We start from the raw sequence: 115,343 nt of genomic DNA on the forward strand, positions 1-115,343 counted from the left end.
GCAGAACGTGAAGCGGCAGAACGTGAAGCGGCAGAACGTGAAGCGGCAGAACGTGAAGCGGCAGAACGTGAAGCGGCAGAACGTGAAGCGGCGGAACGTGAAGCGGCAGAACGTGAAGCGGCGGAACGTGAGGCGGCGGAACGTGAGGCGGCAGCGCGTGCAGCGGCAGAGCGTGAAGCGGCGGAACGTGAGGCGGCAGCGCGTGAAGCGGCAGAGCGTGAAGCAGCAGAGCGTGAAGCGGCAGAACGCGAAAAGGCAGAACGCGAAGCCGCAGCGCGTGCAGCGGCAGAACATGAGGCAGCAGAGCGCGATGCGGCGGCGCATGAGGCTGCAGAACGGGAAGTGCAAGCGCGCGAAACGGCAGGGCGAGAAGCCGCAGAACGTGACGCGGCCGAGCGTGAAGCAGCAGCGCGTGAGGCGGAACAGCGCGAAGCCGACGCACGGGCAGCCACAGCCCGCGAGGCAGAAGCGCGCGATGCAGAACGACGCGCCACTGAGGCACGTGAAAGCGCCGCGCGCGAAGCAGAGCTACGCGAAGCCGCCGAGCAAGCCGCGCAACAACGCGCGCTCAGCCCCCTCGAACCCGACGACGAACCCACCCCCGCCGCTCGTCTCCCGCAGCCCAAATTCCCCCGCGAGGCGATCGAGGCACTCGGCTCACTCGACCTGACGTTGCCGCCGCGCCGCGAGCTGTCGTCGTCATCGATTTCGCCTGCGCCTGTTACGCCTCAGCCGTTGGCAGAACCGGCAGCCGCGTCGCAAGCCGCGCACGACGACCCGATTAATCCGACCCCTATCAAACCCCAACCCGTCGCAGGGCCCACCGTCCTGCAACGGCAAACACAAACGGACCCTTCGTCGGCCGCAGCCGAAATCGAAGCCGGCACCACCGGCGCAGCCTCCGTCGCGGGACTCGGCGCATCGAAATTCGGCCCGATGAGCCTCGACTTCAAGCTCGACGCGAAATCGAGCCACACCGACCCGCTGCCCGCCTTCACGCCCCAGCAAATAGCGGCGATCGCGCGCAACAAGCTGGAACTCGCGGCCGAGTACATCGACCTCGGCGACCTTTCCGGCGCGCGCACGCTGCTGCAGGAAGTGATCGAATCGAACGATCCCGCGACCCGCCAGCAAGCCGCCGCGCTCCTCTCGACGCTCGCGCCGCATTCCTGACATGCGTATCGCGTTGGGTGTCCAGTACGACGGATCGGCGTTTTGTGGCTGGCAATCGCAGCCGCACGGCAAGACGGTGCAGGACGAACTCGAGCGAGCGCTCGCGGATTTCACGCAAACGCGTGTCCAGACGATCGTCGCGGGGCGGACGGATACGGGCGTCCACGGACTCGGCCAGGTCGTCCATTTCGATACCGCCCTCGATCGCACCGACTTCTCATGGGTGCGCGGCACGAACGCGTTCCTGCCGCCGACGGTCGCCGTGCAATGGGCGAAGCCGATGCCCGACGATTTTCACGCGCGCTTCGCCGCGTTCGAACGCACCTATTACTACGTGCTGTACGTGCACCCGGTGCGCTCGCCGATGCTTTCCGGCCGCACCGGCTGGGCTCACACGCCGCTCGATGCCCAGGCGATGCGCGATGCGGTGGCGTGTCTCATCGGCGAGCACGATTTTTCGTCGTTTCGCGCGGCCGATTGCCAGTCGAAGACGCCGGTCAAGCACTTGCATCAGATCGACATCCGCGAGCAGGGCGACTTCATCCACTTCCGGTTCCGCGGGAACGCGTTCCTCCATCACATGGTGCGCAACCTGATGGGCTGCTTCGTCGCGATCGGTCGCGGACGGCATCCTTCTTCGTGGATGGCCGACGTCCTCGCCGCGCGCGATCGCAAGTTCGCCGCGCCGACCTTCATGCCCGACGGCCTCTATCTGGCCGAGGTCGGTTATCCTGAAAACTTTGCCGTGCCCGCCCCGCACCTCGGCAGCATGCCGTGGAACGCCGTCTGGGCCGATTCGGATTTGAAATGACCGACCCGACCCTTCATCGCACGCGAATCAAGCTCTGCGGACTTTCAAAAGCCGAAGACGTGAAGCATGCCGTCGAACTCGGCGCGGACGCCGTCGGCTTCGTTTTCTACGACAAAAGCGCGCGATCGGTGAACGTCGCGCAGGCCGCGGAACTCACTTGGCACGTTCCGCCGCTCGTATCGTCGGTCGGGTTGTTCGTGAATGCGAGCGCCGACTGGATTCGCGAAGTGACATCGAACGTGCGGTTGTCGCTGCTGCAGTTTCACGGTGACGAAACGTCCGAACAATGCGCGGAACTCGCTGCGACCGCGGGTTTGCCCTGGTGGCGCGCCGTGCGCGTAGGCCCTGATGCGACGGCAGCCGATTTGATAGAATCATCTCTTAAATATTCAGCGGCTGATGGCCTCCTGCTCGACGCACATGTCGACGGCTACGGCGGCGGTGGAAAGGTATTCGATTGGTCACTTATCCCAACAGATCTCGGGCATCGGGCCGTTTTGAGTGGTGGGTTGAACGCTCAAAACGTCCTTGACGCTATCCAGCGAGTGCGCCCGTACGCAGTCGATGTCTCCAGCGGCATCGAAGTACCGGGCGCCAAGGGCGTGAAGGATCACGCCCGAATGGCGGCGTTCGTGCGCGCGGTGCGCGCGGCGGACGCTGGGTGAATTAAACGTGGCAGCGCCTGCTTGCCACGACCACCGAGAGTGACGCGATGTACAACTTACCTGACGAAAGAGGCCATTTCGGCCAATATGGCGGCGTGTTCGTCTCCGAAACGCTGATCCACGCCCTCGATGAATTGCGCGATGCCTATGATGTTGCGCGCAATGATCCCGAATTCATCGCCGAATACGAGTACGAGCTGAAGCACTACGTCGGCCGTCCGTCGCCGATTTATCACGCAAAGCGCTGGAGCCAGATGCTCGGCGGCGCGCAGCTGTATCTCAAGCGCGAAGACCTGAACCATACCGGCGCCCACAAGGTGAACAACGTGATTGGTCAGGCGCTGCTCGCGCGCAAGATGGGCAAGCCGCGCGTGATCGCGGAAACGGGCGCGGGCCAGCACGGCGTCGCCACTGCGACCATCGCCGCGCGTTTCGGCATGGAATGCGTGGTCTACATGGGTTCGGAGGACGTGCGCCGGCAGGCCGCGAACGTGTATCGGATGAAACTGCTCGGCGCGACCGTGATTCCCGTCGAATCCGGCTCGAAGACGCTGAAGGACGCGCTGAACGAGGCGATGCGCGACTGGGTGACGAACGTCGAAAACACGTTCTACATCATCGGTACAGTGGCTGGACCGCATCCGTATCCGATGATGGTGCGCGACTTCCAGCGCGTGATCGGCGATGAATGCCGCGTGCAGATGCCCGAGATGACAGGACGGCAGCCGGACGCGGTGATCGCGTGCGTTGGCGGCGGATCGAATGCGATGGGCATTTTTTACCCATATATCGAGGACGAAGCCGTGCGTTTGATCGGCGTCGAGGCAGCAGGCGACGGCATTGAAACCGGCCGTCACGCGGCTTCACTGATGGGCGGAAGCCCTGGCGTGCTCCACGGTAATCGCACCTATCTGCTGCAGGACGAGAACGGGCAGATCATTGAGACGCACTCGATTTCCGCGGGTCTTGACTATCCCGGCGTCGGCCCCGAGCACGCGTGGCTGAAGGACATTGGCCGCGCGGAATATGTCGGCATCACCGACGACGAAGCCCTGAAAGCCTTCCACGACTGCTGCCGCATCGAGGGGATCATTCCCGCGCTCGAATCGAGTCACGCGCTGGCTTACGGCGCAAAGCTCGCGCAGACGCTGCCGAAGGACAAAGTGCTGCTCGTCAACCTGTCGGGTCGCGGCGACAAGGACATGCACACGGTCGCCGAGCGATCGGGCATCCAGTTCTGAGCGCCCGGGCGATGCGCAACGTGATCGACGAGTCGCTGTCGGTGGGCGCCCTGCAGCTAGGCAAACCCGACATCGACATTCACAACCGCGATTTTCTGATCGATGCGGCGACGATTCCCGACGCCTCGATCGACCTGATCGTGGCGGACCCGCCTTACGGCTTGGGCAAGGACTACGGCAACGATTCCGACATGCTTTCCGGCGAGGCTTTTCTCGACTGGACGTATGGCTGGCTCGATCTCGTTATTCCCAAACTCAAGCCGACGGGTTCGCTGTATATCTTCTGCACCTGGCAATATTCGCCCGAACTTTTCGTGTTCCTCAAGCGCCGCCTTATGATGGTCAACGAGATCGTCTGGGACCGGCGCGTGCCGAGCATGGGCGGAACGACGCGTAAATATACGTCAGTGCACGATAACATCGGTTATTTCGCGGTATCGAAGGACTACTACTTCGATCTCGATCCCGTGCGCATTCCCTACGACGCAGTCACCAAGAAGGCTCGTTCGCGCAAACTGTTCGAAGGCAGTAAGTGGCTGGAGCTTGGCTATAATCCAAAGGATCTCTGGTCGGTATCGAGGCTCCATCGGCAGCACGCCGAACGCGTCGATCACCCGACCCAGAAGCCTCTTGAAATCGTCGAACGCATGGTGCTCGCGAGTTGTCCGCCGGGCGGCCGCGTGCTCGATCCGTTCATGGGCAGCGGCACCACGGCGGTCGCGTGCGCCCGTCATGGCCGTCAGTTCACCGGCTACGAAATCAATTCCGATTATTGCGCGATCGCGGAGCAACGCGTCGCCGGGGCGAAAGTCGTTCGTCTCGCGCCGGTCGCCGCGGACAAGAAGTCGCGCAAGACGGAAGCCGAGCCGGCGCAAAGCCCCGCCACCGAAGCCGAATGACGTCTGCGCGTCACTGACTCAAGGCCCGAGCGCGCGAAGCGCCGCCGGGGCCTACGTTTACAGAGAAATTCTCATGTCCCGTATCAAGAATACTTTTGCGGCGCTTGCCGCGCAGGGCAAGAAAGGGCTGATCCCGTTCATCACGGCCGGCGATCCGAATCCTGAGCAGACCGTCGAATTCATGCACGCGCTCGCCAAAGGCGGCGCGGACGTGATCGAGCTCGGCGTGCCGTTCTCCGACCCGATGGCCGACGGCCCGGTGATTCAGCGCTCGTCTGAGCGGGCTTTGGCGCGCGGCGTGTCGCTGAAAAGCGTACTCGCCGACGTCAAGCGCTTCCGTGAAACCGACGATAAGACGCCCGTCGTGCTGATGGGCTACGCGAATCCGATCGAGCGCATGGGCGCCGATGCGTTCGCGAAAGCCGCAAAGGAAGCGGGCGTCGACGGCGTGCTGGTGGTCGATTACCCGCCGGAGGAATCGGTGGAATTCGGCCAGGCGATGCAGCAGGCCGGCATCGATCCGATCTTTCTGCTCGCACCGACCTCGACCGATGAGCGCATCGCCGCGGTCGGCAAGGTGGCGAGCGGCTATGTCTATTACGTGTCGCTCAAGGGCGTGACCGGCTCGGCAAATCTGGACGTTTCCAGCATCGCGAGTAAAATCCCGGCCATCAAGGCGCACGTGCCCCTGCCGGTGGGCGTCGGCTTCGGGATCCGCGATGCCGAGACTGCCCGCGCCGTCGCCGATGTCTCGGACGCGGTCGTAATCGGCAGCCGGTTGGTGCAACTGCTCGAAGAGGCGTCGCCGGACGCCGCCGCCGACACGCTGACTCGCTTCATCGCCGACATTCGCTCGGCGCTCGATTCTGCAAAATAAACGCGGTTCCGCGGCTGAATGGCCGCGAAAAGCGCACAAAGGGAAGGAATAACAATGAGCTGGCTCGACAAATTGTTGCCGCCGAAGATCAAGCAAACCGATCCGAAAAGCCGCAAGGGCATCCCTGAAGGTCTGTGGATCAAGTGTCCGGCGTGCGAGGCGGTGCTGTATCGCAACGACGTCGAGGCGAATCTGCATGTGTGCCCGAAATGCAGCCATCACATGCGCATCGGCGCGCGCGAGCGGCTCGACGGCCTGCTCGATCCGGAAGGCCGCTACGAAATCGGCCAGGAAGTGCTGCCTGTGGACGCGCTCAAGTTCAAGGACAGCCGCAAATACCCGGATCGCCTGAAAGAGGCGATGGAAGACACGGACGAAACCGACGCGATGGTCGTCATGGGCGGCGCGATCCATACGCTGCCAGTTGTGGTGGCGTGCTTCGAATTCTCGTTCATGGGCGGCTCGATGGGCTCGGTCGTCGGCGAGCGTTTCGTGCGCGGCGCGCGCAACGCGATCGAGCAGAATGTGCCGTTCATCTGCTTCACGGCATCGGGCGGCGCACGGATGCAGGAAAGCCTGCTCTCTCTGATGCAAATGGCAAAGACCACCGCGCTCCTGACAAAGCTCTCCGCTGCCAAGCTGCCATTCATCTCCGTCCTCACCGACCCGACGATGGGTGGCGTTTCAGCCAGTTTCGCGTTTTTAGGCGATGTTGTGATCGCGGAGCCGAAGGCGCTGATCGGTTTTGCCGGTCCACGCGTGATCGAACAGACGGTGCGCGAGAAACTGCCGGAAGGCTTCCAGCGCGCTGAGTTCCTGATGCAAAAGGGCGCGATCGACATGATCGTCGATCGGCGCAAGATGCGCGAAGAAATCGCGCAATTGATGGCACTTCTGACAAGACAGCCGGCCGACTCGGTCGCCTGACGCCCGAGCCGACCGGCGCCGCGCGTGAACCCTGAGGTTCCGCGCGGCGTTTTGCTTTGGCGCCCGTTGCTCCCGAATCCGACGATCCAATGAACACATTTTCCACCCTCGACGCATGGCTCGCGCACCTTGAAGCGGCTCATCCGGTCGGCATCGACATGGGTTTGACCCGCATCGGCCAGGTGAAGGACGCGCTCGGCCTCGCTTTCGATTGCCCCGTGATCACGGTTGGCGGCACGAACGGCAAGGGCTCGACCTGCGCGATCCTCGAGACGATCCTGTTGCGTGCGGGGTATCGCGTGGGATGCCACACGTCACCGCATCTGCTCGCGTTCAACGAGCGCGCGCGCATCAATGGCGCCGATGCCACCGACGACGAGCTCCTCGAACACTTCGAAGCGGTCGAAAAGGCGCGCACTGGCCTCGCGCAACCCGTCTCGCTGACGTATTTCGAATTCACGACGCTCGCGATCCTGCGCCTATTTGCGTCGCGCGGGCTCGACGCGGTGATTCTCGAAGTCGGGCTGGGCGGGCGGCTGGACGCCGTCAACATCATCGATACGGATTGCGCGATCGTGACCAGCATCGACATCGATCACACCGATTACCTCGGCGATACGCGCGAGAAGATCGGCTTCGAGAAGGCGGGCATTCTCCGCGCGGGGAAGCCTGCCGTGTGCGGTGATCCGTCCCCGCCGCAAAGCCTGATCGATCACGCCGAGGCGATCGGCGCGGATCTGTGGCTCGTCGGGCGCAATTTTCGATATGAGGCGCAGCCGGGCAACGAACGCCAGCAATGGAGCTATATCGGGCGCGCGCAGCGGCGCTCGGCGCTGGCTTACCCGGCGCTGCGCGGCGCGAACCAACTGATCAATACATCGGCGGCACTGGCCGCGCTCGAAGCGCTGCGCGAACGCATCCCGGTGTCCGCGCAGGACATTCGTCTCGGACTCGCCAACGTCGAACTGGCGGGGCGCTTTCAGGTGCTGCCGGGCAAGCCGCAGATCATCCTCGACGTCGCGCACAATCCGCACGCGGCGGCCGTTCTTGCGCAAAATCTCGGCAATATGGGCTTTTTTCCTTACACCTACGCCGTTTTCGGAGCGATGGGCGACAAGGACATCGAAGGCGTCGTGAACCAGGTGAAGGGCGAAATCGACCACTGGAACGTGACCGCGCTGCCGACGCCGCGCGGGGCGTCGGCAGCGGCGCTGGAATCGGTGTTGCGCGAGGCTGGCGTCAACGACGGGCCCGACAGCAGCGTTACACAATTCGAAACGCCGGCCGCCGCTTTTCAGGACGCAATAAAGAGAGCGTCTGAAAATGATAGAATTCTGGTCTTCGGCAGTTTCTACACGGTGGCCGGCGTGATGGCCTACCGGAAATCGCAGCATCACTGAGACGCACGGCCGTCAAGCCCTCGCACCAAGCCATACATGGGACTTTTCTCGTTCGGCAAGAAAGACGACGCACCTTCCGGTCGCGACGCACACTCCGACTCCGCACGCGGCACGCGTCACACCGTCCGCACGGAACGCCGGACCCGGCGCACCGAGCGTCCCGACGCCGACGCGATGATGCTCGACCCCACGCTTCCTGAAAAGCAGCGCGCCCGGCGCCGCCTTGTCGGCGCGGTCGCGCTGGTGTTGGCGGCCGTGATCGTCCTGCCGATGGTGCTCGATTCGCGCCCGAAACCCGTCACCGACGACATCGCCATCGATATCCCGAATCGCCCGGCGCCGCCTGTCAAGCCGCGCGCCAAGGGCCCCACCGACGCCGACACGCAAGCCGGCGTCGCGCCGGATGGTCCCGTTGCAGCATCGGAAAACGCGGTCGCTGGTGTAGCGACGCCGCCGGCCAAGACCGAAGCCAAAGCCCCGGAAACCGCCGCTCAGGTCAAGCCCGCGTCGAGCGCTAAACCACAACCGCAAGCACAAGCCATAGCCAAAGCAGAACCGAAGCCGAAGGCAGCGGAATCGGACGAAGCGAACACGCATTCGAGCAACACCACCGCGAGCACGGCGAACACGCCGTCGTCGCCGCCGGGCAGCCGCTTCGTCGTGCAGATCGGCACCTTCGACGACGAAGCCGCAGCGCAGAACTGGGTCGCCAAGTTGAAAGCGGCCGGCGTGCCCGCATATGTCGAACATCGCAAGCAGGCAGACGGCTCCTCCCGCGCGTTGTTGCGCGCCGGCCCGTTCGCGGATCGCTCGGCGGCATCGGCGGCGCTCGTGAAGGTGCGTCAGGCGGGCCTCGGCGGCGGCACCAGCAAGTCGTCGGCGAACTAAGCGGCCGATGTTCACGAGTTTCGACTACGCGGTGATGGCCGTGATCGGGCTGTCTGCGATGCGCGGGATGTGGCGCGGCCTGCTGGCCGAAGCGTTTGGCCTGATCGGCTGGATCGCGGCGTTTTTCGTCGCCGGACACTTCGTCGGTGTGGTGGTGCCCTACATTCCGGGAAATTGGCCGGGCGGCGCGCTGACCCAGTGGCTGATCGCGTTCCTGCTGGTGGTCGGCGCCGTGCTGCTGGTGTCGAGCGTGCTTTCCGCGCTTTTGACGCGCATCACCGAGGTCACGGGCCTGCGAGGCGTCGACCGGTCATTGGGTTTGCTGTTCGGCCTCGTGAGAGGGGCTATATTGGTAGTGGTGCTGGTAGCTCTCGCCGGCCTCACCGAACTGCCGCAGAAAGAATTTTGGCGCAATGCGCTGCTCCGGCCCGCGGCCGAGCAAGGCGTGCGCGAATTGAAACCGCTGCTTCCCGCTACGCTCGCCGCGTATGTGCGCACCGCGCCGGACACCGCGCAGTAAGACATACGCACGAAGGCTCGCTACACGAGGAACCGCGACGGCTCGGCGCACCGCCGATGCGATCTCTGGCGCCCGTTTCACCGGCCGTCCGCATCCGTCGTCCGACACCGCCTTTGGACCCGTTTCGACTCTTTGAAGGACATGCCATGTGCGGCATCGTAGGTGTAGTTTCCCAAAGCCCCGTCAATCAGCTCATCTATGACAGCCTGCTGCTCCTGCAGCATCGCGGTCAGGACGCCGCCGGCATCGCGACGGCGAACGGCAATAATTTCCACATGCACAAGGCAAACGGCATGGTGCGCGACGTGTTCCGCACGCGCAACATGCGTAGTCTTCCGGGCAACGTGGGAATCGGCCAGGTGCGCTATCCGACGGCCGGTTCCGCGTCGAGCGAGGAAGAAGCGCAGCCGTTCTACGTGAACGCGCCGTTCGGCATCATCCTCGCCCACAACGGCAACCTGACGAACTGGCTGCAACTGAAGGACGAGATGTTCCGCATCGACCGGCGGCACATCAACACCGCGTCTGACACGGAAGTGCTGCTCAACGTCTTCGCGCACGAACTGCAGCTCGCGAGCTCCGGCCTGCAACTCGATCCGGCCGCGCTCTTCAAGGCGGTATCGGGCGTGCATCGGCGGGTGAAGGGGTCGTATGCGATCGTTTCGCTGATCGCGGGCTACGGGCTCGTCGCGTTTCGTGATCCGTTCGGCATCCGCCCGCTCGTGCTCGGCAAGATGGAAACGGCGACGGGCGTCGAGTGGATGGTGGCGTCGGAATCGGTGGCGGTGGAGGGCATCGGCTTCGAATTCGTGCGCGACGTGGAGCCGGGCGAAGCAATCTTCATCGATAGCGACGGCAACCTGCACAGCCAGCAATGCGCCGAGAAGCCGTCACTGAATCCGTGCATCTTCGAGCTCGTGTATCTGGCGCGGCCCGATTCGTGCCTCGACGGCGTGCCGGTCTACAACGCGCGCCTGCGCATGGGCGACTATCTCGCTGCCAAGATCCAGCGCGTGCTGCCCGACGTGCCGATCGACGTCGTGATGCCGATTCCCGATTCCTCGCGTCCGGCGGCGATGCAGGTCGCGGCGAAACTCGGCGTCGAATATCGCGAAGGCTTCTTCAAGAACCGCTACGTCGGCCGCACGTTCATCATGCCGGGTCAGGCGGTGCGCAAGAAATCGGTGCGCCAGAAGCTGAACGCGATGGGCATCGAGTTCAAGGGCAAGAACGTGCTGATCGTCGACGATTCGATCGTGCGCGGCACGACATCGCACGAAATCGTGCAGATGGCGCGCGATGCGGGCGCGGCGAAGGTGATTTTCGCGTCGGCGGCGCCGCCGGTGAAGTTCCCGAACGTGTACGGCATCGACATGCCGACGCGTGGCGAACTCGTCGCGCACGGCCGCAGCGACGACGAAGTCGCGCGCATGATCGGCGCCGACTACCTCGTCTACCAGGACGTGGAAGACCTGAAGCAGGCGATCCGCGACATCAACCCGGCGCTCGGCGAATTCGAGGCGTCGTGCTTCGACGGCAACTACATCACCGGCGACGTCACGACCGACTACCTCGATCGCATCGAGACCGCGCGTCTCGCGCCGCAATCGCAGTCGGACCGCGATGCCGCGAGCGATGCGCAGGAAGGCGGCATGGCGCGCTCGCAACTGCATCTGCAGTTGTCGGTGGAGTAAGGCGCGGCGCGGGCGGGCCTCACCGCACCGTGTTAGCATCAGGACTTGCGTCGATTTGAGATCAGCTTGCGGACGCGGGGCGGCAACAAAAGCCCCAAACAGCTAAAGCGAAACGGTGACGACACCGCACCGCCATACGCTTTATCCGCACCCAAGCCCGCTTCTGTCGACGCACAAGCGGGCTTTTTTGCGCCCTGTTTTTTGCGGTGAAAGCTGCCCCAAGCATACGAAAGCAACCGAACGGACAACACGAAATGGACGACAACCTGAACTTCGACACGCTAGCGGTGCGCGCCGGCACGCTGCGCAGCGACTTCAACGAGCATTCCGAAGCGCTCTTCCTCACGTCGAGCTTCTGCTTTTCGAGCGCCGCCGAGGCCGCCGAGCGCTTCAAGAACTCGGAAGAGTCTTACACGTACTCGCGCTTCACGAACCCGACCGTCTCGATGTTTCAGAACCGCCTCGCCGCGCTCGAAGGCGGCGAGGCGTGCATGGCGACGGCATCGGGCATGGCGGCGATCATGTCGGTCGTGATGTGCGCGCTGCAGCAAGGCGACCACCTCGTCAGCTCGAAGAGCCTGTTCGGATCGACGGTCGGGATGTTCACGCAGATTTTCACGAAGTTCGGCATTACGACGACCTTCGTCGATCCGACCAATCTCAACGAATGGCAAGCCGCCGTGCGCCCCGAAACGAAGATGTTCTTCCTCGAGACGCCGTCGAATCCGCTGACCGAAGTCGCTGATATCGAGGCGATCGGGAAGATCGCGAAGTCGGTCGGCGCGCTGTTCGTCGTCGACAACTGTTTCTGTAGCCCGGCGCTGCAGCAGCCGCTCAAGCTGGGCGCGGACGTCGTCATGCATTCGGCGACCAAGTTTCTCGACGGGCAAGGGCGCGTGCTCGGCGGCGCGCTCGTCGGCTCGAAGCAGTTCATCATGGAGAAGGTGTTTCCGTTCGTGCGCAGCGCGGGGCCGACGCTCTCCGCGTTCAACGCGTGGGTGCTGCTGAAGGGCATGGAAACGCTATCGTTGCGCGTCGAGAAGCAATCGGCGAATGCGCTCGAAATCGCACAATGGCTGGAGACGCATCCGGCGGTGGCGCGCGTGTTCTATCCGGGGCTGGAGTCGCATCCGCAGTACGCGATCGCGAAGAAGCAGCAGAAGGCGGGCGGGGCGGTCGTGTCGTTCGAATTGAAGGGCGCGACGCAGGAAGAGCAGCGTGCGAACGCGTGGCGCGTGATCGATTCGACGAAGGTCTGCTCGATCACCGCCAATCTCGGCGATACGCGCACGACGATCACACATCCTTCGACCACGACGCACGGCCGGTTGACGGCTGAAGTGCGTGAAGCCGCGGGGATTCGTGAAGGGCTGCTCCGGCTTGCGGTTGGATTGGAAAACGCGGCGGATATTCGCGCGGATCTGGCGCGCGGTTTGAACGCTTGACGATAAAAAAATGGCGCGATGAAAATCGCGCCATTTTTCAATGCTTGCCCGTCCGCCACTGCCCTGGCGCGACGCCGAAGCGTTTTCGAAACGCATGCGTGAACGCGCTCTGATCGGCGAAACCGGTCGTCAGCGCGATATCCGTCAGCGCTTCGCGCGGATCGGCGAGCAGCGTGAGCGCCACGTCGAGCCGCAACCGCTGCAAATAACGATGCGGCGTCTCACCGAACGCCTCGCAGAACAACTGGTGGAAGCGCCGCATGCCGAAGCCGCAATGCGCGGCGAGATCGGCGATCCGCAGCAGCTCCGACAGATGCGCCCGCAGCCACCGGTCGATGCGCGCAAAATCGAGCCCGCGCGCTGCGTCCAGCCGTACGTCCGACATCAGCGCACCGCACAGGTGCGTCGCGGCCTGCCAGGCAAAACGTCGCGCCATCAATGAGGCCGCGTCCACACCAGCGGTTCGCAACGCCACGCTCTGCACGAGCTGAGTCACAAGCGGATCGATCTCGATCGCGCGCGCCGCTTCAAAGAACCGCTCCGGCAACGCCACCGACGCAAACGGCAGGTCGAGCACCAGTTGCCGGTTCTCGCCCGCGGCCCAGTAGTCGTGCCGCGCGCCTGCCGGAATGATCCACGCCCCGTGGCAGTCGATGCGCCGCTCGCGGCCATCGACTGCCATATCCATCTCGCCGTCGAGGCCGAGCACGATCTGATGAAAATCGTGCACGTCCGACGCCTCCACCGCGCTGTAGCGGCGCAGCGTGACGGACGGAACGAGCAGCGGCGCGGTCACGGTTTCGAACGCCTCAGACGTCGAGCAATTCCACTTCGAACACGAGCGTCGCGTTCGGCGGAATCACGCCGCCTGCGCCGCGCGCGCCGTAGCCGAGTTGCGGCGGGATCGTCAGACGGCGCGTGCCGCCGACTTTCATGCCCTGGACGCCTTCGTCCCAACCCTTGATGACCATGCCGCGGCCCAGCACGAAGGCGAACGGGTCGTTGCGGTCCTTGCTCGAATCGAACTTCTGGCCGTCGGTGAGCCAGCCGGTGTAATGCACGCTCACCGTCTTTCCGGCGACGGCTTCCGCGCCTTCGCCTACGGTGAGGTCTTCGTACTTGAGTCCGGAATCGGTCGTGACAGTCGACATGAATGCTCCCTTTGTAAGTCCGGCGTGGCCGGTTTCTGGAATGCGTATTGTAGGTCCTCTTGACAGGACGAGAGCGCGCACGACTATTGCTGTCAGTTGCGCGCGCTGTCTCGAAAAAAGACGCAGAAAGTCTCGTCCGATTGATGCGTAAGGCGCTCGGGCGAACACATATAATGCCTTTGCATCTTCAAAAAGGCTTGGCAACTCTGATTAAGGATTTGAATCGTGACAACGTCCTTTAGCGGTGCACTCGACCCTGAGCCTTCCGCGCTACGCGACGCAACGGTCGCGGGCAGTGACGGCGTGCTCGTCCTCGACGCCGCCCAGCGCTGCATCAGCGCCGACACCGTGTTCGCGCATATCTTCGATGTCGATCCGCAGTCGCTCGCGGGCCGCACGCTCGGCGAGACGGCGCTGCCCGCGCCGCTCGTCGCGGTGTTGTCCAAAACCGCCGATGCCGCAGTCGCCGCGAACGGCGCGCGCCGGGCGCAGGTTTCCATCGACGATGGCGGCGCCACGCGCACGTTCACGATTCTCGCGCTGCCCGCCGCGGATCAGGTTTCGCTGATCGTCTGGCCATGCGGCGGTGCGGGCACGGGCGAGTCCAGCACGCAGACGGCCGAACGCCACGCGCATCTGCGCGCCGAGGCAGCGCTTTTCATGCGCGATCAGGTGCTCTCGGTGGTGTCGCACGATTTGCGCGGGCCGCTCAACGCGATCCATAGCTGGGGCTACGTGCTCGAACGCAAGATCGACGCCGCCGATCCGGCCGCGCAACGCGCGCTCACCGGCATCCGCTCAGGCGTCGAGCAGCAGGTGAAGCTGATCGAAACCACGGTCGATACGGCGCGCGCCGAAACCAAAGTGCTCGCGCTGACGCTTCAGCCGTGGGCGATCCGCACGCTCGTCGAGCGCAGCGCGGCGCTCGCGCGCGGCAGCCTCGCGAACGGACGCGGCGTCGCGATCGAGGTCGAATCGCCGCTCGCGGAGGAACAGATCGAAGGCGACGCGGAGCGCCTCACGCAGGCGCTCTGGCTGATGCTCGCGTTCGCGACGGAGGCGAGCGCGCGCGGCTCGTCGATCGTTTTCGCGAGCATCGTCGAGGGCAGTTCGTGGCGCTCGACCGTGCACTTCACGGCGTCGGCGGCGGCGCTGATGGACAAGCAGGTGCCGCACGCGCTCGAAGCCGTCGCGCGCAAGCAGGCGACGGCGACGCGCGAAGCCGGACGCATCGCGTGGGCGCTGGCGCTGTGCAAGCGCGTCGCGGAGGCGCACGGCGGGAGCTTTGAGCAGGGCGATATCGTCGATGGCGCGGCGGTTTCCGTCAGCATGAAAGTCCCGCTCTCGGGCATGTGATTTCTTTTCAATCGGCTATCGGCCCGCTGTCGCCCATATACTGACGCTTTCCATTCCCGGAGAGGGTTGCTTTGGCTCAGGTTGTCGCGCTCATCGGCGCAATGTTGCTCGTCGCGTTAAATGGTTTTTTTGTCGCGGCCGAGTTCGGGCTCGTCAAATTGCGTCCGACGCGTGTCAAGGCCATCGCGCGAACCAACGGGCTGCCCGGGCGGCTTCTCGCCAAGGTCCACGGGCAGCTTGACGCTTATCTCTCGGCGTGCCAGCTCGGCATCACGCTCGCGTCGCTCGGGCTCGGCTGGATCGGCGAACCCGCATTCGCTTCGTTGCTGCATCCGCTCTTCGCGCTCGTCGGTATCGAATCCGAAAAGCTGATCGATTCGATTTCGCTCTTTTTTGCGTTTTCCGTCATTTCGTTCCTGCATATCGTGGTCGGTGAACTGGCGCCCAAGTCGTGGGCAATCCGGCGCGCCGAGCAGGTCGGCCTCTGGCTCGCGATGCCGCTCTACGGTTTCTACTGGCTGATGTACCCGTTCATCTGGGTGCTGAACGCGAGCGCGAACGGCGTGCTGCGGCTCTTCGGGCTGTCGGGCGAACACGGCCACGACGCGCATTACTCCACCGACGAACTCAAGCTGATCCTGCGCGGCAGGCGGCTCGGCGGAGCGTCGTCGTATAACGCCGACGAGTGGAACACGATCGCCCATTCACTCGATTTCAGCCGGATGACGGTGTCGGACCTGATGCGGCCCGCGCACGAAATGATCGGCCTGCGCAACGACTTGCCCATGCGCGAAAACCTCAACACGATCGCGCGCCATCGCTTCAGCCGCTATCCGCTCTTCGCCGATGCATCGGGCGAGCGCGTGCTCGGCATGATCCACCTGAAGGACCTGCTGCTTGCGCGGGAAAGCGAAGGGCGCGGTTTTCCGAGCGGTTTCCCGAAGCGCGACACAGCCCAGACCGACAAGCTGGAAAAATACGCGCGATCGGTTCAGTACGTCTCGCCGGCGCTATCGGCGCTGGAACTGTTCCGGCGCTTTCGCAAGGGCGCGCCGCATTTTGCGCTGGTCGGACGGAAGGGCTCGAAACCAATCGGCTTTCTCACGCTCGACAACCTGCTAGGCGCGCTCGTCGGGCAGATTCACGACGAATTCCGCCAGGGCGACGCCGACTGGTCGCGCATGGACGACGGCACGCTGATGGGCAAGGGAAGTTTGCCGGTAGTGTCGCTGGAGCGGGCGCTGGGGATCGATATCGACGAAGGGCGCGCGGAATCGGTAGGCGGGCTCGTGATCAATGCGCTCGGCGACTTGCCGAACGAAGGTCAGCGCGTGGAATTCGACGGGTTCGACATCGTCGTGAAAAAGATGAACGGCCCGCGGATCGTGCTCGTGCGTGTTTATCCGCGGGAGGAGGCGCTGGAGGAGGCGGATTGAGTCTGCGGCGTGATCGTCAGAAGAACGGGAAGTCCTCGTCGCGGTCCATTTCGGCTTCTCGCTTGACCTGCTTGAGCCACGCCTTCAGCTTTTTGGGGTCGTCGAACATGCGCAGCAGGTCGGTTTCGAGCAAATGAATGTCTTCGCGCAACGCGGCGATATCCTGCTTGATCGTGGTCATGATGCTTTTCGGCGAAACGCGCTCGAACGGACTGTAGTTAAAGCGTTCCTTGAAGTCCATTTCGACGTGCAGGATTTCTGCATCCAGTTCCTGGATTTGCTCCTTCAGGATGGCGTTGTAGTGTTTCAGGCGGTCCTGGCTGATGGTCTTGAGCGCGTCCTGATCGATGTGTTCGAGTTCGAGCTGCAATTCCAGCAATTCGAGAAGGTTGTTGCGCGCGTAAGCCTGATTGACCCGCTGCATTAGCGCGGTTTTCCTTTCGCGTTCGGCGGCATCGGATTCGCGATCGGGATGCAAAGCGCTCGCGAGCTTGCGATAGACCTCGCGCACTGACTGGCTGAGTTCGGCCTGCTGCGCTTCCTGTTCGGCTTCCTTTTTGGCTTTGGCGGCGAGCTGTTTCGCTGTTTTCTTGCGCTTCGCCTTGTTTTCCTCCCGCGCGCGAGCTTCGGCCTCTTGCTGTTCCCACACCTGGCTTGCAACGCGTTCGGCGACCTCGACGGGCGAAGTCAAATCGACGTCGTCGCCGATTTCAACACTGAATACCGCTTCCAGCATCGACTTACTATCCTCGAGTTCGGCGGCGACGTCGGCATCGAAGTCCGATCCGCTGTGGCGGCTGTAGAGCGCCTTCAGCTCGGGGTCGTCGCGATCCGCGAGCAATTCGCCGACGATCTGGATGATCAGCTCCGCGACGATGCTGCGTTCCGTCTTGTTCAATGTCTTGCCGTCGCACGCCTGATCGAGCCGCTGCGCGAACTGAATGCGCAGGCCGTCGTAGGTCGTCTTGAGCGGGAGCAGGTCGATGGCGTATTTCGCCTGATGCGCGGGAATCGCTTCTTCCCATGCGGCCAGCGCAGCACGCTTATTCTCGATCTTCTCGATCAGCGTGTTGAACGCCTTCTGCATCGTGGAAAGCATCGGCTTGTCAGCGGCGGGGGTGATGCTCAGCGAATGACGGGAAGTTTTATTCATGGCAACGCGCAACTGGAGACACGTCCATTCTAATAGACGTGTCTCCCGGCTTTACCGCACCCCTTCCTCCACCAGCAATGCCACCGGCATCACCGCCAACGCATCGCGCACGAGAAGCCGCTGGCCATCGGCTTTCGGCGCACCCGTGCTCATCCAGTCGAACAGCGCGCGCGAGCCGAGCGCGTCCGGCAGAATCACCGCCGTATCGCCCCACTGATCCGCATCGACGAGCGGCGTATCGCCGTTCTTCGCCAGCAGCGGCTCCGCGAGGCGCGTCGCGATCACGATCGCGTATGCGCTGCCCGCATGCCGCGCGAACGCGATCACGCGATCCGCGTGCTTGCCCTCTACCTCTAGCGGCAGATATTCGCCCTGCGCGAACAGCGACGCCGCGTGCTGCCGCAACGCGAGCGCGCGGCGCACCAGAGCGAGTTTCACGCGCCCGTCGCGCCAGTTCGAAAGCTGCTCGGACGGCGGTCCCTTCGCCTCACCCTCGGCAAGCCACGCACGACGCTGCTCGTAATCCACCGGCCGGCGATTATCGGGATCGACGAGGCTGAAGTCCCACAATTCCGTGCCTTGGTACAGATCGGGCACACCCGGCGCCGTCAACCGAAGCAACGTCTGTTGAAAACTGTTGATCGCGCCCGCCCGCGCGATGCGTTCCGCGAATGCCGGCAATTCTTTGAGAAAGCCGCCACGCCGTTGCGGCGCGACGATGTCGAACAGGAACTCGCCGCACGCGTTCTCGTAGGCTTCGTCGGGCGCGAACCAGCTCGTGCGCAGCTTCGCTTCACGTAGCGCCTTCAACTGCCATTGCGCGACGCGTTCGGCCAGTTCCTTCACTCCAGCTTCGTCATCCGGCGACAAACCCGGCGGCCAGCAGCCGACGAGCGTCTGATACAACATCGCCTCGGCGCCTGGACCGGGCGCCCAGTTCGCGTCGTCGCCATCGACGGGACGGCGCAATGACGTATTCAGAATCGACCAGTTGTGGAGCGTCGCGGCCCATTCGTCGGGAATCTCGGAGAGCGCTGCGATACGCGCGCGCACGTCCTCGCCGCGCTTGTGATCATGCGTCGCGGTGGCGAGCATCGCGTGCGGGAACGCCTTCGACCGCTCCAGATTGCCCTTGTGAAACTCGTCGACCGACAACGAGAACTCGCCCGGATCGGCGCCCACTTCGTTGCGCGACAAAAGCCGTCCGTATCGATAACACGCCGTGTCCTCGACCGCCTTCGCCGCTACCGGCGACGTAAGTTGCGAAAAAAGCGTCTGAGCACTGCGCCGCTGTGAGCCAGTCGATGCGGGCGCGTTCGCCTGCGCCGCCGCCTGATTGCGGTCGCGGCCACGTTCGGCGGCGCGCTCACGCGGCTTCTCGGCGACGGGTGCTTCGTCCGGCAGCTTGCCGCCGAGCCATTGCGCGACCTGATCGAGCACGACGTGATCGGCGCGCGGCAACACGGCGCGCGCACCCGATAACGCCTGCAAGAAATAACGGTCGTCCTCGGCGCTGCGCACCGAGTTCACCGGGTAAATGCGGTACACGGGAAACTGCACGACGAGTTCGCCGACTGCGCGCCGCAGCGAGGAAAACGTGAAATCGCGCGTGGCGGGCGTATCGCGGGCGATGCGGTGCAGAGCCCGCGCCACGCGATCGTGCTCCGCCGAGAGGTTCTCCGCCAGAATCTTGCGCCGCGCGAAGTGCGCTTCGTCGGCGAAATCGGCGCTTCGGCCAGACAACGCGGCCCACGCGCGCGCGAGCGGCTCCGCGCCTTTCGGATCATGCAGCAGCGCGCCGACGTCATTCATGAAGTCGTAGCCGGTCGTGCCGTCGACTTGCCAGTCGCCGCGCAACGGCTCGCCGCGCGCGAGAATCTTCTCGACGACAAAATACGTCCGGCCGTTGCCGTGCTGAAGCGCTTCCGGTCGTTCCTTCGACAGTTCTTCGAGCCGCTGGCGCAGCCGCTGGCAATATTCGCGCGGCTCCGCGAGGCCATCGACGTGATCGATCCGCACGCCGTCGATCAGGCCCTCCGTGAAGAGCCGGAAGATCAGCGCATGCGACGCCTCGAACACCTCCGGCCGCTCGACGCGCACGCCGCCGAGCGTGCTGACGTCGAAAAAGCGGCGCCAGTTCACTTCGTCGGCGGCGGTGCGCCACCAGGCGAGCCTGAAATGCTGGCGCTCCAGCAGCCGATGCAGGCGCTCGCGTCCCTGCGGCGAACCCGCTCCGTGCGCGGCGAGCGTTGCGGCGATCGCGGCCTTGCCGCCTTCGGTCGCGGCGAGCGTGACGAGCCCTGCGCGGGCTTCGGCGGCGCGCGGCTGGTCGGCGGGCTGCGTCGTGAGGCCGGTGAAACGCTGCACGAGCTCGGGCGCTTCCTGCAGGATCGACGGGTAATCGACCGGGCACACCGGAAACGTGTGCGCGTAGTACTCGATCACGAAGCGGCCTTCGTCTGCCTGAAACGCGAGCTTGATCTTGCCGCCCTGCAGCTCCTCGCCATAGGCCGCGCCGAGGAAGGGCGCCAGAACCTTGCCGCGCAGCGCGGGATCGGGCGAATGCCAGTCCACGTCGAAAAAGCGCGCGTGCGCCGCGTGCCGGCCCCATTCGAGGATGTCGAGCCACCACGCGTTCTCCGAGCCGCCGACGCCCATGTGATTCGGCACGACGTCGACGATCAGCCCCATGTCGTGCGCGCGCAGCTTCTCGACGAAGCGCCTGAGCGCGTCCTCGCCGCCGAGTTCCGGATTCACATGCGTGTAGTCGACGGTGTCGTAGCCGTGCGTCGAGCCGCTCGTCGCGGTGGTGATCGGCGACGCGTAGGCGTGGCTGATCCCAAGCGCGGCAAGGTAGTCGACCTGGGCGGCGGCGTCGTCGAAGGTGAAGTCCTTGTGAAGCTGGAGCCGGAACGTGGAGCGCGGTACGGTCATTTTGTTTCGGTCGGTGGTGGGTTCAGCGTTGAGCGGGAACGCGCGCTATCGACGGCCAGCAGCCGGTCCGCGAACGAATCGTCGAGAAACAGTTCTTCGACCGGCGCGGCGAGCCGCCGGCGCCAGTTCGGGTGCTCGTCGATGGAGCCGGGCAAATTCGGCTGTTCGGCGAGCGCGAGCAAATCTTCCAGCGGATATGTGACGAGCGGCGCGGGCGTCGCGGCGACGAACGCCAGCGCCTCGTCGACCGGCGCGCTCTCGACCGGCGGCGCGCTCACGTCGGGCGGCGCGACGCCGGCGTCCTGGAACGCCTGCCACAAGTGGTCGCGATCGGTGGCGCGCTCTTCCATCGCGAGCGCGACGGGGTCCTGGCCGTCCTCGCGCGCGGCCGTCTGGCCGATCTTTGCGCGCCATTCGATGTCCGCGCCGCGCCACCAGCCGGTGACGGTCGGCAAGTCGTGCGTCGTCGTCGTGGCGGTTACTCCGCGGTCCCAGTCGCGCGGCGGTTTGAAACCATCGCCTTTCACGGCGCGCTCGAACCACAGCACACGGATGCCCAGCAGGCCGTGTTCCTGCAATCGTTCCGTGAAGCCGGGCGGCACGGTGCCGAGATCCTCGCCGACCACGATCGCGCGATGCCGCCACGATTCGAGCGCGATCAGGCGCAGCAGGTCATCGAGCGGGTAGCGCAGGTAGGCGCCGTCCTTGGCGGGCTCGCCGTCGGGCACGAGCCAGAGACGCCGCAAGCCGAGAATGTGATCGATGCGGATGCCGCCCGCGCGCGCGAACGACGCTCGCAGCATGTCGATGAACGCGGAGAAGCCCTGCGTGCGCATCGCGCGTGGTGAAAACGTGGTAAGTCCCCACGACTGCCCAGCCTGGTTAAAGAGATCGGGCGGCGCGCCGACGGATACGCCCGTGAGCATCTCGTCGCGATACGACCAGGCGTGGCTGCCCGCGCTGTCGCACCCGACGGCCAAATCCGCGATCAGTCCGACCGCCATGCCGGCGTCCTGCGCGGCATGCTGCGCGTGGGCCAGGCCCTTCGCGGCGAGCCATTGCGTGAAGAGATAAAAATCCACTTCGCGCCGATTCGCCTCCGCGAACGCCGCGACGGCATCGCTTCGAGGGTCGCGCAATTCGTCGGGCCAGTTGCGCCAGTGGCCGTTGCCGCCGGCTTTGAGCTGCGCGGCCTGCAGCGCTTCGAAGCGCGCGTGGTCTTCGAGCGCGCGTCCGCCGCTTTCGACGAACGCCGCGAAATCCTTCGCGAACGGCGAGTCACCGTCTTGCGAGAAGGTGTCGAAGAGCGCACGAAACACGGCGAGCTTTGCCTTCGACGCGCGCGGCCAGTCGATCAGCGGGAGCGCTTCCAGTGCCTTCATTTCGTCCGCGACGCCCGCGTGCTCGATCGCCGCACGCGCAGCGGGCGCCCCGAGTACGGCGGCCGGGTCGACGTGCGCGATGTTCAGAAAGAGCCGCGACGATGGCGAATACGGGCTGAACTTCTGCGGCTCGGCGCTGAACATCGCGTGCATCGGGCTGATCGCGACGGCGTGACTGCCGCGTTTCGCGCTCTGGATCGCAAGCGTCGCGAGTGACGAGAAGTCGCCGACGCCGCCATCGCCCGGACGGCGCAGCCCGTAGACCTGCGCCGCCACGCCCCAGAGCGGCGGCGCGTCTTGCGAATCGTCGTCGTGCAGCGCCCGCCAGGCGTCGTCGATCGTGTAGCAGCGCGACGGCGCGACGGCGAGCGTCGTGTGATGGTCGTTGATCACGAGCGTGTGATAGCCCGGCTCGGCGATCGGCGAGAGCAGCGCCTGCTCGCCCTTCGGCGACGTGAACCGGCCGTCGATCACGGCACCGCTTTCCAGCTCGATCCTGTAGCGCGCGCCCGATTTCGCCGCCGACACCGGCAACGCGATCGCACGATCCACCTCGGCGGTGATGAGCGGCGGCAGCTTGCGGCCGGAGAGTTCGGCATCGAGCACGGACAGGCTGTGCTTGAGCTGCGTCGAGTTGGCGCACGGCAGGCCGAGGCGTTCGAGCAGCACGTGCAGCGTCGTTTCTGGCACGCGGCGCGTGTTCTTGTGCGCGTCGAGCCATTCGACTTCGAAGCCCGCGCGCGCGGCGAGCGTCTCGATCGCGCTCATCGGTGCAGGCGTGGATGGGTTGGCGGTGGTCGCGCTCACAAGGCTTGTCCTTCGGTCGTCGTGGCTTCGAAGCGGCGCGCGTCGTGGGCGCTGGCGTAGTCGTTCACCTCGCCCGTCAGCCACGCGACGAACGTGTGCTCGCCGAGTTCGCCGCGCTTCACGCGATCCTGTGCGCGCGCCGGCGTCTCGAAAATAATCTTGCCGGGCGGGATTTCGCCGAGTGAGACGCTCTCGCCTCCGAGATTGAGCGCGATGGTGAGCGTTTCGCCGTCGCCGAGGCGCCAGCGCGCGGTGATCGCTTTGTCTGCGAGCACGGTCGCGCCGCGCGCCTTCGCATCCTTCAGGCGCGGCGTGATCAGCTTCGCGCGCACCGCGAGCGCCGAGCGGTAGAAATGCAGCCATTCGTTTTCTTCAGCGCTGCCCTTGGGTGACGACATCTCGAACGTGCTCGCAGCGTTCGGATCGGGGATCTGCGCGCGGCGCTTTTCGTCTGTGAATGCGGAAAACTTCGCGAACTCCCGGCGACGTCCTTCGCGCACGGCATCGGCGAGTTCGTCGTGATAGTCGGTGAAGAAGAGGAACGGCTGTTTCGAACCGTACTGCTCCTCCATGAAAAGCAGCGGAATCTGCGGCGAGAGCAGCAGCAAACCCGTCGCGGCGAAGAGCGCGTCGTCGGAGACTAGCGAACGCAGGCGCTCGCCCATCGCGCGGTTGCCGACCTGGTCGTGGTTCTGCAGGAACATCACGAAGGCGGTTGGCGGCAGGTGCGCGCTTGGTTCGCCGCGCGGCTTGCCATCGTGAATCGGCGATGGATCGCCCTGATACACGAAGCCCTCCGACAGCACGCGCGCGAGTTTTTCGATCGGCTTCTCGACATACGCGCTGTAGTAGCTCTCGGCCTCGCCCGTCAGCAGGACGTGCAGCGTATTGTGCGAATCGTCGCTCCACTGGGCGTTGAAATGCGTCTCCAGCAAGTTCGACGTGTTGTGCTCGTTTTCGAGCACGAGATGCACATGCCGCCCCGTTTCGACCGAACTGCGCACGCGGTGGGCGAGTTCGCGCAGCCATTCGTCGTCGTCGATCGCGTGGACGGCGTCGAGGCGCAAACCGTCGAAGCGATATTCGCGCAGCCAGTAGAGTGCGTTGTCGAAGAAAAAGTCGCGCACTTGCGGACGCTCGAAATCGATCGCGGGGCCCCACGGCGTGTTGACGCCTTCGCGGAAAAAAGTCTTCGCGTACGCGCTCAGGTAGTTGCCGTCCGGGCCGAAGTGGTTGTAGACGACGTCGAGAAACACCATCAGGCCGAGGCCGTGCGCGGTGTCGATCAGCTTCTTGAGTTCTTCAGGGCGCCCGTACGACGAGTCCGGCGCGTACGGCAGCACGCCGTCGTAGCCCCAGTTGCGCGTGCCGGAGAAGTCGTTGAGCGGCATCAGTTCGATGGCCGTCACGCCGAGTTCCGCCAGTTCCGGCAGCCGCGCGGTCACGCCCGCATAGCCGCCCATCGCGCCGACGTGCAGTTCGTAGAGCACCGTCTCTTCCCACGGCCGGCCGTGCCACTTCGTGTTCGTCCAGCGATACGCGCGCGGATCGACGACTTCGCTAGGGCCGTGCACGTCCTCCGGCTGAAAGCGCGACGCGGGATCGGGCACCGCGAGGTCCTTATCCAGCCGATACAGATAGCGCGTGCCGGCGCCGCCATCGGCTTCGGCTTCGAACCAGCCGTCGCCGGCCGGCTCCATGCCGATCAGCGTGGGCGCGGCGTTCGCGCCGCCGTGGATTTCGAGCTGTACCGTCTCGCGCGAGGGCGCCCAGAACCGGTAGCGCGTCCGGGGCGTATCTCGCGCCGCGCCCGTGAGATGCGCGCCGAACGGCAGGCAGTAGGCGTAGTGATGCTTGTGCGGATCGATCGGACATTCAGACATGGTTTCCTGCCGTTATCGGTTGCTGGGTGTTGCCGGGTGTTGCTCTGCCTTGCTGCGCTCAGTGATGAGAGTCTGTGTCCGGCGGCTGGCGCGGCACCATCGTGCCGGGATCGGGCGGCAGCGCCGTCAGAAGCCTCGGCCCCTGATGCGCGCCCGCCATCCAGACCGCCTGCCAGTCGGCGTCGCCGGTCGGCTGGGCGAGCAGCACGACGATGCTGTGCGCGGCTACTTCCATCTCGCCGCCGATGAGCGGCCGCTGCGGTGCATCAGGGTCCGCGCTATCGAGGAGCACGTTCCATTCCAAGTGAGGTGGCGGAGGCGCGAACGTAAGCGCGTGCGACGACGCGTTGAGCATCAGCAGGATCACGTCCGTGTCGCCCGACAGGCCCGGCCCAGCGCGGCGCAGCGTCAGCGCGCGGCCTTCCGGGTCCTGCCATGCCTCGATCGCAAGCGCCGTGCCGCGCTCGTCGAACCAGCTCACGTCGTAGAGGCCCGGCAGCACTTCGCGATCGCCGTAGAGGAAGCGCGGTTCGCGCAGCACCGGGTATTTTTTGCGCAGTGCAACGACGCGCGCGATGTACTCCGTCAGCGCTTTTCCTTCCGGCGTCTGCGCCTGTGCCCAGTCGATCCACGAGGTCTCGTTGTCCTGGCAGTACGCGTTGTTGTTGCCGCGTTGCGTGCGGCCGAATTCGTCGCCGCCGAGCAGCATCGGCGTGCCGAGCGACAGGAGCGTCGTCGCGATCAGCGAGCGCGCGACGCGGCCGCGCGTCTCGTTGATCTGCGGATCGACGGACGGGCCTTCCACACCCCAGTTTGCGCTGCAATTTTCGTTGTGTCCGTCGTTGTTGCCCTCCTGGTTCAGCTCGTTGTGCTTGTGCTCGTAGGCGGTCACATCGGCGAGCGGGAAGCCGTCGTGCGATGCCACGAAATTCAGCGACGCCCACGGTTTCCTGAAGCGCCGGTTGAACAGTTCCGCCGATCCGGTCAGGCGTGCCGCGAGGTCAGGGCGCATGCCGGCATCGCCGCGCCAGAAGCGGCGCACGCCGTCGCGGAACTTGTCGTTCCATTCGGCGAAACCCGGCGGATGATTGCCGACCTGATAGCCGTCCGGGCCGATGTCCCACGGTTCGGAAATCAGCTTGCGTGTCGAGAGGATGGGGTCCTGGCGGATCGCATCGAAGAAGCCGGAACCGGGGTCGAAACCGTGACCTTCGCGGCCGAGCGTGACGCCGAGATCGAAACGGAAGCCGTCGATGTTGAACGCGGTCGCCCAGTAGCGCAGCGAGTCCATGACCATCTGCAGCACGCGCGGATGCGACAGGTTCACCGTGTTGCCGCAGCCGGTTTCGTTGATGTAGCGGCGCTCGTCGCCGGGGATCAGGCGGTAGTAGCTCGCGTTGTCGAGGCCGCGCCAGGAGACGGTCGGGCCGAGTTCGTTGCCTTCGCAGGTGTGGTTGTAGACCACGTCGAGGATCACTTCGATGCCGGCCGCGTGCAGTTGCCGCACGGCGATGCGCATCTCGTTCAAGCGGTGTGTGGACAGATACGAAGGCTCCGGCGCGAAGAACGCCGCCGTGTTGTAGCCCCAGTAGTTGCGCAGGCCCTTTTCGACGAGAAAGCGGTCGTTGAGGAATGCGTGGACCGGCAGGAATTCGACGGCGGTGATGCCGAGTTTTTGCAGATGCTCGATGAACCACGGCGACGAGAGCGCCGCGAACGAACCGCGTTCGTGCTGACGGATGTCGTTGCGCAGCATTGACGTGCCGCGCACGTGCGTTTCGTAGATGATCGTTTCGCCCCAAGGGATGTTGGGGCGGACGTCGCGGGACCAGTCGAAGGCGTCGTCCGTGACGATGGCTTTGGGCATCGCGGGTGCGGAGTCGCGGCGGTCCATCGACATATCGAGGCGGTTCGAATGCACGCGATAGCCGAAGAGCGCGTCGGACCATCGCCAGGGGCCGACGAGTTTTTTCGCGTAGGGGTCGAGCAGGAGCTTGTGGGGGTTGAAGCGATGGCCTTGGTGCGGCTGGTAGGGACCGTGCGCGCGCAGGCCGTAGACGGTGCCGGGGTGCGCGCCCGGCAGATAGCCGTGCCAGATTTCGTCGGTGCATTCGGGCAGGTCGAAGCGCATCAGCTCCTTTCGGCCCGTGCTGTCGAAGAGACACACCTCGATGCGGTGCGCATTCGATGAAAACACCGCGAAGTTCACGCCTAAACCATCCCAGTTGGCTCCGAGCGGATAAGGGGCGCCCGGGAGCAACTTTTCGGGAAGTGCATTAGCCATTGGGTACTCGCGTTTGCTCGTTCAAAGGGGGAAACGGTTTGATGCGCTAAGGCTTCTATGGAACTTGTTTTCTTTTCGGTCTATTTGCTCTGCCCCTGTCCGGGGCGGGACTCACTTTCTTTGCTGCTGCAAAGAAAGTAAGCAAAGAAAGCAGCTTCCAACCGCCAGTGCTAACAAACCTTCACTCGCGTCAATACGGATTGGCGCTGGAGAGTAAGTGTCGCCCTCACGGCAGAGCCGGGCTTGGCTCGCGGACCCACTGTGGCAACGCGCACTTCCTCTGAGTGGTATGCGCTCCGTTTGGCTCCGTCCTCGCTTCGCTCCGACGGGGGGTTCACTAAAACCCATCGGCTGACTGGTGTTCTCCACTTACCTTGACTCCTGCCCGATGCACCCCACGTCTGAGCGCGTAGCGCGAGGATAGCGCCGTCCTCGCTTCGCGCAGATGTGGGGTTCACAAACTCAAGCTCCCTGCCTGCCTTGATTCCCTGCGCCGTGCACCCCACGTCTGAGCGCGTAGCGCGAGCACGGATGTATGACTGCTGCACCTGTCCGGCGTACCGCGAGTTGACACAGTGGGTCCGAGAGCCAAGGCCGGTTCCACCGTGAGGGCGACACTTACTCTCCAGCGCCAATCCGTTGTTACGCAAGTTGAGGGTTTGGTAGCACTGGCGGTTGAAAGCTGCTTTCTTTGCTTACTTTCTTTGCAGCAGCAAAGGAAGTGAGTCCCGCCCCGGACAGGGGCAGAGCAAATAGACCGACACCAATACAAATTTCATAGGAGCATTAGTGCATCAAACGGTGTTAACAACCAACCAACCGCCCCCCGCGCGCTATCGCCCCCACCCCCGCTGGTCCTTCAGCCGATCGATCTGCGCCTCATACGCAGCAATAAACGCCCGGCCGAAGTGCGTATGAAAATCCTCCGCGGCTTCTTGCGAGAGATCGCCGTAGAGTTCGGCGAAAAGCGTCCAGCACCGCGCGCGGCGGTTCAGTTGCGGTAACAGCGCATCGAGCAGCGAGCGCTCGGTGAGGCGCGCTTCGATCTTCGCCGGCTCGAAACGTTCGAAAACGCCGTCGAGCGCCGCCCGCATCCCGGCGATGAAACCGACCTGATGCGCGCGCAAGTCGTCGTAGGCTTCCTGGAGCGCCAGCGCGCCTGGCATGAAGCCGCGCGCGGGCGGCTGCAGCAGGTGCGCGAGCGCCGTCTCGACATTCGGCGAAAACTTGAGCGGATTGTTCTCGCTCGCCGCAATGATCGTCGCTTCGGAACGCATTTCACGCTTCGTGGCGGCGCGGGCGGCGAGCAGATCGAGCGTGCCGTGCGTCGCCTCGTGCAGCAGCGCGCCCACGCGTTCCATGAGTTCGGGCGTGAGGGCGTCGATGCGCACGCCCGGCGCGTCGAGGCCGCGCAGGAATGCTTCGGCGAGTGCCTGGGCATCGTCGGCGCGTGTTTCCCGGGTGCCCGGCGACGCTTCTTCCGGTGGCTGCGCACGGCGCGTGCGCGGCGGCGCGAACGCGCTGTGCAGCTCGGAGCCGCTGTCGGACACCGTGGGCGGCGGCGCATCGTGACGGCGCGGCGCGGTGAGGTTCGTGAAGGGATCGCCGTCGCCCGAGGTGTTCGGCGCGCTCAGCGGATCGTCGATCGGTGACAAGCCGCGCGCATCGGTGCCCGCGCCAAGATCGAACAACTCGTCGATCGACCGGTTCGATGCCGGGTCGTCGAAGCCGAAGTCGAAGTCGTCGGCGAGAAGCTTCGGTGACGTCGGTTCGATCGCGTCCAACGGCGCGGGCGCGGGGCGGAAGAGCTCGTCGAGTTCTTCCGCCTCTTTCGGTGCGCGCGCCGCTTGCGGTTCCCCGAAGAGATCGGCGAAGGGGTCGCTTTGGGTATCCGAAGAGGAAAATTCGGTGGCCGGAAACGCATCGAAAGCAGCACTCGCCGAAACACTCGCATGCAACTGATACCCGCCGATCTGCACTTCGTCGCCGTCGCCTACAGTGACTTCCTGACCCGGTTCCAGCGCCCGGCCGTTCACGAGCGCGGGATTGCTGCCTCGGTCGATCAGCCTGAATTCGCCCTCTCGCCAGACGATCTGCGCATGCACGCGCGACACCGTGCGCTCGGCGTCCTCGAGCACGAGCCGGTTCGAATCGGCGCGCCCGATCGTGCCGCCCGCCGTATCGAAGGTGGCGGTGAGCGGCGCGGCCGGTGCGTGGCCGTTGAAGCGGATGACGGTGAGCGTCAGCATCGCGTGGCGCGCTTTATCGCACGGTCAGTCGAATTCGTACACGAAGTCGCCCGCCGTCGCCGACAGTCGAATCCGCGCCAGGCTGACGCCCTCGGTGAGGCGCGTCAGGTATTCGGTCGAAATGCGCGGCAGCACGGTATTGGTCAACAGTGCGTCGATCACGCGGCCGCCGGATTCCGCCTCCGTACAGCGCGAGACGATGAGCCGGACGGCTTCGTCGTCGAATTCGAACGGGATGCCGTGATTCTCCGCGACCCGCCGCCGGATGCGCTCCAGTTGCAGCCGCACGATGTTCGCCATCATGGCGTCGGAGAGCGGGTAGTACGGCACCGTCACGACCCGCCCGAGCAGCGCCGCCGGGAACACGGCGAGAAGCGGCTCGCGCAGCGCGGCGGCGAGCACGTCGGGCGCGGGCGTGCGTTCGGGATCGCGGCACAGGCGCATGATCACTTCCGAACCGACATTCGACGTGAGCAGGATGATCGTGTTCTTGAAGTCGATATAGCGTCCTTCGCCGTCCTCCATCCAGCCCTTGTCGAAGACCTGAAAGAAGATCTCGTGGACGTCCGGATGCGCCTTCTCCACCTCGTCGAGCAGCACGACGCTGTAAGGGCGACGGCGCACCGCCTCGGTGAGAATGCCGCCTTCGCCATAGCCGACGTAGCCAGGCGGCGCGCCCTTGAGCGTCGAGACGGTATGCGCTTCCTGGAACTCGCTCATGTTGATCGTGATGACGTTCTGCTCGCCGCCGTAGAGCGCTTCGGCGAGCGCGAGCGCCGTTTCCGTCTTGCCGACGCCGGAGGTCCCGCACAGCATGAACACGCCGACCGGCTTGTCGGGATTGTCGAGGCGCGCGCGCGAAGTCTGGATGCGCCGCGCGATCATGTCGAGCGCGTGGCGCTGGCCGATGACGCGGCGGTCGAGCGTCTCGGCGAGGCCGAGGATCGTGGCCATCTCGTTCCTGACCATGCGGCCGACCGGGATGCCCGTCCAGTCGGCGACGACCGCCGCGACGACGGCGGCATCGACGCTCGGCAGGATCAGCGGCGCGTCGCCCTGCAGGCCCGCGAGGCGCTCCTTCAGCGCGGCGAGGCGTTCGAGCAGCGTGGCGCGGCTCGTGGCGGCAGCGTCTGCTTCATCCGTGGGCGGCGCCGCTTCGTCGACGCTCGCGCCGCCTGCGCGCAGCGCGGCGCGCACCTTCAGCAATTCGTCGACGACACCTTTCTCCTCGTTCCAGCGCGCTTCCAGCGTTTCGAGCGAGGCTCTCTCACGCGCGAGCGCCTCCGCGACGCCGCTCTCTCGCGCGCCCACGTCGATCCCCATGCTCGCTTCGCGCCCGACGATGCCCGCCTCGACCTCGAGCGCCTCGATCCGGCGGCGGCAGTCGTCGACTTGAGGCGGCGTTGCGTGCTGGCTCACGGCGACGCGCGCGCAGGCCGTGTCGAGCAGGCTCACCGCCTTGTCCGGCAACTGGCGCGCGGGAATATAGCGGTGCGACAGCCGCACGGCCGCCTCGATCGCCTCGTCGAGCAGCAGCACGCGATGATGCGACTCCAGCACCGACGCCACGCCGCGCAGCATCTGCACGGCTTTCGCCTCACCCGGCTCGTGAACCTGCACGACCTGGAAACGCCGCGTGAGCGCCGGGTCCTTCTCGATGTACTTCTTGTATTCCGCCCAGGTCGTCGCGCCGATGGTGCGCAGATCGCCGCGCGCGAGCGCCGGTTTCAGCAGATTCGCGGCGTCGCCGGTGCCGGCCGCGCCGCCCGCGCCGATCAGCGTATGAATCTCATCGATGAAAAGGATCACCGGCGACGGGCTCGCCTGCACCTCGTCGACTACCTGCCGCAGCCGCTGCTCGAATTCGCCTTTCATGCTCGCGCCCGCCTGCAGCAGGCCGAGGTCGAGCGCGTAGAGCGTCACGTCGCGCAGTGACGGCGGCACGTCGCCGCGCACGAGCCGCGCGGCAAACCCTTCGACCACGGCCGTCTTGCCGACGCCCGCCTCGCCGGTCAGGAGCGGATTGTTTTGCCGCCTGCGCATCAGGATATCGACGATCTGGCGGATCTCCTCGTCGCGTCCTGTGACGGGATCGAGCTTGCCTTCGCGGGCGCGCGCGGTCAGGTCGGTCGCGTATTTCCCGAGCGCCTCCTGCCGGCCCATGCTCGCGGGCGCCGGGCCGGAACCGTCGGCGCGTTCGGCGGCGGGCTGCGGCTCGTTCGCTTCGTCTTCCGCCGAGCCCGCCAGAATCTGCGCGAAGTGATCCGAGAAGTCTTCCAGCTTGATCCGCTCGAACTGGCGCGAAACGCCGAGCACGACATTGCGAAGGCGCGGCGTCTTCAGGATGCCGATCATCAGATGGCCCGTGCGCACCTTGTTCGCGCCGAACAGCAGCGTGCCGTAGACCCAGCCGCGCTCGATTGCATCGGTGATGTGCTCGGAGATGTCGGAGATTGCGCTTGCGCCGCGCGGCAGGCGATCGAGCGATGCCGTGAGATCGCGCGCGAGGACGGCGGCATCGATGCCGTAGTGCCTGACGAGCCGCTGCAGGTCGGAGTCGGCGGTCTCGGCGATCTGCATCAGCCAGTGGGCGAGTTCCACGTACGGATTGCCGCGCATCCGGCACAGCACGGTGGCGCTTTCCACGGACTTGTAGCCGACCTGGCCGAGCTTGCCGAACAAGGCGACGCGACTGATTTCCGCCATCGTGGTGACTCCTTCGACCCCTTCGACTGCGTTAGCGCGAGGCGGCGCCGCGCGTCATCATTCTGATAAGACGGCCCGGCGCAGGGCTTTTTTGAAAGGCGCGTCAGCGTGGTGTGCGCGTGTCGGCGTCGAGCGCGAGATCTGCGGCGTCGGCGGTGCGTCCGTGCCGCGCGAGCCACGCCGAGTAGCCGAGCCGGCCATAGCGGCCGAGCGTCGCCTGCGGCACCTCGCTCGCGCGCAGCACGAGTTTCGCGTCCCAGGCGAGCTCGCGGTTCAGATGCAGACGCACCAGCGCGACGAGCGGCGCGCATGCCGCGCCGCCCGGCAAAAACGATTCGTAGGCGGCGAGCGTTAGCGGTCCGATCCAGAGCCGGAACTTGTGCTGGCGATCCCATACGTGCGCGCCGAGCACGGCGCCAGCTCCCAGACGCGTCGGTCGTCCCAGCACCGTGCGCTCGTCACGTTCGAGCGTCATCCAGTGGCCGCAGAACGGCTCGATCCTGACGGGCACGCGCAGCACGGAACGCAAGACGGCTTCGAGGACATCGAGCGGCCGCGTCTGCATGTTGAGCACGCCGGCGAAGTAGAGCTTCGCGCGATCGGACGCCGCGTCGCGCTCGCAGCAGGCATCGCCCGCGAGGCCGATCAGCGAGCCGGTGTAGAAAGCGAAGCGGTCGCTTTCGGGGCGATCGAGGTTCGTGACCGGACGCGACTGCGACCACGTCCGGTAAAAGAGCAGCAGGAAGCGGTGCATCAGGAGATCGGCGAGACGCGAAAAGGCCGCGTCGCCGTGATGCAGGATGCGCTCGCGGGCAAAGTCCGTCAGATGGAGCGGCATCGGCCCGTTCGGCCCGAACAGTCCGAAGAAGCGTTGTGAAAGGCGCGGCGCGGTGCCGTCGCTTCGCGTGAGCGCGGCGAGCGGCGCGGGAGCGAACGCGAGCGAGACGTCCTGCGCAAGCCGCACCGGTTCGTCGGCGGGACGCGCGCCGGTGCCGAGGCGCGGCAAGTGTGGCGTCAGCGCCTCGATCTGGCGCATCAGTTGCAGGAAGTCGTATCGATGAGGCTCGGCGGCTACGCGCTCGAACAGCGCGTCGAGGGCGAGCGCTTCGATGGCGGCCGGAATGCCCTCCGGTGGGGTCAGAAGATCGGCCGGGTTCCGCATCGCGGGGGAAGGCTCAGAATTTCGCCGCGTGCGGGCGTGCGAAGGGTCGTCTGCACGAAGGCGTTGATCGAGACATAGCGCGCGAAGAAACGATCCAGCACGCAGCCGAGCAGATACGCGCTGCCGCCCTGGAATGCCATATCGTCGGCGGCGACGTCGATGCGCAGGCCCCGCCCGAACGCGATCGGCCCGGGCATCGGCAGGCGCCGTACTACCGGCCGCGCAGCCACCGACAAAACGCCCGCCACCTGATTGCGGCCGGCGCTGTCATTTGCCGCGACGTGCAGCATCAGGAGCGCGCGCAACGCGGCGGCGCCGGCTTTCGGATCTTCGCCAGCGAGCGAGAGGTAGTGCAGCGACAACTGGTCGATCAACCGCCAGCCCTGGCCCGCATCGGGCGAGGGCGCCGCCGGTGGCGAAGGCCGGGTCATCGCGCGCACCGACGAAACCGGCGCGGCGATGTCGAGCGTGAAGTCGTTGCCCGTGCTGCTTCCATTGCCATTGCCACTCACGGCGAGCGGCAGCAGGAGAGGCAGGTCGCGGTTGGTGCAGAGCGTCTCGAAGGCGAGCTGCCGCAGCTCGCGGCGATACGGCGCCTCGTTCGGGTCGACGATGGAAACGAACACTTCACTGCCCACGTATTCGGTCCGGTCGCCACTGCGCTTTCTTTCGGCGGGCACGACGCGCGGTTCGCGCCGGACGGTGAAATAGGCCGCGTCGACCGGCCGGTCGGCGAGGAAATCTGAATAGAACGGGTGGAACGGCTGCTCGCGTTCGTCGCCGGTGCCGTAGCCGCTGACGGCGGTGACCGTGTGCACCTCGAAATCGAGCGGACGGGTGCGCTCGGGCACCACGTGGAATTCGGCGACGCCATCGGATACGAACGCACGGTCCGCGTGCTTCGAGAACAGATTGATCGCCGGCACGCAGTCCAGTTGCACGTGCTCGCGCGACACGATCCGTTCGAGCGCGACGTCGCCGTTGCCGAGCAGGATCGTCAGTTCGATGTCGCGCGACGCGAACGAGCGCAACGCGTCCGTGAGGCCATCGAGCCGCGCAAAGCGAAAACGTTGCGCGAACGCGAAATATTCGTGCAGCAGCCGATAGCCCTGAAAAGCGTTCGGGGTGACGGGCAGCAGCGCTTCGTCATCGTCGAAGCCCACGCACTGGATCGCATCGCCTGGTAGAACGTGGACGAGCTTGGCGGGCCGCTCGGGCGTCGTGATCGCGATGGCGAGTGCGCTGCCCGTCGCGAGTTCGAATAGCTTCCAGGCGGTGTCCTCGCCGCCCGAGAAATAGAAGCGCAGGCTGTCGAGGTTCAACGCGTCGAAAGTCACGCCTTCGGTCGCTGAAAGGCGCAAGCGCAGCGCGCCCTTCACGCGCTTGTGGATCGCGCGTGTGCCGGCGAGCGTCGCAAGCGGCAAATCCGATACTTGCGCCTGATACTTCACCTCGGTGATTTCGATGGGCCAGAGCGTGAGGTCGGCGCTGGTCCGGAATTCGCACGCGGCCGTATCGCAGACCGAATGCACAGCCAATAGCGACGTGTGGCGCGGCACCGTGAAGCCGTCCATCAGGTTCGGATTGCCGGGATCGGGCGCGAGGCGGGCGATCAGCATCGACGGCGTCGGACACACCGCCTGCGGCAGCACGACCTGCATCAAATTCTGCGTAAAACGCGGAAACTCCTCTTCGATTTTCAACTGCACGCGCGCCGCGAGAAACGCCGTGCCTTCCAGCAGACGCTCGACGTACGGATCGGAAACGTCCAGACCGTTGATGCCGAGGCGCGCCGCGATCTTTGGAAACTGCTGTGCGAACTCCGCGCCCATCTCGCGCAGATGCGCGAGTTCGGTGTTGTAGTGTCGAAGGAGGCGCGGGTCCATGGGATCAGCGAGGCAGCTCGGTCACGGTGATGCCGCCTTCTTCCAGATCGATCTCGGTGCGCAGCGCGAATTCGAGCGGCACTGGCTGCGCCCATAGCAGACCGCGTATCACGAGCGAAATCTGGTTGTGCATGTCGAGCACCGAGCGGTCGAGCACCGGTTCGATTTCGATCGATGCCGGCGCGATGCGCGGCTCGAAGCGCTGGATCGCCTGGCGGATCGCCTGTTCGAGGACGACGGCATCGACCGTCGATGCAAAGCGGCCCGACAGGCACGGCAAGCCGAAATTGAGCACCGACGCCGCGGCGTCCGGATAGCGGCCGGCGGGAATCTCGTCGCCGAGGCTCGTCGTGTTGAACAGCCACGTGAGGTCGCGCAGCACGGCGTGGCGCAACGCGCGGCGCGTAAGAAAGCGCGCATCGGGCGCCTCGACGCGGCTTTGCGGATCGTCGTCGATCAGGCGATCGAGCAGCGACGGCTGCAGGCGTTCACTCGCGAGCGGTTCGGCCATGAGCGCTCCGGGAAGGCACCGCGCGCGGCGCGCTCATGTCACGCGCCGCGTGAGGACGTCGAGCGCGAACGTCACTTCCGCGCCGCGCGCGCCGGTCTGCTTCTGCGGCGCGCAGGTCATCGTCAGCTTCTGCGCCGACAGCTCGAACAGCTCGCACACGCGCGCGAGGCGCTCGCTCGTATAGATGTGGTAGTTGCGCACGTACGCGTCTTCCAGCTTCATCGACAGGAACTCGATCTGCACGTCGCTGTCCGGTCCGCCCGCCTTGAAGCACTTGATGTGCGCGAGCGCGAGCAGTTCTGCCTGCGCGCACAGCTTGGCGATGGCGGGAGAGGCCGCATCGACCAGCTTGATCACGCCGATGTCGGTTACGCGCATGTCGTTCGCGTTGAGCGCCTGGCCTGCACGCAGCGCGTCGTAGCCCTGCGCCCAGCGCCAGCCGTGGATTTGCATCGGCGTCTCCCAATCGCCGCGCGCCGGCGCCTCGCCCTTCACCGGCGTGTTGCTGCGCTTCGGCACGACGTGCAGGAACATGTCGTCGGATGCGGTGAGCGCGAGCGCGTCGAACTGGCGAAGGTAGTCGAGCGTCAGGCGGCTCGGGTTCTGGGAAGGCGACGGATCGGCGCTTGGCATCGTCATTCTCGGCTGGATCTGCTCGCGGACGGTGTGCATCGAAGATAAGACGGCGCGCGGCGCGGGATTTTGAAGACCGGACCCTTCAAAAACGCACGCGATGCTTCGTTTAACTAGCGGGTATGGAACGGCTCATCATGGGAGCAAGACATGGCTACGATCGACAGCTACCTGAAGATCGACGGAATCGACGGCGAATCGAAGCACAAGGACGCGGTCGGGCAGATCGAGATCCAGCAGTTCGCCTGGAATATCGACAACGCGGCGAGTGCCACCGTTGGCGGCGGCAGCGGCGTCGGCAAGGCCGTGCCGGGGCTCTTCACGTTCATGCATGTCTATGACAAGGCGTCGCCGACGCTCGCAAAAAGCTGCGCGTCCGGCAAGCATCTCGCGAATGCCAAGCTGACCGTCAGCAAGGCGGGCGAAGGGCAGAAGGAATTTCTCACGGTCACCATGAAGGAAGTGATGGTGGTGAGCGTCGGGCTCTCCGGCTCGGGCGGCGGCGAGGTGTCGGAAAGCGTGAGCCTGAGCTACGCCGACATCGAGTTCGAATACAAGCCGCAGGACGACAAGGGCGCGCTCGGCGGCGGGGTCAAGTTCGGTCTCGACTGCAAGAGCACGGAAGTGCGTTAAGGCGGCCGCGCGCGCCGGACGCAAGGATTATGGCGCCGCCGCTCGCGAGCATCGATACGCCGCTCGGCGACGACCTGCTGTTCCTCGGCATGCGCGCGAGCGCCGAGCTCGGGCGGATGTTCAGCTGCGAACTGACGCTCGTCTCGAAGCGCGCGGACATCGACTTCAAGCGCATTCTCGGCAAGCGCGTCACGGTGTCGCTGCAGGTGCCGAAAGCCAAGGCGCGCATTTTTGCGGGCTACGTGGTCGGCTTTCGGCAGACCGGCATGCGCGGGCGGCTGCACGTGTACGAAGCCGAGGTGCGGCCCTGGCTGTGGCTGCTTACGCGCCGCAGCAATTGCCGGATTTTTCAGAACAAGAGCGTCGAGGACATCGTGAAGGCGATTTTCGCGGACCCGGTTTACAAGAGTGTCGAGTTCGGCGAGATCAAGTGGAAGGCGAACTCGCGCAAGCATCCGGCGCGCGAGTATTGCGTGCAGTATCGCGAATCGGATTTCAATTTCGTGAGCCGGCTGCTGGAGGACGAAGGGATCTACTACTGGTATCAGGATCGCGATGGTAAAGAGTCGCTGATTCTCACCGATACGCTCGCCACGCACGAGAGCGTGCCGGGCTTCGAGTCGCTGCCGTACGGCGCCGTGATGAGCGCCGCGCCCGGCGCCGAGTATGTCAGCGAATGGCGGACGCATCACGAGATCGAGACGCACAACTGGCTCCTGACCGATTACGACTTCAAGCATCCGTCGCGGCCGTTGCAGAAGAAGGCGGTGAAAAGCATGCCTGGCTTCGACGGGTTCAGCGACCTCGAGCACTTCGATTTTCCGGGCGGCTATACCGATCCGGACTACGGCGAGAGCCGCGCGAAGGCGCGTGCCGACGAGTTGTGCGCCGATCCGTCGCTGGCGGGCGATACGGCGGTCAACTGGCATCAGGTCGATGCGCGGACCAACAGCGCGAGCGTGCGGATCGGCAGTTTGCTGAAGCTCGAGCGTCATCCGCGCGACGACCAGAACACGCAGTATCTCGTGACGCGCACGCGCTACGAAGTCGATCTCGCGGATTATGAGGCGCTGGAGGACAGTCAGCCGAGCCGCTGCGAATGCTGGTTTTCCGCGATCGATGCGAAGCAGCCGTTCGCGCCCGCGCGCAGCACGAAGAAGCCCTTCGTGCAGGGACCACAGACGGCGGCCGTGGTCGGACCGGGCGGTGACGAGATCTATACCGACAACTACGGCCGCGTGAAGGTGCAGTTCGTGTGGGACCGGCAAGGCAAGCGCGACGAGAACAGTTCGTGCTGGATGCGCGTATCGCAGCCGTGGGCAGGCAAGGGCTGGGGCGCGGTGGCGATTCCGCGCATCGGACAGGAGGTGATCGTCGATTTTCTGGAGGGCGACCCCGACCGGCCGATCATCACCGGGCGCGTCTACAACGCGGAGCAGATGCCGCCTTATGACCTGCCGGGGAACATGACGCAGTCGGGAATCAAGAGCCGCTCGAGCAAGGGCGGGAGCGGCGCGAATTGCAATGAGTTGCGCTTCGAGGACAAGAAGGGCGCGGAGCAGGTGCTGCTGCACGCGGAGAAGAATCAGGATATCGAAGTCGAGAACGACGAGTCCCATTCTGTCGGGCATGACCGGACCAAGACCATTGGTAACGATGAGATCACCCATGTGAAGCATGACCGGACGGAGACGGTGGGGAATAACGAGAAGATCGATGTCGTGTTGAACCGGACGGAGACGGTGGGCGTCAACGAGAGCATTACGATCGGGTCGAACCGCACGAAGACGGTGAAGGGGAGTGAGACGGCGACCGTTCTGCTGCAGCGAACGCATACGGTGGGGATCAACGAAACGATCACCGTGGGCGCCGCGCAGGAAGTGACGGTGGGCGCGTTCCAGGCGGTCACGGTCGGGGCGTATCAGGTGGTGACGGTTGGGGCGTATCACATCGAGACGATAGGGGCTGATCAGACGGTGAGCGTCGGCGCGAAGCAGGCGGTCAGTGTCGGTGCGAGTCAGTCCACGACGGTTGGATCGGATCAGTCGCTGGATGTGGGCGGCGGTCAGACGGTGACGGTGGCGAACGATGCCGCCGAGACGATCAATGGGGCGCAGTCGAGCACCGTGACTAAAGGGCGGACGGTTTCGGTCGGCGAGGACGATGCGCTCAAGGTGGGCAAGAATCTCGTGATCGATGCGGGAGAGTCGGTGGTCATCAAGACCGGCGATGCAAGCATCAGCATGAAGAAGGATGGGACGATCGTGATTCAGGGGAAGGATATCAGCATCAAAGGCAGCGGCGTCATCAATTGCAAGGCATCAAGCGACGTGACCATCAAGGGCAGCAAAGTCGGCATCAATTGACGGGGAGGGGAGGAAGCCATGCAGGGTCCAAGCGACGCGTGCACGGAAGCGGCCGAGGAGCCTGCCGGGCGAAACTCGGCGATGCCAGGCGCCGTGAGCGCCACGGAAGCGACCGGCGCGACCGGCGAACTGCCGGCGAACAGCATCAGATGGACCACGCCCGTCGTCGCGCTCTTCGTGGGCTTCGGGCCCGACGGCTGGCCGCTCGTCGGCATCACGCGGACGAACGGCGTCGAAGTGGTGCGGGCGCGTTCCACGGTCCCGCTCGCCGCACGGCCGGGAGGGTCGCATGTCGTCGTCTGCGAGGATCCCGCCGGCGCACATCCGGTGATAGTCGGCGTGGTCGATTGCACGGGGCTCCTGCCGGGTAGCGAATGGCCTGCGGGGCGGCCTTCCGCGCCACTCGTCGGGCGTTGCGCGATAGCGGCCAGCGACGAGGTCGTGCTGTCCTGCGGGAAGGCTAGCATCACGCTCACCAAGGCGGGCCGGATCGTGATTCAGGGAGCCTATGTGCTCAGCCGCTCGACAGGCGCGATCAAGATCAAAGGCGCGCTTGTCGACATCAACTGACCTAAACCATGTGGCAGATCAAGAATCGCACTCCCTTCGCCGCTGCGCAAAGCTGGATACGCGACATGCAGGGAGCCGAGACGTGGCTGGTGGTCGTGAAAGCGACTTTCGACATTCGCGACGACGGCTCCACGCACATCGCGCCGCAGCAGCCCGGGGCCATGCGCACGCCGTCCTATCGCGGCGCGCCCGGCAGGTCGAGCATTGTCTGCGACAACGACTTCGTGCTCACGAAGCGCAACACGGACGTCGTGGTGAACGGGACCGCCTGGGCCGCTGGCGGCCGTCCCACGCAACGGCTGGATGTCGCGATGCGCATCGGCAGCGCGCGCAAGGTGCTGCGCGTCACGGGCGATCGAGTATGGCTCGGGGACGGCGTGACGGTCTCCGACCCGAAGCCGTTCATGACCATGCCACTCGTCTATGAGCGCGCCTTTGGCGGCATCGACAGCGCGTCACCCCATCCCGAGCGGGACTGGTACTGGCCCAACCCGACAGGCACCGGCTTCGCCGTATCGCGCAATCATCTCCGGCAGAAACCGCTTCCTAACATCGAGTACCCCGGCGAACTCATCACGCAATGGGATGCGCGGCCCAGACCGGCGGGCTTTGGCGTGATCGCTCCGAACTGGAGCGGCCGGGCGCGATTCGCGGGCACTTATGACGACAAGTGGATCGTGCAACGGCAACCGCTGCTGCCCGACGACTTCGACGAACGCTATTACCAAAGCGTGCCCGAGGACCAGCAGTCGGCGGGCTTCCTTCGCGGCGGCGAGCCTGTGACGCTCGTCAACCTGTCGCGCGTCGGAAGGCTGAATTTCATGCTGCCCACCATGGATCTTGTTTTCGAGACGCGCTTCAAGGACGGTACATACCAGGAGCACGAGCGAATCGACCTGCACACCGTGCTTCTGGAACCCGACTATCCGCGCGTGTCGTTGATCTGGCAGAGCGCGATGGAATGCCACGCGAAGGTCTACAAGTTGGACCGGACCGTCATAGATCTTCGTTTGACGCGCCCGACTCGCCGGCAGGAGGAACTGGATGACCTCCTCAGTGTCGGCTGAGCACGGCGCGTTCGTTGTCTGCGGACTGGGCGCCACGACGCCGCTCGGCCGCACCGCATGGTCGAGCGGGGCGGCGGTCAGAGCGGGAATCAGCGGATTCACGCAACATCCGTTCATGGTCGATGCCGACGGCGAGCCCATGCACGTCGCCGCGTGCGCGTGGTTGCCTCCCGACGCGTCTGTCGTCGCGCGCATGAGCGATTGTCTGGTTGGCGCGATACGAGGCGCGCTCAGGGATTCGTCCGCGAACGGCGGCCCGCAGCCTGCCTGGAAGATCGCTCTTTTCGTCGGCTTTCCGGCAGAGCGGCCCGGCGTGCCGGCCGATATCGGTGAGCGCTTGCGCGATGCGCTGGAAGACGATTTCCCGCAGGCGTTCATCCGGACATCGTTCGCACGTGGCGGACATGCGGCTGGCTTCGCCTTGCTGAGGCAAGCACAAAAGCTGCTCGCCGCGGGCAGCGCGGACGCCTGCCTGATCGCCGCGACCGACTCCTATCTCGAACCCGACACGCTCGAATGGCTCGAAATGACCGAGCAGCTTCATGGCGCCGCGCCGCGCAATAACGCCTGGGGGTTCATCCCGGGAGAAGGCGCAGGCGCCGTGCTGGTCGCGACCCGCGAGGCCGCCCGGCGCCACGGCATTACGCCGCTTGCGGAAGTGGTCGCTACGGCGCTTGCACGGGAGGACAAGCTGATACGCACCAGCGAGGTGTGTGTTGGACGAGGGCTGACGAACGCGTTTCAAACGGCGCTCGCCGATTTGCCAGCGGGGGCGCGCATCACCGATGTCGTCTGCGACATGAACGGTGATCCGTATCGCGCCGATGAGTTCGCTTTCGCGGTGCTGCGAACGCGTGAGCGCTTTCTGACGCCCAGCGAATTCGTGGCGCCCGCGGACTGCTGGGGCGATGTCGGGGCCGCATCGGCGCCATTGTTGCTCGTCCTCACGGTGATCGCGCTCTACAAGGCGTACTCGAACGGAGCGGCTGCGCTTGTCTGGTGCAGCTCCGACACGGGCGAACGCGGCGCCGCGCTGATCGCCCGCGTTTCGAGCAGGTAAGGCATGGCAACGGTCAAGGTCAATGGTGAACTGAACGGGCTCGTTCACAAGGGCGCGACGTGGATGTCGATCGCCACCTTGCCGGACATGTGCAAGACGCCGACGCCCGGTGGCCCCGTGCCGCTGCCGTATCCGAACATGTCCCAGTCGAGCACGCTTTCGGACGGGACCACAACGGTCAAGGCGGACGGCGGCAACATGGCGGCGATCAAGGGCTCGAAGTTCTCCATGAGCACGGGAGACGAGCCTGGCACGGTCGGCGGTGTCAAGTCGAACACGTTCAAGCAGGCGTCGACATGGTTTCTCTATTCGTTCGACGTCAAGCTGGAAGGCAAGAATGCATGCAGATTCTCTGACAAAAAATTTCAGAACAACGAGAACACGGCGGATGCTGCGGGAGTGATTCCGATTGTCGTACAGATCATGCTGAAGGATGTGGAAATGAAGTGCGGGGAGTTGGGTCAGTATGGCGAGCAGAAAAAGAACAAGTCACAAAAAGGAAAGCGCGCGCGAGATCATATCCCGTCGAAGGCCGCATTGAAGGAAAGGGCGAAGCTGCTTGCCGGCAAGGGCAAAAAGAAGGTCAGAATAGGAAAGTGCGTTAAAAAGGCGATCGACGATCTGGCTTTGACAATCGTCATTCCGACGCGCGCGCATCAAAGGGCGAGCCGTACGTACGGGCAGTCGCGGGCAAGTGCATCCACTGACGCGAACGACCTTCAGGGTGCGGCGAAAAAAGATACCGACCGCATGATGTCGCACAAAGACGGTATAAAGAAATACGACCAGAACTGCCAGGACGCCTATGCGAAGGCTGCGGAAGCCATCAACAAGATTACGAATAAAGAATACGATGAGTGGATACAGAAGATTCGCAAGGCGTGTAAGTCTTGATAGGAATACCTTTCACACAGGCGAGGAGGACTCGTGAACGCAGAAGACTTTATCTCTTATCTCGGGAAGCGCGACGACGATCCCAGCGTGAAACAACTGCTGGCTCAACTTGGAGTCAATAAGCCGCCCAAGCTGAAACGCGACGAAGTCGACGTGGACATCGAACTGCGCCGGCAAGGGCTCATTCTCGTGTTCGAATCGTCCGAAGACGAGAAGAGCAGCAGGCTGTACTTGAACGACGTTCAGTTTTACTCCGGAGCAGCGGGGCAAGGCATGGACGCCTATACCGGACAACTTCCCAAGGGCCTGACATTCGACGATTCGCGCGACCAGGTGCTTGCCAGGCTCGGGCCGCCTGACCTGCCTGACGAAGACATGTCGACTGATGTGTGGGAGTTCGATGGCTTCTGCATCACCGTCGAATACCGGGCACAGAACACGGCTATCGGTCTCGTTCATGTCGGCGCCCCGCTCGAGGATGCCTGACCGGCGCGACCCAAATCGTGACCACCGCTGACGACCTCCTTGCCCTTGTCGGCTTGCCCGTCGACGACCCGCGCGTACAGGAGAGCCTCGCGCGGTTCGCGAACGGCGTGCAGCCGGAACTCGATCCAGATGACGAGGAGAGCTACGTCGACTGGGTGCCGGTGCGCGAAACGGGCCTCGAGTTCGGCTTCGAGGATGAAGCCTATGTCCGCGCGCTTCGCGAGGAATTGCGCCGGCCAGGTCCGCTGATCCTGACGCAGTTATATTTCTACGGTGATACGCCGGTCACACGACCCTTCCCGTACCCGCTGCCTTACGGACTCAGCCTGACCGACGACCGGGAGCGCGTGCGCGAAAAACTGTCCCGATTGCAGGCAAGGCTGCGCAGCTATGTCCGCGATGTCTGGCAACTGCCGCTCTTCGATCTGACCGTCGCGTACAGTGACGATCATCGCAGCGTGCAATCTCTCTTCTTTCACGTTCCGTACGACCCGTGGCCGCCGCTGCCGGATCTTCCGGCGCCCGGGTTGACGGTATCGTCGTTCGTCAACGCCTTCGGCCTGCGCTGGTCAAGCCGGCGCCTGAGGGAGACATTCGCGTCGCTCCACTACGACCGTCATCTCGACGACGTGCGCAGGGAGCGCGTCGCGGATTTGCGTCTGACGTATGGCATCGAGTTGTATTTCACTGAGGCGGGCCGCTTTGGGGCAACCGAGCCTGCGTTCGCGCATTCACTGGCGTTCGCTTCGGTGACATTCTTCGCCGCCCGTGAACTCGACGCTCGCGAGTGGACCGGAGCACTGCCTTTCGGCCTTCGTTTCGAGGACACGCAGTCGATCATGATGGAGAAGATCGCTGCAATTCCGGCCGAGCGTTACGACGAGGACTTCAGCGGTTACGCCGTATGGCACTTCGACGATTTCAGCCTGAGCGTCAACTACAGCAATCTCGATAACAGGCTGCTCAGAGTGAGCGTAATGACGCCCGGCTACTGGTGAGGAGGGGTCGCATGAAGCGCCAGCGCCGCTGTCAGACGCTCGACCGAAGTTCCCGATGACCGACGACATTGGACTCGTGTTGTCGCATGTCGTCGGGCAGCACCTCGAGGAAACCGCTCACCTGCTGGTACAGCGCTGGCAGATGCTTTGCACCGGCGGCGTCACGCTACGGGCGATCGTGCGCCTCGACGAGCGCATGGCGGCGCATGTCGACGGCCTGAGGGTCGCCGGCCGCGCCGGCTGGGATCTCGCGATGACCGCCGCGAAAGACCCTGTTTTTTCCAGTGCCGACACTTTCGCCGCCGCGGTTCTTGCGCTGGAATCCGCCGACAGCGCCTCGTTCCTGGCGCTCTTGAGCGGCGCCCGACACCGCGCCGATGAGCGCGGATGCCTCGCGGCGCTCGGCTGGGTTTCGGGCGTGCATCTGCGGGGTATCGTCGCGCCGATGCTCTGCTCGACGGACCCGCGCGCGCGGCGTGCCGCGCTTCTCGCGTGCATCGCACATCAGGTGAGCCCTCCCAATGCGCTCGTCGATCTGTGCGAGGACTCCAACAGCGAGGTTCGTGCCGTGGCATTGCGCGCCGTCGGCACACTGAAGGCACGTTCTATGCTGGCCAACTGTCATGTGCATCTGTTGGATGTTGATCCGTCGTGCGCCGGCTGGGCGGCATGGGCAGCGGTTGTTCTTGGCGACAGGGACCGCGCGCTGCGAGCGCTGGCCCGTCTTGGTATGAATGCGCTGCCCGCGACGGAACCGGCGCGCAGGCTTGCGCTCATGGTATCGGAACCGACCGACTGCAGGACGATGCTTCGTGCGCTCGCGGAGCAAACACGCGACCTGCGACGGGTGCTTGCCGCGAGCGGGTTGGCCGGACTGGTGGACTACGTGCCTTGGCTCATCAGGCACATGGAAGCTCCGGAAACCGCCCGCGTGGCGGGCGGAGCGTTTTCGTTGATTACGGGCGCCGATCTTGCCGCCCAGGGTCTGGATCGGCCAGCTCCCGAGGACTATGAGTACCGGCCGGCCGGGTTGCTGGAGAACGATGCAGTGCCCGCGGACCCGGACGCGGGAAAGGCGTGGCCGGACGTGGACAGGATCGACTCCTGGTGGGCTGCGAACAAGCATCGATTCGTCGGGACGAAGCGTTTGTTTTGGGGAGAGCCTCCCAACATCGCGTGTTGTGAGCGGGCGCTGGTCGATGGCTGCCAGGAAGCGCGCTCCGTGGCTGCGCTTTATCTGTCGTTGCTGGTCGCAGACCGGCCGTTGTTTCAGACGAGCGCGCCCGGCTGGCGCCAGCTCCGCATGCTCCAAGGCCGGGCGACCGATGTGGGGTGACTGTCGTGGCGCCGGCATTCGAGATGGGCAAGGCGTTCGACCGAATAGGAAACGTCATCGACGCGTTTCAACCGTCTGCCAAGCGCCGCGTCTGAGGCCGTGCCCGTCGAGTGCCGCGGAAGGCATCGCGCCTTCCGGGCGATTCGAGCGGCGTTATGCGAGTTCGAATGACTTGACACCGCCCGCGGGACGCCATCTCAGGCCCGGCAACGAATATTCGTCCGACGACAAACCCCTGAAGCCAGTACCGGCCTCAGCATCCCTCCCGAAGCTCCATGTAAGCAGCCCGCGCATCCGCCGCCCCCTGTGTTTCACCTAAGTCTCATCGTGCAGACTGCCGGCGACGGCGCCCAAACATTTCATCGCGCTTACGGCGATGCGTGTGCTTAACCAGCGCAAACGTGCCACGACCGCTTCGCACCTTCCACAGCATCGTCGGTCGGCGGCTCCGATCCATCATTCGAATGACCACACGCCCTGACACAACGACGCGCCCTGCAAGCGAGTCCGCCCAATGGAGAGTGCATCCGCTCGCTCAATCGCATGTGGGCGGCGCCCGCATTCCTGCGGCCCACGAGCTTTTCATCTGGCGACTCCCCGGCGCCTGGCGGCAGATCTCCGCGACCAACATAGGTCAATGGCTCTCCAGTGCGGAGCGCACGCGCATCAAGGCGCGTCCCTACGCGACGCACAGCAAGCGATTCGGTCTTGCCAGGGCTGCATTGCGGCTTGTGGTGTCTCAGATGCTCGTCTGCGAACCCGGAGGGATTGTTTTCGACGAGCTTCCTGACGACCGGCTCGTCGTCACTCATCCGCCTCATGGAAGGCCGCTCGCCGTGGATTACAGGCAGGCTGGCATCTGGACCGTGATCGCAGCCAGCGGGACGCCGGTGGGTGTCGGGCTGGTCAACCCGCTGCAAATGGATACGTCGCCCGCGCTCACGCTCTCACCGCCGCCGCACGACGATCCGATCGAGTGCGCGCATCAGATAAGCCTCGAACGAGCAAAGCGATGCGGACTCGCAATGCCGACCGTTGCCAAAGACGTATGGCATAGCCTCGAACTCCCGATGCCCGGTTCGATTCGAGCCGTGATTACCACGCAGCAGCCGATCACCCGCGTCGAAGCGTTCGGATGGCAGGGTTAAGACTGCGCCGTCGAGAAGCGCCGCGATAAGATGCGGCAGGCGCTCAAGGCGCGCTGCACCCGCAGGCGCGAAACATGCTGCTCCACACCGCCCAAGTCGACGTTGCGCCCTCCAACATCACCAACAAGGCACCGGAACGAGCATGCTGACCATCGTCATCACTGCGCTTGCCACGCTTGTCATCGTATTGATCGCCGCGAATCTGATCAGCGGCGAGAAGCAGATCGAGCACAACATCGAGCGCCTCTACGCAAGCGACGACCCGCAATTCCCCCGCTCGATGAGCCTCCTCCTCGGTCCACCCGTCGTTTCCGGCAACCGCTTCGAGGTGCTCCTGAACGGCGACGAAATCTTCCCGTCGATGCTTGCAGGCATCCGCTCCGCGCAAAAAACCATCACGTTCGAAACGTTCATCTACTGGTCAGGCGAGATCGGCGAGCAGTTCGCCGCCGCGCTTGCAGACAAGGCGCGCTCGGGCGTCGCGGTGCACGTGCTGCTCGACTGGGTCGGATCGTCAAAGATGGACAAGCGCTATCTGCAGATGCTGCGCGAATCCGGCGCCGACGTGATCCAGTATCACAAGCCGCGCATCACCGGCCTCGGCCGGATGAACGATCGCACTCACCGCAAGCTGCTCGTGATCGACGGACATACCGGATTCACGGGCGGCGTCGGCATCGCGGAGGAGTGGACCGGTCACGCCCAGGACGAGAAACACTGGCGCGATACGCATTTTCGGGTGGAAGGGCCCGTCGCCGGGCACATGCAGGCCGTCTTCATGGACAACTGGATCAAGGCGACCGGCGACGTGCTGCACGGACCCGATTACTTTCCGGAGATCGCGCCGGTGGGCGAGGGCGTCGCGCACATGTTCAGCAGTTCGCCCTCGGGCGGCAGCGACGACATGCAGCTCATGTACCTGATGGCGATCACGGCGGCGACGCACACGATTCATCTGGCGAGCGCGTATTTCGTGCCGGACAAGCTCACGATCAACGCGATTGTCGAGGCGACGCGCCGCGGCGTGAAGGTGCAGATCGTGACGCCGGGCAAGCACATCGACACGCATACCGTGCGCGAAGCGTCGCGCGCGGGCTGGGGCGACTTGCTGAAGGCGGGCGTGGAGATCTACGAATACCAGCCGACGATGTTTCACTGCAAGCTGCTGATCGTCGATGAATTGCTGGTCTCGGTAGGATCGACCAATTTCGACAACCGCTCGTTCAAGCTCAACGACGAAGCGAACCTCAACATCTACGATCGCGATTTCGCCAAGGCGCAGATCGCCATCTTCGCCGACGACATCAAACAATCGAAACGCGTCACGCTGGAAGACTGGAATCGCCGGCCGCTGATCGAGAAACTCATCGAGCGGACTGTTGCGCTGCTCGATTCGCAGCTTTGAATTCGCGACGCTGGCGGTAAACCCTTCCTACGTTCGCGGGGGGCCTTCATGCGGGTTTGCGAGACCGGGCTGGCTGAGCACACTACGGAAACGTCAGGACGCGGGAAGCGATGGCAAAAGCGCCTTCAGCTTCTCGCGTTCCAGCCGTAATCCAGTCAACATCGGAGACGGGCAGAGCACTTTGCCAGCTTCCGACGCTCACGCCCGGAGGATCGCCATGTACATCGGACTGCTCGTCTCGCAACCTCGGCCAGCGCAGGAATATAGCCCTCACCATGCCGACATGCCTGCCCCGGATACGAAGCGCGCGCGCCGCATCGCGAAGTTGTGGGAGATGATCCGGGTCGTGTGCTACCGGCTCGTGTAGCGGGTGGTGCCAACGCTCACACGTCGCCCGTCACTCAAACCATCGCCTGACTCGCCGCCGCCGCGCGTCCGCGCAGCCAGTTGATGCTCGCGAAGAGCAACGCGGCGAACACGATCAGCATCGTCGCAACCGCGAGGATCGAAGGATCGATCGAATCGCGGATGCCGCTCCACATCTGCCGCGGCACGGTCCGCTGATCCGGACCGCCGATGAACAGAATGACGATGACTTCGTCGAACGAGGTAGCGAAGGCGAAGACGCTGCCCGTCGCGACGGCCGGAGTGATGAGCGGCAAGGTCACGCGCCGGAACGTGACCAACGGCGTCGCGCCGAGACCGGACGCGGCGCGCAATAGACTCTGATCGAACGAGAGCAGCGACGCCGTCACGGTGATCACCACGAACGGCGTGCCGAGCGCCGCATGCGCGAGCACGACGCCCGGATACGAGTTCACGAGACCGAGCGGCGCGAAGATCAGATAGAAGCCCGCGGCGACGACCACGATCGGCACAATCATCGGCGAGATGATGATCGGCATGATCAACGAGCGAAGCGGAAACTGCGTGCGGCTCAGGCCGAGTGCGGCGAGCGTGCCGAGGCAGGTCGCAATCAACGTAGATGCCGCGCCGATGCCGATGCTGTTCGCGAGCGACCGCTGCCAGTCTGGGCTCGTCAACGCCTGTTCGTACCAGCGCATCGAAAAGCCCTGCAACGGATACGAGAAATACGATCCCGAATTGAACGACAGCGGGATGATCGCGAGGATCGGCGCGATCAGGAAGAACAGAACGAGCGCCGTATGCAGGCGCACCCAGCGCGCGGCGATGCGTTCGGTCAGCACCCTGTTGCGTTTGTCTTGCATGCGTGCCTCCGTTCAGCCGAAACGCAACCGGTCGATGCCCACGATCCGGTTGAACAGGAAATAAAAAACCGCCGTGAAGATCACGAGGTACGCCGAGAGCGCGCCTGCTAGCCCCCAGTTGAGCTGCGTGTTCGTTTGTATCGCGATGAGCTGGCTGATCATCTCGTCCCCTGCGCCGCCGAGCAATGCAGGCGTGATGTAGTAACCCAGCGCGAGCACGAAGACGAGGAAGCACCCCGCGCCGACACCCGGCAGCGTCGGCGGCACGTAGATGCGGTAGAACGCCGTGAACGGATGCGCGCCGAGCGATTGTGCGGCACGCATATAGACGGGCGAGACGCTTTTCATGACCGAATAGATTGCGAGGATCATGTATGGCAAAAGGATATGCGTCATGCCGATCAGCACGCCGGTGCGGTTGAATACGAGCGGCAACGGATGGCTCACGAGGCCGAGTCCCGACAGCACGCTGTTGATCACGCCACCCGGTTGCAGCAGCACGTACCACGCGGTCGTGCGCACGAGTAGCGACGTCCAGAATGGCACGATCACGAAAAGCATCAGGCGGTTGCTGCTTTTTGCGGGCAGATTGGCGAGCAACCATGCAACCGGATAGCCGAGCAGGAGACACAGCAGCGTGACGGTGGCGCTGATCGATATCGTGCGCACGAATGCCGGGCGATAGACCGAGGCGTTCTCCGGCACGGATGCGATGGAGCCTGCGGGCGTCACCTGGGCATCGACGGCTGCGAGCACGTAGTCGGGTGTCGGCGATGTGGCAGCGCGCTTCAGCAGGCGCCAGATCTCAGGCGAATTCCAGCGCTCGTCGAGTTCGATCAGCGCGGGCTTCCATGCCGGGGGCGCATCTGTCGGCAGTCCGCGCGCCGTGCGCATCAGGAGGCTGCGGAACTCTGGCTGGGCGAAGTTCATACGACGCGCGACGGTGCCGAGCTGTCCGCTCTGCTGCGCCTGCCTGAGTCCCGAAGCGAGCAGGGCGAACGTTTGTTCGTCCGGTACGCCACGCGCGTTCCAGGCATCGAGCGCACGCGTGAGCGCGGGCATACTGTCGGGCACCTCGCGGTTTTGCACGCTGCGTGCGAGCAGCAGTGCGATCGGCGCAATGAACGTGGACAGCAGGAACACGATCAGCGGCAGTGCAAGCAGCAGCGCCTGCAGCGACGCGCGGCGGCGTGCCTTTTGAAACGACTCGCGGCCGCCGGCTCTCGTCGGAGAGCCCGGGGCCGCGGCGTGGGCCGGAGTGGGCATGGTGCTGGTCGCGGTCAAGGTGGGCTCTCGTCGAACGGTGGCGTTATTGCGTCAGCCAGACCTGAAAACGCTTGTTGATCTGGTCCGCATTGTCGGCCCAGAAATTCGCGTTGATCTGCACGGCGCGCTTGAAGTTGGCGGGCGCGGTCGGCAGGTCGGCAAGGCGCTGCTTGTCGACGAGCGGGATCGCGTCCTTGCGCGGCGGCGCGTACGCGATGTACTTCGAGAGGTCCGCGTAGCTCTTAGGCTGCGACGCCGACACGATGAACTTCGTCGCCGCGTCCGCATGCTTCGCGCCCGCGGGAATCGCCCACCACTCGAAGTCGTACACCTGCGCATCCCACACGGCCTTGAACGGCTTGTTGTCCTTTTTCGCGGCATCGTCGATGCGGCCGTTGTAAACCTGCGTCATCACTACCGCCCCATCGGCGAGCAACTGCGGCGCCTGCGCGCCCGCTTCCCACCACACGATGTTCTTCTTGATCGTATCGAGCTTCTTGAACGCGCGGTCGACGCCGGCCGGCGTACCGAGCACCTTGTAGACATCTTTCGGATCGACGCCGTCCGCGATCAGCGCCCACTCCATCGATACCTTTGGCGACTTGCGGAGCCCGCGCTTGCCGGGGAATTTCTCAAGGTCGAAGAAGTCGTTGACGGTAGTCGGCGCGGTCTTCATCTTGCTTGCGTCGTAGGCATAAACGGTCGACCACACCATGCTCGCCACCGCACAATCGCTGATCGAACCGGGGATGAAATCGCTCGTCTTGCCGAGCAGCTTCTTGTCGAACTTCTTGAGGAGGCCTTCGTCGCAGGCGGTGATCGCATCGTTGGTTTCGAGGTCGATCAGGTCCCACGTCGTGTTTTTCGCCTGCTCCATCGCGGAGAGTTTCGCGAGGCCACCGTCATATGATTCGGTGGAGAAATTGATACCGGTCGCTTGCGTGAACGGATCGAAATACGCCTTCTTTGCGGCCGCCTCGTAGGCGCCGCCGAAGGTCACGACGGAGAGCGTCTCCGCTGCCTGAACTTGGACGTTGGCGAACGCGAGTATGGCGAGTGCGGCGCATTGGACTTTGATATTGGTGCGCATGTCGGTAGGCTCCTGCGGTAGCTTGTGTGAGAGGGAAGTTACGCCTGTGTGGCGGAATTGAGCGTGGACGCACTACGTGAAGCGTTCATCGCGAGGATCTTGCAATCGTCGTGGCGCCACGCGATGTCGATCGCGCTGCCGGGCGACGGCAACGCGTGGCGCTGCGTGTTGGGCAGCTTGACGACGATGTCATCGCGCGAACCGAGCTTCAGATGCACGCGATGATGGTCCCCGCAATACACGAGTTCCTCGACGCGCGCGTGGACCACGTTGCTGTGCTCGTCGACGTGCGTGCCTTCCGCGCTCGGGATATGCGCACGCTCGGGGCGCAGCGCGAGCATCGCTTCGTCGCCTGCCGAGAGGCCGAGTTCGCAGCGTCCGCGAATGACGCTGCCGTCCGAGAGCGCAAGCGTCGCCCAGTCCTCGCTTGCGTTGACGACGCGTCCCGTCAAGCCGTTGTTCTCGCCGACGAAGTTCGCGACGAAAGCGTTCTGCGCGTTTTCATAAAGTTCGGTGGGTGTGGCGGCCTGCTGGATGCGGCCATCGGAGAACACGGCCACGCGATCCGACATCGTCAGCGCCTCGGCCTGATCGTGTGTCACGTAGACGATGGTCAGCGAAAGCTCGCGATGCAGCCGCATGATCTCGTACTGCATCGTCTCGCGCAGGCGCTTGTCGAGCGCGCCGAGCGGCTCGTCCATCAGCACGACGCTCGGCTCGAACACGAGCGCACGCGCAAGCGCGACGCGCTGCTGCTGTCCGCCCGACAATTGCGAAGGACGCCGGTTCGCGAGATGCGGCAGTTCGACCATTTCGAGCGCACGCTTGACGCGCGCCTTCTGGTCGCTCCTGCTCACGCGCCGCACCGAAAGCGGAAAGGCCACGTTCTCCGCGATCGTCAGATGCGGGAAGAGCGCGTAGTTCTGAAACACCATGCCGATGTCGCGCAGATGCGGCGGCTTGTCGTCGAGACGCCGGCCGTCGAGGCGGATCTCGCCCTGCGTCGGCGATTCGAAGCCCGCGAGCATCATGAGCGTGGTCGTCTTGCCCGAGCCGGACGGTCCGAGCAGCGACAGGAACTCACCCTTGCGAACGTCGAGGTTCAAGTCTTCGACGACATAGTGCGTGCCGTCGTACGACTTGCTCACGCCCGAGAACGAAATGAAGGACTGGTTTGACATCGTGATGGCACCCTGTCGATGGTTCTTTATGGCCGCGACACTTTCTTTGCGAGATAGCGCGCGAAGTCGTAGTTGGGCCGTTCGAGATGGCTCAGATGGCCGGGCTTCGCAAGCGGCGCCTGAACGCCGCGATAGACCGCCTGCACACCACGCTTGTCTTCGGCGTTGACTTCGTCGAGTAGCGCCTTGAGCGTCGTCATGTAATCGTTCGCCTTAGGATCGGCGATGAACTCGGGCGCGAGGCCGCCGCCGAAGCGGATATGCACGCGGCCCGTGCCTTGCGGCTGCAGCACGAGATACCAGAAGTAACCGGGCGTCAGCGTGACGAGATGCGTCGGATAGATCGCGAGAAGCGCGGTCGTCTTGCGCCAGTGGCCCTGCAAACGCTGGTTGTCGGGATGCGCGTTGCCGATCGGCAGCGACGCTTCCTTCGTGATCCAGTGATAGTTGAACGCAGCGAGCCCGGGCGGACATTCCATCTCGTCGAGGCGCGAGTGTGGACCAACCGTCGCGCGATGCAGCATCGGCAGGTGATAGCTCTCCATAAAGTTCTCGGCGAGGATCTTCCAGTTGGTGTCCCAGACGTGCTCTTCATAGAAGGTTTCTATGTAGTCGGACATGCCGTAATCGCGGATCAGCGTGTCCAGTTCGGCGAGTTGCGTGGCGACGGGCGGCGCATTCGTATCGAGCGTCACGTAGATCCAGCCTTGCCAAACCTCGCAGCGCACCTGCGGCAGCGCATAGCTTTCCTTGCAGAAGCCCGCTTGCCGATCCATCATCGGCGCGCCGCGCAACGCGCCGTCGAGGTTGTAATTCCAGGCGTGATACGGACACACGATTCGGCGTACATTGCCGCGTCCTTCGAGCAGCACCGACATCCGATGCAGGCACACGTTGGACATCGCGCGGATTTCATTCGTCTCGTCGCGCAACACGACTACGGGCTGACCGGAGATCTGCGCGGTGAGATAGTCGCCCGGCATGGCGAGTGCGCTGGCGCGACCCACGCATTGCCACTCGCGCCGAAAGATCGTGCTTTCTTCGAGCGCCAGAAATTCAGGCGACGTGTAGACGCCCGGTGGCATCGAGCGTGCATCGCTGAATGGCCGTTCGCAACCGGTTTGCAGGTCGTTCACCAGCGTTTCTACTGCTGTCGTTCGTGCCGGGTCTGCCATGAAGCCCTCCGTGTTTCATTCCTTCGGGAGCGCGCCAAGTGCTTGAGGCTTGCCGCGTTACGCTCATCATGGACATCAATCTATCAAGCCAAATTGCCAGTTAAAATATTGTTTTCGGATACAAAGCAAAGCTTTTTCCTATACAGATGGCGAATCATCAGCTCTTTTAGGTGTCGAGATGTAGCCGTCGAATGTAGGTCTCGCAGAACGCTGAAAAGCGATGCACCACTTGTCGCGGCTTCATGGTGCGCGACTGTGCGATCCCTAGCGTCGTGGCGTTGACGCTGTCCTTGAAGTGCTTAATCACGAAGTCTTCTCCATCCACGGTGCGGTTCGACTTCAGCGGAAAGTTGAGGATGCTGAAGCCGAGTCCGTTAGCCACCATGCCGCGCACCACCTCCGGCTGCGACGAGCGAAACGCGGGTACCGGCCGCGTGCCCACGGCATCGAAAAGCGCGGCGAAATACTCGCGGCTATGCGGCAGATCCAGCATCACATATGGCTCGTGGAGCAAATCGGCAAGCGATACCTTGCGCGCGCGGGCAAGCCGATGGGTCTTCGGCAGAATCGCGTAGGGTGGCAGCGAAAGCAGCGGCGTGAAAGCGATTTCTTCGGTCAGATCGAGACTGTAGGTTAGGGCGATGTCGAGCGAACCGTCGTGCAGGCCGCGTAGCAGGCCGTCCTGATGCGCCTCGACGGTGCGAAACGAAATGCCCGCGTGCTCGGCCGTGAACCGGCTGATGAGTCCTGGCATCAACGGCGGCGCTAGCGAAACCAGACAGCCCAGCGCGATTGAACCCGTCACGCCGCCGTCCATTTCCTTGGCGGCCATTTGCAATTCTTCGGCGATCTTCAGCAGATTGCGCGCTTGCCCTAGCAGATCGCGGCCTGCCTGCGTGAGCGAGAGGCCGCTCGCGTGATGTCGTATGAAGAGTTGCACGCCGAACGAGACTTCGAGGTCCGCGAGCGCCGTTGAAATCGACGGCTGCGAGATGTGCAGACGCTTGGCGGCTGCGGTGAAAGAGAGCACTTCGGCTGTCACCACGAAATAGCGCAACTGCCGCAGCGAGTAGCGCAAAGGCTGACTTTCCATCGGCAACGCTCCATACCAAGCCTTGAATGAGCGCATTGTGACGCGCTCAAATTGCCTTGCATAGCCTAATCCGATGCTATGCATTTTTTAAATATATTTTTCGGATTCTGTTTGGGGGCGTAAATTTTCCCCATGACAAACGGCCTACGGCGACAACGCGATTAAGCTCCCCGCTATGGCCAGGCCGCACTCCCTTTCGAATTAAACGCCTTTCAGAAGGACATAGCCATGACAGTGAAACGTACCTTAATCGACACGCTCATAGTCGGCGCCGGCCAGGCCGGCATCGCCATGAGCGAGCACCTGAGCAAGCTCGGCGTGCCGCATCTTGTACTGGAACGCGATCGTATCGCCGAGCGCTGGCGTACGGGACGGTGGGATTCGCTGGTGGCTAACGGTCCTGCCTGGCACGATCGATTCCCGAATCTCGAATTCGACGATGTCGACCAGGACGGGTTCGCCTCAAAGGATCAGGTGGCGGACTATTTCGTCGCCTATGCACGAAAGTTCGACGCGCCAATCCGCACCGGTGTCGAGGTGAAGCGGGTCGTGCGTAATGCGGGGCGGCAGGGTTTTACGATCGATACATCGGAAGGCACGATCGAGGCTAACCGCGTGGTCGTCGCGACCGGGCCTTTTCAACGGCCCGTCATTCCGCCGATTGCTCCTAAAGGCGGCAATATCACGCAGATTCATTCCGCCGACTATCACAATCCCGCGCAGTTGCCCGAAGGCGGCGTGTTGGTGGTCGGCGCGGGTTCGTCGGGCGTGCAAATCGCCGATGAATTGCAGCGTGCGGGAAGGCAGGTTTATCTGTCAGTGGGGGCGCATGATCGTCCGCCGCGCGCATATCGCGGTCGCGATTTTTGCTGGTGGCTGGGCGTGCTCGGTGAATGGGACGCGGAGGTCATGAGGCCGGGCAGGGAGCACGTCACCATCGCAGTGAGCGGTGCGCGCGGCGGTCAAACGGTGGACTTCCGGCGACTCGCGCATCAAGGCATCACGCTGGTTGGTCTGACGAAATCATTCGATGACGGCGTCGTGATGTTCGAAGCCGATCTCGCCGAGAACATTGCGCGCGGCGACGAGAACTACTTGACGCTGTTGAATGCGGCTGACGCTTATGTCGCCCGCAACGGTCTCGACCTTCCGGAAGATCCAGAAGCCCGCATCATTCCCGCCGATCCGGAATGCATGACGCATCCGCTCAGCGAACTCGATCTCGCCACAGCGGGCGTGACGTCGATCATCTGGGCAACCGGCTATGCGGTGGATTTCAACTGGCTCGATGTCGACACGTTCGACGAGAAGGGCAAGCCCAAGCATCAGCGAGGCGTGTCCAAAGAGCCCGGTATCTATTTCCTCGGGCTGCCATGGCTTTCGCGCCGGGGCTCCGCTTTCATCTGGGGCGTCTGGCACGACGCCAGGCATATCGCCGACCATATCGTCACGCAGCGCAAATACCTCGAATACCGGGATGCCTCGCAGCGTCGTGCAGAGGACCACAGCGATGAGAGCGCACCACGCGTTCACAACGTTTGCGCTTGACTTATTCTTTTAGAATTAAGGTACATCAATGACCCAGCCTACGCACACCCGCATTCGCATGTTCAACACGAAGGACACGTATCCGAACCAGACGCTAGACAACGATCTTTGTCAGGCCGTGCGCGCCGGTAACACCGTCTATGTGCGCGGTCAGGTCGGTACGGATTTCGAAGGCAATCTGGTAGGACTTGGTGATCCACGCGCCCAGGCCGAGCAGGCGATGAAGAACCTAAAGCAACTGCTGGAAGAAGCCGGCAGCGACATGACTCATATCGTCAAGACCACGACGTACCTGACCGACCCGCGTTATCGCGAGCCGGTGTATCAGGAGGTCGGCAAGTGGCTCAAGGGCGTGTTTCCGATTTCGACCGGTCTCGTCGTGAGCGCTTTGGGGCAGCCGCAATGGTTGATGGAGATCGATGTGATCGCAGTCATCCCGGATGGCTGGACGCCGCCTCAGGCCTAAGGAGCAGCGCATGACATTCTCCATCATCGGACGTTGCCAGGAATCCGGGCAGCTTGGAATCGCGATCAGCTCGTCGAGTATCGCCGTGGGTGCGCGATGCCCGTGGGTGCGTGCAGGCGTCGGCGCGGTGGCGACGCAGAACGTCACGCTGCCTGCACTCGGTCCGCAGATTCTCGATTTACTCGAAACGAAGCAACTCGATCCTCAAGCGGCGCTGGACCGTGCGCTCGGTTCGAATGCATACAGCGGGTATCGCCAGGTGACGGTGATCGATGCTCAAGGCCGCACGACCTTCTTCAGTGGCAAGGAAGCGCTCGGGATATATACCGCTGTGGCTGGAAAGCAATGCGTCGCAGCGGGCAATATGCTGGCGGGTGCACACGTCATCGAAGCGATGATCCCGGCGTTTGAGAATACGCAAGGCGCGCTCGCCGACCGGCTGCTCGCGGCTATGCACGCCGCAATGACGGCCGGTGGCGAAGCGGGGCCGGTGCATTCGGCGGCGCTGAAAATTGCGGGCGACCATATTTGGCCGATCGTCGATCTGCGGGTCGACTGGGCCGACGATGACCCCATCGGTCAGCTCGATAGCCTCTGGCAAGCGTATCGTCCGCAGATGCAGGACTACGTGACCCGCGCTTTGAATCCGACAGCGGCGCCCAGCTATGGAGTGCCCGGCAATGAATGAGATGTCGAGCCGCGATCTGCTCGAACGGTTGATCGGCTTCGCGACGGTCAGCCGGGATTCGAACCTCGAACTGATCGAATTCATTCGGCAATATCTGGCTGACCTTGGAGTCGAGAGCGAGCTGTTTTACAACGTTGAGCGCACGAAGGCCAATCTCTTCGCGACCATCGGTCCTCGTGACCGAAGCGGTATCGTGCTTTCAGGCCACACCGATGTGGTCCCTGTCGATGGTCAGGACTGGACGCTCGATCCGTTCACGCTCACCGAGAAAGACGGGCGGCTTTACGGCCGCGGCGCGGCGGACATGAAGGGCTTTATCGCTTCGGTGCTGGCGGCGGTACCACGCTTTATCGGGCGATCGCTGAAGCTGCCGGTACATCTCGCCTTCTCGTATGACGAGGAAGTCGGATGCCTCGGCGTGAGGCCGATGCTGGCCGAGCTTGAAAAGCGTCCGGTGACGCCCGCCCTGTGCCTGATCGGCGAGCCGACCGAACTCAAACCGGTGTTAGGTCACAAGGGTAAGCTGGCGATGCGGTGCCATGTCAAAGGCGCCGCGTGTCACTCCGCTTACGCGCCTTATGGTGTCAACGCGATCCAGTATGCAGCGCGCTTGATCACCCGGCTGGAGGAGATCGGCGAGCAGTTGTCGCAGCCTGAACATCACGATGAGCGTTTCGATCCACCGTACTCGACCGTGCAGACTGGCATGATCGAAGGAGGGCGAGCGCTCAACATCGTGCCCGCGGAATGCCAGTTCGATTTCGAAGTGCGCGCGCTTCCGGGCTTCGATGCGAATCGCGTGACCGACGAACTACAGACCTTCGCCGAAGTCGAGTTGCTGCCAAAGATGCGTGCTGTGAAGTCCGATACCGGCATACGCTTGCAAGCGCTCAGCGCATATCCGGGATTGGTCACGCCGCCCAACAGCGAAGCCGCACGCTTGCTCGCGCTTCTTGCCGGCTCGACGGAGTTCGGCACGGTCGCGTTCGGCACCGAGGGCGGACTCTTCGATCAGGCCGGCATTCCCACGGTGGTGTGCGGACCCGGAAGCATGGACCAAGGGCACAAGCCGGACGAATTCGTCACGGTCGAGCAATTGAACAACTGCGATGCCATGCTGGCTCGCCTCGCCGACTACCTCTCCAACCCGTCCTGAAAGACGCCGCGTAGAAGCATCTACCTTTGACTGCCCCAAGTACGGCTCAACCGTACAACGAGCGCGCTCGTCCGCGCAAAACAGGAGACGAACTTGAATACTAAAGAACGCAATGCTTCACCGTTGATCGAGAAGCACACCATCGGTTATGTGCCGCCTGAAGATCGTCATGGAAAGGTGCGCGATTTGTTCACGCTGTGGTTCGGCGGGAACATTGCGCCATTGCCGATCGTGACCGGCGCGCTCGGCGTCCAGATCTTCCATTTGAACCTCGTGTGGGGAATCGTGGCGATCATCGTCGGTCAGGCCGTCGGCGGCGTGCTGATGGCCTTGCATTCGGCGCAGGGACCGCAGATGGGCATCCCGCAGATGATCCAGAGCCGCGCGCAGTTCGGCTCATGGGGCGCGCTGCTCGTCACCGTGATCGCGGGCGTGATGTACATCGGCTTCTTTGCTTCGAATATCGTGCTTGCCGGGAAGTCGCTTCACGGCATCGAAAGCTCCGTTTCGGTGCCGGTGGGTATCGTAATCGGCGCGGTGGGATCGGGGCTGATCGGGATTATCGGATACCGGTTCATTCATATTCTGAACCGCGTCGGAACCTGGGTGCTCGGGATCGGCATCTTCATCGGTTTCGGCTACATTCTCACGCATATCGCCACCGACGACTTCTTCACGCGCGGCGGCTTCAACTTCGCCGGCTGGCTCGCGACCGTCTCGCTGTCCGCACTCTGGCAGATCGCTTTCGCGCCCTACGTCTCCGATTATTCGCGTTACCTGCCAGCCAGCGTGCGCGTCGCATCGACGTTCTGGGCGACTTATCTTGGCTGCACGATCGGCTCGACGCTCGCGTTCGTCTTCGGCGCGGTCGCGGTGCTCGCGGTCCCGCCCGGCGCGGACGCGATGGATGCCGTCAAGCTGGCGACCGGTCCGCTCGGGCTGCCGATGCTCGTGCTCTTCCTGCTGAGCGTGATCAGCCATAACGCATTGAATCTGTACGGCGCGGTGCTCGCGGTCATCACGTCGCTGCAAACCTTCGCTTATCGCTGGATTCCGACGGCAAAGGCGCGAGCAGTGCTCTCTGTCGTCATTCTGATGGCGTGTTGCTACGGAGCGATCGGCGCTTCGACGAATTTCGTCGGCAACCTGGTCGATCTCGTGCTTGCTTTGCTCGTCGTGCTCGTGCCGTGGACGGCCATCAACCTGATCGACTTCTATGTGATCCACAAAGGGAAATACGACATCCAGTCGATTTTCAAAGTGGACGGCGGCATCTACGGCCGCTTCAATCCGCAGGCGCTGATGGCTTACGCGATCGGTATCGCCGTGCAGATTCCGTTCATGAACACGCCGATGTACTCGGGTCCCGTGCCCAAGTATCTCGACGGCGCCGATCTCTCCTGGGTCATCGGGCTGCTGCTCACGTCACCGCTGTATTACTGGCTGGCGTCGCGCGATACCGTCTATCGGCGCAGGCAACGGAATGCCGCTGTCGCGCCGAATGCGGCCCGGTAATCGCGTCAGCGGATAGACGAAGGGTGACGCGCAAGCGGCGTCACCTGCATCGTCATATAAGGAAAGAGCGGAAGGCCTGACAGCAGCGTATGCAGCTCGTCATGCGAATCGACATCGAACACACTGTAGTTCGCATACTCGCCGACCACACGATGCAATTGCTGCCATTTGCCTTGCCGCTGCAGGTCTTGCGAGTAGGCCTTCTCGCGCGCCTTGATTTCTTCCGCGATGGGCGCGGGTATGTCATGCGGCAAATGAACGTCCATTCTCACCAGATAAAGCATGTTGTCTCCTCGAATTACTCGTTAAAGTTAGATATCAAACCGATGCCTTGTCGCGGCGATAGAACGCGAGCTTGTCTTCATCGATGGCGAGCCCAAGGCCCGCGCCGCTCGGCAGGTGCAGATCGAAGTCGCGATATTGCGGACGCGCCGTCACGATGTCATCTTTAAGCAGTAGCGGCCCGAATAGTTCCGTGCCCCACGCGAGTTGCGGCAGCGCGCTAAAGCCATGCGCCGAAGCGATCGAGCCGATGCTCCCTTCGAGCATAGTGCCGCCATACAGCGCGATGCCTGCCGCGTCGGCGACGGCCGCCGTGCGCAGCATCCCGTAGATCCCGCCCGACTTCGCGATCTTCAGCGCGAAGACATCGGCACATGCGCCGCGCACGAGTTCGATCGCATCTTCAGGCCCTGTGACGGCTTCGTCGGCCATGATCGGCACGATAAAGCGCGCCGCGAGCCGCGCCAGCGCGCCGCGTTGCTCGCGCGGCGTCGGCTGCTCGATCAGATCGATGCCGGCAGCTTCGAGCGCGGCGATGCCGGTCGCGGCCTCCGCTTCGTTCCAGGCCTGGTTGACGTCCACCGTCACCTTCGCGCGATCGCCGAGCGCGCGCTTGATCGCGGACACGTGCGCCACGTCGTCGCGCACGCTGCGACGTCCGATCTTGAGCTTGAACGTGTTGTGCCGACGTTCGGCGAGCAGCATCTCCGCCTCTTCAATGTCGCGCTGCGTGTCGCCGCTCGCGAGTGTCCAGAGAACCGGCAGCGTCTTGCGCACCGATCCCCCGAGCAGCGTCGCGACAGAAACACCGAGGCGCTTGCCCTCTGCATCGAGCAGCGCCGTTTCGAGCGCGCTCTTGGCGAAGCGGTTGCCGCGCGCGATCTTGTTCAGCTTCGCCATCGCGGCGTTGATGTTCGTGGCATCGAGACCGGCGAGCGCAGGCGCAAGGTAGGTATCGATGGTCAGCTTGATGCCTTCGGGGCTTTCCTCGCCGTAAGACAGGCCGCCAATCGTGGTGGCTTCGCCAATACCTTCGATGCCATCGCTCGAGCGAAGGCGGACGATGACGAGAGTTTGTTGCTGCATCGTCGCCATGGCTAGCTGATGCGCGCGAATGGTCGGGAGGTCAACCAGAATCGCTTCGACGGAGGTGATTTGGGCGTTCATACCTTAAAGGGCGGAGTGGTGGGGTTGCTGAAGTATTGCGCGCCCGATAAACCCTTGTCCAAGACCGTTAACGTCTAGTGCCATACTCCGGGGGTATATCCAGCGTCATCAGCCCCGGTCGGTGCGCGGCACATAGGCGATGTTTTCCTCGTCGTACAGCCGATAGATGAGTTCGAGCATCTCCCGAATGTCGCGCGATTCGTCGAGCATGCGCATGCTCATGATGATCGGCGAGACGAGCGTCGGGTCGTCCAGCTCCTTATAGCTCACGTCGTCGCGCTTCAGGCCGTACACGCTGCTCGGAACAATCGAGATGCCTTCTCCCGCTGCCACGAGACCCAGCGCAATCTGCAATTCACGGACTTCATATATCTTGCGCGGCTCGAGCGCGCGGTCCTTGAACGCCGCGAGAACCTGGTCCGCATAGCTGGGTCGCGGTGCCTTAGGGAAAACGATAAGCGTCTCGTTGAGCAGATCGCGAAGCGCGAGGATGGGCTTCGCGAGTGAAAGCGGATGGCCTTCCGGAAGCGCGACGATCATTTTCTCCTCGCGAAGAATCACGCGACGGATATTCGCATCTTCATGCCGAATGCGGCCAAACCCGACGTCGATACGACCATCCTTCAGCGCCCGAATCTGATCCATTGTCGACATTTCGTGAAGGCTCAACTCGACGGTGGTGTTCTCGTCGCGGAAGCGCCGGATGATTTTCGGCAGCATCCCATAGAGCGTCGAACCGACGAAACCGACTGAAAGACTTCGCTCGATGGTACCCACGCGCCTCGTCATCGATTCGAGCTCGGCTGTCTGCGCGAGCAGCTGCGCGGCATGGGAATAGAAGAACTTGCCCGTCTCCGTGAGCTTCAGCGGGCGCGAGCTGCGCTCCAGTAGCTGAACGCCAAGGGTCTCTTCCAGTTGTTGTATCTGACGGCTCAGAGGAGGCTGTGCGATGTGCAGCCGCTGGGCTGCGCGCGTGAAATTGCGTTCCTCGGCTACAGCTACGAAATAGCGCAGATGCCGCAACTCCATCTCGATACCTCCTGGATATGGCCCGATACTAAATCAGTGTTGGACTGCCTGTTCGGGCGTCCATTATTCTTCATTCACACTCAGTTTCAGCACCGGATTATACCTTCTAAACATAGCGATACCGGTGTCGAATCAAGGGTTAACCCCACCAGAAAAGAGATTCAGGAGCAGACGATCATGAGCGTGAAAGTGTTCGATACGAAGGAAGTGCAGGACCTGCTGAAGGCCGCCGCCAATCTGGGCAGCCAGGACGGCAATCCTCGCGCCAAGCAGATTGTCCAGCGTCTCCTGGGCGATTTGTTCAAGGCCATCGACGACCTCGACATGACGCCCGATGAAATCTGGGCCGGCGTCCACTACTTCAACAAGCTCGGCCAAGACGGTGAAGCCGCGTTGCTCGCCGCCGGCCTCGGCCTGGAAAAGTATCTCGACATCCGCATGGACGCCGAGGACCGCGAAGCCGACATCAACGGCGGCACGCCGCGCACGATCGAAGGCCCGCTGTACGTCGCCGGTGCGCCGGAGCGCGAAGGCGTATCGAAGATCGACCTCGATCCTGATGCCGAGTCCGGTCCGCTGGTCATTCGCGGCACGGTGACCGGCCCTGACGGCAAGCCCGTCGCCGATGCGCTGGTCGAATGCTGGCACGCCAACTCGAAGGGCTTCTACTCGCACTTCGACCCGACTGGCGCGCAAAGCGACTTCAATCTGCGCGGCGCGGTCAAGACGGGTGCCGATGGCAAGTACGAATTCCGCACGCTCATGCCGGTGGGTTACGGCTGTCCGCCGCACGGCGCAACGCAGCAACTGCTGAACACGCTCGCGCGCCACGGCAACCGTCCGGCGCACGTGCACTTCTTCGTCACCACCGACAAGTACCGCAAGCTGACGACGCAGATCAACATCGAAGGCGACCCGCTGATCTGGGACGACTTCGCCTACGCCACCCGTGAAGACCTGATTCCGCATGTCGTCGAAAAGACGGGCGGCACGGCGCTCGGCATGAAAGACGATACGTACAAGGACATCGAGTTCGACATCGAGTTGACTCCGCTGGTTCAGGGCAAGGACAACCAGCGCGTCCACCGCCTGCGTGCTTCAGCCACGGCGTAATCGCCCGACGCGGCGGCTAATCAGCGACCCTGCCGCCGCTCAATTCTTCGCAAGAATCATTCGATACCACTGCAAGCGCTCCATCGTCTGGAGCACGCATGGAGAGCACACATGTCCGTCATTACCAACAAAGCCACGCAACTGGATGAACTGCTGCACACCGCCGTCCAGGACGACAAGGAAACCGGCGTCTTCCGTTGCCGCCGCGACATCTTCACGAACGCCGACTTGTTCGAGTTGGAGATGAAGCACATCTTCGAAAGCAACTGGGTCTATCTGGCGCATGAAAGCCAGATTCCGAACAACAACGATTACTACACCACGTGGATCGGCCGTCAGCCCATCGTCATCACTCGTGACAAGACCGGCGAACTGCACGCGGTAATCAACGCCTGCGCCCACAAGGGTGCGATGCTGTGCCGCAAAAAGCACGGCAACAAAGGCAGCTTCACCTGTCCGTTCCATGGCTGGAGTTTCTCTAACACCGGCAAGCTGCTGAAAGTGAAGGACGTGAAGACCACCGAATATCCGGTGCAATTCAACACGCACGGTTCGCATGACCTGAGAAAGGTCGCGCGCTTTCAGAGCTATCGCGGCTTCCTCTTCGGCAGCCTCAACGCCGACGTCCTGCCGCTCGAAGACTACCTCGGCGAGACCAAGGTGATCATCGACCAGATCGTCGATCAGGCGCCGGAAGGGCTCGAAGTGCTGCGCGGCAACTCCTCGTACATCTACGACGGCAACTGGAAGATGCAGATGGAAAACGGCTGCGACGGGTATCACGTCAGCACCGTTCACTGGAACTACGCCGCGACGATGGACCGTCGCAAGGTCGACGGCACGAAGGCGGTCGATGCGAATAGCTGGAGCAAGTCGGTAGCGGGCGTGTACGGGTTCGACCACGGCCACATTCTCTTGTGGACCAAGACGATGAACCCGGAAGTGCGACCGGTGTATCAATACCGCGATGAAATCAAGGCGCGTGTCGGCGAAGTCAAGGCGGATTTCATCGTCAACCAGACTCGCAACCTGTGCCTGTATCCGAACGTGTTCCTGATGGACCAGTTCAGCACGCAGATCCGGGTGGTACGTCCGCTCAGCGTGGACAAGACCGAAGTCTCCATTTTCTGCTTTGCGCCGAAGGGCGAGAACGCAACGGACCGCGCGACCCGCATCCGTCAATACGAAGACTTCTTCAACGTCTCGGGCATGGGCACGGCTGACGACCTCGAAGAGTTCCGCGCGTGTCAGGTTGGCTATGCCGGCACCACCGCGTTGTGGAACGATCTTTCGCGCGGCGCGCCGCTGTGGGTCGAAGGGCCGGACGCGAACGCGAAGAACATGGGTATCAAGCCGCTCATCTCGGGTGAGCGTAGCGAAGACGAAGGTCTCTTCGTAGTTCAGCACGAATATTGGGTGAACGTGATGCGCGACGCGCTGAAGAAAGAACAAGCGGAGGCACTGGCATGAGCTTCGATTACCAAAAGATCTGCGCGGTGCTGTACCGCGAGGCGCGTCTGCTCGATGACCGCCAATGGGACGAATGGCTCGCCTGCTATGCCGAGGACGTGACCTACTGGATGCCGGCGTGGGACGACGACGATCAACTCACCGATGACCACGAGAGCCAGATCTCGCTGATGTACTACCCGGACCGCGGCGGCCTGGAAGATCGTGTGTTTCGCATCAAGACCGAGCGCAGCGGCGCTTCGATGCCTGAGCCGCGTACGAGCCACAACGTGACCAACGTGGAAGTGCTGGCGCAACGCGATAACGAAGTGGACGTGCGCTACAACTTCAACACGCTCAGCCACCGCTACAAGATGACCGATCAATTTTTCGGCACGATGTTCGTCACCTTGCGAAGGGTCGATGATGCCTTGCTGATTGCCAGCAAGCGTATCGCGTTGAAGAACGACTACATCCGCCAGGTGCTCGACGTCTACCACGTGTGACGTCGAGTGTCGGCAGGAAATTGAAGGTAGGAGACAACATGTCCAGCTACAACATTGCACTGAATTTCGAAGACGGCGTGACGCGTTTCGTCGAATGCAAGCCGGGTCAGAAGGTGCTCGATGCGGCCTTCCGCGCGAAGATCAACTTGCCGATGGATTGCTCCGACGGCGTCTGCGGCACCTGCAAGTGCCGCGCCGAGAGCGGCCGCTACGACCTCGGCGACGAGTACATCGAAGACGCACTGAGCGAAGACGAGAAAGATAGCGGCCTCGTCCTCACGTGCCAGATGGTGCCGACGAGCGATTGCGTGATTTCGGTGCCCGCGTCGTCCACCGCGTGCAAGACCGAGCAGAGCAAGTTCGCCGCGACGGTATCGAAGGTGGAACCGCATAACGACGCGGCCGTCGTGCTCGAAATGGACGTGGATGCAACCGCGCCCGTGTTCTTGCCGGGCCAGTACGTCAACATCGATGTTCCTGGCAGCGGGCAGCATCGTTCGTATTCGTTCTCGTCGGGGCCGGGTCAGTCTAAGATCAGCTTTCTGATCAAGCGCATTCCCGGTGGCGTGATGAGCACGTGGCTCGATGCCGCCCAACCGGGCCACAAGCTCGAACTGACCGGGCCGCTCGGGAGCTTCTATCTGCGCGCCGTGGAGCGGCCGTTGCTGTTCCTCGCGGGCGGTACAGGCCTTGCGCCGTTTCTGTCGATGCTCGAAGTGCTGGTGCGCACCGAATCCCAGCAGAAGGTCCACCTGATTTATGGCGTGACGCGGGACCTTGATCTGGTGCAGGTCGAGGCAATCGAAGCGTACACGGCGAAATTGGCAAACTTCAGCTACTCCACGGTCGTGGCGGAATCGGAGTCGAGCCATCCGCGCAAGGGTTGGGTGACGCAGCACATCCCCGCTGGCGCACTGAATGATGGCGACGTCGACGTATATCTGTGCGGCCCGCCGCCGATGGTCGATGCCGTGCGCAAGCACTTCGACGACACCGGCGTGAAGCCGAACAGCTTCCACTACGAGAAGTTCACGCCCAACGTCGCGCCGAGGGCCGCATGAGCACACAACGATTTGCTGGCAAGGTCATCGTCGTCACCGGAGCAGCGCAGGGCATCGGCCGCAGCGTGGCGCTGCGTGCGGCGGCCGAGGGCGCCAAGGTGCTGTTCGTCGATCGCGCGGACTTCGTTTCCGAAGTGGCCGCCGAAGCGAAGGACGCGGACACGGCAGGATTCGTCGCCGACCTCGAAACTTACGAAGGCGCGAAGTCCACGATGGATTTCGCGGTGCGCAAGTTCGGCGGCATCGACATTCTGATCAACGGTGTCGGCGGTGCGATTCGCATGCGTCCGTTCGGCGAGTTCGAACCCGCACAGATCGATGCGGAGATTCGCCGTTCGCTGATGCCGACGCTGTACGCATGCCATGCGGTGTTGCCGCATCTGATCGGGCGTGGCGGCGGAACCATCGTCAACATTTCGTCCAACGCCACGCGCGGAATCCGGCGTGTGCCGTATTCAGCTGCGAAGGGCGGCGTCAACGCGATGACGCAGTCGCTCGCGATGGAATACGCCGAGCACAACATCCGCGTGGTCGCCACGGCGCCGGGCGGCACAGATGCGCCGCCACGTCGCGTCCCGCGCAATACCGCCGGCGACAGCGAGCAGGAAAAGGCGTGGACGGGCGAAGCGGTGAAACAGGTCACGGAATCGACGTTCCTCAAGCGCTATGGGAGCATAGACGAACAGGTCGCACCGATTCTGTTCCTCGCCTCGGACGAGGCAGGCTACATCACAGGGACAGTATTGCCGGTTGCTGGTGGGGATTTGGGCTGAGCCATTATCTTTTGCAGGAGACGCTTTTCATGAACGAACGCAAAGCCATCGTCCCCGCCGGAATGGAAGCGGTGTACGAGAAGATTCGCTACGCGCCCGCGGTCAAGGCAGGTAACACGATTTACGTGTCCGGGCAGATCGGCCGAGACCTGTCCATGCAACTGGTCGAAGCCCGCGAAGCGCAGATCGTGCAGGCATTCGAGAACCTCAAACTGGTGCTGGAAGCCGCAGGTGCAACGCTGAGCGACGTGGTGGACTTGACCACGTTTCACACCGACATGCGCGACTTGCCGTTGTTCATGCAGGTGCGTGACCGCTACTTCACTACGGACCCGCTTCCCGCGTGGACGGCGGTGGGCGCGCATATGCTCGGCGGTTCAGCGGGCTATATCGTCGAGATCAAGGCTGTCGCTGTATTGGCTGATTAACCCCGGAGCTAACGCATGCCTGAAGATGGCCTGGTCGCGTTGCTTGTTTCCGTGCTGCCGGATCGCGCCGACGATATGGCGCGGCTGCAGATCCTGCTCAAGCGCGACGAACCCATCGTTACCGTCATCGGTAAATACAATCACGGCAAGAGCCGCCTGCTCAACGAATTGATCGGACGAAACACGTTCGCTGTAGCCGACAAGCGCGAGACGGTGAGGCTGTCGGACAGCGTTCACCAAGGCGTGCGCTGGCTGGACGCGCCGGGACTGGATGCGGACGTCGGCACCGAAGACGATCGCCATGCGCTGCACGCTGCCTGGTTGCACGCCGACATTCGCCTGTTCGTGCATGCCGCGAAGGAAGGCGAACTGGACGCGAAGGAACTGGCGTTGCTGGCCGAACTGCGCGCGGACGGCGAGCGGACGGAACGGTGCACTTTGTTCGTGCTTTCGCAACTCGATCAATTGGCGGACGACAGCGAACTGCAGAAGGTGAGCAACGCGATTGGCGCGCAAGTACCGGGCATCGCGTTGAATCCGGTTTCGTCGACGCGCTATCGGAAAGGGTTGGAGGAGGGTAAAAAGCTGCTGCTCGAAAAGAGCGGCATTCCTTCGCTGCGTTTTACTTTAGACGCAGCGCTCGCCCGAGTTCCGAAAGCGCGTGCGTATGAAACCGCGCTGCTATTCGACGAAATACGCGATGAATTGAAAGCGCTACACACGGAGCAACAAGAGTCGCTCGAAGCTTTGCTTAAAACGCAAACACGACAACGTCTCGACTTCGATCAAGGACTCAAGATCGTCATCGAAAAGGTCGGCGGCGACATCGACATGATGTTGAATGCGCTCGGTGCAGACCACGCCGTCGTGCCGGATTCCGCCAGGGACGCTTACGCGATCACGGCTGGAAAACTTGAACGCGCGCACATACAGATCGCCTACTCGCGTGCCTGCATCGAAATCGATGGCTTCTCGCCGGGCATGGAGTCATTGGTCTGCCTTCGGAACAGCAAACCGTGGCGCGCGCTCTTAACACAGTGATGGTCGCGGTCATGGGCGTCTCGGTGAAGTTCCGTAAAGACCTGCGCACGATGTTCTGCGAGGCATCGGGCCGGGAGCGCATGCAGCGCGAGTTCACTCGCTACTTCGAGATCTCACCCGACCGCAAGGCCCTAGCGACGCTGATCGCCCAAAATGAATCGGCCATCGTTCCCGACTTACCGCGGCAGCGGCATCAAACGCGATGTGCCCGAAGCCGAGACGCCGTTGATCCTGCGCACACTGCGTCAAGTTACCTCGACGCACGCCGCGACCACCGAGTTCGTCGTCAGCGACGAGGACGCGGTCATCGTGGCCGCGTGCGAAGTGCCGCATCATCCGGCGCTGCTCGCCTGGACGCTCACGCGCACGCATCCGCCGCTCGGGCCATACGGGCGCACGCTCGTGACGGGGCTGGCGGTGCTGCTTGCGGTGATCGTCGCGATCGCAATCGCGCTTGGCATCGTGCTGCGGCGCTGGCGGGCGAATCTGGCGCGCATCGAGGAACGGCTTGCGCAGAGCGCCGGTACGCTACACCCGATCGATCCGACCGGTGAACCTGATCTCGACAAGATCGTCGCCGCCTTCAACGCGCACGTCGCGCGCACGGCTCTGCTGCAACACGAAGCGGCCGGCCTGAACGCGCGGCTCGCTCACGCCGAGCGCTTCGCCATGCTCGGGCAACTGGCGGCGCAAGTCGCGCACGAGATCCGCAATCCGGTGGGCGCGATGCGGCTCAAGGCCGAGAACGCGCTCGCCGGAGACGCGGAGCGCCGCACGCGCGCGCTGTGTGCGATTCTCGAACAGATCGGGCGCGTGGAATCACAGCTTTCCGGGCTGCTCGCGCTGACGCAACCGATTCGTATCGACGCGCAGGAAATCGTGCTCGACGCATGGCTCGCCAGCCGTATCGACGCGAATCGCGATGCGGCGCAACGCGCGGGCGTGACGCTCGACTTGGGCGCCTCGCCGCAAGGCACGGCGCGTTTCGACGCGCAGCAACTCGCCCGCGCGCTCGACAATCTCCTGCTCAATGCGATACGCCACACGCCGCACGGCGGCCACGTCACGCTGAGCGCCACACGCAGCGCTGCAGGCCTCACAATCGAAGTCGCCGACGATGGCCCCGGCGTGCCGCCGTCCGAACGCGAGCGTATCTTCGAGCCCTTCGTGACCGGTCACGCGACGGGTTCAGGACTCGGCCTCGCCGTCGTGCGCGAGATCGCGACGGCGCACGGCGGCCGCGCGTACTGCGCCGCATCCGGCGATGCGAACGAACCCGGCGCCTGCTTTGTGATCGAGATCCCATGACACGCATCCTGATCGTCGACGATGATGACGCCTTCCGCGAAAGCCTTGCCGAAACGCTGGCCGATCTCGGCCACGAGACGATTGAGGCGTCGAACGGCCGCGATGCGCTGCGCATCCTCGCGTCGGACGCACCGGTCGATTGCGTGTTCCTCGATTTCCGCATGGCCGATATGAGCGGCATCGACGTGCTGGAACGGCTGCGCGAGATGCCCAATCGAAACGCGCTGCCCGTCGTCGTGCTGACCGCCTTCGCCACGAGCGACAACACGATCCACGCGATGCGCCTCGGCGCGTTCGAGCATCTGACGAAGCCGGTCGGGCGCGACGCGATCGGCGCGCTGCTCGCCAAGATCGCCGAAAGCAGCGAGCCCGGAACGCCTGGCGAAACCTCGCGCATCGCGGAAGATACTGGCGAGCCGCGTCTGATCGGCGCGAGCGATGCGCTTCGCGAAGTGCAGAAGCAGATCGGCCGCGCCGCCGCCACCGATTCAACGGTGCTCATCACCGGCGAGACCGGCACCGGCAAGGAAGTGGCGGCGCGCGTGTTGCACGACGCGTCGAAGCGCCGCGACGGCCCGTTCGTCGCGATCAATTGCGCGGCGATTCCGGCTAAATTGCTCGAAAGCGAGTTGTTCGGCCACATGAAGGGCGCGTTCACGGGCGCGGTGTCCGAGCGGGCAGGGCGCTTCGTCGAAGCACGGCGCGGCACGCTCTTTCTCGATGAAGTTGGCGACATGCCGCTCGCGATGCAGGCGAAACTCCTGCGCGCGATCCAGGAGCGCTCGGTGATGCCGCTCGGCGCAAACCGCCCCGTCGAAATCGACGTGCGGATCGTCGCCGCGACGCATCGCGATTTGCAGGCTGAAGTCATCGCGCGGACCTTTCGCGAGGACCTGTTCTATCGGCTCAACGTGATACCGGTCCACTTGCCGCCCTTGCGCGACCGGCCTGTCGATATCCTGCCTCTTGCGCGGCATTTTCTGGCGTCGGCGGGAAGCGCGGCGCGCTTATTGAGCGCGGGCGCCGAAAGGAAGCTGCTGGCTCACGCGTGGGCCGGCAACGTGCGAGAACTCAAGAACGCGATGGAGCGTGTGCAGGCGCTTGCGCGCGGCGCGCTCGTCACGGAAGACGACCTCGCGTTCCTCGAAAGCCCTGCTGCGGCTCCGGCGTTCAACGACGCTCTTCTGGACTTGCCGCTGCCCGAAGCCGTCGAGCGGCTCGAACGCGCGGCGATCGAGCGGGCGCTTGCCGCGTCGTCGGGGAACCGCGCGGAAGCGGCACGAAGGCTCGGCATCAGCCGGCAATCGCTCTATACGAAGCTCGCGGCGTACGGCCTGGGCTGATGAAAGTGTCCAGTTTCCTGACACCCGCTGTCAGGCAGACGGAGACCTGCATTTGTCTCAAGATCGCTCAGGCCCGTCGCACAAGGCTTTTGCTCGTGGCATGTGACTTGCCCTAGTCACCGCATCGTCCCTGCGGACACGAGGAGCAAATCATGCATGCAACCGTCTCTGTCACCCGGTGCGTCGTCGCGCTGGCGCTCGTCGCGGGCGCTGTCGGATGTGCTGCGCAGAATCCCGGGCCACCGCCGCCGCCTGCTTTATCGAATGATGACCGCCGCCACCACCGCGAGCGGCGCGTCCGCGCAAGATGCCCGCGGACGCGGTCATCGCGAGCAAGACAGGCGTCGTGAAGCGCTACACGATCAACCCCGAAGGCGACATCGACGGCCTCCTGCTCGCCGACGATACGCTGATCAACTTCCCGCCGCATCTCGGCGCTCAAGTCGCGGCGACGGTGGCACCAGGCGACAGCTGTCGCGCGACCGGCCATGCGACGCCGGGCGGCAGCCTGCGCGCCCAGCAGATCGCCAACGCGGCGAACGGCCGGACCGTCGTCGACCAACCGCCTCCCGCCGATACCCCGCGTTGGCCGAAGTCGTTGCGCGGTGCCGGTCTTGTCAAGCTCGATGCCAGCGGCCGAGTGCTGCGCGTGTCAACCGCGCCGCGAGGCGAACCCGATGGCGTGCTGCTTGCCGACGGCACGGTGGTCAAGCTGACGCCGCCTGTCGCGTTGCAGTTTCCGGAACTGCTGCAACCGGGCGCGACGGTGGCCGCGCGCGGCTACGGAACGCGCAACCGCTACGGCGCCGCGCTGCAGGCGACGTCGTTCGGCGCGCCGGGCAAGCTCACGTCGCTCTACGGAACGTCCATCGACTGAATAGTTTTATTGCTAACCATTTCTACAACGGAGTCACAACGTGCATTGGATCGATCCCGCCTGCCTGCCCGAAACGCGCGGCCGCGTCACACAGTTCTTGCTCAACAAACATGGGGATCTCGACGGCCTGATCCTCGACCACGCGCGGCAGGTTCACTTCCCGCCGCATTTGTCGAAGCAGGCTGCAAAGCACATCGCGATCGGAGACGCGATCCGCGCGCGAGGCGTGAAGCCGCGCGATGCGGACCTGATCGCGGCTGTGTTGCTGACGTCGAAGCAGGGTGTCGAGATTCTCGATGAAGGTCCGAATCACGACGCGCCAAAGCATGAGAAACCGGAAGGCCGTCCGATGGACGTGCAGGGCGAGGTCGTGCTGTCGCTCTACGGACCGAAGGGCGAATTGCGCGGCGCGCTGCTCGACGACGGCACGTCGTTGCGCATGCCACCGCACGCGGCCGCCGAACTCATCGATTATTTGAGTCCCGGCGCGCATGTGCAGGCGTGGGGTCATGGCGTGAAGACGCGGCATGGACGCACGCTCGAAGTACACGAGATCGCGGAACTCGTCGACGCTGAAGAATCCGTCTAGCGGAGAGCGTGCGCCATGAAACCCGCCCGCGCGCTCGAACTGCTGAACTTCTTCGTCGCCGATGTGCAGGCTGGTATCGGGCCGTTTCTCGGCGTCTTCCTGCAAGCACGCGGCTGGGGCACGGACGCTGCCTCGCAAGTGGCGACGGCGTTAACCGGCGCTGCGCTCGGCCCCGCGATGGCAGGGATGACGCTCGGCATCGTGCGCCAGCGAGGTTTCGACCGGCAGTTCGGCCGCCGGAATCGAGTCCACGCGCGCTGTCGTGCGCGGCTACTGGTGGGTGATCCTCCCGACGTTTCTCGCGCTGCCGCTGCGCGGCGCGATCGCGGCGGCGCTCATGACGCCGTGGGGCGCGTGGGCGGTGCAGGCGCTCAATGGTATCGGCGCGGGACTGCAAAGCGTCGCGGTGCCGGCGCTGGTCGTGCGGCTGATGTGCAGGGCACGGGCCGCGTGAACGTCGCGCAGGGGGTGGTGATGACCGTGCAGGCGTAGGCGCCGCGCTGAGCCCGGCGCTCGGCGGCGTGCTTGCGCACCGGTTCGGTTATGCGTCGGCGTTTCTCGTGCTGGGCGCTGTTTCGATAGGGTCGCTTGCGTTGTGGTTGTGCTTTGCTTCGTCGCTCAGGGAGGCCTGCGATGCTGAAGCCAGCGCCACGCAGCCGCTCGCCTGAAGACGTCCGGAGACGCAGTTAGGTATGCAGCGATAACAAACCTGTCGAGTTTGCAAAGCCATCGCGACAAAGCCCGTTGGATTCATGCGAAATCGGCCATGAAGAACAGAGCTGGTATGTCCATGAGAAGGCCCTAGCCGCGATATCAGCCAGGTCGCGAGGCGGAAATAGCATGGTAAAACGCGAAAAAAATGTCCGCTTTCACCGGGTAATCAACCAGTAGGCTTCCAGAAAGACCTGCTTTAACACAGTCTGACGTTCACGACCCAAGCTGTGTGACGTCGTGTGTATTCATCACGTAAAGCATTCGGCCGCCCAATCACTGACGTGCTGCGGCCTGCGCCAACGCGCGCCGTTGTTGCTCCCTCTTCAAGCCTTCGATCGTTTCCTGTGCGCTTGCCGATCCCGCGGGTCGTCTTCGTTTCCGAGGTGCCACATGAACACAACGTCCTTCGTGCGTCGGGCTGTCTCGATGCTCATCCCCGCCGCCTTTGCAACGTTCACGTCGTTCACGTCGATATGCGCCCACGCGCAAGTCGCCACGGACTGGCCGACCTTCGGCATGAACAAGCAACGCATCGGTTACACGCGGCCGAACGCGTGCTCGGCGTGGGCAACGTTGCCCAACTGCGGTCACACTGGGCGAGAGACATCGGCGGCCCCATCACGACGCAGCCGACGCTGGCTACAGGCGTCCTCGTCAACGGCGTGCCGACCGACGTGGTGTACGCGGCGACGTGGATCGGCCGGATCGTTGCGTTGAACGCCGCGACGGGCGCCGTCATCTGGAGCGTCCAGGCGCCCACCGTGCAGACTGACTGCTTCGACTTCAACGCCTCCAATCGCTTGCTGGGCACGATCGGCACGCCGACCATCGACCGCGTGACCAATCGCCTGTACGTGGTGACCGGATTCGGATTCCTGCACGCGCTGGATCTGGCCACCGGCGCCGATGTCCTCCCATGGGTGCAACTGCTCGATTCCGCAAACGGATCGCCGAGAACGTTCGTGTATGGCAGCCCGACGCTCAACGGCTCCGATCTCTATGTTGCCACCGCCAGCCGATGCGATGTGAGGCCCTACCACGGTCAGGTGATACGTGTGTCGACCACCAACTTCGAGATCTTGCAGAGATGGTTTCCAAGTGGCGCGACAGGACCCGATGGAGGCGGCATCTGGGGGCCAGGCGGCATCTCCGTGACGCCGAATGGCTTGTGGCTCTACACGGCAACCGGAAACTCGTTTTCCGATCCGGAGAATTTGCCTTATTCCGAGCATGTCGTCAGGCTGACGCCCAGTCTCGTGGTCGATGCCGCGGACGCGCCCGCGCCTCCGCCGCCTGGAAGCCGCGATGTGGATTTCGGCGCCACGCCGCTCCTGTTCCAGACGCCCAACTGCCCGCCGATGCTGGCTGCGCTCCAGAGGAGCGGGATGATGTACGTCTACAACCGCAACGCGCTGGCGAACGGGCCGATCAATGCATTCCTGATCGGCCAGACGGGCGGGAGCTTCAACGGCATCCCTGCATTCGATCCGGTGTTGAATCAGATCTACGTCAGTTCGGGATCGGTCGCGAATGGACTGGTGGCGCTGTCGGTTCACTCGGACTGTTCGATCGCGACCGCCTGGAACCTGCGGGTTCGCGGCAACTCGATCACGCCTCCGATTCCACCCGTGGCGGCGAACGGGGTCGTCTATTACGTCTCGGGCGTTGCAAGCGAAGTCTTCGCAGTCGATGCGCGCAGCGGCCAGCAGCTTTGGAGCTCCGCGAGTCTTCCCGTTGCAGATCGCGTGACCGGTGGGATCTTCGCCTCGCCGACGGTCGTTAACGGGCGACTGTTCGTCGCAGGTTTCGACCACAAGATTCATGCTTATGGACTGTAACGAAGCTCGCGACGCTACGGAATTTGCGAAAGCTTGCGCTTTGCCTCCAGCAGTTGAAGCAGCAGATCATCGCGCTGTCGAAGCATCTCGGAGAAATCGTACGGCTCCAGTTCCGCATCGACGCCTTTCGCAATCGGCTCGATGTAATCATCGTTCTCGGGATACGTGCCGAGATCGCGAGCCCACTCGCGCTGGGCCGGGCCGAGATGCCGCAGCACATGCGCGATGCCACCCGCGCCGCCGGAAGCATGCAGGTTGAGAAACGGTCCGAGCAACGCCCAGCGCAAGCCCGGACCGTAGGCGATCGCCGCGTCGACGTCCTCCACCGAGGCGACCCCGCGCTGTACGAGGCTGATGGCTTCCTGCCAGAGCGCCACTTGCAGACGGTTGGCGATGTGCCCTTTGACTTCCTTGTTGATGCGGATGGTCTTCTTGCCCGTCGAGGCGTAGAACGCCATCGCCTTCGCTACGTTCTCGGGCGAAGTCAGCGTGCCACCGCCGACCTCGACCAACGGAATGATGTGGGACGGATTGAACGGATGTCCCAGAACGATCCGTTCAGGATGTTTCGCGCCCCTTTGAATCTCGCTGACCGACAGCCCCGACGATGACGACGCGATGATCGCATCCACCTTCGCCGCCGATTCGATGTCAGCGATCAGCGCGTGCTTGACGTCCAGCCGCTCGGGACCGCTCTCCTGAATGAAGTCGGCATGGCGGACCGCTGCGCCTAGGTCGGTCGTGAAAGTGAGGTTATCGCGCGAGGCCTCATCGGCTAGGCCTAGTCGTTCGACTGCGGGCCAACTGTCGTCGATCCAGCCGCGCAGACGCGTCTCCGCTCCCTCGCCGGGGTCCGTCGCCGTGACCGCGAAGCCGTGCGCCAGGAAATGCGTCGCCCAGCCTGCGCCGATCACGCCAGTGCCGACAACCGCTATGTTGCAGAGTCGCTCTGTCATCGTCTAGGCCTCCAGGCAGGCAGTGCGGAGCGTTTCGCGCAGGGGCCGCAGTCCGATGATCTCGCGCGCCTCGGCGGGCGTGGCCGGCTCATAGCCCATTTCGCGGACCAGGCGCACGAGCCGCTCGACCAGTTGCACGTTGGTCGCCAACTCGCCCTGCCTGTAGTACAGATTGTCCTCCAGCCCAACGCGCACGTGGCCGCCCAGCAAGAGCGAATTCATCGCGGCGGGCAATTGCGCCGCGCCGATCGCGCTCACGTTGAACACGGAGTTGCGGGGCAGGTGATCGACCATTGTTTGCAACAGTCGCGGCGTGTACGGTAATGCGCCCTGAAACGCATTCGCGCCGATGACGATGTTGATGAAGTGCGGCGCGTCGTCGAGTCCCTCGTTGATGGCACGCTGCACATCCTGGACGATGTCGGCAAGGCCGAACACCTCCCATTCAGGCTTGATGCCTCGTTCCTTCATCATCTCGGCGATCTGCCGGATGCGCGAGGGTGGCGTGGCGACGAGAATCTCCTTGCCGCCGAAACTCGCGATCACGGTCTGCGCATCGAGCGTGCACATTTCGACTCCATCGCCCTGCATGCCCTTCAGGCGTTCTTCCCACTGGATTTCCCACAGGCCGTTGTCGAGTTCGCGAACCATGTCGCCGTTGATGCCGCCGCCGGTCGAGTTGTTCAGGATGATGTCGCATTTGTCGCGAATCAGCCGGTTGATGTGGCTATAGATGGCGGGGTCGCAGGTGGCTTCGTCGTCCGGGCGACGTGCATGCACTGCTACGACGCTCGCGCCGGCGTTGTAGCAGCGGTAGGTATCGTCGGCGATTTCCTGCGGCTGTGTCGGCAGGTTCGGGTTCATTTTCTTGGTGGCCATGCCGCCGGTCGGCGCGACGGTCACGATGACTTTGGGCTTGCTCATGCTGATGTTCTCCGAAGATAGATAAGTTTGACCAGGGTTCAGTGCGCGCTCGGGCCCACTCGAACTGCGCTCTTCGGCAGTCCGAGCAGGATCGTCAGGCCGCCGACGATGACGAGGGCGGTCAACGCGAAGAGCCCCATCTGGATGCTGCCGGTCGCGCCCTTGATCCAGCCGATCAGCGTCGGGCTGACGAAGCCGCCCAGGATGCCGAGTGAGCTGATCACCGCGATGCCGGCCGCTGCCGCCTCGCGGGAAAGATAGGTCGGGGGAATCGACCAGAAGAGCGACCCGCCGCCGAAGATGAAGAAAGCGGCAATGCACAACAGGACCATCACCGCGACGACATCGGTGCCCAGGAAGGAAGTCGAGGCCAGCGCCATGGCGCCGATAACCAGCGTCCCTCCGACGTGCCATCGGCGCTCCTTGAAATAATCCGAGCTGCGGCTGATGACGAGCACGCCGAGCGCACCGAACGCATAGGGCACGGCCGTGTACCAGCCGATGGTGTTGATCGGAGCGATGCCGAGGCCTTTGATCATCGTCGGCAGCCAGAATGTGACCGTGTACACGGCGCAAGCGCAGCAGAAATAGACGAAGGCGAGCACGTAGGTTTTTGCGTCGGTGAGCGCTGCGGCGAGCCTGCCGTGATGTGCGGCCTTTGTGTCGCCCTGGTGATCGGCATCGAGAACCGATTGCACGAGCGCTTTCTCCGCGTCGTTCAGCCAGGGCGCGCGGCCCGGCTTGTCCGGCAGCATGCGGTAGAGCGCGAAACCGAGCAGCACAGTCGGCAGGCCTTCGACGAGGAAGAGCCATTGCCAGCCGTGCATGCCGCCCAGGCCCTCCATGCCGCTCATGATGGTTCCCGAGAGTGGGCCGCCCAGCACGCCTGTGATCGGCATGCCGAAGAGGAAGAGTCCTGTCACACGGCCGCGTCGCTGGCTCGGATACCAATACGTCAGATACAGGATGATGCCGGGGAAGAAGCCTGCTTCGAACATACCCAGCAGGAGCCGGATGCCGTAGAACTGCCACGGCTCGGTGACGAACGCAGTCGCGGCGGACGTGAGCCCCCACAGCACCATGATGCGCAGGAACGACAGACGCGCGCCGATCTTTTCGAGCAGCAGGTTGCTCGGCACCTCGAGCAGCAGATAGGTGACGAAGAAGATACCGGCGCCGAGCCCGTAGACGGCATCGGAGAAGGCGAGGTCATGCTTCATCTGCAACTGCGCGTAGCCGATGTTGATGCGATCGAGAAACGCGAAGACGTAGGCGATCAACACGATCGGCATCACGCGCCAACTGATCTTGCGAAAAACGATGTCTTCGGCCGAGCGGGCCGGGTTTCGGCTGGTCTCCGGGCCCACTGCGGGCAGCGAACGTGCGCGGTTCATTGCGTGTCTCCCTTTGTCATATGACACGCATTATTTGTGGCGCACGCTTAAATCACTGTCGTTGCCGCGACAGTTGCGGATAGGGCAAACGCTAGGTCGAAGCGTCAGCGCGGCAGCTATTGCGCAAGCGCCTGCAGCCCCGGCAGATCGAGCACGACGAGACCGCCGTATTCGGTGCGTATGAGGCCGGCTTCCTTGAAATGCATCATGGCCTTGTTGCAGGTTTGCCGGGAGACGGCGGCCAGGTTGGCGAGTTCTTCCTGCGACAGTTGCAGATAGCGCTCGCCGCGTGGATTCGGCAGCGGATGCACCATGCCGACCAGCGCCCGTGCCACGAGGTTGTCGGTATCGAGCAGCCCGTGCGCGACGGCGTTGCCCATGAACCAGTGCAGGCGTTCGTTCACCTGCACCAGCAGGAACTCATTGAAGGAAGGTTGAGTGCTGCGCAGCCAGTCGAAGGTTGCGAGCGGTATCTGCGCGACGCGGCTGTCGCGCAGCGCGATGAGATCCGACTGGCGCGGCGCCTTGCGAATCAGCGTGCCTTCTCCGAACCAGCTTCCCACCAGTTGGCCGCCCAACGTGACCGTGCGGCCGTCGTGCGCGGTGATCGACCACTTGATCAGGCCTTCGAGCACCCCGAACCAGACGTGCTGGCGCTCGCCGTGTCGGCCGAGAGACTGACCCATCGCCACGGCACGCTCCGACGTCTCGGCGCGCACCTTGCGCTGCGCGGCTTCGTCGATGGAGGCGAACCAGGGCGACTGCGCCAGCATGTCGTCAAGGGTGAGCGATGGGGCGGCCGTCCGCATCGGACGAGTCATCGTTGTCTCCTGACTTTGTACGTATGAGCTTCGAGTTGGAGTGTCGCCGGATTGACAGTCTCACCGGCACGATCCCTGAATAATGACGACATTGGAAACTGGAGCATAGACCCATGAGCAAGGAAATCGTCTACAGCGTCGATGTGCACTTCGGCGATTGCGATCCCGCAGGCATCGTCTTCTTCCCGAACTTCTCGCGCTGGATGGACGCTGCCTCGCACCACTTCTTCCGGCAGTGCGGACTGCCCGCGTGGCACGAGTTGACGGACCCGCAGCAGTGCATCGGCCCGCCGCTGCTGGAGATTCATACGCGTTTTCATACGTCGGCGACGCATGGCGAGAGGCTCGACGTCCATACGCGAATCGAAGCGTGGCGCGGCAAGGTCTTCATCCAGCAGCATCGCATCATGCGCGGCGATACGCTGATTTGCGAGGGACAGGAAACGCGCGCGCTGTGCGTGCGAAGCGCGGACGGCCGGCTGAAAGCGGTCCCCGTGCCCGACTACATCCGTGCAGCCTGCGCCTGAACGGCGACGGCCATTCTGATCCAAAGGAGATTCCATGTCGACCATGAAGGGCAAGCGCGTACTCATCACGGCCGGGGCGGGCGGCATCGGTCGTGCGATCGCGGAGGCGTTCTTATCGGCGGGAGCGACGGTTTTCGTCTGCGACATCAGCGAGGCCGCTTTGGAGTTATTGCGTGAGCAGTTGCCCGATGTCACGACCGGAGTGTGCGACATGGCCGACCGCGGCTCGGTCGCGCGCATGGTGGACGAGGCGGTTGCCGCATTAGGCAGTCTCGACGTGCTCGTGAACAACGCGGGCATCGCGGGACCCTCAGCCAGCGTGGCGGACCTCGATCCCGACGCGTGGGAGACCGTCCTGCGCGTGAATCTCACTGGGACGTTCGCCGTGACGCAGATCGCCATCCCGTATCTGAAGAAATCGGCGGCGGGTTCGATCGTCGTGATGTCGTCGCTGGCCGGGCGCTTCGGCTACCCGAATCGCAGCGCCTACGCGACGACGAAGTGGGGGCTCATCGGCTTCACCAAAACGCTGTCCCGCGAGTTGGGTGAATTCGGCATCCGCGTCAACGCGATCCTGCCGGGCGCCGTGGCTGGCCCGCGCCTGCAACAGGTCTTCGAGGGAAGGGCGTCCGTCAGCGGACGCAACGTCGCGGAGGAAGAAGCGGCGGCGCTGGCGAACCAGTCGATCAAACGCTTCGTCGATCCCGCCGATATCGCCGCGCTGGCTGTCTTCCTTGCGTCGGACGCAGGGCGGTCGATCTCAGGGCAAATGATCCCGATCGACGGGGACTCGCAAAGCGCATCCTGAACGAGATCCTCGTTTCAGCGCACGTCCTCCCCGGAATCCGGGGGCGCAACCGGTCGATCTTCCACGTCTCCCACCAGTATCTTCAGCATCTTCATGAAGCGCCGCCGATCCGTCTCCGACAGCGGCGCGAGCATGCGCACCTGAGCCCGCAGCATCGCGGGCTGCACCTCGTTCAGCAACGCCTCGCCCTCGCCGGTCAGCGTCAACAGGCGCACCCGGCGATCCTCCTCAGACGCATTGCGCTGCATCAGGCCCCGCTTTTCCAGCCGGTCGATCACGCCGCCGATCGTCGACGTATCGAAACCGATGTTGCGCGATAGCGAACGCTGATCCATCTGCGGCTGGTCATGCACGGCCTGCATCGCCGCGTACTGCACCGGCGTAATGCCGAAAGCGACCGTTTCCTCTGCAAAAACCGCGACGGCCATCTGCTGTAGCCGCCGGATGTAATGGCCGGGCAATTCGTCCAGATGAGGCTCGCGATTCCGGTGTTTCATGGCTCGTTCCAGATACGGGTAAACACAAAGAGATCATAACGTATTTCGTCCCTATACTATTCATCAGTGTACTGACGATCAGTATGCGTTCTAACAGGAGACAACCATGAACGCCTCGACTTCTTCATTGCCTGTTCTCGTCGCCGGTGGCGGCATCGGCGGCCTGGCTGCCGCGCTTGCGCTCGTGCGCCGGGGCTTTGCCGTGAAGGTGCTCGAACAGGCGCCCGCGATCGGCGAAATCGGCGCAGGCATCCAGCTCGGGCCAAACGCCTTTGCCGCTTTCGATGCGCTCGGCATCGGCGAGCGGGCGCGCGCCCGGGCGGTCTACACCGACGAAATGGTCATGATGGATGCGCTCGATGAATCGACCGTCGCGCGCGTTTCGGTCGGCGAGGCGTTTCGTGCGCGTTTCGGCAATCCCTACGCCGTGATTCACCGCGCCGACGTGCACGGCGCGCTCCTCGAAGGCGCGCAGGAGAGCGAGCACATCGAGTTCCTGACCTCGACGCAGGTCGCGCACGTCGAGCAGACCCGCGACGGCGTCACCGTCTTCGATTCGAACGGTGACGCGCACCGTGGCGTGGCTTTGATCGGCGCCGATGGCGTGAAGTCCGCGGTGCGCCAGCAGTACGTGGGCGACGACGCGCGCGTCTCGGGTCACGTGGTGTATCGCGCGGTCGTCGACAAGAAAGACTTTCCCGCCGATCTGCAATGGAACGCCGCCGCCGTCTGGGTCGGACCGAACTGCCACCTCGTGCATTACCCGTTGCGCGGCGGCGAGCAATACAACGTCGTCGTTACCTTTCACAGCCGCGAAGTCGAAGAGTGGAGCGTGCGCGAAGGCAGCCGCGAGGAAGTGCAGTCCTATTTCAGCGACATCTGCCCGCGCGCCCGGCAACTGATCGACCTGCCCGAGAGCTGGAAACGCTGGGCCACCGCCGACCGCGATCCGATCGCCCAATGGACCTACGGACGCACCGCGCTCCTCGGCGACGCCGCTCATCCGACGCTGCAATACCTCGCGCAGGGCGCGTGCATGGCGATGGAAGACGCGGTGACGCTCGGCGAAGCGCTGCGCGTGCACGACAACGATTTCACCAGGGCTTTCGACCTGTACCAGCGCTCGCGAGTCGCGCGCACCGCACGGGTCGTTCTCTCCGCGCGCGAGATGGGCCGCATCTTCCACGCGAAGGGGGTCGAGCGCCTCGTGCGCAACGAACTGTGGAAAGACCGCAGCGACGAGCGTTTCTACGACGCGCTCGAATGGCTCTACGGCTGGACCGCCGAGAACTGCCTCGTCCAATCCTGAACCCACAACCGACCACTGACTGGAGCATCACCATGAGCTACGTTATCGATCCCGAAGCACAAGTCGCCATTCCCGTCGCGGGCAGCGACGATTTGTTCCCCGTGCGCCGCATCTACTGCGTCGGCCGCAACTACGCGGCGCATGCGCGCGAGATGGGCTTCGACCCCGACCGCGAACCGCCGTTCTTCTTCTGCAAGCCCGATAACACGATCGTCGTAGTGCCCGACGGGCAAACGGTCGAGGTGCCGTATCCGCCGCAGACCACCGAGTATCACCACGAGATCGAACTCGTTGCCGCGATCGGCAAGGGCGGGCGCGATATTCCGGTCGACAAGGCCAACGAGCACGTTTGGGGCTACGCGGTCGGCCTCGACATGACGCGGCGCGACCTGCAACTCAAGCTGCGCGACAGGGGCCGTCCGTGGGAACTCGGCAAGGCCTTCGACCAGTCTGCGCCGATCGGGCCGCTCGTGCCGGCGTCGAAGATCGGTCATCCGACTGAGGGCGCGGTGTGGGTCGAGGTCGATGGCGTGGACCGTCAGCGCAGCGATATCGCGAAGCTGATCTGGTCGGTGCCGGAGATCGTCGCGAACCTCTCGACGTATTTCGAGCTGAAGCCGGGCGACCTGATTTTCACGGGCACGCCCGAAGGCGTCGCCGGCGTGCAGCGCGGCAACGTGATGCGCGGTGGCATCGACGGGCTCGGCGAACTGAGCGTGCGGGTCGTCTGATCATGAGCCATCTCAAGCTACATGGCTTCTTCAACAGCTCGGCGTCGTATCGCGTGCGGATCGCGCTGGGGTTGAAGGAGCTGGAATGGGAGCACGTCGGCGTCAATATTCGCACCGGCGCGCAGAACGGCGTCGAGTACAAGGCGCTGAATCCGGCCGGACTCGTGCCGACGCTGGAGCACGGCGCGGTGCGCATCACGCAGTCGCTCGCGATCATCGATTATCTGGAGCGCCTTCGGTCCACAGCGCAGTTGATTCCGGCCGACGGTCCCGAGCGTACGCGCGTGCTGGAGATCGCTTCGCTGATCGCTTGCGATATTCACCCGCTCAACAACCTGCGCGTCCTGAAGTACCTGACTGGGCCGTTCGAACTGAGCGAAGCGCAGAAGAAGCAGTGGTACCTGAACTGGATCGAGCAGGGCTTCGACGCGCTCGAAGCCTGGCTCCCGGCGCAAGGCAACTTCTGCGTAGGCGAAACACCGACCCTCGCCGACTGCTGCCTCGTACCGCAAGTCGCCAACGCGGAGCGCATGAACGTCGATTTGTCGTCGTACCCGCGCATTCTGCGTATCAACGAACACTGTCTGCGGCTCGCGGCCTTCGCCGATGCCGCGCCGAACCGCCAGCCCGATTTTGTCGCCTGAATCAAGGAGTCGTTCGATGTCCACCATTCAAATTCAACGCGAGGCCTTCTACGGCCGCGCCGATACCCAAAGCCTCGCGCCGCTGTGGACGCGTCTCAAGTCGCTCGTGCCCGAAGCGCCGGCGCCCGCGTGCGTCGCGCATCAGTGGCGTTACGAGGACGTGCGGCCCTATGTGCTCGAATCCGCCGAGCACATCTCGGCGAAGGAAGCCGAGCGCCGCGTGCTGATCCTGGAGAATCCGGGCCTGCACGGCAGCTCGCAGATCACCAACTCGCTGTACGCCGGGCTGCAGTTGATCATGCCGGGCGAAGTCGCGCCCGCGCATCGGCACACGCAAAGTGCGCTGCGTTTCATCATCGAGGGTAGCGGCGCGTACACCGCCGTCGATGGCGAGAAGACGCTGATGGAGCCAGGCGACTTCGTGATCACGCCGTCGTGGACGTTCCACCATCACGGAAACGAGACGAACGTGCCGATGGTCTGGCTCGATGGTCTCGACATCCCGCTCGTCGCGCTCTTCAACAGCACGTTCCGCGAAGACTATCCGTCCGACGAAGCGCCGGTAAGCCGCCCCGCCGGCGATGCGCTCGCCCGCTACGGCAGCGGCCTGCTGCCGGTCGGGTATCAGGCTGGCTCGCTGAACTCGCCGGTATTCAACTATCCGTATGCACGCACCCGCGAGGCGCTGCACGCGCTCACGCGCGGCAGCGAACCCGATGCGCACGCGGGCTACCTGATGCGCTACGTCAATCCGGTCGACGGCGGCTGGGCCATGCCGACGATGGCGACCACGATCCGTCTGCTGCCGAAGGGTTTCGCGACACGCGGCTATCGTTCGAGCGACAGCGCGGTGTTCGTGGTGGTCGAAGGGCGGGGCCGTTTGCAGATCGGCGATAAGCGATTCGAGCTTTTACCGCACGACGTGGTGGTCGTGCCCGGCTGGATGAGCTACACGCTGCATGCAAGCGACGATCTGATGCTGTTCTCGTATTCCGATCGCGTCGCGCAGGAGAAGCTCGGTTTTTTTCGTGAGCAGCGGCTCTGACCACCCACATTCTTAAATTCATAGAGCATCAGGAGACAGGTCATGAGCACGCAGCAGACGATCGACGTCCAAAATTTCATCAATGCACACAAGCTGTCGGCGATGCAGGTCGTCACGCTGCTGCTGTGCTTTCTCATCGTCGCGGTCGATGGTTTCGATACCGCCGCGATCGGCTTCATCGCACCGGCGATTCGCGCCGAATGGGGCCTGACGCCCGCGCATCTCGCGCCGGTGTTCGGCGCGGGGCTCGCCGGGCTGATGGCGGGCGCGTTCCTGTTCGGCCCACTCGCCGACCGCTTCGGGCGCAGGACCATCCTGATGGTCTGCGCGTTGTTCTTCGGGCTGGCGAGCCTCGCCTCCGCCTACTCGAATTCGGTCGAGATGCTAGTCGTGTTGCGCTTTCTCACCGGACTGGGTCTGGGCGGCGCCATGCCCAACTCGGTGACGCTCAGTTCCGAGTACGCGCCGGAGAAGCATCGCTCGGTGCTCGTTACCACGATGTTCTGCGGCTTCACGCTGGGCTCGGCGCTCGGTGGCGTGGCCGCCGCTCATGTGGTGGCGGACTTCGGCTGGCGCGCGGTGCTCGTGATCGGCGGCGTGCTGCCGCTGCTGCTCGTTCCTGTGCTGGCGTGGTGCCTGCCGGAGTCGGCGCGCTTTATGGTGATGAAGGGCAGAAAGCCGGAACAGGTACGTCGCACGTTGCAGCGAATCGCACCGTCGATGGATCTGACAAACGCGCGATTCACCGTGCCGGAGAAAGCGCAAACGGGATTCCCGGTCAAGCACCTGTTCGATCCCGAACTGCGTCGCGGAACGCTTCTGCTTTGGCTCGCGTTCTTCATGAGCCTGCTCGTGATCTACCTGCTTTCGAGCTGGCTGCCGACGCTCATCAGCAGCACTGGCATGACGCTCAAGAAGGCGTCCCTCGTGACCGCGATGTTCCAGGTGGGCGGCACGGCCGGCGCGATCGCGCTCGGCCAGTTAATGGACCGCTTCAATCCGCAACGCGTGCTCGGCCTGACGTATGCGTTGGCGGCGGTGTTCACCGCGCTGATCGGCAGCAGCACCGGGAATACGGCGGTCCTGATCGTCGCCGTATTTGGCGCGGGCTTTTGCGTGTCGGGTGCGCAGGTCGGCGCGAATGCGCTGGCCGCAGGTTTCTATCCGACGGCGAGCCGCGCGACGGGCGTAAGCTGGGCCTCGGGAATCGGACGCATCGGCTCGGTGCTCGGTTCGATGGGCGGTGGCTGGATGCTGGCGCTCGGCTGGGGCCTGCCGACGGTGTTCGCGCTCGTCGGTATCCCGACGATCGTGGCGGGCATCAGCATGCTGTCGATGGGGAAAGTCGAGCGGGCGAGGGCCATGGTGGCGCACTGAGATGGACGCACGCGGTTTCCCGCGTGCTCCCCAATCGATACCCCATCGCCGTCAGTTCAACTTCACCGTTGGCCGCACGCGTTCCCTCAGCCATTGACTCGCGGCATACATCACCGCGCGCTTGATGCCCGTGAGGCCCACGATGTGTCTGCGATACAGATGCCGGTAGCACGACGCCGCGAACCATCCATTGATGAACAGCGGCCTTCGCAGCAACTCGCTCATCAACGCGCCCGCCGCACCCGCACGTCCGAAGGAGATCAGCGTTCCCTGATCGCGATAGGAGAAGAGCGGCACGCTGCGCTCGTCGAGACGCCGTGCCAGTGCGTTGGCGAGGTACACCGCCTGCTGAAAAGCCGCCTGCGCGCGCGGCGGCACGAGCGCGTCACCCTTCGATGCTGCGCACGCCGCGCAGTCGCCCATCGCGTAGATGCCCGAGCCGAACTCGACCCGCAGCTCCCCATCGACGATCACCTGTCCCAGCCGGTTCAGCGGCAGCCCTTGCAACGTGCGCAGGATCGGCGGACCTTCCACGCCCGCCGCCCAGATGGTGATGTCGCTTGCGAGCGTTTCGCCATCCACCGTCGAAACCGCTTGAGCATCGACGGACTTCACGCGGCAACCGAGCCGCACTTCGACGCCAAGGGCCGCCAACATTTCCTGAGCGCGCGTCGAGATCCGTTCGGGCAGCGCGGGCAACACACGCGGCGCGCCTTCCAGGAGGCGAATGCGGATGCCGTCGGTTGGATCAAACGAGGCGAGGTGATAGTCCCGCACCATCTCGGCCGAGCCGCGCAACGCAGCGGCCAGCTCGACGCCGGTCGCCCCGCCGCCGATCACCGTCACCGAGACCGGCGTCGTTGGCTGTGCCTGCCCCGAGCGCAGCAGGCTCGACAGCAGACGCCGCCTGAACGTCTCCGCCTGCTCCACCGTCTCCAGCGTCAACGCATGCTGCTCGGCGTCCGGAATCGAGAAGAAGTTCGTGACGCTGCCGAGCGCGAGCACGAGCGAATCGAAGCGGAGCGTCCTGCGCGGCAGAAGCGCGCGGCCGTCGATATCGGCAGTCTCTTCGATCACGATCTCGCGGCTATCGGGATCGATGCTCGACAACGCGCCTTGCTCGAAACGGAAGTGGTTCCATTTCGCGTGCGAGGCGTAGTCGATCTGATGGCTCGACGCGTCGATCTGGCCTGACGCGACTTCGTGAAGGAGCGGCTTCCAGAAGTGGGTCGGAAAACGGTCGATGAGGATCACTTCGGCCTGGTGCCGCTTGCCGACGCTGTTTCCGAGCCGCGTCGCAAGTTCGAGCCCGGCGGCGCCGCCGCCCAAGATCACGATGCGATGGGGCGAATCGACCTGGTGTTGCGCGTAATGATTCAACATGGTGGTTCTCCCGAAAACGCCTCAATCAATTGAACGGCGCGGACCCGCGGCGCAATGCATCGGAGAGGGGCACGCATCGCGTGATGCCCGAGCTGCGCGCCTCTTCCAGTCCGCGTTCATCCGCACCCACCGCGACGACGCGATGCGCAGGCGTTGCGAGCGTGTGAAGCGCCACTGCATAGCGCGTCCCGCAAGCGCTCGATGACAGGATCGCCGAGAAATACGTGATGCCGTCGTCGCCCAGCGTCTCGCCGATGGCGTGATTCAGGCTGGCGGCGTTGAGTTCGCTCATCAGCAGAAGCGGGTAGCCGTCGTCCCGCACGCCTTGAAGGAAACGCTTGAGCTCGTGTTTCGCTACAGGCTTCGCTTCTTCGCCCGTGCGGGTCCACACGGGGTCCATGTTTGCCACGATAGCGTCGATTGCCATTCTCTTGCCTCTCGGAGTCGTTGAAAGCCTGTGTGTCGCGGCGGGCCGGGGCGCGCTTGACGACGTCGTAGGAAAAATATAAGTTCGCTAAAACATTTGCGCTATTGAGTATTTATCAGCGACCCATAAGTTTTCACTAATACCAATGTTAAAGACGACGACCTTCCGCCAGTTGCGCACACTACAGACCGTCGCCCGCGTCGGCAGTATCTCGGGAGCCGCGCTGGAGCTGCATCTCACGCAGCCGGCGGTGTCGCTGCAGATGTCCCTGTTGGGCGAGGCGGCAGGAACACCGCTTCTGCGCAGGGTGGGGCGCGAGGTGCAACTGACCGCCGCAGGCGAGGTGATGGCGCGCTACGCGAACGAGATCCTGAGCCTCTGGAACGAGGCCGGCGAGGAAGTGGCGGCGCTGCGTGGCGAACTCGGCGGCACTTTGCGCATCGGCGCCATCACGACGGCGGAGTACCTCGTTCCGCCGCTGCTCGTCAGATTCACGAAGGAACGACCGGGTGTGAAGCTGCAATTTCGCATCGGCAATCGCGATGACATCGTGCGCATGCTCGCGACGAACGAGATCGACCTCGCGATCATGGGACGGCAACCGCGCGAGTTGCGCACGAGCGCTGCGCCGTTTGCGAAGCACCCGATGGCGTTCATCGCCGCGCCGTCGCATCCGCTGATGCGCGCGAAGCGTCTGAGCCTGAGCGATCTCGAATCGGCGAACCTGCTCGTCAGGGAGCGCGGATCGGGGACGCGGGTCGCGATCGAAGGGCTATTCAAGGAGGCCGGGTTGAAGCTGCACGCGGCGTCGGAGCTGTCGAGCAACGAGGCGATCAAGCAGCTCGTCGAAGCCGGACTCGGCGTGGCGTTTCTTTCGCTGCACGCGTGCGCGCTCGAGATGCAGGCGGGATTGCTCGTGAGGCTTCCCGTGCCTTCGACGCCGATCGAGCGGGCGTGGCATGTCGTGCATATGTCGGAGCGGCGTTTGCCTCAGGTCGCGAACGCGTTTCGGGAGTTCTTGATTCAGTCGGGGGAAGCCGTAGCGGCCCTGGCTTCGCCGCCGGAGTCGCAGAAAGCGCGTGCGGGACGCAAAGGACAGAAGGTGTGATTTCCTGGCTTCAAGTCTGTTGACCTTCGACGGGGATGCGGCGCATCATCGATTGCCGAGGTTTTCAACGCCTCTGCAACATCGGCAATGCATGCGATGTGCAACGAGACTGTTGCGTCGAGGTGGACAATGTTCGCGATTGAAGCAGATCACGCAGGTGACTTTCGTCTTGCCGCTGTCTTAACGGCGTGCAACAGAAAGCGGACGGTCCTGACACAAAGCGCCTTCTTGCTGGTGCAGGTCGCCGCCGCTATCGTGAGCGCGTCGTGCGCTTCGAGCGTCTTCGCAGCGGGACCGCTTCCCCAAGGCGGACATTTTTCTGCGGGACTCGGTTCGATCGACACGCGAGCCACGTCGATCCGCGTATCGCAGACGTCATCGCGCGGGGTCATCGACTGGAGCAGCTTTTCGATCGGCAGCGGCAATCGCGTCGTTGTCGACAATGGCAGCGGGGCGACGCTGAATCGCGTGGCGGGTCGAAGCATTTCATCGATCGACGGCACACTCAGCGCAACGGGGAGCGTATATCTGATCAACCCGCAAGGCGTCGTCGTTGGTTTGCGTGGCGTGGTATCGACCGGCGGCCGCTTCGTAGCCTCCACGCTCGCAGTCGACGCCAACGCGTTCATGGCCGGTGACGACCTGACGCTCAAGGCAATCGGCAACGGCGTCGTGCTGAATCTCGGCAAGATCAGTTCGAGCGGTGGCGATGTCTTTTTGATTTCGCGCAATCGCGTCGAAAATCGCGGCGAGATCGATGCGCCTAAAGGTACGGTCGAGCTTGCCGCTGGAAGGCAGGTGCTGCTCCACGACAACACCGGCGGACCTCAAGTATTCGTTCAAAGCGGCAGCCACGGGAGCGTCTACAACTCCGGAACGATCAAAGCTGCCCAGATCAGCCTGCAGGCCGCCGACGGCAATGTCTTTGCCCTCGCTGGACGCCATAGCGAACTGCGCGCAACTGGCACCGCCGTCCGCGATGGCCGCGTATGGCTCGTCGCAGATGGCGGCACTGTGCACGCGCATGGCGACGTCGTCGCGGCCAACGCCGATGGCAGCGGCGGCACGGTCGATATGAACGGCGCCGCATTTCACTTCGACAATGTGGCCATCGATGCCGCGCAATGGAACCTCACCACGCCGGCCTATACCGCCGGTCCGCTCAATGCGGCAGTGTTGGCGCAGGTACTGTCAGGGGGGACGTCGGTAAAGATCGATACCACCGCCGCGACCGGCGACATCAACATGGTCTCAACGCTTCGATGGACCGGCGGCGCATCGCTCACGCTCGACGCGCGGCGCACGATCCACATCGGCCCAATGACGACGATCGGCAGTACAGGCACGGGCAATCTCACCCTGCGAGCGGATTCGAAAGGGAGCAACAACGGAGGAAGCATCAATCGCGGCACCATCGACTGGTCGCACGGAACGGGCGTCGTTGCAGCGCTTTACGATTCGAACGGCGCGTACAGGGCTGGGACCGTGAAGCGCAACGCCGCTTGGACTCCGGCGCCTTTCAGCGGCCTGCGTTCGCAGTTCACCGCTTATGAGCTCGTCAATTCCAGAGCGGATCTGGAGAACGTGTCGAACCATCTTTCAGGGGTGTATGCGCTCGGCAAGGACATCGATTTTTCGGTGTCCACGGATGAATTCAGAGGGATCGGCGGTCCTGCGAATGCCGCGTTCACCGGACAATTCGACGGCATGGGCCACGTGATAAGCAACGTGATTCTTCGCGCCACCGAGGACGCGCAAACCAATCCCGGATTGTTCAACGCGATCGGCACGACGGGCGTCGTGCGCAACGTGAGCGTGGAGAACGCGTATTCGAATGCTGCCGTGCCCGGGCCGGTCGGCATTCTTGCAGGCTTGAACCAGGGCCTCATCAGCAATTCGCATACGTCCGGGGCGGCGCAGCAGGCTTTTGCGGGGCCAGCCGCAGCCGGCTTGGTGGGACAGAACGACGGCACCATCGAGCGTTCGTCGAGCAGCGTGGACGTTGGCGGAGCGGATGCGAGCGCCGGCCTCGCCGTCATCAACAACGGATTGATCATCCAGTCGTTCTCGACGGGCGGCGCGGGCGGTGGCGGACGTTCCTCGGCAGGCGGTCTCGTCAGCACCAACAATGGCACGATAACGCAATCGTATTGGACCGGGGGCTCCGCGGCGACCGACGTCGGCGGCATCGCTCGCGACAATCAAGGCAGCATCAGTGAATCCTTCGCCGCATCGGCTGCGGTCTCGCATACGTTTCCACAAGTCGTAGGCGGGATTGCCAGCAACAACGACGGGACGATCGCTAACGACGTCTTCTGGGACGCGCAGATCTCCGGCGCGACCGAGGGCGTGCTCAGAGGCACGCCAGTGCCAGTCGCGAATGGACTGACGACCGCTCAAATGAGCATGGCTTCGAGCTTCGGGCCGACCTGGGACTTCAGCCCGGCCGGAACCTGGGTGATTCCCGAGGGCGGTACGCATCCGATCCTGCGTTGGCAGGAGATCGGACAGTGAGCGCCGTAGCCATCGGAATATAACTTCGCGCACAGTAACCTCATGCTGACGAGGACGCTTGTAGCACTGAAGCTGTGTTCGCTCGCACAGGTCGCGCCCGCGCGCGATCACGGTCCTAGCTTTGCGTCGTCGGTCAGGCAGGGACACATGTGCTCGCGCTCCGGTCAGTGACAAGGAACCGCCAGCGCGACGGTCACCTGCGAGCGTGCGGCGCCGCGTCCCAGAACTCGACCTCCGCGCCGATTCGCGCGGCAGCTTCGCGCCGCTTGATCCTGACCGGATCGTCGAGCGAAAGCGCGCGCGGTCCTCATAGAACCGTGCGCACAGCGACGTGCCCTAATACGGGTGCACCGGTGCAGAACTCCCGTCCAGTGCGAAAGTGGGGTGCAAGCCTCGGAGTCCACCATTGCCCAGCCCGTTCCTCCGGCGCCTTCGTCTGAAGGTGAGGCGGGGGAACGGCAGTCACCCGCTTCATGCTATCCAGATAGGTCCACGAAAACGCATCCCCGTCTCTTCGAACTCTTCCCGCCGACGTCGCAGGAAAGTGGGCGGTGGAGACGGGTGCATCCGTATCGGCAACGCAGCCGAGCAGCCATTCACGCGACTTGCGCGCGTCGCCTGGCTGAAGGCAAAACACTGCGGTCGATACACCTGCAAGGCGCTATGCATGACATCGCCGGGATATAGCGCCCGCCCATTGCCCGACGTTATCCCGATCGCCATATGTCCCGCGCTGTGCCCGAAGGCCGGCAAAAATCGCACGCCTTCACAGATCGTCACGCCCTCGTCCGGGATCGAGCGCGTGATGCCTGCTTCGATCAAAGGCAGAACGCTGTCTTCGAACACGATGCGGCGCGTCAGACCGGTGGGCGTATCGAAGAACGCGCGTTTGCGCTCGCCGAACACGTAAGTCGCGTCAGGAAAAGGCGGTCAGCGATTGTGCTCCCTATGCGTATTCCAGCCAACGTGATCGACATGCAGATGCGTAAGGAACACGAAATCAATCGACGAGGTTTCTGAGCAGTATCCGCAGATCCACTTCGGCCACAGCACCATGAAATCGTCTTTGCTCTTGCTATGCGAAGCGACACTTAGTGGCCCCTTGGCGCGTCCAGATGACGAACGCGTCATTTAACAGCGACGTCGTACTCACAAATATCGATTTCGTACCCGCAGCGTCAGCATGGCGCCATTCGTCGCGACGCAGAATGAACCTGTCTGATCGTCACCGAAAGACGAGATGATTTTGGCTTCACTCATGTGGAGCGAAGCCGATCTGAAATTAACCAGAGAGGTCGACGTCATGAAATCGTTTGCTTGCATCATCGCTGCTGCACTGGTCCTCGCATCGCCGTTGAGTTGCTTCGCGCAGAGCACGGATCAGCCGGTCACACGCGCCCAGGTCAAGGCCGAACTCGTTCAACTGGAAAACGCGGGCTATCGTCCGAGCATGAACGACCCGTACTACCCGGCGAAGATCCAGGCTGCTGAAGCCAGGGTCCAGACGGCGGCTCCTGCTGCAACTTCCTACGGCGGCGCGGCGGATGGTACGGCGTCCAGTTCGGCGCCGGCACAAATGGGAGTGGGCGGACATTCGATTTATTTCGGTCATTGAGTTACGCGAATCGTGGCTCGTCCGAAATGCGTCGGTACAGACCGGCGCGCGAATGACCACCGCAACGAAACGCCAGTGTTTACCCCACCCCACCTTGACATCTCAAACCGCCCAGGCAGATACTTTGTCCGTACAAACAACCAAGTAATACAGGAGGCGGACATGATGCGGGCAGAGAGCATGGGCGGACAGCGTTATCGCGCGAGCTACGGGCGTTATCTGGAGGACTTCACCGTCGGCGATATTTATGAGCACCGGCCGGGCCGCACGATCACCGAATCGGACAATATCCAGTTCTCGCTGCTCACGATGAACTTCCATCCGATGCACTGCGACGCCGCGCATGCCGCCAAAAGCGAATTCGGCCGGCTGCTCGTCAATAGCGGCCTCACCGTGGCGATCGTTCTCGGCATGTCGGTGAACGACGTCAGCGGCAAGGCCATCGCCAATCTCGGCTGGAAAGAAATCAAGCTGACCGGCCCCGTCTTTTGCGGCGACACGCTCTACGCCGAATCCGAAGTGCTGGACAAGCGCGAGTCGAAGTCGCGTCCGACGCAAGGCATCGTCACGGTCCACACTCGGGCGTTTAAACAGGACGGCTCGCCCGTCATGGATTTCGTGCGCACGGCACTGATCGCAAAACGCGGCCACGGCACCGGCGACTGACGCAACGCGCGACCGGCAAAGAAAGACGCCGGAGCACGCTCGAACGGATACCGACCCGGCATAGAAACGGGCAGCGATCCGATCTCATCTCACAGTATTGGAGACATCTGTGAACCAGAACGTTAGCGCAGGCGCGCGGCTAGACAGGTTGCCGATGGCGCGGTTTCACTGGAAGATCCTCGGACTCATCGGCGCGGGCGCGGCCCTCGATGCATTCGACGTCTATCTCGCCGCAGGGGTATCGGCCGCGATGGTGAAGCAGGGCTTCTCGACGTTGCAACTGAACGGCATCTTCGTATCGGCCGGTTTCTTCGGCATGTTGATCGGCGCGGGCTTTTCAGGTTATCTCGGCGACCGCTTCGGCCGCCGTTCGTCGTATCAGATCAACCTCGCGCTCTTCGGACTCACGTCGATTGCCGCGGCCTTCGCACCGTCCATCTACTGGCTCATCGGATTGCGCTTCGTCATGGGCATTGGTCTCGGCGCCGAGCTCGTGGTCGCCGCCGGGACGCTCTGCGAGTTCATCCCGCCCGCGCATCGCGGACGCTGGACCGCGCTTCTCGCGCTGATGATCAACTCTGGCCTGCTGCTGGCTACGAGCGTCGGTTATGTCGTGATCCCCGCGCTCGGCTGGCGCTGGATGTTCGGCATCGCGGGCATCGGCGCGGTGATCGTGTGGGTGCTGCGTCATTCGATGCCCGAATCGCCGCGCTGGCTCGAGTCGGTCGGCCGCTTGAAGGAAGCTGAGGAAACGGTCAGCGCGATCGAGCGCGAAGTCGAAGCGCAACACGGCGCGCTTCCGCCGTGCTCCCGCACACAGAACCTCGAAGTGCCAGCGCAGCCGTTTCGCGCCCTGCTGCGCCGGGGAATGATCGGCCGCACGGTGACGGCGGCCATCACGGTGGTCGCGGTGAACGTGGCGGTGTACGGCTTCGTCGCATGGCTGCCGACGTTCTTCGTCAGGGAAGGCCGCGACGTGGTGACCTCGCTCGGCTTCACGATGCTGATGTCCTTCGGCGCTCCGGCAGGCGCACTGCTCGGCTTCTTCTGCGCGGATCGCATGGGACGCGCCAAGGGCCTCGTCGCGTTCAGCCTTGCGACGATCGTGCTCGGCTTCGTCTATTCGCACATGGTGGCGAACGCGGCGATCGCCTGTGTCGGCTTCACGCTCGTCACGTGCATCTACGTGATCGTGACGCTCGGTCTCTTCAGCTACGTGCCCGAACTCTTCCCGACCTCGCTGCGTTTGCGCGGCACCGGCACGGCCGGTGTGTGCGGACGGCTCGCATCGATTTTCACGTCGTACGGCGCGGTGCTGCTATATGCACAGTTCGGCGTGCTGGGGGTGCTCGTGATGGTGTCGGGCGTACTGCTGCTGCTCGTGATCGCGATTCTGACGCTCGGCGTCGATGCCAACCAGTACTCGCTCGAAGCGGTGTCGCCGGATTCCGTGATCGACGACGAACCCTTTGCGCTGCAAAACGGAGACGTAGCACGATGAACGCACATACTGAAGACGCGCGCATTTCCGCGGCCCTCGCGGACTTCGCCCTTAAGCTCCGCATCGACGATGTTCCGTCGGTCGTTCGCGAGCGTGCCAAGCATCTGATCCTCGATGGCATCGGCCTCGCGTTCGCCACTTCGACATTCCACTACGCGGGCGTCACGCTCGCCGCGATGCGTGATCTGGGCGAGGGCAAAGCGACCGTATTCGGCCGGTCCGAGAAGCTGGCGCTGCGCGATGCGATGCTGCTCAATGGCCTGCTCGTTCACGGCCTCGATTTCGACGACACGCATTCGCGGGGCGTGATCCATTCGACGGCGAGCGCGTTGCCGTGCGCCTTCGGCCTCGCGGAGCGCGAACAAGCGAGCGGCGCCGACATGCTTGCTGGGTACGTCGTCGCGATGGAAGTCTCGACGCGCGTCGGGTCGGTCGCGCAGAGCGGCTTCCACAAGGTCGGTTTTCATCCGACGGGGCTCGTCGGCGCATTCGGTTGTTCGCTTGCGGCGGCAAAACTGATGGGCCTCTCGCAAGGTGCGGCAATGCATGCGCAGGGCATCGTGCTCTCGATGTGCGCGGGCAGCCTTGAGTTCCTCGAAGACGGCGCGTGGACGAAGCGTCTGCATCCGGGCTGGGCGGCGTCGAGCGCGACCACTGCGGCGACGCTCGCGAAGCACGGATACATCGGTCCGAAAGCGGCATACGAAGGCCGGTACGGTCTCTATTCGCTCTATCTCGCCGATGGCGCGACGCCCGATCTCTCGATCGCGACGGCGGGCCTCGGGGACACATGGGAAATCGAACAGGTCGCGCTGAAGCCGATCCCCGCATGCCACTTCACCCACGCCGCCTCCGATGCCGCCATCGCGCTCTTTCGCGAGCATGGTCTCGCAGCGGACGCGATCGAGAAGGTCGTCGTGCGCGTGCCGGGCCCGGTGGTCGACGTGGTGTGCGAGCCGGTCGCGAACAAGAAGCATCCGGCGAACAGCTACGACGCGCAGTTCAGCATCCCCTACATCGTCGCGACGGGGCTGCTGAAAGGCCGCTTTACGCTCGACGACCTCGATGCCGCCGCGCTCGCCGATCCGGCCGTGCTTTCCCTCACGAAGCGGGTCGATTACGAAGTCGATACGGAGACCACGTTCCCGCGTCATTACACGGGCGAGGTGATCGTTCACACGCGCGACGGCCGGCGGCTCGTGCATCGCGAGGCGATCAACCGTGGCTCGGCGGACCGGCCGATGACGAACGACGGCATCGTCGAGAAATTCCATGACAACGCACTGCGCGTCGTGTCGCGTGAGCGCGCCGACCAGGTGCGCGACGCCGTGCTCGGACTCGAGCAAACGAGCGTCGCAACGCTCGCAGACATTCTGCGTCAACCCGACTGAGGAGTTCAGATGGCAACCGTCGATATCGATCACGCGCAGGATGCAGAAGAGAACGAGGCGCTCATCCTCGACATGCTCGAGCGCTTTCTGAAGTCCGAAGTCAGACCCTACGTGCACGCGCTGGAAGCAGCGGACGAGTATCCGCACGAGATCGTCGAGAAGATGAAGGAGATGGGCCTCTTCGGCTGCCTGATCGCGCCGGAATACGGCGGCCTCGGGCTTTCCACCTCGACCTACGCAAAGATCATCGACCGCATGGCGGCGGTGTGGATGTCGGTGAGCGGCATCATCAACTCGCACGTCATCATGGCGATGACCGTGCAGCGCAACGGCACCGAAGAGCAGAAGCGCGAGTTCCTGCCGCGCATGGCGACGGGCGAGTTGCGCGGAGGCATCGGCCTCACCGAACCGGATTGCGGCACCGACCTGCAGGCGATCCGCACCACTGCGCGCCGCGAAGGCGACGAATACGTGGTGAACGGCAACAAGACGTGGATCACCAACAGCCTTTACGGCAACACGCTCGCGCTGCTCGTCAAAACCGATCCGAAGGCCGAGCCGCGGCATCGCGGCATGAGCCTGCTGCTGATCGAAAAAGGACCGGGCTTCGAAGTGAGCCGCAAGCTGCCGAAGCTCGGCTACAAGGGCATCGATACGTGCGAGCTGACCTTCACCGATTTCCGCGTGCCGGTGTCGCGGCTGATCGGCGGTGTCGAAGGGCGCGGCTTCAAGCAAATCCTGAACGGACTGGAACTCGGGCGCATCAACGTGGCGGCGCGCGGCGTGGGCATCGCGCAGGCGGCGCTCGATGAATCGGTGTCGTATTCGCAGCAACGCAAGACCTTCGGCAAGCCGATCTGCGAGCATCAGGCGATCGCGCTCAAGCTCGGCGAAATGGCGACGCGCGTCCACGCCGCGCGCCTGCTCACCGATGCCGCCGCGCGCGCCTTTGATCGCGGCGAACGCTGCGACATGGAAGCCGGCATGGCGAAATACTTCGCGACCGAAGCGGGCCTCGAAAACGCCACCGAAGCCATGCGCATCCACGGTGCCTACGGCTACTCGAAGGAGTTCAACGTCGAGCGTCTCTATCGCGATGCGCCGCTCCTCGTCATCGGCGAGGGCACCAACGAGATGCAACGCCTCATCATCGCCAAGCAACTGATCGAGAGGAACCCCGTATGAGTCTGCCGCTCTCAGGCGTACGCATCGTCGCCGTCGAACAATATGGCGCGGGGCCGTTCGCGACCCAGCATCTCGCGGACCTCGGCGCGGAGATCATCAAGGTCGAGAACTTCCGCGAAGGCGGCGACGTCGGGCGGCTTGTCGGCCCGCACTTCTTCGGCGATGGCGACAGTCACTTCTTCGAGGCGTTCAACCGGAACAAGTCGAGCTTCACTTTAGACCTGAAGAAGGAAGAAGCGCGGCAGGTGCTGCGCGATCTCGTCGCCACGAGCGACGCCGTATTCAACAACCTGCGCGGCGATTTGCCCGCGAAACTCGGTCTCACTTACGACCAGTTGTGTGACGTGAACCCAGCCATCGTATGCGGCCATCTGTCCGCCTATGGGCGCACCGGCAGCCGCGCGTCGTGGCCCGGCTACGACTACCTGATGCAGGCGGAAGCCGGCTATCTCTCGATGACCGGCGACCCTGAAAGCCCACCCGCGCGCTTCGGTCTTTCGATCATCGACCTGATGACCGGCACGACCGCTGCGATGGCGCTGCTCGCGGGCATCGTCGAGGCGCGCGCGACGGGGCAGGGGCGCGACGTGGACGTGAGCCTTTTCGATGTCGCGCTGCATAACCTCGCGTACGTCGCGACGTGGTATCTGAACGGCGACGTCGTGACCGGCCGCGATCGACGCTCGGCGCATCCGTCGTTGACGCCGAGCCAGTTGTACAAGACAAAGGACGGCTGGATCTTCCTGATGTGCAACAAGGAAAAGTTCTGGGGCGTGCTCGCGGAAGTGCTCGACAAGCCGTCGTGGATCACCGATGAGCGCTTCTGCAACTTCAAGGCGCGGCTCGCGAATCGCGACGTCCTGGAGCAGGAACTCGACGCCGCGCTCTCGACGGCCACCACGGAAGAATGGCTCGCGCGCCTCGGCGGACGCGTGCCTGCCGCACCCGTGTACGACGTGAAGCAGGCGCTCGACAATCCGTTCGTCGCGGAACGCGAAGGCGTGGTCACGGCCGAGCATCCGCAGTTCGGCGGCATTCGCGGCGTGGCGGCGCCGGTCCGCGTGAGCGATCCGTTGCCGATGCAGGCAGCGCCTGAACTGGGACGCGACACCGACCGGCTGCTCACGGAACTCGGTTACGATGCTGGCAGAATCGCTGCGCTCCGTGACCAGGCCGTAGTGCAATGAGGCTCGCATGCAAAACGCAATGAGCCAGGCACGGGAGGTCGGCGGAAGCATGCGTCCGTCCACTTCCTCACGTTCAGGCACATCGATGGTCACCGTACTCGGTCAGCAGCCGCGTTACATGCAACTGGCGCAGACGCTCGTCAACGAAATCCAGAACGGCCGCTATCCCGTCGGCTCGACGATCCCGACCGAGTTCGAACTTTGCGAGCAGTTCGGCGCGAGCCGCTCGACGGTGCGGGAGGCCGTGAAGCAACTCGTGCAGCTCGGGATGGTGGTGCGCCAGCCTGGCGTCGGCACGACGGTGAAGGCGTTGAAGTCGGAAGGCGCGTATACGCAGGTGATGCAGCAGTTGAGCGACCTGCAGCGCTATACGGCCGATACGGTTCTCGAGATTTTGTCGAAGGAAACGGAACCGCTCATCGACGATGCCGTGTGCGAGTTGCTCCGCGCCAACCCCGGCGAAACCTGGCTGCATGTGAGGAGTCTGCGCCGTTCGCCGGATAGCGTGGATCCGATCTGCCATACCGATGCCTATATTCATCCCGCGTTCCGCTCGCTCAAGGTCGACATGGACGAGCTGCACACGCCGCTCTTCACGATGATCGAGCGGCAGTTCGGCGAGCAGATCGCGCAGGTGCAGCAGGAGATTCGCGCGATCGCCATGCCGCCAGCGGTCGCACGGCTTCTCAACGCGAAGGCGCGTTCGCCGGCGCTCTGGGTGTGCCGCCGTTATCTGAACCGGCGCGGCGATATGGTGGAAGGCTCGATCAATATCCATCCCGCGGACCGCTACACGTATTCGGAGACGTTCCAGCGCGGCTGGAACTCCGCTTGAATCGAGGAAGGAGACACGCATGGTTTTGCGCAGTTATCTGTTCGTGCCCGGCGACCGGCCCGAACGCTTCGCCAAGGCACTCGCGAGCGCCGCTCATCAGGTGGTGATCGATCTGGAAGACGCCGTATCCCCCGATGCCAAGGTTGCAGCGCGTGAAGGGCTTGCGCGCTGGCTTGCCTCGGAGTTGAGCGAGGGCGACAAGGCGCGCGTGATGGTGCGTGTCAACGCTTTTGGCACCGCCTGGCACGACGACGATGTCGCGATGCTGCGTAAAGCGGCGCTCGTCAACGTGATGGTGCCGAAGGCGGAGAGCGCGCAGCAAATCGACGATATCGCCGCGCGATGCAGCACCGGTGTGGCGCTGGTGGCGCTCATCGAGAGCGTCGCGGGCGTCGTGCGCATGCGGGATATCGCAAGCGCTAAATCGGTTGCGCGGCTCGCATTCGGTTCGTTCGACTATTGCGTCGATGCGGGCATCGAAGGAATGGGGCGCGAACTCGATGCGGTGCGTTCAGCGTTCGTCGTCGAGTCGCGTCATGCGGGGTTGCCCGCGCCGGTGGACGGCGTAACGCTCGCCATCGACGACGCCGCTCTCATCGCGGAAGACGTCACGCTGGGACGAAGTTTTGGCTTCGGCGGCAAGCTGTGCATCCATCCGAAACAGGTGGACGCCGTGAACAGCGGCTTCGCGCCGAGCGAAGCGGACAAGGCGTGGGCGCAGCGCGTGCTCGACAAGCTCGCGCAGAGCCCGCCGGGTGCATTCGCTGTCGATGGCAAGCTCGTCGACAAACCCATCCTCGATCGTGCGCGGCGCATTGCTGCTAGAGGATAGAGCGTGAAGATACTCGTGCCTGTGAAGCGGGTGGTCAACTACAACGTGAAAGTCCGCGTGAAATCAGACGGCAGCGGCGTCGATATCGCGAACGTGAAGATGTCGATGAACCGCTTCGATGAGATTGCTGTTAAGGAGACAGCAAGGTCATCGTCGCGATCAACCAAGACGCGGAAGCGCCGATCTTCGGCGTCGCCGATTACGGCCTCGTCGGCGACCTGTTCCCGTCGTGCTGAACTCGCCTCGACGATCTGAACCGGAGACGACTCATGGCGACCGTCGAGCGCGAACTGCTGCACACGAGGCGCATCGAACTGCGCGGCTACAGGCGCTCCGACGGTCTCTACGACATTGAGGGCCGTCTTGTCGATACGAAAAGCTACGACCGCGTTTCGCACGGCGTCACGCGCAACGCGGGCGACCCGATCCATGAGATGTCGCTGTGCATCACGATAGGCACCGATTTCCGCATTGTCGAGGCGCGCGCGGCATCGACCGTCGTGCCGTACACCGGATACTGCGACACCATCGCGCCCGACTACACAAAGCTCGCGGGCATGACGCTCGCGGCTGGCTTCATGCGCGAGGTGCGAGCGATGTTCAAGGGCACGCGCGGCTGCTCGCATCTGACGGAGCTGATCGGCGCAGTCGCCACCACAGCCTTCCAGACGATGAGCGAAGAAATCAACGCATCGAACGAGCGACAACCGTTTCAGCTTGACGGCTGCCACGCGCTGCGCACCGATGGCGACGCCGTTCGCACGTTCTACCCGAAGTGGTACCGCACTTCGCAACCGTAAAGGACACGCTCCAAATGGACGATGCGCGAACCGCGATACCGCGGCCAGGACAGTGGCATGCGCAGCCGGTGACACTCGCTTGCACGCTTGCGATTCAGGCGGTCGCCACGGCCGCCACGCTCGCGTTCCCGATCCTCTCGCCCGCGATGCCGGGCGTGCCGCCGGCCGCGGTCGGCGTGTTCCTGGCCGTGGTGTATTTCGGCGCGATGATCGGCAGCGTCGTGGGGAGCGCGTTCGTGACGAGCCTCGGTCCTATCAGAACGTCGCAAGCGGCGCTTCTGTTGCAGGGCGTGGCGCTCGCCCTGCTCGTCATCGACAGTGATGCGCTGCGCCTGCCCGCCGCGCTGCTCTGCGGACTCGGCTACGGTCCGATCACGCCGGCCAGCTCGCAGATCCTCGCGCGCAGCACACCACCGGAGCGCATGGGCATCGCGTTCTCGCTCAAGCAGACGGGCGTGCCGCTCGGCGGCCTGCTGGCCGGCGCAATGCTGCCGTTCATCGCGACGTTCTGCTCGTGGCGCGTCGGGCTGGCCGGCCTGGCGCTCGTCGCGCTGATCGTGTCAATGTTCAGCACGCCGCTGCGTGTGCTCGATGCCGGCGCGACCGGCCGGCTGTCGCTGTCGTCCGCGTGGCGCCGGCCGATCGTCGAGGTGCTTGCGCATCCGCAATTGCGTTCGATGGCGATCGTGTCATTGCTGTTTTCCGCGTGCCAGCTTTCAGTGAGCGGCTATCTGATGACGTTTCTGCATCGCGACGCCGGTATCGGCCTCGCGCAGGCGGGGATGATCTACGCGGTCGCGCAGGGCGCCGGCATCGGCGGGCGACTGCTTTGGGGACATCTCGCGGATCGGATCGGGTCGTCGCGCAAGGTGCTGATGGCGCTCTGCGTGCTACTGGCGATGAGCGCAGTCGCGACCGGGTCGTTCTCCGGCCAGTGGGGGATAGTCGCGCTATGCGCGGTGTCGGCAGTGCTCGGAGCGACGGCGATCGGCTGGAACGGCGTCTTCCTAGGCGAACTCGCGCGGCTTGCGCCGAAGGGTTCGGTGGCGTCGGTGACGGGCGGGGCGCTCTTTTTCACTTACTTCGGTGTGGTCGCGGGGCCGCCCGCGTTCGGGTTATTCGCACAGCACGCGGAGAGTTTCGGGGCGGCGTTCGTGGCGCTGGGTGTCGTGCCGTTGGTGGCGCTGGCAATGTTGTATTTTGCGGGGCGGGGGCGGCGCGAAAAGTAAGACAAGGGCTTTCCGTTCGCCATGCGACGAACAGCGGATGCCGCGAATCGCGTCGCGCACCACTTCCCCGCGGCGCATCGCCCCGACGCGATCGACGTAAAATGTAGCGCGTTCTGCCTTAGCAGAAAACCTACCATTCCGTGTGTGCGATCTCGCTCATTCCATCTCTGTAAGAAACCTTTCATTTATCTCGCGACTGACTACACTGGTTCGAGAGCGACAGATCGAACGCCGACTGAGCATGGCTCGCCCGGATCCTCGATACGAAAATTCAAACTTCCGAAATAGATCCGGAGCCGGGGAAATCGCGCAAGAACAAGATAGCGATCCGAACGTTCGACAGGACCTTTAGAGCGTACGTAATCAAGGCAAGATCAATTTCGGTGCATGCGCCAGGCATGTGCGCGCCCGCGCCGATTGCAGCCGCGAGGAGACGAGATGCCCAACGCCGCCGACATGCAGTGGTTCAAGGATCAGTTCCAGAGCGCGGCCGAGCCTTCCCTGACGGGAACGCCGCTGACAATCGATTTGATCACCGCACTCGCTTGTCAGGAAACGGGGGAGGTGTGGCCGATCCTGCGCAAGAAAGGGCTGCCTGTCGCGGACATACTCAGGCTTTGCGTCGGCGACACGATCGATGCCAGCGGCGGGCGCGGCGCGTTCCCAAAAACCAAGGCCGACCTGCTGCGGGAGCCGCAAGGGCAGGCGATATTCACGCTCGCCCACGATGCGCTCGTGGAGATGGCACAGCACATCCCCGCATACGCGCAGGTGGCCAGGAAGCCGGACAAGTTCTGTCATGGCTTCGGCATGTTCCAGCGCGACCTGCAGTTTTTCAAGAACGACCCCGATTACTTCCTCGACAGAAACTATGCGCAGTTCGCCTCGACGCTCGGCCAATGCATCGACGAGCTGAAGCGCGCGCTGAAGAAGCTGGGTTTCGACACGCGCACGTCGCTCTCCGACCTTCAGCTCGCCGCGGTCGGCATCGCCTATAACACGGGCAGGTTCATTCCCTCCAAAGGCCTGAAGCAAGGCTTCTTCGACGGCAGTCGTTTCTACGGCGAGCTCTTGTTCGACTTCATTCAATTGGCGCATACAGTCGCGCCGCAAGCGCAAACGCCTGCTTTGCCGCCCGCAGCGGACGGCGCCGCGCTGCTGCCGCTCGCGAGCCCCGTTACCGCGCAAGGGCCGATGTTCAGAGTCCTCACGCAAGACGGCATGCTGCGCTTGCGAAAGGCGCCCGAAGTGAGCGATCCGCCACAGGCCAACGTCATCGCGCATCTGCCGGTCGGGCATCCGGTGCGCGCCATCACTGGCAAGCGCGTGAAGGGCTTTCTCGAAGTGGAGACATCGCTTTCGGGCGGGCTGTTGCGCGGCTTTGCGTCGGCGAAGTTTCTCGAGCCCGAAGCGCACGACACGGCCGTCCCCGTAATCGATGCCGAGGCCGCGCCGCCATCGACCGGCATCGTCGCCGTGTACATGCCGCGCAAGTCGGGCGTGACGAAGCGGACCGGCCCCGCGAACGCGCATTCGCTCAACGAGCCGCGCCAGCCGGGCCGCAGCGGCACGACGCCCGCGCAACTGTGCGACGAGCTTGCGGCCATCATCGCGTGGCTCGCCGTCGACGATCCGGCCCACCAGCGCTACCAGCCTCATTCCGGCCTGACTTTCTGCAATATCTACGCGCACGACTACTGTCATCTGGCAGGCGTCTATCTGCCGCGCGTATGGTGGACAGGCAAGGCGCTTACGCTGCTCGCGCAAGGCAAGCCGGTCGAGCCGCTCTACGGCGACACCATCGCGGAGGTGCGGGCAAACGATCTGTTTCGCTGGCTGCGCGACTTCGGTATCCCCTTCGGCTGGCGTCAGACGGGCACGCTCACCAAGCTGCAACAAGCCGCCAATCAAGGTGGGATCGGCATAATCGTCGCGCGGCGCAAGGAGGACGGCAAGTCAGGCCACATCGTGATGGTCGTGCCGGAAACGCAGGAGCAGACCGCGCGGCGCGGCGCCGATGGCGAAGTCACCGCGCCGCTGCAAAGCCAGGCCGGCGCCAGCAATTTCCAGTACGGCCGTGGCCGCGCGAACTGGTGGAACGGCGAGGAGTTCGCGGAGAGCGCGTTCTGGATTCACGCCTAGTGGTTTCGATGCGCGTTCTGCGTTGTGCATTTTGAGGCAGGAGGTTCCTATGTCCGATGTGATTCGTAACGCCACTTCCGCGTCCGGGATTCATCTTCATATCGACGCTGTCACGGTCAAGAAGCTGACGACGAGCCTTTCCGCGATCGAGCAGGTCGGGAATTCGGTCTGGCTTGCCGGCGACGAGTCCAAGTCGCTCGCGCGCCTGACGCTGAGCCAGGGCGTCGACTACGACAAGCAGGCGAACTTTCCGCTCGGTGATTTCTTCCCGGCGCTACAGCGAAAGATCAATCAGGAGATGGATCTCGAGGCGCTTTCGTGGGACGAAGACACTTCGCGGCTCTGGTTCGTCGGATCGCATAGCCTGCACCGGAAGGACATCGAGGAAGAAAACAGTGCGCCAATCGATGCGGTATTCCGCGCGCTCGGCAAGATCAATCGGCAAGAGAACCGCTACGTCCTCGGCTCGGTGCAGCTCGGGGAAGGCGCGGCAGGCCCTCATACCGAGCCGATCGCGGCGAGCGCCGCCGCGATTCCGTTCGACAAGGATACGAGCAGCCTGATCGAGCTCCTGAGGAAGAACGCCGCGCTCGCACCGTTTCTCGAGATTCCATCGAAGGAGAACGGCTTCGACATCGAAGGGCTCGCGGTCGGGCAAGGGCGGCTCTTTCTCGGCTTGCGCGGCCCGGTGATACGCGGCCTCGCAAGCGTGCTGGAGTTTCGCATCGTCGATGGCAAGGACGTCGTTTTGAATGCGGACGATGCCGGCGTCTCGCCGTACCGGCATCATCTGCTCGATCTCGCGGGCCTCGGCGTGCGCGATCTGTGCGTGCAGGGCAATGACCTTCTCGTGCTCGCCGGCCCGACGATGAAGCTCGACGGTCCGATCCGCGTGTATCGCTGGGCGGGCGCGCTTGGGGGCGAGGCCAAACCGTTGACGTGTCTGTTCGGGATCGCGGTCGGCGAGGGCACCGATCATGCGGAAGGCATTGCGTTGTTCAGACAAGATGCGCAGACGCGATTGATCGTGGTCTACGACAGTCCGGGCGACGTGCGGTTGAACAGCGGCGAGTTCTACACGGCGGATTTGTTCGATCTGGAAACGCCGTCGACATGACTCCGGGCTACGAGTCGTCACGACCGTCGCCGGTCAGTAAGTCTGATCGCCTATGACTCTGGCCACGGTTTTCAGCGACCGCTCGAGCGTGACCATATCGACGGAACCGAGCGCCAGTCGAATGGCATGAGGCACGTGAGCCGACGTCGCGAACGGAACGGCTGTCGATACTGAAATGCGTTCGTGCATCAGCGCCATCGCGATGGCGTCTGCGCGAACTTCGTGCGGCAGCGGAAGCCACACGAAGTAGGACGCGGGATGGCCGACCCTCTCCAGCCGGCCGAGGACATCGGCGACGAGCCTTTGCCGCAGCGTGGCATCGCGCCGCTTGTCTTCTTCGAGCCGGGCCACCGTACCGTCCTCGAGCCAGCCGCAGGCGATCGCCGTCATGATCGCCGGGGTGTTCCAGGTCGTCGCCCGGATCGTGCGTTCCAGCTTGGAAATCCATTCGCGCGGCGCAGAGACGAAGCCGACGCGCAGTCCGGTCGCGACACTCTTCGACAAGCTCGTCACGTAGACCGTCGTTTCCGGAGCGAGCGAGGCCAGTGGAGGCGGAGCGTCCTGAACGAGGAACGCGTAGGCCGCGTCTTCGATGAGGATCAGCCCATGCCGCCGGGCGATGGCAACCAGTTCGCGGCGTCGCGTCGCACTCGTCACCCAGCCGAGCGGGTTGTGCAGCGTCGGCATCACGTAGACGGCGCGGACCCGGCGTCGTTTGCAAAGCGCCGACAACGCATCCAGATCGGGACCGTTCCCGGCGACAGGAATCGGCGCCAGTTCCAGTCGATTGGCTTCGGCGGCGAGTTTGAATCCGGGATAGGTCAGTGCGTCCACAGCCACGACATCGCCAGGCTCGAACAACGCCATGGCGACTGTCGTCAGCCCGTGCTGTGCGCCGCTCACGAACAATGCGGTGTCGGGCGACGCTTGCAGACCGCGGCTCGCCAGATGCCGCGCCGCCGTCGCCCGCTCGTGTTCGCGCCCGCCGTGCGGCTGGTAGCGAAGCAGGGACTCGAGGTCACCGGCGGCCGCGAGCTGACGCAGTGCGGCTCTGAGAATGTCGGCCTGACCGGGCACGGACGGATTGTTGAAGCTCAGGTCGACTGTGTCCGCGGTCCATGCCTGCAGATCGACGCCTTGCCCCGGAGCGAGCGGCTCCTTGACGAACGTGCCGCGACCGGTTTCGCCGCTCACCAGGCCCATCTCCCGCAATTCCGCGTAGACACGCGTGGCCGTGACCAGCGCCAGACCTTCGCGAGCCGCCAGATCGCGATGTGTCGGCAGACGCGTTCCGGGACGCAGCCGGCCCTTGCGAATGTCGTCGGCGAACTGGTCGACCAGTTGTTTGTAGCGGGCCCGAGTCATGCTTCAATGTATCCATGACAATTATTTGATTGTATCGATTATCGGCCGTACGATGGCGCGATACAACCTTTCCACGCGAGGACGCCATGCACATCGCCATCCTGACCTTCGACGGCTTCAACGAACTCGACTCGCTGATCGCGCTCGGCATCCTCAACCGGGTCAAGACGCCTGGCTGGCGGGTGTCGATCGCGAGTCCCACGCCCAAGGTGCGGTCGATGAACGGTGTCGTGCTGGAGGCGCAAGCGACGCTCGAAGACGCATGCGAGGCCGACGCGGTGCTGGTCGGCAGCGGAATACGGACGCGGGATGTCGTAGCCGATGCGGCGCTGATGTCGCAACTGACGCTCGACCCGACGCGCCAACTCCTCGGCGCGCAGTGCTCGGGCACGTTGATCCTCGCCAAACTGGGCCTGCTTGGCGGCGTTCCGGCATGCACGGATTTGACGACCAGGCCGTGGGTCGAAGAGGCCGGCGTGGCGGTGCTCAACCAGCCGTTCGTGGCGAGGCGGAACGTGGCGACGGCGGGCGGGTGCCTGTCGTCGCAGTATCTGGCAGCGTGGTTCATCGCGCGTCTCGCGGGCGTCGAGGCGGCACGCGACGCGATTCATTACGTCGCTCCGGTGGGGGAGAAGGAGACATACGTCACGCGCGCCATGGCGAACATTTCGCCGTTCCTTCAGGAGGAGGAACGACCAGCGACTGTGGAAATCCGCTAGACAGAGGGGGTCAGACGGGGATTCTCGTGGTGAAGGCGTCTGGCACGCGCGAGTCCGGCGGGACGAAGGCAATCGATGGCCGCGCGCGGTCGTGATCGATCTCTTCGCGGACACAGGGACGCAAGTGCGCAGAAAGAAATCGTGCTCGCGAATGCTGAAAGCGCGGCCCTAACGGCCATGCGCCTCCCGGACGCACACATCGCCTTTGCGTTTCGCGATGGCGGCGCTCGCGGCGGCGTAGTCCTCGGAGAATGTACGCTGCGCAAAGCACGGCGCCGACTTCGCGAGCAATGCATCGATCGCCGCGAACTGCTTGTCAAACACCCAGGGCCGGCGTGCGAGCGTGCGATCGTTGAGCCAGTACGGACTCCAGTCGCGAGTCGTCTCGATGATCTCGCGCGCGAAGTCCGGCCCGTACTCGAGCCCGCCCTCGATCACAACGTCGACATACGACTCGACCAGCGGAAACTTCGCATCCGGAACCGGCAGCCCTTCGCCCGGCGCCTTGCCTTCGGCCTTCGGCACGTAGACCCAAACCGTACCCTGCACAGGCATCGACTGCCAGGACACGGCCTCGATGAGCGCGCGCGGCACCTCGACGCGCACGTATCCTTTTTCGCGCGCGTCGAACGCGGACATGTCATTGCCAGCAACGGGATAGATCACGCCGTTGATCGTCATCGGCGCCTCGCCCTCGAAAGGGCGCCGCAGGCCGAGCGCCGTGAACCCCGAGCCCGCGCGGTCGCTCCAGCTTCGCACGTAGCCGAACGCCGCCGAGACGCGCACCGGAATCGCCGCGACCGGTTTGCCGGCCGTGGCGTCGCGCGATGGCGTGTTGATGAGCGAGCCGTAGCCGAAGATGAACTGCGTCGGCTGATCGGGAAGACGCGTTCCCCAGAAGTCCGTGGTCTCTGCGTGCGCCGCGGCGCCGACGACGAGCGCGAGTGCCACGACGAATCCTCGAAATCCCGCCTTCGATGACATGGTCAGATCTCCGGCCAATGCGTTGCCGCTGATGATCGCCTTTCCCGAGCCGCACGGCAACTGTGTGCGCCAAAGTCGCGGTTCCATTCGCTCCGTGGCAAAGTTCGCCATCGAGCGCCTTGTCGGCAACCGTCACGTCCGTGAACCGTTCGCACCGGCGGTATCGAGATATAGTGAGACCTGAAGGCCAAAGGTGACGGCTCTCCAAAGTGCAGGTTTTCAGGATGGGGACAGGATGACTATCAATTCCGAAGTAGCCAGCGAACCGCAGGAGTCGCCTCCCGAATCGCTGCGAACGCTGGCAGCGCACCTCGAGCGAGCGCTCGACGCGGGTAGGAACGTCGTCTTGATGCGCCGCGATGCGGAGAGTTTTTCCGTCTGCCTGGGCAACCCGGAGAACGAAGACGACAAGTTGAAAAGCCTCGGAACCCTGACTGCGTCGACGGTCAATGAAATACTCGAGTCGACTCGGGCCGGTGCAAACCGGCTGAGCGTCGGAGACGAGGAGTACCGGTTTTTCCGCAGCTTTACCCAAATCGACAACGTCGGGGCCGTGGTCTTCGCCCCGGCGTAGCTTTCGAGGGCAAGGCGCTGAGTCGAACAACGGTCAGGCGAGTTTCTCGTGCATCCGTACGAACCACCAACGCCACCGGGATACCTCATAGAGACGCTCGGTGGTTTCGATGGTCCGGCAGGTAGCGAGCTCCGCATATTTTCCGGCCACCATGCCGAACTTCGCGCTCGGAACTTCCTCCTCCGTCCATTGGCACCACCAGTTCTTCGCATCGTTGATGAAACAATACGGGAAGCGTTGGGGTCGGCCGGGGTCATCCGTCTCCCAGTACGAAACCGAATTCTGATCGGCCAGAACCCTGTAAGTCAGCGGGACGACGGTCATTTCCGTGCCGCGGCACACTCCATCGACCGGTTTTTCATCGCATGAAAGCATGTAGACGGTCGCTTCATTTCTGGAGGGCATCCAGGCGGAAATCGGGCCAGAGAAAGCGAAACACCCCGCGGCGACCACGAGATAACCGATCAGTCGGTTCATTCTGTCGACACCCTCCATGGATGGTCAGCGGCTGAAAGGTCGGGGCAAGGCACGCGGCTGCGCATATCCAATGGCAGTCGCAAACGGACAACGTCGGACCGATGATCGCGCCGGATCAGCGGGCAGCGCATGAAGGATTTTGGGAAATTTGATTCTATAACGCCTCGGCGCGCGACGTTCGGACCCCCTAACGCCTGACAACCCGCCTCAGCGTTTCCGACGGCGTCTCTCCGAACAGCTTCTTGTAGTCGCTGGAGAAGCGCCCGAGATGCGTCAATCCCCAGCCCATCGCGATCGAGGAGATGTTGCGTTCGGCGCGATCGGCGAGGATGTCGCGGCGCACCGCTTCAAGGCGGTATTTCTTCAGATACGCCATCGGCGCCTGCCCGAAATGCTGTTTGAAACCGTCGAACAGCTTGTAGCGGGAAACGCCCGCCGCCCGCTCAATGTCTTCGAGCGTGAGATTTTCGCGCGCGTTGGTTTGGATGTATTGCTTCGCACGCAGCAGATAGTGCGGGCAGGAAGGACTCAACGCATCGACGAGCGCCGCCGAATAGTTATGCGGCTGCGACAACAGCAGGCCCTTGAGCAGCGCCTGTTCCAGATCGCCCGCCATTTGCAGGTGATTCACGAGCGGTCCGCTGCCTTCCATTTCCGCCAGCATGAACCTGACCATGCGCCACCAGGTCGCCTGGTCTCCGCTGGCGGCGTCCATGCCGGATTGAAACGTCAGCGGCGCGTCGAGCGGACGTTGCAGCAGTCCTTCGAGCACCTGACGGAGCGCGGGCCGTGGAATCGCAACGATGATCTTGCGGCAATTGCCGGTGATCGCCAGGTCCTGCGCGTCGTGTGGGGACACGATCAGCCCGTGGTCCCGGTCCGAATGCCACCGCTGACCGTGCGCCTCCAGTTCCTGCTCGCCGATGAGCGGCAGGCTCACGCTGTAGCAGTTGAGCGGGGTATCGGGGCTGACGGACACCGTCACGTCGGTGCCGTATTCGACGTAGCCGAGCGTCGTCGACATCGCGCGCAGCACGGTGCCCGAGTGATGAAACTGCAATTGCTGCGGGCTGTGCACGCGCAACCAGTGCGGCCCGCAAATCGTGGCCATCCAGTCGCGCGCGCCGTCGAGGTCGCGGCGTTCCGCTTCTACGCCACGGCTGTCGTGGCCGGCTTGCGTCTGCATCGTTTCATTTGCTCTTTGACCAGCGCAAAGTGTAAATGAGGTCAAACCCGACGCAAATCGGTGCGCACCCGGACGAACAGGGGACTGGTTTCCCCAAGCCCCGCGCGCGACTCAAGCCGTCTGACCGGTGTTGCTGTCCGCGAACTTCTCGTAGTACAGGCGGCCGCCCTCGATGCTCTGATCGACAAGCCACCGCTTGATCGCCTCGACCATCGGCGGCGGTCCGCACACGTACATGTCGAACGGATTCGACTCGAGAAAGCCGCGGTCGAAGTGCTCGGGAATCAGCCCGGTCTTTCCCTGCCACTCCGGCGCGGGGTTCATCACGACGATTTCGCAGGCGAAGTCCTCGATCGTCGCGACGTAGTTCTTCAGACGCTCCAGTTCGCACAGGTCGCGCGCGTTCGTCACGCCGTAGTAGAGCCGGACCGGCTGGCCGCAGCCGCCTTTTTGCGCGAGTTCGTCGAGCATGCCGAGGAAAGCAGACAGCCCGGTGCCGCCAGCGACCATCACGAGCGGGCGCTCGGCCTCGCGCAGGTAGAACGCGCCGAGCGGCGCTTCGAATTCGATCGTCTGGCCCGGCTGGCAGCGCGCGCGCATGTAGTTGCTCATTACGCCGTCCGGCAGGAGACGGATCAGAAACTGCAACTGATTGCCGTCGTTCGGCCGGTTGGCGAACGAATACGAACGCCACGCGCCGGTCTCGGGCACCTGCAGGCGCGCGTACTGGCCCGGCAGAAAATCCAGGCGGCGCGGATGGGCGCCGGCATCGAGGTGCAGGATCGCGGTCGTTTCCGAGACCTGCTGCACTTGCGTGACCTGCGCGGACACGACGCTCGTGCCGCCCGCGTGACACAAGCTCGAGTCGTAGTCGAAATAGAACGACGCATCGGACTGCACGCGCGTCTGGCACGACAGCATCCTGCGCTGGGCCAGATCATCGGCCGTGAGTGCTTCGTCGTCGACGTACTCCTGGCTGTAGCTGCCCGCTTCGCAGCGCCCCTGACAGGTGCCGCAGACGCCCTCGCGGCAGTCGAGCGGGATATTCACGCCGTTGCGAAGCGCCGCGTCGAGCAGGATCTCGTTCGGCCGGACGTCAAAGAAAACGGTCTTGCCGTCCGCAAAATTGAAGGCGACTTTGTGGCTCATGATGACGCCCCTCTCACAGATGATAGAAATCGAGCACCGCGTTGATGCGGTCGTTGAGCAGCAGGACGTGCTTGCGCGCGATCTTCCAGCTCTCGCCTTCTGGACGCAGGTGATAGGTCACCCGGCCGAAGAAATGCTCTCCGAGGCCCTGACGTGCATAGAAGGTCGACCAGTTCGCCTTGGCTTCGAGCAGGCCGCCTTCGAGTTCGGCGATCCGCACGTTGCTGACTTGATGCATCGTGCGCGGCAGCGGCGTGGAGGCCGCCGATTTGCCCGTGCGCAATCGGAAGACGCGATCCTCAAGGCCGGAGCGGTTCGTGTAATAGATGAGCGACATGCCGCGTTTCGGGTCCGTGGTGTACGCGTGCTCGGAGTCCCACTGGGGGACGTGGAACACACTCTCTTCATCGAAGAGATCCAGATACTCGTCCCACTGCTGCGCGTCGCACAGCTCGGCCTTGCGATAGAGAAACTGTTCGATGGAATGTTGAAACTGTTGCATGGTTTACCCCTCGTTCGTGTCGTTCGACTGCCGGGCGAGACCTTTGAGCAGGAACTCGCGCCACGCGCCGTGCTGATTGACGTACAGGCCTTCGTGCGTGAGCTCGGTGCCGCTCAACACGGGCCCGATGCCGAGAAGCCGCGTGTTCGCCGTCTCTCCCTCGACCCACTTGTGATGACCGCGCGAGATGTCGCTCCAGCGTTCGAGCCGCGCCTGAAAGCCGCGCTGCTGCTCGCGGAACTCGACGAGATCGTCCGGCGTACCCATGCCCGATACGTTGAAGAAGTCTTCGAACTGGCGGATGCGGCTCTCGCGATCCTGATCGGACTCGCCTTTCACGCCGATGCACTGACTGATGATCTCGGTCTTGTTCCAGGCCACCGGCCGCACGATGCGCAACTGGGAGCTGATCTGGTCCATGAAGAACAGGCTCGGATAGATGTTGAGGTTGCGCAGGCGGTGCATCATCCACTCGGCCTTCTCCTTGCCGTAAGCCTCGAGCAGACGCGGCATCACGCTCGCGTAGCCGGGACGCACGGCCGGGTTCGGCATGTCGCTGAAGAGCACACTGTGGCCGTTTCTGAACGAGAACCAGCCGTCGTCGGTTTCGGCATCGCCCGCGCCGAGCTTGCTGTAGTCGAGCGTGCCGCTGGCGAACTCGCCCTTCTGCACGTTCGCTTCCTGGCGATGCTTGACCGTCGCCACGTAGTTGTAATGCACGGTGCTCACGTGATAGCCGTCGAGGCCGTTCTCGTTCTGCAGCTTCCAGTTGCCGTCGAAGCTATAGGTGGACTTGCCCGGCAGCACTTCGAGCTCGCCGGTCGGCGACTGCGCGACCATCATGTCGAAGAAGATGCGTGCGTCGCCGAGGTATTCATCGAGCGTATCGGTGCCTTCGACGTCGAGGCTCACGAACACGAAACCCTTGTAGCTCGCGATGCGGGCCTTCTTCAGGCCGCGTTTGGACTTGTCGAAGTCCTCGCAATACTCGCCCGGTGCCTTGACCTTGACGAGCCGTCCGTCGCTCTTGTAGCACCAGGCATGAAACGGGCAGGTAAACGTCGACTGGTTACCACGGCTCATGCGCGTGAGGGTGGCGCCACGATGCTGGCACGCATTGATCATCGCGTTCAGTTCGCCGTTGCCGTCGCGCGAGATGATGAGCGGCTGGCGACCCGCGCGCATCGTCAGAAAATCGTTCGGCTTCGGGATCTCGCTTTCGTGGCACGCGTAGATCCAGTTTTTCTCGAAGATGAATTCCATCTCGAGCTCGAACAGTTCCGGCTCGGTGAACATCTCTCGCGCGATCCGGTACACGCCTTCCGCGGGGCGGAAATCCAGGCAGCCGCCCACGAATTCCTGCCACTGTGACGGGGTCTTGCTAGTGCTTACGGTGCTCACGATCTGTCTCCTCCTGCCGGTTCACGGCGTTGCAATTGATTGCTGGCAGGGAGAATTGAA

At 63.7% G+C, this 115,343-nt stretch carries 104 protein-coding genes and 2 pseudogenes; 68 read left to right on the plus strand and 38 right to left on the minus strand.

Features of this window, described 5'->3' with window-relative positions:
* The coding region (locus AWB67_RS41745) for a pentapeptide repeat-containing protein (RefSeq protein ID WP_235025052.1) at window positions 1–324 on the minus strand (324 nt) is incomplete at its 3' end.
* Between the two features lie 18 nt (window positions 325–342).
* On the opposite strand from AWB67_RS41745, the gene AWB67_RS05960 reads away from it, so the two are divergent.
* The 12 genes from AWB67_RS05960 to AWB67_RS06015 all read left to right on the plus strand — a co-directional run bounded on the left by AWB67_RS05960 (window position 343) and on the right by AWB67_RS06015 (window position 12,540).
* The gene (locus AWB67_RS05960) at window positions 343–1,173 is read left to right on the plus strand and encodes a FimV C-terminal domain-containing protein (protein ID WP_087655325.1); all 831 of its coding nucleotides are present in this window, start codon (window positions 343–345) and stop codon (window positions 1,171–1,173) included.
* Window position 1,174: 1 nt separating this feature from the next.
* Entirely contained in the window at window positions 1,175–1,984 is an 810-nt protein-coding gene (gene truA / locus AWB67_RS05965; RefSeq protein ID WP_087655326.1) for a tRNA pseudouridine(38-40) synthase TruA, read from the plus strand.
* Complete coding sequence (locus AWB67_RS05970) at window positions 1,981–2,649, plus strand: phosphoribosylanthranilate isomerase (protein WP_087655327.1); 669 nt, start codon at window positions 1,981–1,983, stop codon at window positions 2,647–2,649. Before truA ends, AWB67_RS05970 begins: the two co-directional genes overlap by 4 nt.
* A gap of 47 nt (window positions 2,650–2,696) precedes the next feature.
* The gene (gene trpB / locus AWB67_RS05975; protein ID WP_087655328.1) at window positions 2,697–3,890 is read left to right on the plus strand and encodes a tryptophan synthase subunit beta; all 1,194 of its coding nucleotides are present in this window, start codon (window positions 2,697–2,699) and stop codon (window positions 3,888–3,890) included.
* A gap of 11 nt (window positions 3,891–3,901) precedes the next feature.
* A complete protein-coding gene (locus AWB67_RS05980; RefSeq protein ID WP_087655329.1) occupies window positions 3,902–4,789 on the plus strand; it encodes a DNA-methyltransferase in 888 nt (295 codons plus the stop codon).
* A gap of 73 nt (window positions 4,790–4,862) precedes the next feature.
* A complete protein-coding gene (trpA, locus tag AWB67_RS05985) occupies window positions 4,863–5,666 on the plus strand; it encodes a tryptophan synthase subunit alpha (RefSeq protein ID WP_087655330.1) in 804 nt (267 codons plus the stop codon).
* A gap of 54 nt (window positions 5,667–5,720) precedes the next feature.
* On the plus strand, window positions 5,721–6,593 hold the full coding sequence (accD, locus tag AWB67_RS05990; RefSeq protein ID WP_087655331.1) for an acetyl-CoA carboxylase, carboxyltransferase subunit beta: 873 nt from the start codon (window positions 5,721–5,723) through the stop codon (window positions 6,591–6,593).
* Window positions 6,594–6,682: 89 nt separating this feature from the next.
* Window positions 6,683–7,993, plus strand: coding sequence for a bifunctional tetrahydrofolate synthase/dihydrofolate synthase (gene folC / locus AWB67_RS05995; RefSeq protein WP_087655332.1), 1,311 nt, complete (start codon window positions 6,683–6,685; stop codon window positions 7,991–7,993).
* Window positions 7,994–8,029: 36 nt separating this feature from the next.
* The gene (locus AWB67_RS06000) at window positions 8,030–8,881 is read left to right on the plus strand and encodes an SPOR domain-containing protein (protein WP_087655333.1); all 852 of its coding nucleotides are present in this window, start codon (window positions 8,030–8,032) and stop codon (window positions 8,879–8,881) included.
* A gap of 7 nt (window positions 8,882–8,888) precedes the next feature.
* A complete protein-coding gene (locus AWB67_RS06005) occupies window positions 8,889–9,401 on the plus strand; it encodes a CvpA family protein (RefSeq protein WP_087655334.1) in 513 nt (170 codons plus the stop codon).
* Window positions 9,402–9,547: 146 nt separating this feature from the next.
* A complete protein-coding gene (gene purF / locus AWB67_RS06010; protein WP_087655335.1) occupies window positions 9,548–11,095 on the plus strand; it encodes an amidophosphoribosyltransferase in 1,548 nt (515 codons plus the stop codon).
* Between the two features lie 254 nt (window positions 11,096–11,349).
* Complete coding sequence (locus tag AWB67_RS06015) at window positions 11,350–12,540, plus strand: O-succinylhomoserine sulfhydrylase (protein ID WP_087655336.1); 1,191 nt, start codon at window positions 11,350–11,352, stop codon at window positions 12,538–12,540.
* Window positions 12,541–12,577: 37 nt separating this feature from the next.
* Here AWB67_RS06015 and AWB67_RS06020 read toward each other — a convergent pair whose 3' ends face one another.
* Complete coding sequence (locus AWB67_RS06020; RefSeq protein ID WP_235025053.1) at window positions 12,578–13,336, minus strand: helix-turn-helix transcriptional regulator; 759 nt, start codon at window positions 13,334–13,336, stop codon at window positions 12,578–12,580.
* 13 nt (window positions 13,337–13,349) lie between these two features.
* Entirely contained in the window at window positions 13,350–13,691 is a 342-nt protein-coding gene (locus AWB67_RS06025; protein ID WP_087655337.1) for an FKBP-type peptidyl-prolyl cis-trans isomerase, read from the minus strand.
* Between the two features lie 225 nt (window positions 13,692–13,916).
* Here AWB67_RS06025 and AWB67_RS06030 point away from each other — a divergent pair, with 225 nt between their 5' ends.
* Window positions 13,917–15,047: a sensor histidine kinase gene (locus AWB67_RS06030; protein WP_327365381.1), complete on the plus strand. Its 1,131-nt coding sequence runs from the start codon at window positions 13,917–13,919 to the stop codon at window positions 15,045–15,047.
* A 71-nt stretch (window positions 15,048–15,118) separates the two neighbouring features.
* Window positions 15,119–16,483 (plus strand): hemolysin family protein, encoded by a 1,365-nt coding sequence (locus AWB67_RS06035; RefSeq protein WP_087655338.1) that lies wholly within the window; start codon window positions 15,119–15,121, stop codon window positions 16,481–16,483.
* 16 nt (window positions 16,484–16,499) lie between these two features.
* Here the strand turns inward: AWB67_RS06035 and AWB67_RS06040 are convergent, their stop codons facing one another.
* The 11 genes from AWB67_RS06040 to AWB67_RS06090 all read right to left on the minus strand — a co-directional run bounded on the left by AWB67_RS06040 (window position 16,500) and on the right by AWB67_RS06090 (window position 36,079).
* Window positions 16,500–17,636, minus strand: a complete 1,137-nt coding sequence (locus AWB67_RS06040) for a J domain-containing protein (RefSeq protein ID WP_087655339.1) — start codon at window positions 17,634–17,636, stop codon at window positions 16,500–16,502.
* A gap of 51 nt (window positions 17,637–17,687) precedes the next feature.
* Window positions 17,688–20,570 carry a malto-oligosyltrehalose synthase gene (gene treY, locus AWB67_RS06045; RefSeq protein WP_087655340.1) on the minus strand — a complete coding sequence of 961 codons (2,883 nt, stop codon included), beginning with the start codon at window positions 20,568–20,570 and terminating at the stop codon, window positions 17,688–17,690.
* Window positions 20,567–22,720, minus strand: coding sequence for a 4-alpha-glucanotransferase (gene malQ, locus AWB67_RS06050; protein ID WP_087655341.1), 2,154 nt, complete (start codon window positions 22,718–22,720; stop codon window positions 20,567–20,569). The genes treY and malQ overlap by 4 nt, the downstream gene beginning before the upstream one ends.
* Before the next feature lie 35 nt (window positions 22,721–22,755).
* On the minus strand, window positions 22,756–24,642 hold the full coding sequence (gene treZ, locus AWB67_RS06055) for a malto-oligosyltrehalose trehalohydrolase (protein WP_087655342.1): 1,887 nt from the start codon (window positions 24,640–24,642) through the stop codon (window positions 22,756–22,758).
* A 58-nt stretch (window positions 24,643–24,700) separates the two neighbouring features.
* Window positions 24,701–26,926, minus strand: coding sequence for a glycogen debranching protein GlgX (gene glgX / locus AWB67_RS06060; protein ID WP_087655343.1), 2,226 nt, complete (start codon window positions 26,924–26,926; stop codon window positions 24,701–24,703).
* Window positions 26,927–27,759: 833 nt separating this feature from the next.
* Window positions 27,760–29,175 carry a type VI secretion system-associated FHA domain protein TagH gene (gene tagH / locus AWB67_RS06065; protein ID WP_087655344.1) on the minus strand — a complete coding sequence of 472 codons (1,416 nt, stop codon included), beginning with the start codon at window positions 29,173–29,175 and terminating at the stop codon, window positions 27,760–27,762.
* A gap of 24 nt (window positions 29,176–29,199) precedes the next feature.
* Complete coding sequence (gene tssH, locus AWB67_RS06070; protein ID WP_087655345.1) at window positions 29,200–31,881, minus strand: type VI secretion system ATPase TssH; 2,682 nt, start codon at window positions 31,879–31,881, stop codon at window positions 29,200–29,202.
* Window positions 31,882–31,984: 103 nt separating this feature from the next.
* On the minus strand, window positions 31,985–33,043 hold the full coding sequence (gene tssG / locus AWB67_RS06075; RefSeq protein ID WP_087655346.1) for a type VI secretion system baseplate subunit TssG: 1,059 nt from the start codon (window positions 33,041–33,043) through the stop codon (window positions 31,985–31,987).
* Entirely contained in the window at window positions 33,019–34,929 is a 1,911-nt protein-coding gene (tssF, locus tag AWB67_RS06080; RefSeq protein WP_087655347.1) for a type VI secretion system baseplate subunit TssF, read from the minus strand. The genes tssG and tssF overlap by 25 nt, the downstream gene beginning before the upstream one ends.
* 4 nt (window positions 34,930–34,933) lie before the next feature.
* Window positions 34,934–35,440 carry a type VI secretion system baseplate subunit TssE gene (gene tssE / locus AWB67_RS06085; protein ID WP_087655348.1) on the minus strand — a complete coding sequence of 169 codons (507 nt, stop codon included), beginning with the start codon at window positions 35,438–35,440 and terminating at the stop codon, window positions 34,934–34,936.
* 33 nt (window positions 35,441–35,473) lie between these two features.
* The gene (locus tag AWB67_RS06090; protein ID WP_235025054.1) at window positions 35,474–36,079 is read right to left on the minus strand and encodes a type VI secretion system tube protein Hcp; all 606 of its coding nucleotides are present in this window, start codon (window positions 36,077–36,079) and stop codon (window positions 35,474–35,476) included.
* Between the two features lie 144 nt (window positions 36,080–36,223).
* Between AWB67_RS06090 and AWB67_RS06095 the strand changes: the two genes are divergently transcribed.
* The 12 genes from AWB67_RS06095 to AWB67_RS40760 all read left to right on the plus strand — a co-directional run bounded on the left by AWB67_RS06095 (window position 36,224) and on the right by AWB67_RS40760 (window position 48,403).
* Window positions 36,224–36,706: an Hcp family type VI secretion system effector gene (locus AWB67_RS06095; protein WP_087655349.1), complete on the plus strand. Its 483-nt coding sequence runs from the start codon at window positions 36,224–36,226 to the stop codon at window positions 36,704–36,706.
* Window positions 36,707–36,735: 29 nt separating this feature from the next.
* Window positions 36,736–39,072, plus strand: a complete 2,337-nt coding sequence (locus AWB67_RS06100; RefSeq protein ID WP_087655350.1) for a type VI secretion system Vgr family protein — start codon at window positions 36,736–36,738, stop codon at window positions 39,070–39,072.
* Window positions 39,073–39,090: 18 nt separating this feature from the next.
* Window positions 39,091–39,642 (plus strand): DUF6484 domain-containing protein, encoded by a 552-nt coding sequence (locus AWB67_RS06105; protein ID WP_087655351.1) that lies wholly within the window; start codon window positions 39,091–39,093, stop codon window positions 39,640–39,642.
* 8 nt (window positions 39,643–39,650) lie between these two features.
* Entirely contained in the window at window positions 39,651–40,709 is a 1,059-nt protein-coding gene (locus tag AWB67_RS06110) for a DUF2169 family type VI secretion system accessory protein (RefSeq protein WP_087655352.1), read from the plus strand.
* Window positions 40,687–41,769 carry a beta-ketoacyl synthase N-terminal-like domain-containing protein gene (locus tag AWB67_RS06115; RefSeq protein ID WP_125477556.1) on the plus strand — a complete coding sequence of 361 codons (1,083 nt, stop codon included), beginning with the start codon at window positions 40,687–40,689 and terminating at the stop codon, window positions 41,767–41,769. The genes AWB67_RS06110 and AWB67_RS06115 overlap by 23 nt, the downstream gene beginning before the upstream one ends.
* Window positions 41,770–41,772: 3 nt before the next feature.
* Window positions 41,773–42,663, plus strand: coding sequence for a DUF4150 domain-containing protein (locus AWB67_RS06120; protein ID WP_087655354.1), 891 nt, complete (start codon window positions 41,773–41,775; stop codon window positions 42,661–42,663).
* 33 nt (window positions 42,664–42,696) lie between these two features.
* Entirely contained in the window at window positions 42,697–43,149 is a 453-nt protein-coding gene (locus AWB67_RS06125) for a DUF6392 family protein (protein WP_087655355.1), read from the plus strand.
* 17 nt (window positions 43,150–43,166) lie between these two features.
* Complete coding sequence (locus AWB67_RS06130; protein WP_087655356.1) at window positions 43,167–44,147, plus strand: hypothetical protein; 981 nt, start codon at window positions 43,167–43,169, stop codon at window positions 44,145–44,147.
* A 55-nt stretch (window positions 44,148–44,202) separates the two neighbouring features.
* Entirely contained in the window at window positions 44,203–45,483 is a 1,281-nt protein-coding gene (locus AWB67_RS06135; RefSeq protein ID WP_087655357.1) for a TIGR02270 family protein, read from the plus strand.
* 521 nt (window positions 45,484–46,004) lie between these two features.
* On the plus strand, window positions 46,005–46,631 hold the full coding sequence (locus AWB67_RS06140) for a 4'-phosphopantetheinyl transferase family protein (protein WP_087655358.1): 627 nt from the start codon (window positions 46,005–46,007) through the stop codon (window positions 46,629–46,631).
* A gap of 142 nt (window positions 46,632–46,773) precedes the next feature.
* Window positions 46,774–48,036 carry a cardiolipin synthase gene (gene cls / locus AWB67_RS06145; RefSeq protein ID WP_087655359.1) on the plus strand — a complete coding sequence of 421 codons (1,263 nt, stop codon included), beginning with the start codon at window positions 46,774–46,776 and terminating at the stop codon, window positions 48,034–48,036.
* Window positions 48,037–48,253: 217 nt separating this feature from the next.
* Window positions 48,254–48,403: a hypothetical protein gene (locus tag AWB67_RS40760; RefSeq protein WP_159964798.1), complete on the plus strand. Its 150-nt coding sequence runs from the start codon at window positions 48,254–48,256 to the stop codon at window positions 48,401–48,403.
* Between the two features lie 34 nt (window positions 48,404–48,437).
* Here AWB67_RS40760 and AWB67_RS06150 read toward each other — a convergent pair whose 3' ends face one another.
* The 6 genes from AWB67_RS06150 to AWB67_RS06175 form a co-directional block, all read right to left on the minus strand.
* Window positions 48,438–49,265, minus strand: coding sequence for an ABC transporter permease (locus AWB67_RS06150; protein WP_087655360.1), 828 nt, complete (start codon window positions 49,263–49,265; stop codon window positions 48,438–48,440).
* Window positions 49,266–49,277: 12 nt separating this feature from the next.
* On the minus strand, window positions 49,278–50,531 hold the full coding sequence (locus AWB67_RS06155) for an ABC transporter permease (RefSeq protein ID WP_087655361.1): 1,254 nt from the start codon (window positions 50,529–50,531) through the stop codon (window positions 49,278–49,280).
* Between the two features lie 43 nt (window positions 50,532–50,574).
* Window positions 50,575–51,621, minus strand: coding sequence for an extracellular solute-binding protein (locus AWB67_RS06160; protein ID WP_087655362.1), 1,047 nt, complete (start codon window positions 51,619–51,621; stop codon window positions 50,575–50,577).
* Window positions 51,622–51,659: 38 nt separating this feature from the next.
* Window positions 51,660–52,802: an ABC transporter ATP-binding protein gene (locus tag AWB67_RS06165; RefSeq protein WP_087655363.1), complete on the minus strand. Its 1,143-nt coding sequence runs from the start codon at window positions 52,800–52,802 to the stop codon at window positions 51,660–51,662.
* A 26-nt stretch (window positions 52,803–52,828) separates the two neighbouring features.
* A complete protein-coding gene (locus AWB67_RS06170; RefSeq protein WP_087655364.1) occupies window positions 52,829–53,977 on the minus strand; it encodes an SRPBCC family protein in 1,149 nt (382 codons plus the stop codon).
* A 166-nt stretch (window positions 53,978–54,143) separates the two neighbouring features.
* On the minus strand, window positions 54,144–55,070 hold the full coding sequence (locus AWB67_RS06175; RefSeq protein WP_087655365.1) for a LysR family transcriptional regulator: 927 nt from the start codon (window positions 55,068–55,070) through the stop codon (window positions 54,144–54,146).
* Window positions 55,071–55,298: 228 nt separating this feature from the next.
* Here AWB67_RS06175 and AWB67_RS06180 point away from each other — a divergent pair, with 228 nt between their 5' ends.
* From AWB67_RS06180 to AWB67_RS06200, 5 genes are all read left to right on the plus strand, one after another.
* Window positions 55,299–56,618, plus strand: a complete 1,320-nt coding sequence (locus AWB67_RS06180) for a flavin-containing monooxygenase (RefSeq protein ID WP_087655366.1) — start codon at window positions 55,299–55,301, stop codon at window positions 56,616–56,618.
* A gap of 28 nt (window positions 56,619–56,646) precedes the next feature.
* The gene (locus AWB67_RS06185; RefSeq protein WP_087655367.1) at window positions 56,647–57,084 is read left to right on the plus strand and encodes a RidA family protein; all 438 of its coding nucleotides are present in this window, start codon (window positions 56,647–56,649) and stop codon (window positions 57,082–57,084) included.
* Window positions 57,085–57,094: 10 nt separating this feature from the next.
* Entirely contained in the window at window positions 57,095–57,772 is a 678-nt protein-coding gene (locus tag AWB67_RS06190) for a DUF1028 domain-containing protein (RefSeq protein ID WP_087655368.1), read from the plus strand.
* Window positions 57,765–58,928, plus strand: coding sequence for an acetylornithine deacetylase (argE, locus tag AWB67_RS06195; RefSeq protein ID WP_087655369.1), 1,164 nt, complete (start codon window positions 57,765–57,767; stop codon window positions 58,926–58,928). Before AWB67_RS06190 ends, argE begins: the two co-directional genes overlap by 8 nt.
* Before the next feature lie 93 nt (window positions 58,929–59,021).
* Window positions 59,022–60,443, plus strand: a complete 1,422-nt coding sequence (locus AWB67_RS06200) for a purine-cytosine permease family protein (RefSeq protein WP_087655370.1) — start codon at window positions 59,022–59,024, stop codon at window positions 60,441–60,443.
* Between the two features lie 5 nt (window positions 60,444–60,448).
* On the opposite strand, the gene catC is transcribed toward AWB67_RS06200, so the two are convergent.
* The 3 genes from catC to AWB67_RS06215 form a co-directional block, all read right to left on the minus strand.
* Window positions 60,449–60,727 (minus strand): muconolactone Delta-isomerase, encoded by a 279-nt coding sequence (gene catC / locus AWB67_RS06205; RefSeq protein ID WP_087655371.1) that lies wholly within the window; start codon window positions 60,725–60,727, stop codon window positions 60,449–60,451.
* Between the two features lie 34 nt (window positions 60,728–60,761).
* Window positions 60,762–61,892, minus strand: coding sequence for a muconate/chloromuconate family cycloisomerase (locus AWB67_RS06210; RefSeq protein ID WP_087655372.1), 1,131 nt, complete (start codon window positions 61,890–61,892; stop codon window positions 60,762–60,764).
* 108 nt (window positions 61,893–62,000) lie between these two features.
* Window positions 62,001–62,921: a LysR family transcriptional regulator gene (locus tag AWB67_RS06215; RefSeq protein ID WP_087655373.1), complete on the minus strand. Its 921-nt coding sequence runs from the start codon at window positions 62,919–62,921 to the stop codon at window positions 62,001–62,003.
* 177 nt (window positions 62,922–63,098) lie between these two features.
* Here AWB67_RS06215 and catA point away from each other — a divergent pair, with 177 nt between their 5' ends.
* The 13 genes and pseudogenes from catA (at window position 63,099) to AWB67_RS06280 (ending at window position 75,961) form a co-directional block, all read left to right on the plus strand.
* Complete coding sequence (gene catA / locus AWB67_RS06220; RefSeq protein WP_087655374.1) at window positions 63,099–64,034, plus strand: catechol 1,2-dioxygenase; 936 nt, start codon at window positions 63,099–63,101, stop codon at window positions 64,032–64,034.
* 111 nt (window positions 64,035–64,145) lie between these two features.
* Window positions 64,146–65,504, plus strand: a complete 1,359-nt coding sequence (locus AWB67_RS06225) for a Rieske 2Fe-2S domain-containing protein (protein WP_087655375.1) — start codon at window positions 64,146–64,148, stop codon at window positions 65,502–65,504.
* Entirely contained in the window at window positions 65,501–65,989 is a 489-nt protein-coding gene (gene benB, locus AWB67_RS06230; protein ID WP_087655376.1) for a benzoate 1,2-dioxygenase small subunit, read from the plus strand. The genes AWB67_RS06225 and benB overlap by 4 nt, the downstream gene beginning before the upstream one ends.
* A 38-nt stretch (window positions 65,990–66,027) precedes the next feature.
* Window positions 66,028–67,050 (plus strand): benzoate 1,2-dioxygenase electron transfer component BenC, encoded by a 1,023-nt coding sequence (gene benC / locus AWB67_RS06235; RefSeq protein WP_087655377.1) that lies wholly within the window; start codon window positions 66,028–66,030, stop codon window positions 67,048–67,050.
* Window positions 67,047–67,823 (plus strand): benzoate diol dehydrogenase BenD, encoded by a 777-nt coding sequence (benD, locus tag AWB67_RS06240; RefSeq protein ID WP_087655378.1) that lies wholly within the window; start codon window positions 67,047–67,049, stop codon window positions 67,821–67,823. Before benC ends, benD begins: the two co-directional genes overlap by 4 nt.
* 29 nt (window positions 67,824–67,852) lie before the next feature.
* The gene (locus tag AWB67_RS06245; protein WP_087655379.1) at window positions 67,853–68,251 is read left to right on the plus strand and encodes a RidA family protein; all 399 of its coding nucleotides are present in this window, start codon (window positions 67,853–67,855) and stop codon (window positions 68,249–68,251) included.
* A gap of 15 nt (window positions 68,252–68,266) precedes the next feature.
* Window positions 68,267–69,292: a GTPase gene (locus tag AWB67_RS06250; protein WP_327365396.1), complete on the plus strand. Its 1,026-nt coding sequence runs from the start codon at window positions 68,267–68,269 to the stop codon at window positions 69,290–69,292.
* Window positions 69,293–69,445: 153 nt separating this feature from the next.
* Window positions 69,446–70,600 carry a sensor histidine kinase gene (locus tag AWB67_RS06255; protein WP_087655380.1) on the plus strand — a complete coding sequence of 385 codons (1,155 nt, stop codon included), beginning with the start codon at window positions 69,446–69,448 and terminating at the stop codon, window positions 70,598–70,600.
* Window positions 70,597–71,943 (plus strand): sigma-54-dependent transcriptional regulator, encoded by a 1,347-nt coding sequence (locus AWB67_RS06260; RefSeq protein ID WP_087655381.1) that lies wholly within the window; start codon window positions 70,597–70,599, stop codon window positions 71,941–71,943. Before AWB67_RS06255 ends, AWB67_RS06260 begins: the two co-directional genes overlap by 4 nt.
* Window positions 71,944–72,250: 307 nt before the next feature.
* Complete coding sequence (locus tag AWB67_RS06265; protein WP_087655382.1) at window positions 72,251–72,820, plus strand: hypothetical protein; 570 nt, start codon at window positions 72,251–72,253, stop codon at window positions 72,818–72,820.
* Between the two features lie 40 nt (window positions 72,821–72,860).
* The gene (locus AWB67_RS06270) at window positions 72,861–73,409 is read left to right on the plus strand and encodes a hypothetical protein (protein ID WP_087655383.1); all 549 of its coding nucleotides are present in this window, start codon (window positions 72,861–72,863) and stop codon (window positions 73,407–73,409) included.
* A gap of 15 nt (window positions 73,410–73,424) precedes the next feature.
* A pseudogene (locus tag AWB67_RS06275) lies at window positions 73,425–74,077 on the plus strand (hypothetical protein).
* 609 nt (window positions 74,078–74,686) lie between these two features.
* Window positions 74,687–75,961, plus strand: coding sequence for an outer membrane protein assembly factor BamB family protein (locus AWB67_RS06280; RefSeq protein ID WP_159964800.1), 1,275 nt, complete (start codon window positions 74,687–74,689; stop codon window positions 75,959–75,961).
* A 14-nt stretch (window positions 75,962–75,975) separates the two neighbouring features.
* Here AWB67_RS06280 and AWB67_RS06285 read toward each other — a convergent pair whose 3' ends face one another.
* The 4 genes from AWB67_RS06285 to AWB67_RS06300 all read right to left on the minus strand — a co-directional run bounded on the left by AWB67_RS06285 (window position 75,976) and on the right by AWB67_RS06300 (window position 80,056).
* Entirely contained in the window at window positions 75,976–76,917 is a 942-nt protein-coding gene (locus tag AWB67_RS06285) for a 3-hydroxyacyl-CoA dehydrogenase NAD-binding domain-containing protein (RefSeq protein ID WP_087655385.1), read from the minus strand.
* 3 nt (window positions 76,918–76,920) lie between these two features.
* Complete coding sequence (locus AWB67_RS06290) at window positions 76,921–77,841, minus strand: beta-keto acid cleavage family enzyme (RefSeq protein ID WP_087655386.1); 921 nt, start codon at window positions 77,839–77,841, stop codon at window positions 76,921–76,923.
* A gap of 38 nt (window positions 77,842–77,879) precedes the next feature.
* Entirely contained in the window at window positions 77,880–79,235 is a 1,356-nt protein-coding gene (locus tag AWB67_RS06295; protein ID WP_087655387.1) for an MFS transporter, read from the minus strand.
* Between the two features lie 116 nt (window positions 79,236–79,351).
* Window positions 79,352–80,056, minus strand: a complete 705-nt coding sequence (locus tag AWB67_RS06300; RefSeq protein ID WP_087655388.1) for a Crp/Fnr family transcriptional regulator — start codon at window positions 80,054–80,056, stop codon at window positions 79,352–79,354.
* Window positions 80,057–80,169: 113 nt separating this feature from the next.
* On the opposite strand from AWB67_RS06300, the gene AWB67_RS06305 reads away from it, so the two are divergent.
* Both AWB67_RS06305 and AWB67_RS06310 read left to right on the plus strand, forming a co-directional pair.
* Entirely contained in the window at window positions 80,170–80,583 is a 414-nt protein-coding gene (locus tag AWB67_RS06305; RefSeq protein WP_087655389.1) for an acyl-CoA thioesterase, read from the plus strand.
* 34 nt (window positions 80,584–80,617) lie between these two features.
* Complete coding sequence (locus AWB67_RS06310; protein ID WP_087655390.1) at window positions 80,618–81,391, plus strand: SDR family oxidoreductase; 774 nt, start codon at window positions 80,618–80,620, stop codon at window positions 81,389–81,391.
* Window positions 81,392–81,405: 14 nt separating this feature from the next.
* On the opposite strand, the gene AWB67_RS06315 is transcribed toward AWB67_RS06310, so the two are convergent.
* Window positions 81,406–81,888: a MarR family winged helix-turn-helix transcriptional regulator gene (locus tag AWB67_RS06315; protein WP_087655391.1), complete on the minus strand. Its 483-nt coding sequence runs from the start codon at window positions 81,886–81,888 to the stop codon at window positions 81,406–81,408.
* Between the two features lie 106 nt (window positions 81,889–81,994).
* On the opposite strand from AWB67_RS06315, the gene AWB67_RS06320 reads away from it, so the two are divergent.
* From AWB67_RS06320 to AWB67_RS06340, 5 genes are read left to right on the plus strand one after another with little or no spacing between them, the layout of a single operon-like run.
* Window positions 81,995–83,197 (plus strand): 3-hydroxybenzoate 6-monooxygenase, encoded by a 1,203-nt coding sequence (locus AWB67_RS06320; protein ID WP_087655392.1) that lies wholly within the window; start codon window positions 81,995–81,997, stop codon window positions 83,195–83,197.
* A gap of 32 nt (window positions 83,198–83,229) precedes the next feature.
* Entirely contained in the window at window positions 83,230–83,928 is a 699-nt protein-coding gene (locus AWB67_RS06325; RefSeq protein ID WP_087655393.1) for a fumarylacetoacetate hydrolase family protein, read from the plus strand.
* Window positions 83,929–83,930: 2 nt separating this feature from the next.
* Entirely contained in the window at window positions 83,931–84,572 is a 642-nt protein-coding gene (gene maiA, locus AWB67_RS06330) for a maleylacetoacetate isomerase (protein WP_087655394.1), read from the plus strand.
* Window positions 84,573–84,588: 16 nt separating this feature from the next.
* The gene (gene gtdA, locus AWB67_RS06335; RefSeq protein WP_087655395.1) at window positions 84,589–85,617 is read left to right on the plus strand and encodes a gentisate 1,2-dioxygenase; all 1,029 of its coding nucleotides are present in this window, start codon (window positions 84,589–84,591) and stop codon (window positions 85,615–85,617) included.
* Window positions 85,618–85,659: 42 nt separating this feature from the next.
* Window positions 85,660–86,994, plus strand: coding sequence for an MFS transporter (locus AWB67_RS06340; protein WP_087655396.1), 1,335 nt, complete (start codon window positions 85,660–85,662; stop codon window positions 86,992–86,994).
* A gap of 51 nt (window positions 86,995–87,045) precedes the next feature.
* On the opposite strand, the gene AWB67_RS06345 is transcribed toward AWB67_RS06340, so the two are convergent.
* Both AWB67_RS06345 and AWB67_RS06350 read right to left on the minus strand, forming a co-directional pair.
* Window positions 87,046–88,377, minus strand: coding sequence for an NAD(P)/FAD-dependent oxidoreductase (locus AWB67_RS06345; RefSeq protein ID WP_087655397.1), 1,332 nt, complete (start codon window positions 88,375–88,377; stop codon window positions 87,046–87,048).
* Window positions 88,378–88,402: 25 nt separating this feature from the next.
* On the minus strand, window positions 88,403–88,804 hold the full coding sequence (locus AWB67_RS06350; RefSeq protein WP_087655398.1) for a hypothetical protein: 402 nt from the start codon (window positions 88,802–88,804) through the stop codon (window positions 88,403–88,405).
* A gap of 145 nt (window positions 88,805–88,949) precedes the next feature.
* Between AWB67_RS06350 and AWB67_RS06355 the strand changes: the two genes are divergently transcribed.
* Complete coding sequence (locus AWB67_RS06355; RefSeq protein ID WP_087655399.1) at window positions 88,950–89,912, plus strand: LysR family transcriptional regulator; 963 nt, start codon at window positions 88,950–88,952, stop codon at window positions 89,910–89,912.
* 234 nt (window positions 89,913–90,146) lie between these two features.
* Window positions 90,147–92,426: a two-partner secretion domain-containing protein gene (locus AWB67_RS06360; RefSeq protein WP_235025063.1), complete on the plus strand. Its 2,280-nt coding sequence runs from the start codon at window positions 90,147–90,149 to the stop codon at window positions 92,424–92,426.
* Between the two features lie 471 nt (window positions 92,427–92,897).
* Here AWB67_RS06360 and AWB67_RS40765 read toward each other — a convergent pair whose 3' ends face one another.
* Window positions 92,898–93,332, minus strand: a complete 435-nt coding sequence (locus AWB67_RS40765; RefSeq protein WP_159964802.1) for an MBL fold metallo-hydrolase — start codon at window positions 93,330–93,332, stop codon at window positions 92,898–92,900.
* Window positions 93,333–93,729: 397 nt separating this feature from the next.
* Here AWB67_RS40765 and AWB67_RS06375 point away from each other — a divergent pair, with 397 nt between their 5' ends.
* From AWB67_RS06375 to AWB67_RS06435, 13 genes and pseudogenes are all read left to right on the plus strand, one after another.
* On the plus strand, window positions 93,730–94,041 hold the full coding sequence (locus AWB67_RS06375; RefSeq protein ID WP_087655509.1) for a DUF4148 domain-containing protein: 312 nt from the start codon (window positions 93,730–93,732) through the stop codon (window positions 94,039–94,041).
* A 165-nt stretch (window positions 94,042–94,206) separates the two neighbouring features.
* Complete coding sequence (locus AWB67_RS06380) at window positions 94,207–94,707, plus strand: MaoC family dehydratase (protein WP_087655510.1); 501 nt, start codon at window positions 94,207–94,209, stop codon at window positions 94,705–94,707.
* A gap of 154 nt (window positions 94,708–94,861) precedes the next feature.
* Window positions 94,862–96,208 carry an MFS transporter gene (locus AWB67_RS06385; RefSeq protein WP_200822186.1) on the plus strand — a complete coding sequence of 449 codons (1,347 nt, stop codon included), beginning with the start codon at window positions 94,862–94,864 and terminating at the stop codon, window positions 96,206–96,208.
* Window positions 96,205–97,599 (plus strand): MmgE/PrpD family protein, encoded by a 1,395-nt coding sequence (locus AWB67_RS06390; RefSeq protein WP_087655404.1) that lies wholly within the window; start codon window positions 96,205–96,207, stop codon window positions 97,597–97,599. Before AWB67_RS06385 ends, AWB67_RS06390 begins: the two co-directional genes overlap by 4 nt.
* Before the next feature lie 9 nt (window positions 97,600–97,608).
* Complete coding sequence (locus AWB67_RS06395) at window positions 97,609–98,784, plus strand: acyl-CoA dehydrogenase family protein (RefSeq protein ID WP_087655405.1); 1,176 nt, start codon at window positions 97,609–97,611, stop codon at window positions 98,782–98,784.
* Window positions 98,781–99,971 carry a CaiB/BaiF CoA transferase family protein gene (locus tag AWB67_RS06400; protein ID WP_087655406.1) on the plus strand — a complete coding sequence of 397 codons (1,191 nt, stop codon included), beginning with the start codon at window positions 98,781–98,783 and terminating at the stop codon, window positions 99,969–99,971. The genes AWB67_RS06395 and AWB67_RS06400 overlap by 4 nt, the downstream gene beginning before the upstream one ends.
* An 85-nt stretch (window positions 99,972–100,056) precedes the next feature.
* On the plus strand, window positions 100,057–100,806 hold the full coding sequence (locus AWB67_RS06405; RefSeq protein WP_087655407.1) for a GntR family transcriptional regulator: 750 nt from the start codon (window positions 100,057–100,059) through the stop codon (window positions 100,804–100,806).
* Between the two features lie 19 nt (window positions 100,807–100,825).
* A complete protein-coding gene (locus tag AWB67_RS06410) occupies window positions 100,826–101,638 on the plus strand; it encodes an HpcH/HpaI aldolase/citrate lyase family protein (RefSeq protein ID WP_087655408.1) in 813 nt (270 codons plus the stop codon).
* A gap of 3 nt (window positions 101,639–101,641) precedes the next feature.
* A pseudogene (locus tag AWB67_RS06415) lies at window positions 101,642–101,809 on the plus strand (electron transfer flavoprotein subunit beta/FixA family protein); the annotation flags it as partial.
* 98 nt (window positions 101,810–101,907) lie between these two features.
* Window positions 101,908–102,438, plus strand: coding sequence for a DUF2889 domain-containing protein (locus AWB67_RS06420; protein WP_087655409.1), 531 nt, complete (start codon window positions 101,908–101,910; stop codon window positions 102,436–102,438).
* Window positions 102,439–102,452: 14 nt separating this feature from the next.
* Window positions 102,453–103,667 carry an MFS transporter gene (locus tag AWB67_RS06425; protein ID WP_087655410.1) on the plus strand — a complete coding sequence of 405 codons (1,215 nt, stop codon included), beginning with the start codon at window positions 102,453–102,455 and terminating at the stop codon, window positions 103,665–103,667.
* 438 nt (window positions 103,668–104,105) lie between these two features.
* On the plus strand, window positions 104,106–105,809 hold the full coding sequence (locus AWB67_RS06430) for a hypothetical protein (protein ID WP_087655411.1): 1,704 nt from the start codon (window positions 104,106–104,108) through the stop codon (window positions 105,807–105,809).
* Between the two features lie 49 nt (window positions 105,810–105,858).
* Complete coding sequence (locus AWB67_RS06435; protein ID WP_087655412.1) at window positions 105,859–106,926, plus strand: DUF3616 domain-containing protein; 1,068 nt, start codon at window positions 105,859–105,861, stop codon at window positions 106,924–106,926.
* A 33-nt stretch (window positions 106,927–106,959) separates the two neighbouring features.
* Here AWB67_RS06435 and AWB67_RS06440 read toward each other — a convergent pair whose 3' ends face one another.
* Window positions 106,960–108,291 (minus strand): aminotransferase-like domain-containing protein, encoded by a 1,332-nt coding sequence (locus AWB67_RS06440; RefSeq protein WP_087655413.1) that lies wholly within the window; start codon window positions 108,289–108,291, stop codon window positions 106,960–106,962.
* An 86-nt stretch (window positions 108,292–108,377) separates the two neighbouring features.
* Here AWB67_RS06440 and AWB67_RS06445 point away from each other — a divergent pair, with 86 nt between their 5' ends.
* The gene (locus AWB67_RS06445) at window positions 108,378–109,010 is read left to right on the plus strand and encodes a DJ-1/PfpI family protein (protein WP_087655414.1); all 633 of its coding nucleotides are present in this window, start codon (window positions 108,378–108,380) and stop codon (window positions 109,008–109,010) included.
* Window positions 109,011–109,178: 168 nt separating this feature from the next.
* On the opposite strand, the gene AWB67_RS06450 is transcribed toward AWB67_RS06445, so the two are convergent.
* Complete coding sequence (locus AWB67_RS06450) at window positions 109,179–109,994, minus strand: gamma-glutamylcyclotransferase family protein (RefSeq protein ID WP_087655511.1); 816 nt, start codon at window positions 109,992–109,994, stop codon at window positions 109,179–109,181.
* Window positions 109,995–110,229: 235 nt separating this feature from the next.
* On the opposite strand from AWB67_RS06450, the gene AWB67_RS06455 reads away from it, so the two are divergent.
* Window positions 110,230–110,568, plus strand: a complete 339-nt coding sequence (locus AWB67_RS06455; protein ID WP_087655512.1) for a hypothetical protein — start codon at window positions 110,230–110,232, stop codon at window positions 110,566–110,568.
* 33 nt (window positions 110,569–110,601) lie between these two features.
* On the opposite strand, the gene AWB67_RS06460 is transcribed toward AWB67_RS06455, so the two are convergent.
* The 5 genes from AWB67_RS06460 to antA form a co-directional block, all read right to left on the minus strand.
* On the minus strand, window positions 110,602–111,045 hold the full coding sequence (locus AWB67_RS06460; RefSeq protein WP_087655415.1) for a hypothetical protein: 444 nt from the start codon (window positions 111,043–111,045) through the stop codon (window positions 110,602–110,604).
* Window positions 111,046–111,232: 187 nt separating this feature from the next.
* Entirely contained in the window at window positions 111,233–112,231 is a 999-nt protein-coding gene (locus tag AWB67_RS06465) for an AraC family transcriptional regulator (protein WP_087655416.1), read from the minus strand.
* Window positions 112,232–112,342: 111 nt separating this feature from the next.
* On the minus strand, window positions 112,343–113,380 hold the full coding sequence (gene antC / locus AWB67_RS06470; RefSeq protein ID WP_087655417.1) for an anthranilate 1,2-dioxygenase electron transfer component AntC: 1,038 nt from the start codon (window positions 113,378–113,380) through the stop codon (window positions 112,343–112,345).
* Between the two features lie 13 nt (window positions 113,381–113,393).
* The gene (antB, locus tag AWB67_RS06475) at window positions 113,394–113,882 is read right to left on the minus strand and encodes an anthranilate 1,2-dioxygenase small subunit (protein WP_087655418.1); all 489 of its coding nucleotides are present in this window, start codon (window positions 113,880–113,882) and stop codon (window positions 113,394–113,396) included.
* A gap of 3 nt (window positions 113,883–113,885) precedes the next feature.
* The gene (gene antA, locus AWB67_RS06480; RefSeq protein WP_087655419.1) at window positions 113,886–115,283 is read right to left on the minus strand and encodes an anthranilate 1,2-dioxygenase large subunit; all 1,398 of its coding nucleotides are present in this window, start codon (window positions 115,281–115,283) and stop codon (window positions 113,886–113,888) included.
* Window positions 115,284–115,343: the final 60 nt, after the last annotated feature.

It is taken from the genome of Caballeronia terrestris (genome assembly GCF_001544515.1).
Lineage (GTDB): Bacteria > Pseudomonadota > Gammaproteobacteria > Burkholderiales > Burkholderiaceae > Caballeronia > Caballeronia terrestris.

Excerpts from the sequence above, each read along its gene's own strand:
- truA (WP_087655326.1), top strand. The coding sequence starts at position 1,175 with ATGCGTATCGCGTTGGGTGTCCAGTACGACGGATCGGCGTTTTGTGGC.
- AWB67_RS05970 (WP_087655327.1), top strand. The coding sequence starts at position 1,981 with ATGACCGACCCGACCCTTCATCGCACGCGAATCAAGCTCTGCGGACTT.
- trpB (WP_087655328.1), top strand. The coding sequence starts at position 2,697 with ATGTACAACTTACCTGACGAAAGAGGCCATTTCGGCCAATATGGCGGC.
- AWB67_RS05980 (WP_087655329.1), top strand. The coding sequence starts at position 3,902 with ATGCGCAACGTGATCGACGAGTCGCTGTCGGTGGGCGCCCTGCAGCTA.
- trpA (WP_087655330.1), top strand. The coding sequence starts at position 4,863 with ATGTCCCGTATCAAGAATACTTTTGCGGCGCTTGCCGCGCAGGGCAAG.
- accD (WP_087655331.1), top strand. The coding sequence starts at position 5,721 with ATGAGCTGGCTCGACAAATTGTTGCCGCCGAAGATCAAGCAAACCGAT.
- folC (WP_087655332.1), top strand. The coding sequence starts at position 6,683 with ATGAACACATTTTCCACCCTCGACGCATGGCTCGCGCACCTTGAAGCG.
- AWB67_RS06000 (WP_087655333.1), top strand. The coding sequence starts at position 8,030 with ATGGGACTTTTCTCGTTCGGCAAGAAAGACGACGCACCTTCCGGTCGC.
- AWB67_RS06005 (WP_087655334.1), top strand. The coding sequence starts at position 8,889 with ATGTTCACGAGTTTCGACTACGCGGTGATGGCCGTGATCGGGCTGTCT.
- purF (WP_087655335.1), top strand. The coding sequence starts at position 9,548 with ATGTGCGGCATCGTAGGTGTAGTTTCCCAAAGCCCCGTCAATCAGCTC.
- AWB67_RS06015 (WP_087655336.1), top strand. The coding sequence starts at position 11,350 with ATGGACGACAACCTGAACTTCGACACGCTAGCGGTGCGCGCCGGCACG.
- AWB67_RS06025 (WP_087655337.1), bottom strand. The coding sequence starts at position 13,691 with ATGTCGACTGTCACGACCGATTCCGGACTCAAGTACGAAGACCTCACC.
- AWB67_RS06040 (WP_087655339.1), bottom strand. The coding sequence starts at position 17,636 with ATGAATAAAACTTCCCGTCATTCGCTGAGCATCACCCCCGCCGCTGAC.
- treY (WP_087655340.1), bottom strand. The coding sequence starts at position 20,570 with ATGACCGTACCGCGCTCCACGTTCCGGCTCCAGCTTCACAAGGACTTC.
- malQ (WP_087655341.1), bottom strand. The coding sequence starts at position 22,720 with ATGAGCGCGATCGAGACGCTCGCCGCGCGCGCGGGCTTCGAAGTCGAA.
- treZ (WP_087655342.1), bottom strand. The coding sequence starts at position 24,642 with ATGTCTGAATGTCCGATCGATCCGCACAAGCATCACTACGCCTACTGC.
- glgX (WP_087655343.1), bottom strand. The coding sequence starts at position 26,926 with ATGGCTAATGCACTTCCCGAAAAGTTGCTCCCGGGCGCCCCTTATCCG.
- tagH (WP_087655344.1), bottom strand. The coding sequence starts at position 29,175 with ATGCTGACGCTCACCGTCATCCGCTTCAACGGCCACGCACCGGCCGCG.
- tssH (WP_087655345.1), bottom strand. The coding sequence starts at position 31,881 with ATGGCGGAAATCAGTCGCGTCGCCTTGTTCGGCAAGCTCGGCCAGGTC.
- tssG (WP_087655346.1), bottom strand. The coding sequence starts at position 33,043 with ATGCGGAACCCGGCCGATCTTCTGACCCCACCGGAGGGCATTCCGGCC.
- tssF (WP_087655347.1), bottom strand. The coding sequence starts at position 34,929 with ATGGACCCGCGCCTCCTTCGACACTACAACACCGAACTCGCGCATCTG.
- tssE (WP_087655348.1), bottom strand. The coding sequence starts at position 35,440 with ATGGCCGAACCGCTCGCGAGTGAACGCCTGCAGCCGTCGCTGCTCGAT.
- AWB67_RS06090 (WP_235025054.1), bottom strand. The coding sequence starts at position 36,079 with ATGACGATGCCAAGCGCCGATCCGTCGCCTTCCCAGAACCCGAGCCGC.
- AWB67_RS06095 (WP_087655349.1), top strand. The coding sequence starts at position 36,224 with ATGGCTACGATCGACAGCTACCTGAAGATCGACGGAATCGACGGCGAA.
- AWB67_RS06100 (WP_087655350.1), top strand. The coding sequence starts at position 36,736 with ATGGCGCCGCCGCTCGCGAGCATCGATACGCCGCTCGGCGACGACCTG.
- AWB67_RS06105 (WP_087655351.1), top strand. The coding sequence starts at position 39,091 with ATGCAGGGTCCAAGCGACGCGTGCACGGAAGCGGCCGAGGAGCCTGCC.
- AWB67_RS06110 (WP_087655352.1), top strand. The coding sequence starts at position 39,651 with ATGTGGCAGATCAAGAATCGCACTCCCTTCGCCGCTGCGCAAAGCTGG.
- AWB67_RS06115 (WP_125477556.1), top strand. The coding sequence starts at position 40,687 with ATGACCTCCTCAGTGTCGGCTGAGCACGGCGCGTTCGTTGTCTGCGGA.
- AWB67_RS06120 (WP_087655354.1), top strand. The coding sequence starts at position 41,773 with ATGGCAACGGTCAAGGTCAATGGTGAACTGAACGGGCTCGTTCACAAG.
- AWB67_RS06135 (WP_087655357.1), top strand. The coding sequence starts at position 44,203 with ATGACCGACGACATTGGACTCGTGTTGTCGCATGTCGTCGGGCAGCAC.
- cls (WP_087655359.1), top strand. The coding sequence starts at position 46,774 with ATGCTGACCATCGTCATCACTGCGCTTGCCACGCTTGTCATCGTATTG.
- AWB67_RS40760 (WP_159964798.1), top strand. The coding sequence starts at position 48,254 with ATGTACATCGGACTGCTCGTCTCGCAACCTCGGCCAGCGCAGGAATAT.
- AWB67_RS06150 (WP_087655360.1), bottom strand. The coding sequence starts at position 49,265 with ATGCAAGACAAACGCAACAGGGTGCTGACCGAACGCATCGCCGCGCGC.
- AWB67_RS06155 (WP_087655361.1), bottom strand. The coding sequence starts at position 50,531 with ATGCCCACTCCGGCCCACGCCGCGGCCCCGGGCTCTCCGACGAGAGCC.
- AWB67_RS06160 (WP_087655362.1), bottom strand. The coding sequence starts at position 51,621 with ATGCGCACCAATATCAAAGTCCAATGCGCCGCACTCGCCATACTCGCG.
- AWB67_RS06165 (WP_087655363.1), bottom strand. The coding sequence starts at position 52,802 with ATGTCAAACCAGTCCTTCATTTCGTTCTCGGGCGTGAGCAAGTCGTAC.
- AWB67_RS06170 (WP_087655364.1), bottom strand. The coding sequence starts at position 53,977 with ATGGCAGACCCGGCACGAACGACAGCAGTAGAAACGCTGGTGAACGAC.
- AWB67_RS06175 (WP_087655365.1), bottom strand. The coding sequence starts at position 55,070 with ATGGAAAGTCAGCCTTTGCGCTACTCGCTGCGGCAGTTGCGCTATTTC.
- AWB67_RS06180 (WP_087655366.1), top strand. The coding sequence starts at position 55,299 with ATGACAGTGAAACGTACCTTAATCGACACGCTCATAGTCGGCGCCGGC.
- AWB67_RS06185 (WP_087655367.1), top strand. The coding sequence starts at position 56,647 with ATGACCCAGCCTACGCACACCCGCATTCGCATGTTCAACACGAAGGAC.
- AWB67_RS06190 (WP_087655368.1), top strand. The coding sequence starts at position 57,095 with ATGACATTCTCCATCATCGGACGTTGCCAGGAATCCGGGCAGCTTGGA.
- argE (WP_087655369.1), top strand. The coding sequence starts at position 57,765 with ATGAATGAGATGTCGAGCCGCGATCTGCTCGAACGGTTGATCGGCTTC.
- catC (WP_087655371.1), bottom strand. The coding sequence starts at position 60,727 with ATGCTTTATCTGGTGAGAATGGACGTTCATTTGCCGCATGACATACCC.
- AWB67_RS06210 (WP_087655372.1), bottom strand. The coding sequence starts at position 61,892 with ATGAACGCCCAAATCACCTCCGTCGAAGCGATTCTGGTTGACCTCCCG.
- AWB67_RS06215 (WP_087655373.1), bottom strand. The coding sequence starts at position 62,921 with ATGGAGTTGCGGCATCTGCGCTATTTCGTAGCTGTAGCCGAGGAACGC.
- catA (WP_087655374.1), top strand. The coding sequence starts at position 63,099 with ATGAGCGTGAAAGTGTTCGATACGAAGGAAGTGCAGGACCTGCTGAAG.
- AWB67_RS06225 (WP_087655375.1), top strand. The coding sequence starts at position 64,146 with ATGTCCGTCATTACCAACAAAGCCACGCAACTGGATGAACTGCTGCAC.
- benB (WP_087655376.1), top strand. The coding sequence starts at position 65,501 with ATGAGCTTCGATTACCAAAAGATCTGCGCGGTGCTGTACCGCGAGGCG.
- benC (WP_087655377.1), top strand. The coding sequence starts at position 66,028 with ATGTCCAGCTACAACATTGCACTGAATTTCGAAGACGGCGTGACGCGT.
- benD (WP_087655378.1), top strand. The coding sequence starts at position 67,047 with ATGAGCACACAACGATTTGCTGGCAAGGTCATCGTCGTCACCGGAGCA.
- AWB67_RS06245 (WP_087655379.1), top strand. The coding sequence starts at position 67,853 with ATGAACGAACGCAAAGCCATCGTCCCCGCCGGAATGGAAGCGGTGTAC.
- AWB67_RS06250 (WP_327365396.1), top strand. The coding sequence starts at position 68,267 with ATGCCTGAAGATGGCCTGGTCGCGTTGCTTGTTTCCGTGCTGCCGGAT.
- AWB67_RS06255 (WP_087655380.1), top strand. The coding sequence starts at position 69,446 with ATGAATCGGCCATCGTTCCCGACTTACCGCGGCAGCGGCATCAAACGC.
- AWB67_RS06260 (WP_087655381.1), top strand. The coding sequence starts at position 70,597 with ATGACACGCATCCTGATCGTCGACGATGATGACGCCTTCCGCGAAAGC.
- AWB67_RS06265 (WP_087655382.1), top strand. The coding sequence starts at position 72,251 with ATGCCCGCGGACGCGGTCATCGCGAGCAAGACAGGCGTCGTGAAGCGC.
- AWB67_RS06285 (WP_087655385.1), bottom strand. The coding sequence starts at position 76,917 with ATGACAGAGCGACTCTGCAACATAGCGGTTGTCGGCACTGGCGTGATC.
- AWB67_RS06290 (WP_087655386.1), bottom strand. The coding sequence starts at position 77,841 with ATGAGCAAGCCCAAAGTCATCGTGACCGTCGCGCCGACCGGCGGCATG.
- AWB67_RS06295 (WP_087655387.1), bottom strand. The coding sequence starts at position 79,235 with ATGAACCGCGCACGTTCGCTGCCCGCAGTGGGCCCGGAGACCAGCCGA.
- AWB67_RS06300 (WP_087655388.1), bottom strand. The coding sequence starts at position 80,056 with ATGACTCGTCCGATGCGGACGGCCGCCCCATCGCTCACCCTTGACGAC.
- AWB67_RS06305 (WP_087655389.1), top strand. The coding sequence starts at position 80,170 with ATGAGCAAGGAAATCGTCTACAGCGTCGATGTGCACTTCGGCGATTGC.
- AWB67_RS06310 (WP_087655390.1), top strand. The coding sequence starts at position 80,618 with ATGTCGACCATGAAGGGCAAGCGCGTACTCATCACGGCCGGGGCGGGC.
- AWB67_RS06315 (WP_087655391.1), bottom strand. The coding sequence starts at position 81,888 with ATGAAACACCGGAATCGCGAGCCTCATCTGGACGAATTGCCCGGCCAT.
- AWB67_RS06320 (WP_087655392.1), top strand. The coding sequence starts at position 81,995 with ATGAACGCCTCGACTTCTTCATTGCCTGTTCTCGTCGCCGGTGGCGGC.
- AWB67_RS06325 (WP_087655393.1), top strand. The coding sequence starts at position 83,230 with ATGAGCTACGTTATCGATCCCGAAGCACAAGTCGCCATTCCCGTCGCG.
- maiA (WP_087655394.1), top strand. The coding sequence starts at position 83,931 with ATGAGCCATCTCAAGCTACATGGCTTCTTCAACAGCTCGGCGTCGTAT.
- gtdA (WP_087655395.1), top strand. The coding sequence starts at position 84,589 with ATGTCCACCATTCAAATTCAACGCGAGGCCTTCTACGGCCGCGCCGAT.
- AWB67_RS06340 (WP_087655396.1), top strand. The coding sequence starts at position 85,660 with ATGAGCACGCAGCAGACGATCGACGTCCAAAATTTCATCAATGCACAC.
- AWB67_RS06345 (WP_087655397.1), bottom strand. The coding sequence starts at position 88,377 with ATGTTGAATCATTACGCGCAACACCAGGTCGATTCGCCCCATCGCATC.
- AWB67_RS06350 (WP_087655398.1), bottom strand. The coding sequence starts at position 88,804 with ATGGCAATCGACGCTATCGTGGCAAACATGGACCCCGTGTGGACCCGC.
- AWB67_RS06355 (WP_087655399.1), top strand. The coding sequence starts at position 88,950 with ATGTTAAAGACGACGACCTTCCGCCAGTTGCGCACACTACAGACCGTC.
- AWB67_RS06375 (WP_087655509.1), top strand. The coding sequence starts at position 93,730 with ATGAAATCGTTTGCTTGCATCATCGCTGCTGCACTGGTCCTCGCATCG.
- AWB67_RS06380 (WP_087655510.1), top strand. The coding sequence starts at position 94,207 with ATGCGGGCAGAGAGCATGGGCGGACAGCGTTATCGCGCGAGCTACGGG.
- AWB67_RS06385 (WP_200822186.1), top strand. The coding sequence starts at position 94,862 with ATGGCGCGGTTTCACTGGAAGATCCTCGGACTCATCGGCGCGGGCGCG.
- AWB67_RS06390 (WP_087655404.1), top strand. The coding sequence starts at position 96,205 with ATGAACGCACATACTGAAGACGCGCGCATTTCCGCGGCCCTCGCGGAC.
- AWB67_RS06395 (WP_087655405.1), top strand. The coding sequence starts at position 97,609 with ATGGCAACCGTCGATATCGATCACGCGCAGGATGCAGAAGAGAACGAG.
- AWB67_RS06400 (WP_087655406.1), top strand. The coding sequence starts at position 98,781 with ATGAGTCTGCCGCTCTCAGGCGTACGCATCGTCGCCGTCGAACAATAT.
- AWB67_RS06405 (WP_087655407.1), top strand. The coding sequence starts at position 100,057 with ATGGTCACCGTACTCGGTCAGCAGCCGCGTTACATGCAACTGGCGCAG.
- AWB67_RS06410 (WP_087655408.1), top strand. The coding sequence starts at position 100,826 with ATGGTTTTGCGCAGTTATCTGTTCGTGCCCGGCGACCGGCCCGAACGC.
- AWB67_RS06420 (WP_087655409.1), top strand. The coding sequence starts at position 101,908 with ATGGCGACCGTCGAGCGCGAACTGCTGCACACGAGGCGCATCGAACTG.
- AWB67_RS06425 (WP_087655410.1), top strand. The coding sequence starts at position 102,453 with ATGGACGATGCGCGAACCGCGATACCGCGGCCAGGACAGTGGCATGCG.
- AWB67_RS06430 (WP_087655411.1), top strand. The coding sequence starts at position 104,106 with ATGCCCAACGCCGCCGACATGCAGTGGTTCAAGGATCAGTTCCAGAGC.
- AWB67_RS06435 (WP_087655412.1), top strand. The coding sequence starts at position 105,859 with ATGTCCGATGTGATTCGTAACGCCACTTCCGCGTCCGGGATTCATCTT.
- AWB67_RS06440 (WP_087655413.1), bottom strand. The coding sequence starts at position 108,291 with ATGACTCGGGCCCGCTACAAACAACTGGTCGACCAGTTCGCCGACGAC.
- AWB67_RS06445 (WP_087655414.1), top strand. The coding sequence starts at position 108,378 with ATGCACATCGCCATCCTGACCTTCGACGGCTTCAACGAACTCGACTCG.
- AWB67_RS06450 (WP_087655511.1), bottom strand. The coding sequence starts at position 109,994 with ATGTCATCGAAGGCGGGATTTCGAGGATTCGTCGTGGCACTCGCGCTC.
- AWB67_RS06455 (WP_087655512.1), top strand. The coding sequence starts at position 110,230 with ATGACTATCAATTCCGAAGTAGCCAGCGAACCGCAGGAGTCGCCTCCC.
- AWB67_RS06460 (WP_087655415.1), bottom strand. The coding sequence starts at position 111,045 with ATGAACCGACTGATCGGTTATCTCGTGGTCGCCGCGGGGTGTTTCGCT.
- AWB67_RS06465 (WP_087655416.1), bottom strand. The coding sequence starts at position 112,231 with ATGCAGACGCAAGCCGGCCACGACAGCCGTGGCGTAGAAGCGGAACGC.
- antC (WP_087655417.1), bottom strand. The coding sequence starts at position 113,380 with ATGAGCCACAAAGTCGCCTTCAATTTTGCGGACGGCAAGACCGTTTTC.
- antB (WP_087655418.1), bottom strand. The coding sequence starts at position 113,882 with ATGCAACAGTTTCAACATTCCATCGAACAGTTTCTCTATCGCAAGGCC.